General features: G+C 36.7%; 110 protein-coding genes and 4 tRNA genes (2 of these 114 cut by a window edge). 40 read left to right on the forward strand and 74 right to left on the reverse strand.

What is annotated here, in order from left to right:
* From RM573_RS02775 to RM573_RS02785, 3 genes are all read left to right on the forward strand, one after another.
* On the forward strand, positions 1-916 hold the 3' portion of the coding sequence (locus tag RM573_RS02775) for a glycoside hydrolase family 28 protein (protein WP_311576881.1). The gene continues 533 nt to the left of window position 1, outside the view; the window shows 916 of its 1449 coding nt (coding positions 534-1449); its start codon lies beyond the left edge, outside the window; it ends in the stop codon at positions 914-916.
* Positions 917-1060: 144 nt separating this feature from the next.
* Complete coding sequence (gene uxaC, locus RM573_RS02780) at positions 1061-2506, forward strand: glucuronate isomerase (protein ID WP_311576884.1); 1446 nt, start codon at positions 1061-1063, stop codon at positions 2504-2506.
* A 110-nt stretch (positions 2507-2616) separates the two neighbouring features.
* Positions 2617-5247, forward strand: coding sequence for a DUF4861 family protein (locus tag RM573_RS02785; protein WP_311576887.1), 2631 nt, complete (start codon positions 2617-2619; stop codon positions 5245-5247).
* A gap of 107 nt (positions 5248-5354) precedes the next feature.
* On the opposite strand, the gene RM573_RS02790 is transcribed toward RM573_RS02785, so the two are convergent.
* From RM573_RS02790 to kduD, 6 genes are all read right to left on the reverse strand, one after another.
* Entirely contained in the window at positions 5355-6392 is a 1038-nt protein-coding gene (locus tag RM573_RS02790; protein ID WP_311576890.1) for a LacI family DNA-binding transcriptional regulator, read from the reverse strand.
* A 118-nt stretch (positions 6393-6510) separates the two neighbouring features.
* Positions 6511-7812, reverse strand: coding sequence for a TRAP transporter large permease (locus RM573_RS02795; protein WP_311576892.1), 1302 nt, complete (start codon positions 7810-7812; stop codon positions 6511-6513).
* Positions 7812-8348, reverse strand: a complete 537-nt coding sequence (locus RM573_RS02800) for a TRAP transporter small permease (RefSeq protein WP_311576895.1) — start codon at positions 8346-8348, stop codon at positions 7812-7814. Before RM573_RS02800 ends, RM573_RS02795 begins: the two co-directional genes overlap by 1 nt.
* 12 nt (positions 8349-8360) lie before the next feature.
* Positions 8361-9320: a TRAP transporter substrate-binding protein gene (locus RM573_RS02805; RefSeq protein WP_311577434.1), complete on the reverse strand. Its 960-nt coding sequence runs from the start codon at positions 9318-9320 to the stop codon at positions 8361-8363.
* Between the two features lie 116 nt (positions 9321-9436).
* A complete protein-coding gene (gene kduI, locus RM573_RS02810) occupies positions 9437-10279 on the reverse strand; it encodes a 5-dehydro-4-deoxy-D-glucuronate isomerase (RefSeq protein WP_311576899.1) in 843 nt (280 codons plus the stop codon).
* Positions 10280-10344: 65 nt separating this feature from the next.
* A complete protein-coding gene (kduD, locus tag RM573_RS02815; protein WP_311576902.1) occupies positions 10345-11109 on the reverse strand; it encodes a 2-dehydro-3-deoxy-D-gluconate 5-dehydrogenase KduD in 765 nt (254 codons plus the stop codon).
* Positions 11110-11270: 161 nt separating this feature from the next.
* On the opposite strand from kduD, the gene RM573_RS02820 reads away from it, so the two are divergent.
* The 6 genes from RM573_RS02820 (at position 11271) to RM573_RS02845 (ending at position 18777) form a co-directional block, all read left to right on the forward strand.
* Positions 11271-12722 carry a tagaturonate reductase gene (locus RM573_RS02820; RefSeq protein ID WP_311576905.1) on the forward strand — a complete coding sequence of 484 codons (1452 nt, stop codon included), beginning with the start codon at positions 11271-11273 and terminating at the stop codon, positions 12720-12722.
* A gap of 9 nt (positions 12723-12731) precedes the next feature.
* Positions 12732-14219 (forward strand): UxaA family hydrolase, encoded by a 1488-nt coding sequence (locus RM573_RS02825; protein WP_311576908.1) that lies wholly within the window; start codon positions 12732-12734, stop codon positions 14217-14219.
* Positions 14219-15175: a sugar kinase gene (locus RM573_RS02830; RefSeq protein ID WP_311576911.1), complete on the forward strand. Its 957-nt coding sequence runs from the start codon at positions 14219-14221 to the stop codon at positions 15173-15175. Before RM573_RS02825 ends, RM573_RS02830 begins: the two co-directional genes overlap by 1 nt.
* Before the next feature lie 113 nt (positions 15176-15288).
* Positions 15289-16329 (forward strand): pectinesterase family protein, encoded by a 1041-nt coding sequence (locus RM573_RS02835; protein ID WP_311576914.1) that lies wholly within the window; start codon positions 15289-15291, stop codon positions 16327-16329.
* Positions 16330-16365: 36 nt separating this feature from the next.
* Positions 16366-17763: a pectate lyase family protein gene (locus tag RM573_RS02840; protein ID WP_311576917.1), complete on the forward strand. Its 1398-nt coding sequence runs from the start codon at positions 16366-16368 to the stop codon at positions 17761-17763.
* A gap of 132 nt (positions 17764-17895) precedes the next feature.
* Positions 17896-18777: a hypothetical protein gene (locus RM573_RS02845; protein WP_311576920.1), complete on the forward strand. Its 882-nt coding sequence runs from the start codon at positions 17896-17898 to the stop codon at positions 18775-18777.
* 189 nt (positions 18778-18966) lie between these two features.
* Here RM573_RS02845 and RM573_RS02850 read toward each other — a convergent pair whose 3' ends face one another.
* Both RM573_RS02850 and gtfA read right to left on the reverse strand, forming a co-directional pair.
* Positions 18967-19998, reverse strand: a complete 1032-nt coding sequence (locus RM573_RS02850; RefSeq protein WP_311576923.1) for a LacI family DNA-binding transcriptional regulator — start codon at positions 19996-19998, stop codon at positions 18967-18969.
* A gap of 75 nt (positions 19999-20073) precedes the next feature.
* Positions 20074-21543: a sucrose phosphorylase gene (gtfA, locus tag RM573_RS02855; protein WP_311576926.1), complete on the reverse strand. Its 1470-nt coding sequence runs from the start codon at positions 21541-21543 to the stop codon at positions 20074-20076.
* 266 nt (positions 21544-21809) lie between these two features.
* On the opposite strand from gtfA, the gene RM573_RS02860 reads away from it, so the two are divergent.
* On the forward strand, positions 21810-23183 hold the full coding sequence (locus RM573_RS02860; RefSeq protein ID WP_311576930.1) for an MFS transporter: 1374 nt from the start codon (positions 21810-21812) through the stop codon (positions 23181-23183).
* Positions 23184-23212: 29 nt separating this feature from the next.
* On the opposite strand, the gene RM573_RS02865 is transcribed toward RM573_RS02860, so the two are convergent.
* Positions 23213-23338: a hypothetical protein gene (locus RM573_RS02865; RefSeq protein ID WP_311576934.1), complete on the reverse strand. Its 126-nt coding sequence runs from the start codon at positions 23336-23338 to the stop codon at positions 23213-23215.
* A gap of 275 nt (positions 23339-23613) precedes the next feature.
* On the opposite strand from RM573_RS02865, the gene RM573_RS02870 reads away from it, so the two are divergent.
* Both RM573_RS02870 and RM573_RS02875 read left to right on the forward strand, forming a co-directional pair.
* Entirely contained in the window at positions 23614-26037 is a 2424-nt protein-coding gene (locus tag RM573_RS02870) for a TonB-dependent receptor domain-containing protein (protein ID WP_311576937.1), read from the forward strand.
* A gap of 83 nt (positions 26038-26120) precedes the next feature.
* The gene (locus tag RM573_RS02875) at positions 26121-27077 is read left to right on the forward strand and encodes a carbohydrate kinase family protein (protein WP_311576940.1); all 957 of its coding nucleotides are present in this window, start codon (positions 26121-26123) and stop codon (positions 27075-27077) included.
* 230 nt (positions 27078-27307) lie between these two features.
* Here RM573_RS02875 and RM573_RS02880 read toward each other — a convergent pair whose 3' ends face one another.
* Positions 27308-28207 (reverse strand): IS3 family transposase, encoded by a 900-nt coding sequence (locus RM573_RS02880; RefSeq protein ID WP_311577437.1) that lies wholly within the window; start codon positions 28205-28207, stop codon positions 27308-27310.
* Positions 28208-28282: 75 nt separating this feature from the next.
* Positions 28283-28456 (reverse strand): hypothetical protein, encoded by a 174-nt coding sequence (locus RM573_RS02885; protein ID WP_311576943.1) that lies wholly within the window; start codon positions 28454-28456, stop codon positions 28283-28285.
* 671 nt (positions 28457-29127) lie between these two features.
* On the opposite strand from RM573_RS02885, the gene RM573_RS02890 reads away from it, so the two are divergent.
* On the forward strand, positions 29128-29847 hold the full coding sequence (locus RM573_RS02890) for a DNA-methyltransferase (protein WP_432280197.1): 720 nt from the start codon (positions 29128-29130) through the stop codon (positions 29845-29847).
* Here the strand turns inward: RM573_RS02890 and RM573_RS02895 are convergent.
* The 3 genes from RM573_RS02895 to RM573_RS02905 all read right to left on the reverse strand — a co-directional run bounded on the left by RM573_RS02895 (position 29831) and on the right by RM573_RS02905 (position 31806).
* On the reverse strand, positions 29831-31093 hold the full coding sequence (locus RM573_RS02895) for a DUF6575 domain-containing protein (RefSeq protein WP_311576946.1): 1263 nt from the start codon (positions 31091-31093) through the stop codon (positions 29831-29833). The genes RM573_RS02890 and RM573_RS02895 overlap by 17 nt on opposite strands.
* Entirely contained in the window at positions 31090-31482 is a 393-nt protein-coding gene (locus RM573_RS02900; protein ID WP_311576949.1) for a hypothetical protein, read from the reverse strand. The genes RM573_RS02895 and RM573_RS02900 overlap by 4 nt, the downstream gene beginning before the upstream one ends.
* 177 nt (positions 31483-31659) lie before the next feature.
* Positions 31660-31806, reverse strand: coding sequence for an AlpA family phage regulatory protein (locus RM573_RS02905; RefSeq protein WP_311577445.1), 147 nt, complete (start codon positions 31804-31806; stop codon positions 31660-31662).
* 239 nt (positions 31807-32045) lie between these two features.
* Here RM573_RS02905 and radC point away from each other — a divergent pair, with 239 nt between their 5' ends.
* The 3 genes from radC (at position 32046) to RM573_RS02920 (ending at position 33487) form a co-directional block, all read left to right on the forward strand.
* Positions 32046-32522, forward strand: coding sequence for a RadC family protein (radC, locus tag RM573_RS02910; RefSeq protein ID WP_311576952.1), 477 nt, complete (start codon positions 32046-32048; stop codon positions 32520-32522).
* 105 nt (positions 32523-32627) lie between these two features.
* On the forward strand, positions 32628-33188 hold the full coding sequence (locus tag RM573_RS02915; RefSeq protein WP_311576954.1) for a tyrosine-type recombinase/integrase: 561 nt from the start codon (positions 32628-32630) through the stop codon (positions 33186-33188).
* A 59-nt stretch (positions 33189-33247) separates the two neighbouring features.
* Complete coding sequence (locus tag RM573_RS02920; RefSeq protein ID WP_311576957.1) at positions 33248-33487, forward strand: hypothetical protein; 240 nt, start codon at positions 33248-33250, stop codon at positions 33485-33487.
* A 39-nt stretch (positions 33488-33526) separates the two neighbouring features.
* On the opposite strand, the gene RM573_RS02925 is transcribed toward RM573_RS02920, so the two are convergent.
* The 25 genes from RM573_RS02925 to RM573_RS03045 form a co-directional block, all read right to left on the reverse strand.
* Complete coding sequence (locus RM573_RS02925) at positions 33527-34156, reverse strand: inovirus Gp2 family protein (RefSeq protein WP_311576960.1); 630 nt, start codon at positions 34154-34156, stop codon at positions 33527-33529.
* Positions 34157-34561: 405 nt separating this feature from the next.
* Positions 34562-35632 carry a DUF3987 domain-containing protein gene (locus RM573_RS02930; protein ID WP_311576963.1) on the reverse strand — a complete coding sequence of 357 codons (1071 nt, stop codon included), beginning with the start codon at positions 35630-35632 and terminating at the stop codon, positions 34562-34564.
* On the reverse strand, positions 35632-35949 hold the full coding sequence (locus RM573_RS02935; protein WP_311576966.1) for a DUF3987 domain-containing protein: 318 nt from the start codon (positions 35947-35949) through the stop codon (positions 35632-35634). The genes RM573_RS02930 and RM573_RS02935 overlap by 1 nt, the downstream gene beginning before the upstream one ends.
* Positions 35950-36035: 86 nt before the next feature.
* Positions 36036-36281 (reverse strand): helix-turn-helix transcriptional regulator, encoded by a 246-nt coding sequence (locus RM573_RS02940; protein WP_311576969.1) that lies wholly within the window; start codon positions 36279-36281, stop codon positions 36036-36038.
* A 94-nt stretch (positions 36282-36375) separates the two neighbouring features.
* Positions 36376-37584: a hypothetical protein gene (locus RM573_RS02945; RefSeq protein ID WP_311576972.1), complete on the reverse strand. Its 1209-nt coding sequence runs from the start codon at positions 37582-37584 to the stop codon at positions 36376-36378.
* 343 nt (positions 37585-37927) lie between these two features.
* A complete protein-coding gene (locus RM573_RS02950) occupies positions 37928-40600 on the reverse strand; it encodes a DEAD/DEAH box helicase (protein WP_311576975.1) in 2673 nt (890 codons plus the stop codon).
* Positions 40601-40602: 2 nt separating this feature from the next.
* The gene (locus RM573_RS02955; protein WP_311576977.1) at positions 40603-42231 is read right to left on the reverse strand and encodes a site-specific DNA-methyltransferase; all 1629 of its coding nucleotides are present in this window, start codon (positions 42229-42231) and stop codon (positions 40603-40605) included.
* A gap of 209 nt (positions 42232-42440) precedes the next feature.
* A complete protein-coding gene (locus RM573_RS02960) occupies positions 42441-43685 on the reverse strand; it encodes an integrase domain-containing protein (protein ID WP_311576979.1) in 1245 nt (414 codons plus the stop codon).
* A 210-nt stretch (positions 43686-43895) separates the two neighbouring features.
* Positions 43896-43983: transfer RNA gene (locus RM573_RS02965), tRNA-Ser, on the reverse strand.
* A gap of 164 nt (positions 43984-44147) precedes the next feature.
* A complete protein-coding gene (gene nadA, locus RM573_RS02970) occupies positions 44148-45188 on the reverse strand; it encodes a quinolinate synthase NadA (RefSeq protein WP_311576983.1) in 1041 nt (346 codons plus the stop codon).
* A gap of 129 nt (positions 45189-45317) precedes the next feature.
* Positions 45318-45393: transfer RNA gene (locus RM573_RS02975), tRNA-Lys, on the reverse strand.
* A gap of 86 nt (positions 45394-45479) precedes the next feature.
* A tRNA-Lys gene (locus tag RM573_RS02980) sits at positions 45480-45555 on the reverse strand.
* A gap of 60 nt (positions 45556-45615) precedes the next feature.
* Positions 45616-45691 (reverse strand) — tRNA-Lys (locus RM573_RS02985).
* A gap of 147 nt (positions 45692-45838) precedes the next feature.
* A complete protein-coding gene (gene ybgF / locus RM573_RS02990) occupies positions 45839-46618 on the reverse strand; it encodes a tol-pal system protein YbgF (RefSeq protein ID WP_311576985.1) in 780 nt (259 codons plus the stop codon).
* Positions 46619-46644: 26 nt separating this feature from the next.
* The gene (gene pal / locus RM573_RS02995) at positions 46645-47184 is read right to left on the reverse strand and encodes a peptidoglycan-associated lipoprotein Pal (RefSeq protein WP_311576988.1); all 540 of its coding nucleotides are present in this window, start codon (positions 47182-47184) and stop codon (positions 46645-46647) included.
* A 45-nt stretch (positions 47185-47229) separates the two neighbouring features.
* Entirely contained in the window at positions 47230-48576 is a 1347-nt protein-coding gene (gene tolB / locus RM573_RS03000) for a Tol-Pal system beta propeller repeat protein TolB (protein ID WP_432280198.1), read from the reverse strand.
* Positions 48577-48606: 30 nt separating this feature from the next.
* Entirely contained in the window at positions 48607-49506 is a 900-nt protein-coding gene (gene tolA / locus RM573_RS03005; RefSeq protein ID WP_311576991.1) for a cell envelope integrity protein TolA, read from the reverse strand.
* 4 nt (positions 49507-49510) lie between these two features.
* Positions 49511-49936, reverse strand: coding sequence for a protein TolR (tolR, locus tag RM573_RS03010; protein ID WP_311576994.1), 426 nt, complete (start codon positions 49934-49936; stop codon positions 49511-49513).
* Between the two features lie 18 nt (positions 49937-49954).
* Complete coding sequence (tolQ, locus tag RM573_RS03015) at positions 49955-50632, reverse strand: protein TolQ (RefSeq protein ID WP_311576996.1); 678 nt, start codon at positions 50630-50632, stop codon at positions 49955-49957.
* The gene (ybgC, locus tag RM573_RS03020; RefSeq protein ID WP_311576999.1) at positions 50622-51032 is read right to left on the reverse strand and encodes a tol-pal system-associated acyl-CoA thioesterase; all 411 of its coding nucleotides are present in this window, start codon (positions 51030-51032) and stop codon (positions 50622-50624) included. The genes tolQ and ybgC overlap by 11 nt, the downstream gene beginning before the upstream one ends.
* 504 nt (positions 51033-51536) lie before the next feature.
* A complete protein-coding gene (gene ruvB, locus RM573_RS03025; protein WP_311577002.1) occupies positions 51537-52541 on the reverse strand; it encodes a Holliday junction branch migration DNA helicase RuvB in 1005 nt (334 codons plus the stop codon).
* A gap of 43 nt (positions 52542-52584) precedes the next feature.
* Positions 52585-53202 (reverse strand): Holliday junction branch migration protein RuvA, encoded by a 618-nt coding sequence (gene ruvA / locus RM573_RS03030; protein WP_311577005.1) that lies wholly within the window; start codon positions 53200-53202, stop codon positions 52585-52587.
* 119 nt (positions 53203-53321) lie between these two features.
* Complete coding sequence (gene ruvC, locus RM573_RS03035) at positions 53322-53858, reverse strand: crossover junction endodeoxyribonuclease RuvC (RefSeq protein WP_311577009.1); 537 nt, start codon at positions 53856-53858, stop codon at positions 53322-53324.
* 145 nt (positions 53859-54003) lie between these two features.
* Positions 54004-55779 carry an aspartate--tRNA ligase gene (gene aspS / locus RM573_RS03040; RefSeq protein WP_311577013.1) on the reverse strand — a complete coding sequence of 592 codons (1776 nt, stop codon included), beginning with the start codon at positions 55777-55779 and terminating at the stop codon, positions 54004-54006.
* A gap of 166 nt (positions 55780-55945) precedes the next feature.
* On the reverse strand, positions 55946-58768 hold the full coding sequence (locus RM573_RS03045) for a transporter substrate-binding domain-containing protein (protein WP_311577028.1): 2823 nt from the start codon (positions 58766-58768) through the stop codon (positions 55946-55948).
* A gap of 139 nt (positions 58769-58907) precedes the next feature.
* On the opposite strand from RM573_RS03045, the gene cmoA reads away from it, so the two are divergent.
* Both cmoA and cmoB read left to right on the forward strand, forming a co-directional pair.
* On the forward strand, positions 58908-59642 hold the full coding sequence (cmoA, locus tag RM573_RS03050; protein WP_311577032.1) for a carboxy-S-adenosyl-L-methionine synthase CmoA: 735 nt from the start codon (positions 58908-58910) through the stop codon (positions 59640-59642).
* Positions 59643-59654: 12 nt separating this feature from the next.
* Complete coding sequence (cmoB, locus tag RM573_RS03055; RefSeq protein WP_311577034.1) at positions 59655-60617, forward strand: tRNA 5-methoxyuridine(34)/uridine 5-oxyacetic acid(34) synthase CmoB; 963 nt, start codon at positions 59655-59657, stop codon at positions 60615-60617.
* A gap of 4 nt (positions 60618-60621) precedes the next feature.
* Here the strand turns inward: cmoB and RM573_RS03060 are convergent, their stop codons facing one another.
* On the reverse strand, positions 60622-61416 hold the full coding sequence (locus tag RM573_RS03060; RefSeq protein ID WP_311577036.1) for a substrate-binding periplasmic protein: 795 nt from the start codon (positions 61414-61416) through the stop codon (positions 60622-60624).
* 148 nt (positions 61417-61564) lie between these two features.
* Here RM573_RS03060 and RM573_RS03065 point away from each other — a divergent pair, with 148 nt between their 5' ends.
* Together RM573_RS03065 and RM573_RS03070 are read left to right on the forward strand one after the other, a co-directional pair.
* Entirely contained in the window at positions 61565-62911 is a 1347-nt protein-coding gene (locus tag RM573_RS03065; RefSeq protein WP_311577039.1) for an anti-phage deoxyguanosine triphosphatase, read from the forward strand.
* Between the two features lie 74 nt (positions 62912-62985).
* The gene (locus tag RM573_RS03070; RefSeq protein ID WP_311577042.1) at positions 62986-64059 is read left to right on the forward strand and encodes a patatin-like phospholipase family protein; all 1074 of its coding nucleotides are present in this window, start codon (positions 62986-62988) and stop codon (positions 64057-64059) included.
* 78 nt (positions 64060-64137) lie between these two features.
* Here RM573_RS03070 and RM573_RS03075 read toward each other — a convergent pair whose 3' ends face one another.
* From RM573_RS03075 to RM573_RS03105, 7 genes are all read right to left on the reverse strand, one after another.
* Positions 64138-64512, reverse strand: a complete 375-nt coding sequence (locus RM573_RS03075) for a VOC family protein (protein ID WP_311577045.1) — start codon at positions 64510-64512, stop codon at positions 64138-64140.
* Between the two features lie 60 nt (positions 64513-64572).
* Entirely contained in the window at positions 64573-66429 is a 1857-nt protein-coding gene (locus RM573_RS03080; protein ID WP_311577048.1) for a protein kinase domain-containing protein, read from the reverse strand.
* 153 nt (positions 66430-66582) lie between these two features.
* A complete protein-coding gene (locus RM573_RS03085) occupies positions 66583-67965 on the reverse strand; it encodes an SLC13 family permease (RefSeq protein WP_311577050.1) in 1383 nt (460 codons plus the stop codon).
* Position 67966: 1 nt separating this feature from the next.
* The gene (gene nagZ, locus RM573_RS03090) at positions 67967-68992 is read right to left on the reverse strand and encodes a beta-N-acetylhexosaminidase (RefSeq protein ID WP_311577053.1); all 1026 of its coding nucleotides are present in this window, start codon (positions 68990-68992) and stop codon (positions 67967-67969) included.
* A gap of 129 nt (positions 68993-69121) precedes the next feature.
* Positions 69122-69745, reverse strand: coding sequence for a TetR family transcriptional repressor PsrA (gene psrA, locus RM573_RS03095; RefSeq protein WP_311577056.1), 624 nt, complete (start codon positions 69743-69745; stop codon positions 69122-69124).
* Between the two features lie 276 nt (positions 69746-70021).
* Positions 70022-70987, reverse strand: a complete 966-nt coding sequence (locus RM573_RS03100; RefSeq protein WP_311577059.1) for a GGDEF domain-containing protein — start codon at positions 70985-70987, stop codon at positions 70022-70024.
* A gap of 3 nt (positions 70988-70990) precedes the next feature.
* Positions 70991-72076, reverse strand: a complete 1086-nt coding sequence (locus RM573_RS03105; protein ID WP_311577061.1) for a response regulator — start codon at positions 72074-72076, stop codon at positions 70991-70993.
* A gap of 175 nt (positions 72077-72251) precedes the next feature.
* Here RM573_RS03105 and tpx point away from each other — a divergent pair, with 175 nt between their 5' ends.
* Together tpx and RM573_RS03115 are read left to right on the forward strand one after the other, a co-directional pair.
* Positions 72252-72875 (forward strand): thiol peroxidase, encoded by a 624-nt coding sequence (tpx, locus tag RM573_RS03110; protein WP_311577064.1) that lies wholly within the window; start codon positions 72252-72254, stop codon positions 72873-72875.
* A 356-nt stretch (positions 72876-73231) separates the two neighbouring features.
* Positions 73232-73687 (forward strand): Hsp20 family protein, encoded by a 456-nt coding sequence (locus tag RM573_RS03115; protein WP_311577067.1) that lies wholly within the window; start codon positions 73232-73234, stop codon positions 73685-73687.
* Positions 73688-73740: 53 nt separating this feature from the next.
* On the opposite strand, the gene RM573_RS03120 is transcribed toward RM573_RS03115, so the two are convergent.
* Together RM573_RS03120 and RM573_RS03125 are read right to left on the reverse strand one after the other, a co-directional pair.
* Positions 73741-74670, reverse strand: a complete 930-nt coding sequence (locus tag RM573_RS03120; protein WP_311577070.1) for a hypothetical protein — start codon at positions 74668-74670, stop codon at positions 73741-73743.
* A 48-nt stretch (positions 74671-74718) separates the two neighbouring features.
* Positions 74719-75516, reverse strand: coding sequence for an alpha/beta fold hydrolase (locus RM573_RS03125; protein ID WP_311577073.1), 798 nt, complete (start codon positions 75514-75516; stop codon positions 74719-74721).
* Positions 75517-75656: 140 nt separating this feature from the next.
* Between RM573_RS03125 and RM573_RS03130 the strand changes: the two genes are divergently transcribed.
* Positions 75657-76445, forward strand: a complete 789-nt coding sequence (locus RM573_RS03130; RefSeq protein ID WP_311577076.1) for an SDR family oxidoreductase — start codon at positions 75657-75659, stop codon at positions 76443-76445.
* Between the two features lie 28 nt (positions 76446-76473).
* Here the strand turns inward: RM573_RS03130 and RM573_RS03135 are convergent, their stop codons facing one another.
* The 3 genes from RM573_RS03135 to RM573_RS03145 all read right to left on the reverse strand — a co-directional run bounded on the left by RM573_RS03135 (position 76474) and on the right by RM573_RS03145 (position 78094).
* Positions 76474-76839, reverse strand: a complete 366-nt coding sequence (locus RM573_RS03135; RefSeq protein ID WP_311577079.1) for an MGMT family protein — start codon at positions 76837-76839, stop codon at positions 76474-76476.
* Positions 76839-77519: an SDR family oxidoreductase gene (locus RM573_RS03140; RefSeq protein WP_311577080.1), complete on the reverse strand. Its 681-nt coding sequence runs from the start codon at positions 77517-77519 to the stop codon at positions 76839-76841. Before RM573_RS03140 ends, RM573_RS03135 begins: the two co-directional genes overlap by 1 nt.
* Positions 77520-77677: 158 nt before the next feature.
* Positions 77678-78094, reverse strand: a complete 417-nt coding sequence (locus RM573_RS03145) for an HvfA family oxazolone/thioamide-modified RiPP metallophore (protein ID WP_311577082.1) — start codon at positions 78092-78094, stop codon at positions 77678-77680.
* 194 nt (positions 78095-78288) lie between these two features.
* Between RM573_RS03145 and RM573_RS03150 the strand changes: the two genes are divergently transcribed.
* Positions 78289-79236: a tRNA-dihydrouridine synthase gene (locus tag RM573_RS03150; protein WP_311577085.1), complete on the forward strand. Its 948-nt coding sequence runs from the start codon at positions 78289-78291 to the stop codon at positions 79234-79236.
* Between the two features lie 9 nt (positions 79237-79245).
* On the opposite strand, the gene RM573_RS03155 is transcribed toward RM573_RS03150, so the two are convergent.
* Entirely contained in the window at positions 79246-79488 is a 243-nt protein-coding gene (locus RM573_RS03155) for a hypothetical protein (RefSeq protein ID WP_311577088.1), read from the reverse strand.
* Positions 79489-79604: 116 nt separating this feature from the next.
* Positions 79605-80021: a hypothetical protein gene (locus RM573_RS03160; protein ID WP_311577091.1), complete on the reverse strand. Its 417-nt coding sequence runs from the start codon at positions 80019-80021 to the stop codon at positions 79605-79607.
* Positions 80022-80204: 183 nt separating this feature from the next.
* Between RM573_RS03160 and RM573_RS03165 the strand changes: the two genes are divergently transcribed.
* The 3 genes from RM573_RS03165 (at position 80205) to RM573_RS03175 (ending at position 81822) form a co-directional block, all read left to right on the forward strand.
* Entirely contained in the window at positions 80205-81179 is a 975-nt protein-coding gene (locus RM573_RS03165) for a methylenetetrahydrofolate reductase (protein ID WP_311577094.1), read from the forward strand.
* Between the two features lie 4 nt (positions 81180-81183).
* On the forward strand, positions 81184-81387 hold the full coding sequence (locus RM573_RS03170; protein WP_311577097.1) for a hypothetical protein: 204 nt from the start codon (positions 81184-81186) through the stop codon (positions 81385-81387).
* A 144-nt stretch (positions 81388-81531) separates the two neighbouring features.
* Positions 81532-81822, forward strand: coding sequence for a hypothetical protein (locus tag RM573_RS03175; RefSeq protein WP_311577100.1), 291 nt, complete (start codon positions 81532-81534; stop codon positions 81820-81822).
* Between the two features lie 165 nt (positions 81823-81987).
* Here RM573_RS03175 and RM573_RS03180 read toward each other — a convergent pair whose 3' ends face one another.
* The 8 genes from RM573_RS03180 to RM573_RS03215 all read right to left on the reverse strand — a co-directional run bounded on the left by RM573_RS03180 (position 81988) and on the right by RM573_RS03215 (position 87816).
* Positions 81988-82890 (reverse strand): hypothetical protein, encoded by a 903-nt coding sequence (locus tag RM573_RS03180; protein ID WP_311577103.1) that lies wholly within the window; start codon positions 82888-82890, stop codon positions 81988-81990.
* A complete protein-coding gene (locus RM573_RS03185; RefSeq protein WP_311577109.1) occupies positions 82890-83747 on the reverse strand; it encodes an ABC transporter ATP-binding protein in 858 nt (285 codons plus the stop codon). Before RM573_RS03185 ends, RM573_RS03180 begins: the two co-directional genes overlap by 1 nt.
* Positions 83747-84109 (reverse strand): GntR family transcriptional regulator, encoded by a 363-nt coding sequence (locus tag RM573_RS03190; protein ID WP_311577112.1) that lies wholly within the window; start codon positions 84107-84109, stop codon positions 83747-83749. The genes RM573_RS03185 and RM573_RS03190 overlap by 1 nt, the downstream gene beginning before the upstream one ends.
* 356 nt (positions 84110-84465) lie before the next feature.
* Entirely contained in the window at positions 84466-84876 is a 411-nt protein-coding gene (locus RM573_RS03195; RefSeq protein WP_311577115.1) for an acyl-CoA thioesterase, read from the reverse strand.
* An 84-nt stretch (positions 84877-84960) separates the two neighbouring features.
* Entirely contained in the window at positions 84961-85242 is a 282-nt protein-coding gene (locus RM573_RS03200) for a DUF3465 domain-containing protein (RefSeq protein WP_311577118.1), read from the reverse strand.
* A gap of 455 nt (positions 85243-85697) precedes the next feature.
* Complete coding sequence (locus tag RM573_RS03205) at positions 85698-86075, reverse strand: putative zinc-binding protein (RefSeq protein ID WP_311577121.1); 378 nt, start codon at positions 86073-86075, stop codon at positions 85698-85700.
* 95 nt (positions 86076-86170) lie between these two features.
* Positions 86171-87154, reverse strand: a complete 984-nt coding sequence (locus RM573_RS03210; RefSeq protein ID WP_311577123.1) for a 2-hydroxyacid dehydrogenase — start codon at positions 87152-87154, stop codon at positions 86171-86173.
* A complete protein-coding gene (locus tag RM573_RS03215) occupies positions 87151-87816 on the reverse strand; it encodes a YehS family protein (RefSeq protein WP_311577126.1) in 666 nt (221 codons plus the stop codon). The genes RM573_RS03210 and RM573_RS03215 overlap by 4 nt, the downstream gene beginning before the upstream one ends.
* Before the next feature lie 279 nt (positions 87817-88095).
* On the opposite strand from RM573_RS03215, the gene mfd reads away from it, so the two are divergent.
* From mfd to RM573_RS03230, 3 genes are all read left to right on the forward strand, one after another.
* Positions 88096-91671 (forward strand): transcription-repair coupling factor, encoded by a 3576-nt coding sequence (mfd, locus tag RM573_RS03220; protein ID WP_311577130.1) that lies wholly within the window; start codon positions 88096-88098, stop codon positions 91669-91671.
* 70 nt (positions 91672-91741) lie between these two features.
* Entirely contained in the window at positions 91742-93343 is a 1602-nt protein-coding gene (locus RM573_RS03225; RefSeq protein ID WP_311577133.1) for a CsiV family protein, read from the forward strand.
* A gap of 44 nt (positions 93344-93387) precedes the next feature.
* Positions 93388-93675, forward strand: a complete 288-nt coding sequence (locus RM573_RS03230) for a DUF1244 domain-containing protein (RefSeq protein ID WP_311577136.1) — start codon at positions 93388-93390, stop codon at positions 93673-93675.
* 19 nt (positions 93676-93694) lie between these two features.
* On the opposite strand, the gene RM573_RS03235 is transcribed toward RM573_RS03230, so the two are convergent.
* The gene (locus RM573_RS03235; RefSeq protein WP_311577139.1) at positions 93695-93991 is read right to left on the reverse strand and encodes a hypothetical protein; all 297 of its coding nucleotides are present in this window, start codon (positions 93989-93991) and stop codon (positions 93695-93697) included.
* Positions 93992-94145: 154 nt separating this feature from the next.
* The gene (locus RM573_RS03240) at positions 94146-94835 is read right to left on the reverse strand and encodes a pseudouridine synthase (protein ID WP_311577142.1); all 690 of its coding nucleotides are present in this window, start codon (positions 94833-94835) and stop codon (positions 94146-94148) included.
* Positions 94836-94971: 136 nt separating this feature from the next.
* Between RM573_RS03240 and RM573_RS03245 the strand changes: the two genes are divergently transcribed.
* From RM573_RS03245 to RM573_RS03265, 5 genes are all read left to right on the forward strand, one after another.
* Positions 94972-95604: a LysE family translocator gene (locus tag RM573_RS03245; protein WP_311577145.1), complete on the forward strand. Its 633-nt coding sequence runs from the start codon at positions 94972-94974 to the stop codon at positions 95602-95604.
* A gap of 105 nt (positions 95605-95709) precedes the next feature.
* Complete coding sequence (locus RM573_RS03250; RefSeq protein ID WP_311577148.1) at positions 95710-96015, forward strand: Mpo1-like protein; 306 nt, start codon at positions 95710-95712, stop codon at positions 96013-96015.
* A gap of 66 nt (positions 96016-96081) precedes the next feature.
* Positions 96082-96627, forward strand: a complete 546-nt coding sequence (locus RM573_RS03255) for a DUF1697 domain-containing protein (RefSeq protein ID WP_311577152.1) — start codon at positions 96082-96084, stop codon at positions 96625-96627.
* Positions 96628-96853: 226 nt separating this feature from the next.
* Positions 96854-97330, forward strand: a complete 477-nt coding sequence (locus RM573_RS03260; protein ID WP_311577155.1) for a hypothetical protein — start codon at positions 96854-96856, stop codon at positions 97328-97330.
* Position 97331: 1 nt separating this feature from the next.
* On the forward strand, positions 97332-97544 hold the full coding sequence (locus RM573_RS03265; protein WP_311577157.1) for a helix-turn-helix transcriptional regulator: 213 nt from the start codon (positions 97332-97334) through the stop codon (positions 97542-97544).
* 37 nt (positions 97545-97581) lie between these two features.
* On the opposite strand, the gene RM573_RS03270 is transcribed toward RM573_RS03265, so the two are convergent.
* From RM573_RS03270 to RM573_RS03280, 3 genes are all read right to left on the reverse strand, one after another.
* Positions 97582-100437, reverse strand: a complete 2856-nt coding sequence (locus RM573_RS03270; RefSeq protein WP_311577159.1) for a tetratricopeptide repeat protein — start codon at positions 100435-100437, stop codon at positions 97582-97584.
* A gap of 88 nt (positions 100438-100525) precedes the next feature.
* Positions 100526-101359: an ion transporter gene (locus RM573_RS03275; protein WP_432280204.1), complete on the reverse strand. Its 834-nt coding sequence runs from the start codon at positions 101357-101359 to the stop codon at positions 100526-100528.
* A 13-nt stretch (positions 101360-101372) separates the two neighbouring features.
* Positions 101373-102023 carry an MBL fold metallo-hydrolase gene (locus tag RM573_RS03280; protein WP_311577452.1) on the reverse strand — a complete coding sequence of 217 codons (651 nt, stop codon included), beginning with the start codon at positions 102021-102023 and terminating at the stop codon, positions 101373-101375.
* Between the two features lie 224 nt (positions 102024-102247).
* Here RM573_RS03280 and RM573_RS03285 point away from each other — a divergent pair, with 224 nt between their 5' ends.
* Entirely contained in the window at positions 102248-103585 is a 1338-nt protein-coding gene (locus RM573_RS03285) for a sodium-dependent transporter (RefSeq protein WP_311577163.1), read from the forward strand.
* Positions 103586-103755: 170 nt separating this feature from the next.
* On the opposite strand, the gene RM573_RS03290 is transcribed toward RM573_RS03285, so the two are convergent.
* From RM573_RS03290 to RM573_RS03305, 4 genes are all read right to left on the reverse strand, one after another.
* A complete protein-coding gene (locus tag RM573_RS03290) occupies positions 103756-104946 on the reverse strand; it encodes a GGDEF domain-containing protein (protein WP_311577165.1) in 1191 nt (396 codons plus the stop codon).
* Between the two features lie 196 nt (positions 104947-105142).
* Positions 105143-106549, reverse strand: a complete 1407-nt coding sequence (locus RM573_RS03295; RefSeq protein WP_311577167.1) for a DNA recombination protein RmuC — start codon at positions 106547-106549, stop codon at positions 105143-105145.
* A gap of 88 nt (positions 106550-106637) precedes the next feature.
* On the reverse strand, positions 106638-106862 hold the full coding sequence (locus RM573_RS03300) for a TIGR02922 family protein (protein WP_311577169.1): 225 nt from the start codon (positions 106860-106862) through the stop codon (positions 106638-106640).
* Positions 106863-107029: 167 nt separating this feature from the next.
* Positions 107030-108553, reverse strand: a complete 1524-nt coding sequence (locus RM573_RS03305) for a fumarate hydratase (RefSeq protein ID WP_311577171.1) — start codon at positions 108551-108553, stop codon at positions 107030-107032.
* Positions 108554-108720: 167 nt separating this feature from the next.
* On the opposite strand from RM573_RS03305, the gene pabB reads away from it, so the two are divergent.
* The 3 genes from pabB to RM573_RS03320 all read left to right on the forward strand — a co-directional run bounded on the left by pabB (position 108721) and on the right by RM573_RS03320 (position 112289).
* A complete protein-coding gene (pabB, locus tag RM573_RS03310; RefSeq protein WP_311577173.1) occupies positions 108721-110133 on the forward strand; it encodes an aminodeoxychorismate synthase component I in 1413 nt (470 codons plus the stop codon).
* A gap of 66 nt (positions 110134-110199) precedes the next feature.
* The gene (locus tag RM573_RS03315; RefSeq protein WP_311577175.1) at positions 110200-110790 is read left to right on the forward strand and encodes a CoA pyrophosphatase; all 591 of its coding nucleotides are present in this window, start codon (positions 110200-110202) and stop codon (positions 110788-110790) included.
* A 122-nt stretch (positions 110791-110912) separates the two neighbouring features.
* A complete protein-coding gene (locus RM573_RS03320; protein WP_311577177.1) occupies positions 110913-112289 on the forward strand; it encodes an L-serine ammonia-lyase in 1377 nt (458 codons plus the stop codon).
* A 91-nt stretch (positions 112290-112380) separates the two neighbouring features.
* Here RM573_RS03320 and cysB read toward each other — a convergent pair whose 3' ends face one another.
* Entirely contained in the window at positions 112381-113355 is a 975-nt protein-coding gene (cysB, locus tag RM573_RS03325; protein ID WP_311577179.1) for an HTH-type transcriptional regulator CysB, read from the reverse strand.
* Positions 113356-113654: 299 nt separating this feature from the next.
* Here cysB and RM573_RS03330 point away from each other — a divergent pair, with 299 nt between their 5' ends.
* The gene (locus RM573_RS03330; RefSeq protein ID WP_311577181.1) at positions 113655-114422 is read left to right on the forward strand and encodes a hypothetical protein; all 768 of its coding nucleotides are present in this window, start codon (positions 113655-113657) and stop codon (positions 114420-114422) included.
* Between the two features lie 84 nt (positions 114423-114506).
* Here the strand turns inward: RM573_RS03330 and RM573_RS03335 are convergent, their stop codons facing one another.
* Complete coding sequence (locus tag RM573_RS03335) at positions 114507-114836, reverse strand: YbaB/EbfC family nucleoid-associated protein (protein WP_311577455.1); 330 nt, start codon at positions 114834-114836, stop codon at positions 114507-114509.
* Between the two features lie 62 nt (positions 114837-114898).
* Positions 114899-115343 carry the 3' portion of a DNA polymerase III subunit gamma/tau gene (gene dnaX / locus RM573_RS03340; protein ID WP_311577184.1) on the reverse strand. 1727 nt of this gene lie beyond the right edge of the window, so 445 of the gene's 2172 nt are visible here — the last part of the coding sequence; its start codon lies off the right edge, out of view; its stop codon occupies positions 114899-114901.

Consider the following 115343-nt stretch of genomic DNA (forward strand, 5'->3'; position numbering starts at 1 on the left):
AACGTGGTGGCCTTGGAAAGGGCCGCATAAAGAGGCACATTGGCAAATGATTGCTGGAGAAGATCAAAAACCAGCGCGCATGAAACTGATGCAAGATGCTGAAGATCATGTACCAGTCCAAGACAGAAATTACAGTGAAGGTGCCTTTTTAAGACCTCCGTTTATACAACCTTATTTATGTGAAAATGTTTTGGTAGAAGGCGTCACCATTAAAAATTCGCCATTTTGGTTATTAAACCCGGTACTTTGTAAACACGTTAGAGTCACTGGTGTCACTTTTTTAAGTCATGGACCAAATTCAGATGGCTTTGATCCTGAAAGCTGTGATCACGTGTATATTGATGATTGTTTATTTGATACCGGTGATGATTGTATTGCGATTAAATCAGGGCGTAATGCAGATGGTCGACGCGTAGCAACCCCTTGTCAAAATATTGTGATTGAAAACTGTCATATGAAAGAAGGTCATGGCGGCGTTGTTATTGGCAGCGAGATATCTGGCGGTGTTAATAATGTCTTTGTGCAAAACTGTACTATGGATAGTCCTTATTTAGAAAGAGCTATACGTATTAAAACCAACTCTGTACGTGGCGGCCTTATCGAGCATATAAGGATAAGAAATATCAACGTTGGTACAGTAAAAAATGCCATTGTAGTGAACTTTTTCTACGAAGAAGGTGATGCTGGAAAATTTGATCCTACCGTGCGTGATATTAAAATTGAAAAACTGCAATGTAAAAATGTATTAGATAAAGCGCTATTTTTACGAGGGTTCGAACGTGCTCCTATGTACGATATCCATTTAATCGATTGCAAATTTGACACTGTGGCAAAACCTTCAATTGTCGAACATGTTAAAAACTTTACCCTCACAGACGTATTTATTAACGGTAAAGAAATATCGAACAACGCATAAAGCGCTAAATTAACACTAAGTTAACGCTCCGTTTATCAACATTTTCAAGCGTTAATTTTATTTTTAAATGCTACCGGTAGTAATAGTTTGAGTAGCATTTAGTTTAAACAAGTAATATATGAATAAAGGTTTAAGGAATTTTACATGTCTAACGATTCAACTCTATTAGCACTTCACCCTGATAGATTATTTTCAAGCGATGCAGCAGTGATCAAAATTGCACGTGAACTCTATGAATCAATTAAAGATTTACCCATTATTAGTCCACACGGCCATACCGACCCACGTTGGTTTAATGAAAATGAAAATTTTGGTAATGCCACTGAATTATTTCTAAAACCCGACCATTACGTATTTAGAATGCTATATAGCCAAGGGATTAAATTAACCGATTTAGGTATTCCTCAACATGGTGAACAAGGCGATTTAGCCTCGTCAAAAGCGGCAGACCCCACTAAAGCGTGGCAATTATTTGCTGATAATTATCATCTATTTGCAGGTACACCTTCTGGCTATTGGTTAGATTCGGTATTTTGTGATGTTTTTGGTTTCACTGAAAAGCTTTGTAGCGATAACGCTCAACAATATTATCAAGAAATTACCGCGCAACTTGCTACGCCAGAGTTTAAACCTCATGCACTGATGGATCGCTTTAATATTGAGTTTATTGCAACAACAGAAGGCGCATTAGATGATTTAAAGCATCATAGAGCAATAAAAGACACACCAATGGCAAAACGTGTCGTGACCAGTTTTCGCCCTGATGATGTGGTTGATGCTAGCCGTGAAGACTTTATCGACAATGTGAAAAAGCTAGGTGAAATCACGGGAAAAGACACAAAGACTTGGCAAGGTTACCTTGAGGCTATCAGAGTAAGACGCGCTTATTTTATTACCGAGGGACGTGCAACCGCTACAGATCATGGTCACCCTACGGCATTAACGGCAGATTTGTCATTAGCTGATTGTGAAAGCTTATTCGCCAAATGTTTATCAGGTCAATCAAACGAAGACGAACAAGAGCTATTTCGCGGCCAGTTACTGACAGAGCTAGCGGGTATGAGTATTGAAGATGGCTTAGTAATGCAAATTCACCCGGGTGCTCATCGAAATCATAATCAACCTATTTTTGATTTCTATGGTCGAGATAAAGGTTGTGATATTCCAAGTCAAACAGAATATGTAAACGCCTTAAAACCATTACTGAGTAAATATGGAAATCATCCTGACTTAAATATCATTTTATTTACACTAGATGAAACCACTTATAGCCGCGAGTTAGCACCATTAGCGGGTCATTACCCCAGTTTAAAACTAGGGCCTGCTTGGTGGTTTCATGACAGTCCTGCAGGAATGCTAAGGTTTAGACAACAAACCACTGAAACCGCTGGCTTTTATAATACCGTTGGTTTTAATGATGATACTCGCGCATTTTTATCCATTCCTGCGCGCCATGATGTTGCCCGTCGAGTTGATTGTCGATATTTAGCTGAGCTGGTTACTAATCATCAAATTGATATAAAAACAGCTCATGAATTAGCGTATCAATTAACTTATGGCTTAGTAAAAAAAGCCTATAAGTTAGCGTAATAAAATTCAAGCGCAAGAAGATTCAAGCGATAAACGTAGAACAAAGTAAAAATAAAAGTGTAATTATTAGCAAGCTTTGTACTACTTTAAAAGTCACTCTGGGGGAAATAATGTTTAGCAGTAATAAAGCTTTGACGAATAATAAACAGTTTGCAACTACTTTAACGCCTTGTTTAACAAAGGCCAGCTTAGCAATGGCAATTTGCTTCGCAATGTTCGGATGTTCAAAACCAATTAATAGCGAGCAAGCGTCTGATACGACACCGATTAAAGAGGTTACACAACCTTCACGCGTAAAAATAGCCGAAGTAGACGTTATCAACCCTTCAACTTTTGCTCGTAAAGACGAAGCGATTTACTTTAGTTATTATGACTTAGGGATTGAAAAACCGAAAAAAAATAGCAGCATCGAAGTGCTCCATCAAGAGAAACAGCTTTCTACACAACATATCGACAGTGATTATGATGGTGTAAATGACGGTATTTTATTCTTAATTGACCTGATTGATAACAAAGTGAATACCGTCACTATTAATACCGTAAAAATGAATACGATTAACGAAAAAACTGGCATCAATCAGCCTGTTTTTAAAAAACGAGTTCAAGCGGAAATATCTCATAAAGTTGACGGGAATTGGCTAGCACATACAAAACCGGCTAAGCATCTTATCGATAAAAACTTACAAGAATATCAGGGGGGTAAGTTCAAAAATGTCACTCAGTTAACACCGCCAGATTATTATTCAGATCATTCCAATTGGATCCGTTATGAAGGCCCAGGCATTGAATCAGACAAAGTAGGTTATAGAATCTACCTCGATTGGCGCAATGGCTTTGATATTTTCGGTAAATTAACGGAAGAGCCAATTCTTAGCAAGATAGGACAAGATGGCTATGAGTCTTATCATCATATGCAACCTTGGGGCATGGACATTCTAAAAGTGGGAGGTTCATTAGGTGCCGGTGGTTTTGGCTTAATGACCGACGATAAAAATTCAACCTTAGAACACATCAGTGAAGTAAAAACTCGACAAGCAATTATTGCGGAAAACGGAAATATCCAAAGCAGGGTTAATATTAATTATTTGGGCTGGAAAAATAGCCTGAATACACAAAACTTGACAGCTAATATCTCAATGATTGCTGGCTCAAGATTAGCAAAAGTACACTTAAACTTAGAAAAAGATCTACCTAATATCACTGCCGGTGTAGTTAAACATCAAGGCTCTAAACTTATTCAAGGTAATATTGATATTAGCGGTTATCAATATTCATACATCGCGAGCTGGGGTAAGCAAAGCTTAGATGACAGCATGCTGGGTATGGCGATTTTTTTCAAAAAAGGCCAATTAATTAAAACCCTTGAAGACGAAAAGAACTATTTAGTTCAACTAAAACCAAGAGGTAAAAGTGGTGAGACTGCTGTAGAATATTATTTTGCTTCGGTATGGCAACCAGAAAGTGGTATTGATAACGAAGCTGAATTTATTGCCTACTTAAAGCAAGAAGCTGACAAACTGACAAGAAAACCAAGAACTTATTTGTCTACTGCACTCACTGAACAAGCAACGTCAACGCCACTAAAAGCTGAAGGCGCACTCAACTGGGGTATAGCATTAGCCGACTCTGAGTTGAACCGAAAAGCCTTAGGATATTTTCATAATGGTTGGGATGTGAACCGAGCACGTAAACCAAAATTTGAATACGATATTATTGGTCTGCAACCATACACTTTTGACTTATTAGCCGATTTAACCGGTGACGAAAAATACCGTCAAGTTATCGAGCAGGTTACCGCGAGTTTTATTACTGATGATGGTAAAATACTTGCTTATAACAAGAAAAACTTCAATATAGACAATATTCCTCCCGGTAGAAACTTGCTGAGATTATACAAACGCACGCAGGACGAAAAATTCCGACTTGCTGCTACAGCATTAAGGCAACAGTTAACAGAGCATCCAAAAACCTCACAAGGCGCTTTTTGGCATAAAAATAAGTACACCAATCAATTATGGTTAGACGGTGTATATATGGGGATGCCATTTCTGGCGGAATACGCCATGATGTTCGAAGAAGGACATCAACAACAAGAAAGTCTTCATGAAGTCATCAATGAATTTAAATTAACGCGTAAATACTTAAGAGACGAAAAGTCTGGCTTGTACTATCACGGCTGGGATGAATCAAAAGAGCAAAGTTGGGCAAATAAATCTACCGGACAATCCCCTGAGTTTTGGGCACGTGGCGTCGGCTGGTTAGCCATGGCAATCGTCGATGTATTAGATTCGATTCCTGAAAAAAATATTGATGATAGAAAGTTTCTCATTGAAATGGTGAGTGAACTCGCTGACACACTTGCAAAAGTTCAAGATCAAACATCAGGTGCGTGGTGGCAGGTTTTAGATAAACCTAATGCGGTTGGTAACTACAAAGAGTCATCAGCAACGGCTATGTTTACCTATTTCTTCGCCAAAGCGATAAATAATGGCTATTTAACTGATGATTATAATAATATTGCTCAATCTGCTTTTAAAGCCTTAATTAACGAATTTACTGTAGTACATTTAGACGGCGCTACCAGTATGACCAACCAATGTTACGTCGCCGGTTTAAGTTTTGGTCGTGATGGTAGTTATGGTTATTACATGAATGAGCCTGTGAGCGTTAATGATCCTAAAGGCACCAGCCCCTATATTTTAGCCAGTATCGAAATGTATAAATTGTTGAATAAAAATTAATAATTAATACTCGCACAAATTTCAGAGTAGCTTAAAAAGTTTGTAATAAGAAAGCCCTGATAAGTTAACTTATCAGGGCTTTGCAATGTTAATTAATCAGCTCACGGTTATTTTTTATCGGTAGACTCTCGTTTAACTAAATGAGGTTTAATGAGCTCTTCTAAGGTAATTTTTTCACTTTCAGCTGATTGGCTTTTATTAATGAGTTTTTGTACAGCCAAACGAGCCATATTGCTTACTGGACGTTTTATGGTCGTTAACGAAGGAATAATTCTTGAAGCTAAAATATTGTCATCAAAACCTGCAACAGAGAGCTCTTCAGGTACTTTAATGGCTAAATCACTGGCTACACGAAGCACTCCTGCCGCCATTTCATCATTGTTTGCTACGATAGCCGTTGGCCTTTTTTTCATTGACGAATTGGCGGAATCAACTGAGCCAAGCAACTGATGAGCGCATTCTATACCGCTTTCATAACTGTTTTTACCTTCTATAATACGCTCTGGCGGTAAAGTCACTTTACATAATTCTAGTTCAGCTAAAAAACCTTCCATACGTTCCATTGATGAGCGATATCTTCGAGGACCAGAAATAAATCCAATATCGGTATGACCCAATTCAACAAGATGATCCGCCATCTCTTTCATGGCCTCACGCTCGTCTGACACTACAATATTATCATGATCATCTAAATCAACTGAGGCTAAGCGCACATAAGCACAATTCGCTGCTCTAATTGCCGCCGCGAGTGCTTTATTTTCAGAAACTGGTGGTAAAATAATAACGCCATCTAATTTTGAACGAGCAATAAAGGATAAACAATCATCAATAAAGTCAGGGCTTTTAGAATGGCAAGGATGTACAACCAGCTCATAACCTAATGCTGAACATACACTAAGCGCACCACGTTGTACTTCATCAATATATAAAGCATCAGGGTTATCGTAGATTAAACCCAATAAATATGATCGACTTGACGCGAGCCCTCTCGCTTGTTTGTCAGGCGAAAAATTAACTTCTGCAATGATTTTAAGTACTTTTTCTCTAGTAGCTTCACCTACAGCAGGCGAGCGATTAATGACACGAGAAACAGTCCGCTTAGAAACCCCTGAAAGCCTTGCTACATCATTTATGGTTACCGACATAAATATTCCTGCCTATATTGAGGCGGCAAGTTTATCACCAACCTCTGTTCCTTAAAAGATCTAACCTAGATCTATGTTTATTTTGATAAAAAGTACCTTACCCTATTAACTAAACTGATTAATTTATTAGCCCGAAAAATCGCGGCAACGTTTCACTAATTGCAGGTACGTAAGTGACTAACATTAAAACAGCAAACATCACTAAATAAAGGGGTATCATAGGCTTAATAATTTTATGTAGTGACGTTTTCGCGACCGCACAACTTACGAATAGCACACTACCCACTGGTGGTGATACAAGCCCTATCGATAAATTAAGTACGACCATAATACCAAATTGAATCGGTGACATGCCAAATTCCATCGCCACAGGTAAAAATATCGGTGTGAAAATCAATACTGCTGGTGTCATATCGATAAAAGCGCCCACTACGATTAAAATTAAGTTAATTAATAATAAAACGATTAAAGGATTTTCACTTAATGTTAAGAAAAATTCACTAATGGTTTGTGGAATATGTGTGTAAGACAACAACCAAGACATTGCTGACGATGCACCAATGATCAGCATAACAATCGCAGTAGTTTCACATGCTTTTAATAATAAAGCGGGTAATTCTTGGGTATTAATTTCTTTATAGACACCAACAGAAAGCACCAGTGCATAAAGTACCGCTATAGCGCCTGCTTCTGTGGCCGTGAAAATTCCACCGATAATACCGCCAATCACAATAAACACTAAAAATAAACTTGGTAAAGCAGCCACTATTTTTTCAAGAGCAACCTTTAAAGGTAAACGCGCTGTAACCGGATATTTGTGACGAATAGCGTATAAAGAACAAACCAACATTAATGCTAATCCAACTAAAATTCCAGGTAAATAACCTGCGACAAATAATGCCGCGATAGAAACGCCACCACTTGCAATAGCATAAATAATTAAAATATTACTCGGTGGTATCAACATTCCCGTAGTAGCTGCAGACGCGGTGACTGCCGCGCCAAACTCCGCACTATAACCATGCTTTTTCATTTCTGGGATCATAAAGCTACCTATAGCAGACGTTGCCGCAACAGCAGAGCCAGAAATAGCACCAAATAACATACAAGACATTACATTTACTAGTGCTAAACCGCCTGGTAAAGAACCAATTAGCGCCATAGCGCATTCAATTAATCGTTTAGCGATACCGCCCTGTCCCATAATTAAGCCAGATAATATAAAGAATGGTATTGCCAATAACGCAAAACTATCTATACCTCCTGCCATTTGCTGAGCAATAGTCATAACGGCTGGTGTAAAGTCGATATGCATAATTAATGAAATTAAGGTTGCCAAACCAATACAAATTGAAATAGGCACATTTAAAAACAATAAAATGAAAAAACTGACAAGTAAAACAATTGCGGTAATATCCATTAGCTCTCTCCTTTTACGATGTCTATTGTTTGTGATTTGGAAGCAATTGGTGTTGAAGAATTTGGCGTTGATTTAATAAGTTGAAAAATATTATCAAGACAAAACATCATGATTAACGTGCCAGAGATAGGGATAGCGGAATATATTAACCCCATATTGAGCCCTAAAGCCGCAGAAGTTTGCTTTAATTCTATATTCATTAAAACAAGCAACGCTCCGCCGTACATCATGACACCGCATGCAAATACTAAAACCAATAATTCAATTAATATACGTATCGGCTTTTGCTTTACCGGCGCAAGTTTATCTACAAAAAGGTCTAAACCTAAATGCGCTTTAGATTGATAGGCGTAAGCAGAGCCTAAAATACCAATCCAAATAAGTAAAAAACGTGCTAATTCTTCAGTAAATGAACTGGGTGATTGAATAATAAAACGAGAAAATACTTGCCAGGTTACGGTTACTACAATTGCCGCCATCGCTAACATCAATATTTTTTCGAGTAATTTATTTATAAATGACAAAAGCATTTGCATGATTTTAAGCCCTTACATTTTTTTAATTTGAATGATTTGCTCAGCGACAGGGCTCTCAGCAAAGGAAGCATGGAAGTCAACCATTTTGGCTTGAAATGCAGCTTTATCGGGATAAACTATCGTAGTGCCTGCCTTTTCTACCGCGAGCATTGCTTCATCAGAGGCCTTTTGCCATAACAGTTTTTGATGCTCAACGGCATCGCTCATTGCAGCAGTTAACCAACCTTGCTGTTCACTCGATAGGGCTTGCCATACAGGTAAACTTGCAAGAATTACGTCAGGAACAAAGGTATGCTCATCTAAGCTATAAAATTTAGCAATTTCGTAATGACGAGAGATAAAGTAACTCGGCGGGTTGTTTTCTGCGCCATCAACAACTCCTTGCTGTAATGCTGCATAAAGCTCCCCCCATGCAATTGGTGTAGCTGCGCCCCCTAAAGCCTTAACAGCAGCAACAGCTGTTGGGCTATTTAATACTCTGATCTTTTTACCAATTAAATCGTCAGGCGTATTAATTGGGCCTTCTGTGGTATAAAAGCTACGGCTACCCGCATCAAAGTAACCCATGCCTTTCAATCGTACCTTTTCAACTTTTTTAAGAAGATCTTGACCAATGTCACTGTTGAGAACTCGCCAAAAATGATTTCGATCACGCATCAAATATGGAATACCAAACACTTGCATTTCTGGCACAAATCCCTCTAATGGGCTCGCCGAAACCTTGGTCATAGATAAACTACCAATTTGTAGCAATTCGATCATTTCTCGTTCGGTACCAAGTTGTGCACCTGGATATATCACCATTTCCATTCTACCTTCCGAATAATGTTCAATTCGGTCAGCCATATATTCCATAGCAACATGAACAACGTGACGAGTATCATGAGTATGACCCAAGGTTAATGTCGTTTTTTCGTTTTTTATATTACAACTCAGCAAAGATAAACTAATTAAAAGAGTACCCACTTTCATAAAACTTAGTTTATTAAGCACATTCTTTTTCAGTCTATTGCTATTTAACACTTTGGTATTCAATGCATTAGTTTTCATTATTTTACTTCTCAACATTTGAATAAAGTAACTTACGACTATCGCAATTGGTTAGGTTGATATTTATCCATATCATCATAATCTAGGTTTTCACCTGCCATGCCCCAAATAAAACTATAGTTTTGTGTGCCTGAGCCCGAGTGAATTGACCAAGGTGGTGAGATAACCGCCTGCTCATTGTGTACCCATATATGGCGAGTTTCTTGAGGTTCGCCCATAAAATGGCAAACAGCCTGTTCTTCTTCTACCTCAAAATAAAAGTACACTTCATTTCGTCTGTCATGCTGATGTGCTGGCATCGTATTCCATACACTGCCAGGATTTAAACTGGTTAAGCCCATTTGTAGTTGGCAAGTTTCTACGACGGTATTGATCAACATTTGATTAATGTCTCGTTCGTTTGATGTTGCTAAACTCCCCAGATGAAGTACATTAGCGTCTGCGGTTGTCACTAATTTATTCGGATATTTATGATGCGCAGGCGCTGAATTTAAATAAAACTTAGCCGGCTTATTTGCGTCATCGCTGCTAAACACTACCTCTTGTGTATCTTTACCTAGATACAATGCATCTTTATAACCTAATTTATACACCTCACCATCAGCGGTAACTGAACCTGAAGCGCCAACGTTAATAATGCCTAACTCTCGACCATGTAGAAAAGTTTTTGCTTTTAACGCATCTAATGTTTCTAATTTCAGTGGCGATGATGTTGGTACAGCGCTACCGACCATAAAGCGCTCATAATGAGAATAAACCCAATAAACCGTGTCTTTTTGCATCAATTTTTCAACTAAAAATTCATTCCTTAGCTGCGTTGTATCAAACCCTTTAACTTCGTTTGGACCTAATGCATATCTAACTTCAATTTCTGTGGACATAATTTATCCTTTACCTATTTAATTAATTTTTTACTTATCAATTTATAATCTATTAACGATATAAACTATCGTGCTAACCAGCCACCATCAACGGCAAGTACATGGCCATTGACATAATCACTTGCTGATGAAGATAAAAATATTGCTGCGCCTGCTAAATCTTCTGGCTCACCCCAACGGCCAGCGGGGATACGCTTTTCTATCTCAGCATTTCTGTCAGGGTCGTCTTGAATAGCTTGCGTGTTATCGGTTTTAAAATAACCAGGCGCTATGGCATTAATTTGAATATTATGACATGCCCACTCATTAGCTAAGGCTTTCGTAACACCAGCAATTGCATGTTTACTTGCCGTGTATGCGGGTACTGTCATGCCACCACTGTATGACAGCATTGAAGCGATATTAATAATTTTTCCACGGCCTTTGGCGATCATCGCTGGCGCTAACGTTTGTGCTAAAACAAAACTCGCATCTAAATTTACCGTCATTACGCGCTGCCACTCTTGATATGAATATTCAATGGCGGGGCTTCTAAAAATAGTGCCCCCTACATTCACTAAAATATCGATAACGGTATGCTCGGTAAGTAATGCCTGCGCCATCTTTTTTACATTAGCTATATCACTTAAGTCCACAGTACTTTCTGAGGCAATTCCACCATTTGCATTGATCATACTAATTGTTTCAGCACAACCACTATCTTTACTGCTGCTACAAATAACTTCAGCCCCTGCGTTAGATAAACCAATAGCTATTTGTTGACCTAACCCTCTGCTTGCTCCGGTAACTAACGCTTTTTTACCCTTTAAATCGAAGAGCTGTATTGACATTTCTTTTCTCACTTAGATAATTTCTTTAGAATCGTAGATTGCCACGATCTTGTTAATGAAGTCTATTTTTCGCTACCGGTGGCAATTTGTCAAATACTATTTGCCACCGGTGGCAAATTTAAGTAGGATATACAAATCGCAAAGGCAATATAGGTTTAATCATGCAGACGCTAAATAGAAAAAATTTTAATAAAAACAGTTACCCAACCAAAATTATGCAATTTGGCGAAGGAAATTTTTTACGGGCTTTTGTTGATTGGCAAATAGACAAGTTAAATGAAACAAGTGACTTAAATGCAGGCATCGCAATTATCAGACCGATTGATTACGATGCTCTGCCTTTATTAAATGAACAAGATGGTTTATATACCACAGTTATACGCGGTATTAATGAATCCGGAGATGCTGTAGCAGAGCAACGTATTATTAGCTCGGTAAATAAAGAAATCCCGGTTTATAAAGAATTTGGTGAATTTTTAGCATTAGCCGAAAACCCAGACTTAAAAATTATTTTTTCTAATACCACTGAAGCGGGTATTGAATATATTGATACCGATAAATTAACAGATGCCCCTGCTCAATCATTTCCTGCAAAATTAACGCAATGGCTACATCATCGTTATAACACTTTTAAAGGTACAAGTGACGCTGGTGTGGTTATTATTCCGTGTGAATTAATTGACTATAATGGTGAAAAATTAAAGGAAATTGTTTTTCAATACTGTCACCTTTGGCAACTAGAAAGCGAATTTATCGAATGGTTAGAAAAAAGTAATCATTTTTGCTCAAGCTTAGTCGACAGAATTGTTACCGGCTTTCCACGCGATGAACATGCTCAGCTTCAAGAAGAGTTTGGTTACCTAGATAAATTTATGGTAACAGCTGAATATTTCCATTTATTTGTTATTCAAGGGCCCGATTTTTTAGCTGATTTATTGTGCTTAAAAAATTCAGATCTCAACATTAAAATAGTCGATGACATTTCGCCCTTTAAGCAACGCAAAGTCGCTATTCTAAATGGCGCCCATACAGCACTTGTACCACTTGCTTATATGGCAAATATTAATACTGTAGGCGATGCGTTAAATTCGCCGTTATTTGAACGTTATTTAAAAGCCCTTATTTTTAATGAAATTATTCCAACTTTAGATTTACCTAAAGATGAATTGGAGTCATTTGCCAGCGATGTACTAAATCGCTTTAGAAACCCTTATATCTGTCATTTATTAATGTCTATATCTTTAAACAGCATGACGAAGTTTAAAACACGTTTATTACCTCAATTATTAAAATTTGTTGAAATTAAACACGCTATTCCTACACAATTTACACTAGCCTTTGCTGGTCAAATTTTATTTTATCGTGGCAATCGAAATGGTGAATTTATTGACTTGTCTGACAGTCAACAATGGCTTGATATTTTTAACCAGCTTTGGAGTAAGTACGACACTGGTGCCATCAATTTACACACCTTAGTAAATGAAGTGTTATCTGCACAATGGCACTGGGGAACAGATCTTAACCAAATTAGCGGCTTCACGAAGGCTGTTTGTGATTATTTAACCGCCATGTTAGCCGATGGCGTTGAAAAAACTGTAGCAAGTACCCTGTAGGTTATGACAATGAAAGAACTTATTAAATTACATCATAGCGATACTGTTGCTATCGCATTACAAGATTTGACTAGCGGTCAAACTATTAAAGTAGATGAAATCAGCTTAACCCTAAAAGAAAATATAGCTAAGGGACATAAAGTTGCGCTTGTAGATTTAAATAAAGATGATCAAGTGATAAAATATGGCGCCCCCATTGGTTATGCTTTATCTGATGTTTCACATGGGGCATGGGTTCATACACAAAATATTAAAACCAATTTGCATGATGAATTAAGCTATCAATATAAGCCTGACTTTCTGCCACCCACTACCGCTGTTGATTCACCGCCGGTAAATATTTATCGCCGTGCTAATGGTGAAGTTGCAATACGAAATGAAATTTGGCTGATCCCTACTGTTGGTTGTGTTAATGGAATGATCAACCAAATGAAAAAAGAATTCTTGGCGCAGCATCCCAATTTAGAAATTGATGGTATCCATACTTTTCCTCATCAATTTGGTTGCTCACAACTAGGTGACGACTTAGAAACCACTCGTATCCTATTACAAAATATGGTGTTACACCCAAACGCTGGTGGTGCATTAGTTGTTGGCCTAGGCTGCGAAAATAATCAGCTTTCGGTTTTTAAAGAAAGTTTAGGCGATTTCGACGACAAACGGGTGAAGTTTTTAATAACACAGCAATCTGATGATGAAGTAGAAGACGGTGTTGCTCTTTTAGAAGAAATCTACCGCGAAGTTAAAAATGATAAACGAGAATCAGGAAGCTTATCAGAAGTTAAATTTGGCCTAGAATGTGGAGGAAGTGATGGGCTTTCAGGCATAACGGCTAATCCACTTTTAGGCTATTTTTCTGATTATTTAATTGCACAAGGTGGCACAACGGTACTCACTGAAGTACCAGAAATGTTTGGCGCAGAAACCATCCTGATGTCGCGATGTAAAGACAAAGCAACCTTTTATGACTTGGTTGATATGGTCAATAATTTTAAACGTTATTATACTGATCATAACCAACCTATTTATGAAAATCCGTCACCCGGTAACAAAGACGGTGGCATTACCACGTTAGAAGACAAATCACTCGGCTGTACTCAAAAAGCAGGCAGCAGCCAAGTACAAGCGGTTTTAAAATATGGTCAGCGACTTTCTATCCCAGGGCTCAACCTACTTGAAGCCCCTGGCAATGATCCTATTGCTACAAGCGCATTGGCATCAACGGGTTGTCATATTGTGTTATTTACGACCGGTCGTGGTACACCTTATGGCGGTTTTGTCCCGACGCTCAAGATAGCGACGAATAGTGAACTTGCTAATAAAAAGAAAAGATGGATAGATTTTAATGCTGGTGTACTGGCGGAAAATAAAACCATGGAAGAAGTACACGGAGATTTCATTAATTTACTTGTTGATGTTGTAAATGGAAAGCAGGCATGGAATGAAGTGAATGATATTCGTGAAGTGGCTATTTGGAAAAAGGGAGTGACGCTTTAATGGCTAAAAAGAAGTTAGCGATTATCGGCGAATGTATGATCGAATTATCGGGTCAGCCTTTTTCCCCTATGATGCAAAACTATGGCGGCGATACCATCAATACCGCCATATATACAAGCATGCTTTGTAATGACACGATTGATACGCATTATGTGACAAGTATGGGAACAGACCCACTCAGTGAAGCTATTATTAACAAATGGCAAGCACATGGCGTAAATACTGATTTTGTTTTAGCCAACGCTGATAAGCAAGCGGGTTTGTATATGATCCAAAATGACGCTAATGGTGAACGTACTTTTCAATATTGGCGTAATGACTCCGCCGCTAAGTATCTTATAAAACATGAAAAGTTTATTGGTGTACTCAAATCTCTCAATCAATTCGACGCGGTATATTTATCGGGTATTTCACTGGCTATTTTGTCTGAAGAAGATTGTAATTTATTGCTGAGTTATTTAGCAAAGTTAAAAGCTAATGGTGTTAAATTTATTTATGACAGTAATTATCGTCCGAGTTTATGGACAAGCAAAGTGCATTGCGAAACAGTTAACAATAAAGCTTATAACTTAGCAGATTTAGCCTTAGTCACTTTCGACGATGAAGCATTATTATGGCAAGACTCATCCATTGAAGAAAGCCGAGATAGGTTACATAAACTTGGCGTAACAACGTTAGTGATAAAAGATGGTGCAAATGGCTGTCAATATAGTGAGCTAAATCACAATAACGAGATAATTGTTTTTAAATATTCAACAGTGGCGGCAGATAAGGTAGTAGACACTACGGCGGCTGGAGATTCATTTAATGCTGGTTTTTTATCACAATGGTTACAAGGAAACTCCATCGAACAAAGTGCTCAGTGTGGCAATGCTCTTGCTAGACAGGTGATCCAGCAAAAAGGCGCTATTGTGCCAATTGATAAAGCTTTAATAGAGTCATCTATGAAAGGATGACGTTAGTTTAATTTTCTAACTTAATTTTTCATTTTGATTAAATTTATTTTAACTAAGCAGGTTTCACGCTCATGATTAACGTTAATAAAACATTTTTAAATCGCCTGATAATCATGAGCGTTTTTTTTATTCCTTTTTTTGCCTTAACAAGCACACTCGCCAGTACGTCGCCTAAAAGTCACGGACCAAGTAAATTATTGTATGTTGATAAAAACAATACCGAAGCGTTTCAAACCATACAGTCGGCTATTAATAAGAGCAATGAATATAAATCAGTAATCATACTTATCTCTCCAGGTCATTATAATGAAAAGCTATTTATCAGCAGGAATAACCTAAGTTTGATAGGCAGCTCGGCAAAAAACACTACCATAGCATTTGCCGAACTACGCAGTAACTGGCGAGAGAATCATCAGAATGATTGGGGAGCAGCAGTTATTAATATTGCAGGTAGTGATATTAATATTGCTAATTTAACGGTTATTAATGATTACGGCCGAAAAAATAATACCTCAGAGCACCAATTTGCTATCAGAGGTTTTGAAAATGCTTCGCGAATCACATTACATCGATGCCATATTATTGCTGATGGTGCAGATACCGTTAGCTTATGGAATAAAAAAACGGGCATGTACTATCATTCATATTGTACTTTTGAAGGTTATACTGACATGGTTTGTCCCCGCGGTAGCGCTTTAATTGAAAATTCTACTTTTATTAATCATAAGCAGTCGGCTACTCTATGGCATGATGGCGAGCTAGATCCGAATCAAAAGTTAGTAGTAAGAAATAGTCACTTCAAAGGAACGCAAGGTTATTTATTGGCAAGACATCATTATGATGCGCAGTTTTATCTCATTGATAATCACTTTTCTAATACAATGGCAGACACACCAATATTTAAAAAAACCTATCAAGACATTTCAAGAAATAGAGCAAATAAATTTGGCAATCGATACTTTTTTTATAATAACCAATCAGAAAACAACTACTCTTGGCTAAATAATAACTTTGTGCCAGATGAAAAATATTTAGCAAACAAGTCATTTGAGCAATGGGTATTTGATGATAAATGGTCACCGAAACAGGCTTTAGAAAATATAGAAAGAATCGTTGCTAAAACCACATTTACATTTGACCATTTTTCATATTGATATGATCAATATACTCTTCAACAAGGTGCTTTTCTTATGAAAAACCATACGGTGTTAATATCGATATTCTCCTTACTATACTTTTTAGTTTCTCCATTAGTTTGTGCTGAAAGTCCTATTAAAAAAAATTTAGCATTCCCTAGCGCTCAAGGCTTTGGTCAATATGCTCAGGGGGGGAAAGCTGGTAGTGTTTATATTGTAAATACCTTAGCCGATAATCCTGAAAATCCGATAAAAGGGAGTTTACGGCATGCCCTCAAAAGAAAATATGCAAGAACTATCGTATTTTCGGTATCTGGCGTTATCCACCTAAAAGCACCTATCATTATCAAAAGTGGTTATTTAACGATTGCTGGACAGAGCTCTCCGGGTGGAATCACAATTGCTGGCGCTCCCATTAAAGTATCAAATACTGAACATGTCATTATTCGTTATATGCGTTTTAGACTTGGAACTTTTAAGCTTGCTGAAGATTCTTTATCAATAAGAAACAGTTCAGATATTATCGTCGATCACTGCTCTTTTAGTTGGGCTGTAGATGAAGTAGCCAGTTTTTATAATAATACCCGCTTTACCCTACAACACTCCATTATTGCCTACAGTTTAAATGATTCTATTCACCCAAAAGGTAAACATGGCTACGGTGGTATTTGGGGGGGTAATCAAGCAAGCTTTATCTATAATGTTATCGCCAATCATAACAGCAGAACGCCTCGCATTAATGGACATCGATTAAAGCCCCCCTACCCTCAAGAATTTGAATTTGTTGAAATTGCCAATAACGTTATCTTTAATTGGGGTTCAAACAATATTTACGGTAGTGAAAATGGCCGCTTTAATTTAATTAATAATTACTATAAACCAGGTAAAAACAGTAAAGCAGAACAATTTATCGATATTTGGTTTTCTCCTAATTTAACTATCCAGCAAGCCTTTATCCACGGAAATTTTTATCAGGGAAATTCAGCATTCAGTGAGAAAAATCGATTGGGTGTAAAATACCGAACCGCGAAAAAATCTAATAAACAAAATATTCCAAAAGGTAGTCCCTTACTCAGTTCAAAAGCATTATTTCCAGCGGAAGAACCAAATTATATTCACCATTTTAGAAGTGCAAAACAAGCTTTTGAAACGTTAATAGTTAATCGTGATGTCGGCGCAAATAGAAACGCAAATGGCGAATTCATTGATAATGTCGATCAATTAATACTTCAGCAAATATCCGATGAGAAGCAGGTGAAGCAAGCAGAGCTTATTGATCATGAATTTGAAATGATTATAAGCTGGGATGATTATCAAAAACAGTTCACTCACTTTGCTGAAATTATTGATAAAAACCAAGATGGGATTAGCGATGTATGGGCAAATAATAACCCTAACATTAGAAGTAATATTAATAATTACCTTGCATCTCTTATCAAAATTAATCATTAGCTAAAGAAATTGGTTAAAGTTAAATTTTAATTCTATGATTTAAAAATACTATCTAAAATTAAAGTTGTTTGTATTATCTTGATAAGTTTGAAAATTAGATTTATTCTCTATTCAATAATTACTCTTGTATTAATGGCATTTTCTTTTAATGCTCGAGCTTGTAATTTAGTAGAAGCTGAAAATAAATACATTTTAATGTTTCCCCCAAAATTCGATTCGCTATCTCCCAAACATGATTATATTTTTCAGTTATTACAACTTATCTTAAAGAAGTCCAAACCAAAATACGGGCTCTGTGAAGTTCAACTTCTCGATCAAAGGCTACCGCTCAAAAGAATGGAGAAATACCTAAAGAACAAGCATTTAATTGATGTTGTAGCCCTTACAGTAAACAAGCAAAGAGACAAAAAATTTTTACCTATCACTATTCCTATTTCTAAAGGTTTAATGGGGTATCGTCTGTTTATGATAAGGAAAGGCGACACTGAAAAGTTTGCAAATATTAGTGATTTATCAGGTTTAAGTACGTTTCTTGCCGGGCAAGGAATTGGCTGGGCAGATGTTGAGATCTTAGAGCATAATAAATTACCTGTAGTAACGGGAGGAAGTGTAAAAACACTCATAGATATGCTGGCATACAATCGCTTTGACTATTTCCCTAGAGGTGCACTACAAATGATGGCGGAACTAAATAATTATAAAGATAAAGCTGTTCAACTAGAAACAACTTTAGCATTAGCATACCCTAGTATGACTGCATTATATGTTCATAAAAGCAATAAACACTTAGCAGAAAGGTTAGAGTTTGGTTTAAAAAAAGCAATTGAAGATGGAAGTTTCGACAAGTTTTTCTACTCTCATCCATCTTCTGTAAAAGCTCTCGAATTCATTAATTTTGAACAACGTCAAATAATTCAAATTTGTAATCCTATATTACCCACATGGGTGCCAATAGAAAAAAAACAGTATTGGCTTCATCCTTGGCCAGATAATATTCGAAAAAACAAGTGCTAACACTTATACATTAAATAGTCATATTCTAAATTTTCTCTGGCGGTATGAGCCTCATACCGCCAGAGAAAATATTTTTAAATTTATACTCTAGGGCGGTCCCTCCTCATGTGAGATAGAAGCAAAAAATCACTTAAGCAACAAAGTAGTTGTTGAATAATTCAACTTTGACTAAAAATAAACTGTATGAATTTAGCAGCTCCCACCATGCTCTATGTGGTAGGGTATCATTACTGAGTCTGTTGCTCTTTCAATGAAAAGCTCTGCCGCTTTCACCCCTTTCTTCACATTATTTTGATGCACCGTTGTTATAGAAGGAGTAGAACGCAAAGCCTCATCAATACCATCAAAACCAACCACTCTTATATCTTCTGGTATTTGAAGGCCCATTGCATTAATTTCTTTTATTGCAGCTAAAGCAATAAGATCGCTCATACAAAGTAAAACATTCGGTCGAGGAATAGAAGTTAGCGCTTCTCTCGCCGCTATTAATGCAAAGTGATGCTTGTTTTCTGGGATATTCCACACTCGATCTGCTCTTAAATTCACATTTAATTCTTTTATTGCTTTGTTATAACCATTTAAACGTTGGTGAGAGATTGAGGATTGAGAATCTGAATTTGGTAAATCGTATACGCGACAAGTTAAACTTGAATCAAGAAGCCTTAAACCAAGAATAGCGATGTCATCACCTTTCGAGTGTATCCCTAGTTTAGCTATTTCATATGCAGCTTTTTCATTTTCAATGCCAACAGAGGCTTTGCGATCAATATCAAAATCAGCGGTAACAACTTTTTTAGCTGTGGTGCGTAATTGCTCAATAAGTTCTGAATTTCGTGGGCTACCATAACAAATAAAGCCATCAACAAAATCAGCAACAGAATTAATATTATCCGATATACCCGAAAACAATAATAAACTCACTTTATTTTTTTCGAGAACGGAGGAAACCCCCTTAACAAAATCACTGGCTACGGGATCTGTTATCATATATTCAACGCTGTCTGGCAATACCAATGCAACAATATTAAACTTGCCACTTCTTAAAGATTGCGCTGCTTTATTAGGGCCGGAATAACCCAGTTTTTGACATGATGCTAGAATCTCTTCTCGACGCTTCTTTGATAGTTGATCAGGTCGGTTAAAAGCATTTGAAACCGTTGCATTAGATACACCAATCTCATTCGCAATACTTTTAAGCGTCCACACTTTCTTATTCTTCATTTTTACCTTATTTCTAAAGTTAAACTATAAACTGATATCAATTTAACACTACTTTACACTTTGAATAACAGAATATTAATTTAACAGTGTATTTAAGCAAACAATACGCATGTCATTACTTTCTGTGATTCGTATTTTCGCGCTTCTGTTAGCTAAATCGACTACTAACGTTGCACTGTGTTCATCTTTTTCCCATTTCATTTCCAGAGCTGAAAAATCACTGTTAACAGTAAATTCACCATTGAAAGCATCACAGTTATTACGTAATTGAATAAGGCTAACCATTGCTTTAGTAAACGGTTTATTTAGCGCTTTATCAATAATTGTACTATCTAGATATGGGCGATTAATGTCCCGCCCAACATTTGTTTTTAACAATAGCTCCATCGCATTTTTTTCAGCTAATAAGCCAGCATAATATACCTGAGGTGTGCCAGGAGAGAAAAACTGAATGGCTCGGGCAACTAAATAATCAAAGTCATTTTGCCCTAGTGCATCATAGTAAGTACAATTTACCTGATATAAATCGACATTACTTGCAGCTGCACCGGTTGCTTTTTTGCTTTCACCCGCGCTATTTAGATGGATTTTTTCAACAAGATTATCAATTTCACTATTATCTAGTAATCCAGGCTTACCATTCATTGGCCCTACATCAATAATGCCAATACCATCGTGTGTATCTAAAACGGTAATACAATTTTTTGGCGAAATTTTTAGCCACCTAGTTAGTGCGGTAAAATCTCTACTAAAAATACTATGCAATACTAAAGGCGGTAAAGCAAAGTCATAAACTCGATCAACGCGCTTAGCTATTTCTATTTGAGTTTGGAAATAAGAATGAATCTCTACAAGGGTTTCAATTCCTAGATCATTAGCGGCTTTGCTTAGCTCATCGATAAATTCAAAGGTTTCATCAAGCATGAAACAGCTTGTTCCCGCTTTTTTAAATGCATAACCTGCGGCATCTAAGCGGATCATCTTAATGTTATTTTCAGAAAATTTTTTTAAAATACGAGTTAAATACTCTTTACCCATCTCTGATGTTATGTCTATATCTATTTGATTATCGGTAAATGTTGTCCAAAAATCTTCACTTTCATTATTAGGTAATGCAAAATTAGTGAAACAGCTACCTGGTCTTGGGCGATAAATTTTCTTTCGTTGCTGTTCACTTAACCCATTAGGGAAAATTTTATCTTTAGTTAAAAATAAATCCCAGTAAGGTGAGTTGTTACCGTTAGCTAAGACATCTTTAAATTCTTTAGACTTAGCTGACATGTGGTTAACGATAAGATCCGCCATTAACTCGTGCTCTTGTCCTAGCGCTTTAATATCATTCCAATTTCCTAGTCGACTATCAACTTGAGTATGATCTATCGGATCGAAGCCTGCATCACTGCCATCAATGGGGTAATAAAATGGCAATAAATGAATACCTGAAAACAAATCTGTAAGTTGATCATTTAAAATATTATTTAACGTTTGAGTGTCTGATCCGGTTAACCTATCTATGTAGGTAATTAGTTGAACATTGTTTTTCATAAGTTTGCCATTAAATTTTATGTTGATACTTAATCGATTAAGATATATCTTTATACACAATGTAACTTTAATCAAGATTAATTTTTATTTTTTAAGTTGTTAAGACGTAAGAAGAGAATACGAATTAAATAAGGTATTAAAAAATCGGACCAAATAATTAAATAGTATTAAAAATAGTCGCTATAAATACGACAAATTCTGAATTGCTTTGTAACTACTTTTGGTTTCATATAGTTGTTAAGAATATAGTCAGAGGAATAAAATAAATGAGCACAGCATCTAATACAGCGCCATTATCTTTTAAAGAAAAGGTGGGTTATGGCATGGGAGATATGGCATCGAACTTTTATATGGGATTCTTTGCTCTGTTCCTTCTTTATTATTATACCGATGTATACGGTATTTCTGCTGCGGCAGCAGCAACGATGCTGTTAGTGACAAAGGTCATTGATGCCATTAGTGATCCAGCTATGGGCTTACTTGCTGACCGAACAACCACTAAGTGGGGTAAATATCGCCCTTATTTACTTTGGATGGCTATTCCCTACGCGCTGCTCGGTTATCTTTTATTCTTAGGTCCTGAATTTGGTGATACAGGTAAGTTGATTTTTGCGTACGTATCATATTCTTTGGTAATGCTAGCTTATACTGCGATTAATGTTCCTTATTCAGGTTTAATGGCGGTTATTCACCCTGAATCAGGTGAGCGAACTAAGACGGCTCAATTCAGGTTTATTTTTGCTTCAATCGGCTCGCTAGTTGTTGGAGCTTCAGCCAAACCTTTAGTTGATTTTTTAGGTGGTGGTGACGAACTACTTGGTTTTCGTCTAACTATTATTTTATTTGCTGTGCTTTCAGTGGCTGTTTTTTGGTATACCTTTGCCGTAACAAAAGAAAGAGTCATGCCTAAGAAGCATGAGGCTAGTATTAAAGAAGACATGTCTTGCTTGTTAGAGAATAAGTCTTGGTTGATACTGGTATGCACAGGTGTTTTTGTGGTTGTTGGCTTGGTTTCTCGTTTTGCCTCAATAGCTTATTACACCAAATACTATATGGGTGACGATGGTGCAAATATTCTTTTATGGATGGATCAGACAACACTTATAATATCATGTGGGTTGTTGGGACAGTTATTTGGTGCGCTTATTACGCCAATGTTGGTAGCGCGTTTTGAAAAACATAAGTTAATGTTTGCCACTAATTTATTACATGCATTATTATTATTTTTCGGATTTACTATATCTCCAGATAATCTTGCACTTACCACTATTGTTCACACGTTAGGAATCATGACATTTGGTATTGCTATTACCTTGTTGTTTACCATGTATACAGATTGTGTGGAGTACGGAGAGTGGAAAACAGGGAATAATAGCGCAGGTTTAACGGTATCAGCCTCTATGTTTTCATTGAAGTTTGGCTCTGCCGTCGGGGGCGCGTTACCTGGTTTTATTCTTGCTGCATTTGGTTTTATTGCCAATGAAAATCAAACACCTGAGTCAATTGAAGGTATTCGCTATATGTTTAACATATTGCCAGCCATGTTCTTTTTTATTGGTGCAGTATTAATACGCTTCTATAAAATAGATCGCGCACAATTAACGCAAATCGAAAATGATTTAGCACAACGCCGCATTTAATTGAAGTGGTAAAAAACCATACATCTTAATTAGCATACTGGCGTGACTTCATTGATAGTCATGCCGTCTAATTGTTCATTGATTTTATTCTTTATTACATCCTCAATATTTCCTGTTGATAAAAATTGATAGTGATTAATTACAGTCAATTTCATCCCATCACTTCTTGGATACAAAAAAATTATCGATTAAGTGCAAATCACATATAACAGCAACAAAATAAAACAAACAAATACAATAAAACATGTTATTAAACATGGCCTTAAAATAATAACAGAAACTTATTATAAAATAACTTGCATAACCACCAGAATTGGGTCTATCATAAACTTAATCGATTAAGTTCGTAGTTAAAAAGAAACTTATCGGCAATATAACTGAATAAATTTGAAGCATATCAAATATACTTTACAAAGAACGGGGTGAGAACATGAAAAAAGCTACATACAAAAAATTAATACTAAGTACGTTAGCTATGGCTATATGCTCTAGCTTGAACGCAGCAGAAAAAAATAACGCAGAAGAAGTTGTAACTAAAGGGATTGACTTTGAAACAATCGTTGTAACCGGTTCAGTTGGTAAAGGCAAAACGGTTATGGCTTCAAGTGTTTCTGTCAGTAGCATGTCTGAAGACCAAATTGAAATTGCGACTCCTCGAAGCAGTGCTGAAGCATTTAGAAATATTCCTGGTGTTCGTGCTGAAGCATCAGGCGGTGACGGTAACGCTAACCTTGCTGTACGTGGTCTTCCAGTAGCTGCTGGTGGTGCTAAATTCATGCAAATCCAAGAAGATGGGTTACCAATTTTACAATTTGGTGATATCGCTTTTGGTAACACTGATATTTTCTTACGTATAGATTCTACAATGGCTTCTATTGATGCTATTCGTGGTGGCTCTGCATCAACGCTTGCTACAAACGCTCCAGGCGGCATAATCAACATCGTTAGTAAAACAGGCGAAAGTGAATCTGGTAGCGTAGCTACTACAATTGGTTTAGATTACGATTCAACCCGTACAGATTTTGAATTTGGTGGCGAGCTTAACGATTCTACCTATTTCCATATTGGTGGTTTCTATCGACAAGGTGAAGGCGTTCGAGAAACTGGTTTTACAGGTAACAAAGGTGGTCAAATTAAAGCTAACATCACTAAAGAGTTTGATGATGGTTACGTTAGACTTTATTTAAAACATTTAGATGATACCACTACAGCATATTTACCTATGCCTATTCATGCTGATGGCTCTTCAGTTAAAGGGTTTGATGCTTCTGCTGGCACTCCTCATACTCCATACCACACATCAATGCTTACAACTGATGGTGCTGGTAATGGACGTCTTTCTGACATGCGTAATGGCATGAGTCCTAAAGTTGACGCGCTTGGTTTTGAAGCAGTATTTGATTTAGGCAATGACTGGTCTGTTGAAAACAGAATGAGAATTTCTCGCACAGAAGGCAGCTTCACAAGCCCATTCCCTGAGAGTATTCAAGGAAGTCAAACTTTAGCTGATAGTTTAGCTGGTGCAGGTGCAACATTAACTTACGCAAATGGCCCTCAAGCAGGTAATGCTTATACTGCGGATAACCTAATGCGCGTTCATTCGTTTGACGTTGAGATGACTGACTTAGACTTTATGGTTAACGATTTCAAACTAACGAAAACAATAAATGATACTAGCTTTATCTTTGGTTTATATAACTCACATCAAAACATCCAACAATCTTGGTTGTGGAACTCTTACTTATATGAAGTAAAAGGTAACGATGCAGCACTTGTTGATGTAACTGCCGCTGACGGTACTGCATTTAGTGACAATGGCGTTATCGCATATGGTGTTCCTGCATGGGGTAACTGTTGTACACGTAATTACGACTTAGCATACACAATTCAAGCCCCATACGCAGCGTTCAGTACAAGTTTTGATAACATAAATATCGACGGTAGTGTTCGTTATGACAGTGGAACTGCCACAGGTTCTTATGCAGGTGCAGCTCAATCTACAGTTGACATGAATGGTGACGGTGTAATTCATCAAATAGAACAAAGTGTTTCAAATGTAAACAACGCAGCTGCAAACAATGTTAATTACGATTGGGGCTACATATCATATTCTTTAGGCGCTAACCTTCAAATTAATGACGATTTGGCAACATTTGCTCGTTTAAGCCACGGTGCTACAGCTAATGCAGATCGCTTAGCATTTGGTAAAATTGATTCCGCAGGTGTTGCAAAAGATGAAGACATCTATGATGAAGTTGATCAGTTAGAGCTTGGTGTTAAATTCCGTCAAGATGAATTATCAATATTTGCTACTGCGTTCTTTGCAGAAACACAAGAGCAGAACTTTGAAGCAACGAGCCAGAAATTCTTTGACCGTGAATATGAGTCAAAAGGTATTGAAGTTGAATCTACATACTACATTGGTGACTTTGATGTACGTGCTAACTTAACGTGGACTGATTCTGAAATAGTTAAAGATGCCATTAACCCAACCGTTGTTGGTAATACGCCTAGACGACAAGCAGATCTTGTTTACTCTATCACTGGTCGTTATAACTTAGATGAAGGTTCAGTTGGAGCTAACATTATTGGAACAACTGATTCTTATGCTCAAGATGGCATCGACCAAAATGCTCCAGATGCACTTAAATTAGATGGTTATGTACAAGTTAATGCTTTTGCTCAATACCTTCTTTCAGAATCATTTAGTGTTTCTTTGAACATTAATAATTTATTTGACACTGTTGGTATTACAGAAGCTGAAGAAGCTTTCGCTACATCAGCTAAGTCTATTATACGAGGAAGATCAATCCAAGGTCGTTCAACTACTCTTTCGCTTAAATACGAATTTTAATTCGTTGAGTGTTTTGGTTTAAAAAATAATACTAAAAGTAACATCAAGCCCATATTTTATGGGCTTTTTTATAAGGTGAAATTATGCTTTCTCTACTCAGTTATGGCGAAGTATTGGTAGATTTTCTACCCTCTTCATTCGATAACCCATGTTACATGCCATTAGCTGGCGGCGCACCAGCAAATGTCGCTGTAGCCTTTGCAAAGCTTGGTGGTACAAGTTACTTTGCAGGCGGCATTAGCGAAGATAATTTTGGCAATATGCTAGTGCAACAACTAGAACATGAAGGTGTTAATACTGCTTTCGTAAAAAGAATACCAAATGCAAATACAGCATTAGTACTCGTCAGTTTAGACAATTCAGGTGAAAGAACCTTTAATTTCTATCGCCATAATACTGCTGACATGAAATATAAAAAAGCACACATTAATCATATAAAGTGGCAAAACTTAGGCATTTTTCACTATTGTTCAAACACATTAACTAACGAATCAATGTACAACAACACGCTTTACGCAATAGAACATGCGAAAGCCAACAATATAGTAATCAGTTTTGATGTTAACCTTCGCCAGCAACTTTGGCATGAATTAACGTTATTACCTGAACGAGTTGAAGCATGTATTAAGAAAAGCGACATCATAAAATTAAGTAGAGATGAAGCTGAATATCTAGCTAAAATTAGACAAGTAACTATCGAAAGTTATATAGGCTATTTATTGTCACTAAGCGCTCAACTAGTCGTTATTACTGATGGGGAAAATGCTGTACAAGTAACTTGCACTCATTTTTCGGTAACTATTGATGTGCCTAAAGTATCTCCGATAGATACCACTGGCGCAGGTGATAGCTTTATTTCAGGGTTTCTATTTTCACTCGCTCAATCAGTTAAAAGTAATGAAGACATAAAAACAGTACATGAAGCTATTGAGCAACTTGAGCATGTTACTGCCGCTGTGTTATTTGGCTCGAAATGTGGTGCATTTACCTGTCAGAAAAAAGGCGCCTTCACAGCATTACCACACCTAACTGATATCTAATACTCGATATAACTTACTCATATTTATATACCTAGGATCGACATGCAATCTAGAGAAAAGCTTAATAGCTGGCAGCAATTAACAAAACATGCACAACTAATGAAAAACCAACATATCAAGGACTTATTCGCTAAAGATAGCGAGCGATTTAGTAAATTTTCAATCAAACTGCCCTCTATACTCTTAGATTATTCTAAAAATGTAACGGTCAACTTATTTTAGAGACTTGTTTAGGCACTTTTTAGTATTTTCATTTCATATTCTGCTGGTGAAATACTTCCAAGCTTATAGTGTCGTCTTTTCTGATTATAAAACGGTTCAATGTAATCAATAATATCCGCCATTGCTTCTCGTCTTGTTTGATAACGACGATAATTTACTCGCTCTGATTTTAAGCTACGGAAAAATCGTTCAGTAACGGCATTATCTAAACAATTACCACGGCGACTCATACTAGAAATTAATCCATGTTCTTTAAGTGAACATTGAAATGCTTCACATGTATATTGAACACCTTGATCGCTATGGAAGATAACATCATTATTAGGCTGTCGTTTGTTTACTGCTAATCGCAACGCTCTCGTAGTAAGTTCGCTATTTGGTTTGTCAGAGAACGCCCAACTGATCACTTTGCGTGAGCATAAGTCCATGATGACTGCTAAATATAACCAACCTTGTTGTGTTAGAATGTAGGTTATATTACCTGACCATAAGGTATTTAATTGCTCCGGGTTAAATTGTCGATTTAAATAATTCGGCGCAATGACTGATGCTTTTCCACCTGATGGGTAACGATTTTGTTTCGGTCGTTTAGCCACAAGTTTTAAGCGTTTCATCGATGTTCTTACTTTATGAATACCTAAGTTGAACCCCATAGCTTGTAGCTCTGTTAGCATTCTACGTTTGCCATAGGTGGCATCCATATCAACGTGAACTTGCTTCATAGCCGCCTCAAGCTTTATTTTTTCAGCATTAATGACGCTAAGTTTAGTACGGTAGTAAAACGTACTAGGTCCGATGGATAAACATCGACAAATTTGTTGAACATTACTCCCAGCCTTTTTCAGTTTTACAGCTATTTGTTGCCGTTGCTCATTTCCATTGCGAAAAAGGCCGATGCTTTTTTTAATAGCTGATTGTCACTTTTTAACTGTTTCACTTGTTTTTCTAGTTCTTGAATACGTATTTGCTCTGGCGTTAAAGCACTAGGTTTGGGGGTAATACCACGTTGTTATTTTTCTGTACTGAGTTACCCAACGTTGAATTGATGATAATCCAACATCCATCGCAGCAGCTGCATCTTTATGCTTGTAACCGTGGACAATAACTAATTCTGCGCATTCATGTTTAAATTCGGTTGATAATATTTTCTTTGGCATTTTGACCTCGTTATTTAAAGTAATAATACCTCTAACGAAGTCTCTAGTTAAATTGTACCGTTACAATTTATTGGATTGCAAAGCAATTAGGACATACATCGATAAAAATGATCGAAAAGCACTATGGTAAGTGGATGAATATGGAACGTTCAGATATGGCTCAGCAAGTTTCAGAAAAATTAGGTTTCATTGAAAATGCTCCAATAACGATCCAAAAAAGAATAGAGTGACGATAAAACATTGAAAAATAAAGAAAAAGAATGGCGGTGACGGAGGAAGTCGAAAAAGAAAACTAAAGAATTGATATAAAAGCAAACATATAAACATCACCCCCCGAAGTAGTACCATCAATGGTACATTAATAAAAAATCAGATGGAGATATTCGAAAAAACAGTATAATAATCTGTTAAATAATAACTCATCAATTAACAAATAAAACTTGTAGTACTACTAAAAAAACATCTAAACCTATGTTACCTTTATGCCATTAACATGAACTAATAAGTGAGCTCAAAAGTAACGGCATTTGGTTACTTTCTCACTCATTGTTATTTAAGAATAACCCTAATTGTTACCTCAAAATAATACTACTTAAAATGAGTGAGATTTTAATAAACTCATGTCATAATCAACTGTATAAATATACACGCAACTTAATATTGAGAATATAATGGCATCCAAGGAAGTTAATACCGAGAAAATGGAGAAAAAGTCAAGCTTCAAGATTGGCAATGAAGATGCAATTCAATGGCTAAAAAAACAAAAAGATTCTTCTATTGACTTATTAATCACTGACCCTCCATATGAGTCCCTAGAGAAACATAGAAAAATCGGAACAACTACAAGACTCAAGAACAGCAAAGCATCCAGTAACCAATGGTTCGAGATATTTCCTAATTCAAGGTTTGAAGAGTTGTTCAAAGAGGTCTATAGAGTCCTAAGTAAAAATAGTCATTTCTATTTATTTTGTGACCAAGAGACTGCCTTTGTTGCAAAGCCGATTGGTGAGCAAGCTGGGTTTAAGTTTTGGAAGCCACTTATTTGGGATAAAATGGCTATCGGCATGGGATATCATTACCGAGCTAGATATGAATTTATATTGTTCTTTGAAAAGGGTAAGAGAAAGCTAAGTGACTTATCTATTCCGGACGTTCTAGCTGAAAAAAGAATATGGAGGGGCTACCCTACTGAGAAGCCTGTGAATTTAGCGAAAACATTAATAATCCAAAGTTCAAGTGAGGGAGATGTAATCGCAGACCCGTTTTGTGGTGCAGGTTTCGTGGGGTGCGCTTCTGCTCATTTAAACAGGAATTTTATTGGTAACGACCTGTGTTCAGAAGCGGTTGATATCACTAAAGATAGAATTCAAAAAATTATGAATGAAGCTTAAATTTCTTTACCCATGACTTCAACGTTTGAGCTCTTCGCCTACTAGTGTTGTCGCTCAGGCCGTTACAGTTTTCAATTAAAAATTCAGCTGCTGAGTTTTCATCAATTTTAATAATTGAATCAACTCCTTGGTTTATCATCCAGATATGACCACATTCAGTCTCCTCAAATTGTCGTTGAATTATTTTTACAAATTCAGCGTCAGTCTCAGAGGTTAATGCTGCAGTTCCTACAGGGGTTAATTTAGAGTAATTATGCGTTAAAGATAATGAGCGACAAGCATCCCTATAATAACTAACCTGTCTATCAACTACCTTTAAGGCTGTTGCAGTCACGTATCCATACTTTTCTATAAGCATAAGATATCTTCTTAAAGTATCTAAATTATCAGCCTGAGGAACCATCGAGCTATCCAAATAGGAACCCAGCCTTTCATCAACTTCCTTAATCAAATCTTCTACATACTCTGCACTGAGTTCAATTATTGTTTCTGTGGACTCTTCATCTATCAACTGAATTTTTAAATCATTTGATAGCAATAAATCAAACAATTTTCTCACAGTCCTTAAGTCAACTTCCCTCTCATCAAGAGCCGCCAAGAAGTCATCTTTTACAGATATTTTTGATAAAATTTCATAGCCTTCCAATTTCAGCTGTTTAGCGTTATCAGCTTTAACTCTATAGACGAATGAACCTGTAATAGCATCCTGAGGAAAAAACTTCGTAGATAAATCAAACTTTTTCAAATAACCTTGACAAAACTCACCAAAAGCCTCTGAAGCTTTATTTAATATCCCTGAAACTATCTGTGCATTATTATTCTTTGCAATTCTAATTCTGTGTGTATGCGCTCTCTTCCCATCATAATTTACATTTTCCCTGATGAACACCTTGTCAGTTGGTAAGCGATAAGGAAGCTTTTTAGCAGCCACATACTCTTCATCCTGCTTTCCAGATTCTAACGAAGTCTTAATAACAAGCACACTAGAATTCGCAGATTGTTTTATTGCAGATAGAATTGGCATGTCCTTCTGCTCTAATTTATTAGCATTTTGCTCAGATATAGGCACCACTATCCACCTATCATCTTTCTCATCACACCCCAGAGCATAACAAAAAAATAGCTGTCCAAACTCGTTCAAGGCATTAAAAATAAGTGGTTCATCATAAAAGCTATAAACATTATGGTAGTACAAAGGCCCAAAAACCTTACTCTTGATAAAAAGCAACTCTGATTTTTTACTCATACCAATACAAACTCTTTAGGATATTCATCAACACAAAACCAAACTGATACATGCTCTCCCCGACCAGAACTTGCAACTCCGTGCTTCTGCTCAACAGGACCAACAGCCACTTTTTTAGAATGAAATTTCTCTGGACTACCATCAATTAAATGCTGAGCAGGCTCACTTGTTTTGAAAAATGACGCCCCATAAAAGTGAGGATTATTTTTGAATTTTTCGAACCTAACTAGGTGCTTCTGCAAAGGGTCTTTATAACTAGCAAGGAAATCTGACATTTCAGGGACGTCATTCTCCACTAATCTATAGAGCTTTTCATTTATTTCTTTTGCGTTTTTAGGTGGAATTTCAATATGTACAGGATAATCCTCAGGCCACTTCTTATCCGTCATCCCTAAACCTCCATGTAATACAACTTAACTTTATTTTTATAATCACGCGCCAATCTTAGTTAAAAAGCACAAAAAAATCAACGCATTCTCGATGGAGCGAACATTTTCGCACACCTGAGAAACATAAAAAAAACATTGACCGCTGGCTCTAGTAACCAAAACCACACCTAATCAACCTCACAGCCACCACATCCGCCTTTCTTTATTTCGCCGCCCTATTACATTTTCGACCCATTGCGCAACCTCGCTTTCCACCCAAGCAACAGACCTACCACCAAGGGATACATTGTCAGAAAGTTTATTTTCAGATATGCACTGGCAGATTCAACTACGACTCAACCCTGTTATTCGCATCGCCTCATTCAACCTAATCAACCTTATCTTACATAACCTTCTCTTGTTTTAATTTTACCGGACTAATTCATAGATAAGGTCATAAAAACATCCACAGATGCCCTGTGGTGTATAGCGAAGGTGACGACTGCAACAAAACCATTCAAAAAAAATTTACGTATATATCACTGTACTGCATGAATAAATAAATCAATTCAAGGAGCCTTATTATGCAATGCCCTCAACCAATTAAATATGTCACTAACCAGCCCATGACGGCTGAACAAGTTTTAGATAAAGCAGCTGAAATACTTGCCTGTAAATATGTAAAGAAAGATAGCTATACCAGCAGCCAAGCTACCAAAGACTTTCTTAGCTTTAAACTTGGTAAATATGAGCGGGAAGTTTTTGCTGTTATGTTGCTTGATAGCCAGCACAAGCTTATCGATTATCAGGAGCTTTTCTTCGGCACCATAAATGCCGCCAGCGTATACCCTAGAGAAGTTGTAAAAACAGTAATTAAGGAGAATGCTGCTGCAGTTATATTTGCCCACAACCACCCTTCAGGCGAAATAGAACCATCACAAGCTGATATAGCTATCACCAATCGCTTAAAAGATGCTTTGGCTTTAATAGACGTTTCCGTCCTCGACCATATCGTAATTGGTGAACAGGCAACTTCATTTTCAGAACGAGGGCTTTTGTAGATTAAAACGGTAAAAAGTTACCCTTTTTTTAATTAACCATGAATATTTATCAAACATCAAAAACCTTTGGCTAATTAATAACACTAACTCAATTAGGAGGCCATCATGGCAGAAGTACAAGCAGTTAAAGAGCTGGACACCGTAAGACTTATTAGTCACTTACTGGAAAGGCGCTGCTCTAAGCAGATGTCTCACATATGGAATATTGGCATCAACCTAGCACTGAGGATTTCAGACTTACTATCGGTTAAATTCAGTGATATTAACAACGGACGACTGATACTCAAGGAAGGAAAGACAGGAAAGCGAGCTGAAATAAAACTTAATGCCAAGACTATGATTTTAATTAATGATATTCAACTAAGCCACCCTAATCACATATTCTTATTTCAATCATACAGAAACAACAAGTCGCTCTATGTACCACCAAAGCCATTAACTAGAAGGGCTGTATCACAAGCCTTCGAGTTAATTGGTGAAGAGCTAAATATTCGCTTGGGAACTCATTCGATGCGTAAGACTCGAGGCTACCACCTTTACAAGAAAACTAAAGATATAACCCGTGTAATGAAGATGCTTAGGCATTCTAGTGAAGGCGTAACCCTACGGTATATCGGTTTAACCCAAGACGTAATAGACCGTGACTTTGTAGAGCTTGAACTTTAACCACAACCACAACCACAACCACAACCACAACCACAACCACAACCACAAAAGGAAAAACCATGACAACAGAAAAAGCAATCACCTGCGGCCTAGCAGGAAATGAAATATCAAAAAGCATAACAGGCTCCTCGGATGTAACCGCAAGCAGAACAGTTGTAGCGGCTAGCTCAGGAGCTGTATTGGGTGCTTGCGCTTCAGGTGCTGCAACCGTAGCACTTGGGCTGGCCTCGACTCCAGTAACTATCCCTCTAGTTGTGGCGAGCGGTTTAGTGGCAGGAATAGCAAGTTTATTTGATTAGGTGGATAAGTAAGGTCAGTAGTAATACTGACCTTCTTTTTTACCTCTGGCTAGTGCCAAAAAAGCGCTTACCAAGCCCTTTTCCGTATGGTTTTGTGCTGGTTTTTGCTAGATAGCTCAGGCGATAAAGTACATCGTGTATATCTTCATGAATACTCACAGAGTTACAGTCCAACTTATAAATAGGATTATTAGGTATATGTACCAACCCTTTAGCATCGTCAGGACTCAACCCTAGAGCACTAGCCCAAGAAAGCAGCACTCTTTTATACATATTCATATTGCTACCATTAATCTGCCCAAAGCAGTTATAAACATCATAATTTAGAAACAATGCCACATGATAATGCCAGCCATGATTACCACCTTCCTCCTTGACCCATATGTAACCAATGTCGCTATCGATTACACGCCCTCGACTATCTGTTTTCATCATTAAGTCACTTTTTATTCTGTAACGAATGGAATCAAAGGCCTTAGATATAATATCCGTACTACCTGTGTAACCTGTTGGGAACTTAAGCTCAAAGCGCATAACAGCAACACGATTATGAATGTTAAGCATCCTAACTAAAACCTGTTCATTACCCATCAATATATTTTCAACTAATGGACCGTGCCTAGATAAAACAGAGTAACCATTAAAACTTGGTGAATTAATTAATTTCATTTCAAAATCACTTCTAACATATTTAAATTACAAATATTAAAAGCAGCATACCTATCGCCCCCATTCTTTGGTGGAATGTGAGCTAGTTAACTTTATCTTTAACTCTTATATATAACTATAACCGACAGTTTTATTTACTTAAAAGCCAACCACGCAAGGATGTTATTTAAAAATTCACTATCCACAGTGCGTATTGGTTGTAGGTTTTATTCTGGAGTTATTTTCAACCAATTCGCTCACTTAGTTGCCCATTTAATAAATAAGGGAAACAGCGAACCTATGCGTACCAAGGGGTTAGGTAATACCTACCCCTTTGCCTACACGAAATGGTGATATACGGAATAAAAGGAAGTTAAGGATAAGTTAAATGCAGTAGCTACTTTTGACTAATAACACTGTACTTATTTAAAAGACAAATTTAATTGTCAATTCCTGCCTAATTACAGCTTCATCAATCTGCTGCGTTGGCAGTAAGTCAATAACCATCGTCCTACCGAATAAGAACTCACCAATACGCCAGTTCGACTTTAAATAACCTAAAGCAGCATCAAGACTGGCCTTCTTCCTTGTTCCTGACGGCCCGAATTTAAGTATGTCATTCTTTTTTAAATATCTGCGCCCTGAGTTTACATACCCACCAAACCAGCCTTTTAAGTTTTCAGCATCAGTAACATATTTAGGTGGAGCACAAAAGACTTTCATGAACTGACCAGAGAAATAAGCAACTATATTAATTGCCTCCAGCAGTGTTTCTGAGGATATATCTTCATCCATTGAATACTCAAAGCAGTGTAGCAGAGCCGCAAGCCTTCCTATGATTTCTAATAATTTAGACGCGTGGTCTCTGGCGTATTGATACATCCCACCGCCCCCCATTTTATATTCAACATCATTGAACACTTCTATCCAAATAGCCTTTGCCTTGCTAGAGAGGCGAATTGTTTTTCGGTTCGTATAATCTTTGAGTTCAGAAGCCTCACTTAAGAGTTCGGCAACTTTTGTATTAAAGGCCTTTATATTATCACTTGTAGATTTAATTCCTTTTTCATAACGTCCACCGCAGGTTGAAATTGGGGCGCAAACCAAATACCGAGAAAGAAAACCATTACCACGAACATCAGTACTGGACTTTTTTAAGAATTTCTGTAGCGCTGTTGGTTGTACCATAATATTCATAGTCAACCTACCATCTACTATAGCCATTTCTCCATCGGTCTTCGTATTATGACTGACCCTATCACCACTCCAGAAAGAGTTATTCTGACCTGTCTTAGCTGATGCTTTAGTATTTAGAATATTTCCTCCTTCGCTCGATGATTGCATGGCATTAGGAACATTTTCACATAAACTCTGCATCACCCCCTCTGGTGTCCCATCTTCAAATTTTACAAAGCTGAGCTTAGGCCTTATTGGCTTATTATCTTCATGGGCAATTAACTCATCAATTACCTTGTTATTCCTCCTTTTGTTATTCATTATTTAATTAACCTTCTTTTAATTTTAGCCGCTTCGTTTTCGTGTAGCTCTAACTCCAATTCATACTTACGCAGCATTCTTTTATGCTCCTTGGTGCTCTCACTTATAAAAGACTCAATCCCCTTTGAAAATATATTATCGACAGTTGACTTTCGCTCGCCTGACTCTGCAATAGTCATCCCCCACATAGAAACGGGCCGAATTCCCCCTGAAGGTAGCTCTACATTCACTAACCCTTGTAAGGCGGCAGATACCGAACCAATAGCTGTTAGGTACACCATAGGTTTGGGGGCTTTGGTTATAGCCTCTGCTTCCATGCATGCCCTCAGAATTAAAGATGATTGAATTGGTATTGGGAAGTTTTCATCGGGTAAAGGGAATGTATATCTATAACGGGAAATCATTATTCTTCCCCTTTATTAGCTGATGACAGCTCTATCATTGAGCATAACCAAGCATCTAAGTCAGCTTGGAGAAACCCCACAGCTCTTGCTCCTAGTCTTATGCGCTTAGGGAACAGAGGGTCGAAACGTGGTGATTTTACGTCGCATTTTTCATATATTGTTGAACGTGAAAGTCCTGTGATTTGTTTAACTTCGCTTAAGCGAAGTATTTTTTTTAGTGAATCTAATTGTTCGTTTATTTTCATGGTATCTACCTTTTTAAGTTGCTTTAAAGGTTGTTATTAGACACTAAGGGATTGAGAATCGAAAAAAAGAAACACTAATTTTGCTAAGCAAAAACTAACTAAGACCCTTTATTTTATTGGCTTTCAAAGTTTTTTCGTTTTTTAATTTGTCAGGCCTGATTATTAGTTCTACGTAACAGGCATAACCTGAAGGTACACCATAAACACCCACAAGCTCATCAGTTACTTTTGAAGCTCGAGCTTTAATTACTTTAGCCAAAGATGCTTTATACTTATCAGATTTAACTTTTTTTGCTGTCTTAGAAAGCTTTGAATTTCCAGCGCTATCTTTATCCTTAAGGGTTTTATCTAAAGCCAAAACATCTTTGCTGTATTCTGTAATCCAATGTGTTTGAAAAAGCTCTTTTAGAGTCGCGAACGAAAACTTATTTTCAGTCCTGTTAAATGTATTGACGAGATATGCTCCACACTTGCCCCAGCTTAAAGAAAAGCCATGTACTTTACACAAATAATCACCATCAATACTTTTGGAGGTTCCTTTTACATTGAAATTAAAAGCTGCCTTTGACATTGCCAAAAAGGCTAAAGAAATATGGTACTCAGGCTCTAAATGGTAAATACTTTGCTTATATTCACTTTCATTAAATATAAGCTTGGGAATATTCTTTTCTTCTAAATAGCATTCTTTCGCAAAAGCAGGATGGTTAACTACGTCATTGAGCGGGAAGTTAAACTCATTTATTGCGGGTGTTTTCTTATCACACAAAACAAAAGTCAAATTTATACCTGTATACTCATTGATATCGAAAATTGTTTTTTTATATTTTTTTAGTGGATTAAAATTATAAGTTTTGACAGGAACAGATGATTGTAATGTTAGTTGATTTAATTCTTTATCAAATAAAAACACACCTTTAAATTCAGAAATACCAATAGATTCGGACGTCTTTAATTTTTCAATATCAACAGTCGGTAACTGTATATACTCCACATCAGCCACGGTAGTTGACGCATAAAGCGAGTTTGGTTTGGTTATAACTGGTTGAATAGAAGTAGAAGCATCATCTCCGTAAAAATACCTAGCCAACCTTCCCCTATCAGCAGGGTGTTTTTCACTCTGAATGATGTCATCGATTGTTAGCTTGTGTAATTGAACATCAATTGCCCAAACATTAAAACCATCAGGAACTTTGATTAAAACAGGTATATCTAAAGCAATACACCGCTGTAACTTAACAGATATAGGGAGTTTTTTATCAATATCACCTAGTTTATATACACATTTATTTGCTAATCGTGCCATACAACCTCTTCTTTATATTCAATAGAGCACCCATTACAAAGCCTAGCTACCCCTGCTACTAGTAGCAGAAATAGCAGCCTTTTACAGTAACTAAAAAACACCTTATTATATTACTGGTTCTGATGGAACCCCTATAAACAAAGGATCTGATCCGATCCTCCCTAGGTATTTGTTTGTATCTATCAATCGAAGTGGTTGGTAATGTGCGGTGCTTAGGTCGCGGACATAAAAAAGCGGCTGATTATTCATCTAGCCGCTTCGGTTAATATTGATTTTCTATGAACCCAACATAATCACACAAAGTAAAAAGAGGCTCTTGCATATCAAAGAAACATACTTGTTATTACGAAATGCAATTCAGTATTTGCTGCTGAACACCTAAACCATCTTTATCTTTCTCTACGGCAAATAAAAACAAACAATTACCACTACTTTTTGATGCCCAGAGATTACCCACTGCACTTTTTTCTGCTGAATCATCATTAGTCTTATATAGTTCCCCTTTATACTCTACAACTAATAATCTTCCGTCATTTAGTTCAACAACAAAATCAGGATAAAATTTCGCGTTCGCTAAAGGTAAAGAAAAGCTAGCGGCTTCACGCCTTACTAGATTTCTAACCCAATGCTTAACTTGGGGCATTAAATCAATTACGCGTGCGCATTCAAACTCCTCGCCTGTAGCTTTCATATCCTCAATTTGAGGGTAGTAGTGTTTTGAAAACTTATACGCACCTGCATAATAAGGTGGTCTTGCAGGATATTTATCAGCTTTAAAACTATAGCTATAATCATAAGTAGTGATTACATCGCTTTCATTTACAAATAACGTATCTTGATAACCCTCTTTGGCTGCTTGCTTTCTGTATTGAGCAATAAGGTCTTGTATCGCGCTTGCTAATGGGAACTTATTTCTAACTAAAGTTGTTAATGTTAATTCGGGCTTCTTCAATAACCCATTAATAATCTGTGAAATAAAACTGGTTAATATAGATTGAGTTATGTCATCTTGACGACACTCCTTATCTAACCAGTTAACTAACTCTTCTTGCGTAGTTTCAGTGTGAACGAGGTTTAAGTCTAAATTTTGGTCTTCATTAACAAAGCTATATCTGATTTTTTTACCTTCTAAATCCAATGAGAAGCTAGTTGTTTCTTCTGTCGGATTATAATTCAGTTCAGCCTTATAATTTAATAAATCCCAACCATGTATATCTAAGAATAATTCTTTTTCAGCAAGCTCTAACTCTCCTTGGTACATAACGGCTAGTCGAGGTAATTCAACAAATGAGACTCCGTTTTCTGACGGTGATTGTGCTGCTAAAATACTATTATTATGGATTTGAATGTTCCGCTTTATTTTCGTTTTATCTTCAGTTGAAACCTTGGCAACTGCTTTTATTATCTCAGCTGAAACTTGTCCAGTAATGGTAACTACTTTGCGCCCTTCAACTTCAGATACTTTTATTTTACTTTGGTCTTCTTCAGATAGTTGAGCTGTTTCAGGTACTTCATTAACTTCTAACCTAAAAGGTACTTCTGGTTTTTTCTCAACAACATTACCAGCATTGCCGTTACCAAATAATTCACCTTGATTAGCATCTTGCTGCCTTAAAAATGTAGCAACCTCTAATTCTTCAAAGCCCATTTCAATTAGTTGGTCTGAAAGCTGAGAAGCAGCTTGTGCCATACCCGTAGATGACAGATGCGCATAGGCTCTGTTGAGGTCCTCTATAACTCTACGCTTGGCGTATGGCATTCTTAGTACACGCCCCAGCAATTGTTCAGTTTGCTTACTTGAAGTTACATTTCTTACTGAACAAAAAACATAAGCCATTGAGCAATCCCAACCTTCGGCTAGTGCTTGTATAGTTATGACATAACAAATTTTATTATCTTGCTGAAAAAGGTTGATACCTTCTAAATCTTTTTGCGTCCCTGTTGCAATAGCAATTTGCTCTTCTTTAATATGGTTTTCTTCAATTAAGCACTTTTTAATATCTTCAACTGTTACTTTACCGTTCTTATTATCAGCCTGTAATAACACTATTGGACGTATATAATCTTTATCTTTTTGTGCCGATATATCTAATCGATTTCGAGTTAATACGGCGTCCCTCACAGCCTCTTCCCAGCCATTAATATGCTCAGTTAATATTATTGGTAATTTAATCATTTCTTCCGCTTTTAGCTGGGCGGCTGAAACATTAAAAAGAACATTACTACCATTAGTAGTGCTGGTATTAGGTGTTGCAGTAAGCTCGATTATTGCAGCAGGATAAACACGCTTTAAGATATCAAACGTTAAGCTAGTGCGGGCGTTATGGGCCTCATCAATAATAACGATAGGGTTTGATATCATTAACAAGTTAGCAAAAGAATATTTAATTTTACCGATATCCTTTGCCACCAAACCATTTTCAGATAAATCATCTTCAGTAACTCGCTCCAATTTTTCATAAGCAGGATGCTTTTTTGATAACTTAGCAAAATGCGGTTCAAAATCTTCATGGTACTTGTAAACTTTACGGTCCGTTGTTTTAGTTACTCGTAAGTTTTGTAGTGTAGAAACAACAATTATCGCTTTGTTACCTATATCTTGCGGCCTTATCTGATTGATATCTGCAATATCATAAACAGCAACGTTATGGTTAAAAGCATCGTTTAAATGCTCAGAATAAGCAGGATTAGACTTTAATGCACTGACCGTTTGTTCTTGGATTATGGTAGTTGGTACAAGCCACAAAGTTATAGGGAATTCCTCTAGCAATAATTCTTTAGCCACAACAGGAATAGAAAAAGTTCCAAGAATAGTCTTACCACCACCTGTAGGGATACGAATACAAACATAAGGGGTTTCATCAAATTTATATGAGCGATACGGCACATTAACAAAGTTATTTTCTTTCAATGAATCAGAAAATGCTGTCTCTACATCACCTGTCACCTTACAACCTTTTAAAAATCCGCCAAGGGTATCAAGTGCATCTTGTTGATATTTTTTTAACTGAAACATTCTTATCGTCCTTTGATATCGTAAGGTATTTGCTTAAATATTATATTTTCTTTTATCAAACGCTCACTACCCATGCGCGACGTTTCACCAAAAATCAGTTTTTTACCATTCAAGTTTTCTGGGTGCTCTGGCAAAACAGCTAAAACTTTAGAAGTCAAAACGTTACCTCCTTGCGGGCGTTTATCACCTAATATTCCATTATATAACAGATAAATAGCTATACCATTAAACACACCAATAAGTGGTGACTTTTCTATTGAGTCAAGGTTTTCACTAATTACTGTAGGCAATGATTTACGTGTAATACTAAACCAAATATGTGCAGCTAATGCCTGAAAAGAAATCCCTTCTTGCAACGCTCCGCTTTCATTAAAAACGACATCACCTAATTGATAATAATTAAAGCCACCACCAGTAGCAACTATCTCTGCTTTTTCATGCCCGTCAATTACATGCCTTAACCTTGGCTGTATTACAGTAGCAGCATTACTTTCTGACATTTCTATCAGTATGAATTTTCGACCTGTTTTTTCTTGGTGGTTTGCTGTTAAAAGTGCGTGACCTGTCGTTCCCGAACCAGCAAAAGAATCCAAAACAATATCACCCTCGCCAGTAAATGCATTTATTAGATACTTGACCAATTCAACTGGCTTAGGATATGAAAACGTCAAATTTAACTTACTTAACTGGATTCTCATTTGATTGGTGGTACCGAAGCCCCGTAGAACAGAAAGAAAGTGACCTTTATCTTTTTTTCTTTTCTTTACAGCCTCAATAGCACCTGATTTAGTCACTTCAAAACGAGTTTCTTGCCCTTTAGAATCAAGAACAAATTTAAAATCAGATTGTATAAATTCTTCTAATATTTTTTTTGATGACCAGCCCGTGCTAGCTATATTCTCATTTAACACTTTAAAGTCTTTTACAATTATATCTGATTCATATTTAGGCCAATTAACATTAGATGACTTGATTACTCCATCCTTAAAGTTAGCAGGAAATCCTGAAGGTATTACAACGGACTTAACTGGGTTTTTAGGGCCGTTTTTGACTATCGTATTTCTGATTTCGCCTTTATTTAACTTACTATCTTTGTTTATATTTGGGTCTATTACATTTATATTTTCAATTCGACCACTTTTTGAATACAAGTGAATATATTCATGATAATTAATTATTTTCGCTTGATTATCTGTATTCCCTTCGTAATGCCAAATCAAACTTGAAATAAAGTTCTTCCTTCCAAATATCTCATCACAAACAACCTTTAGGTAATGACCCTCATCATCATTTATACTCACCAATATAACGCCATCTTCAGCCAGTAACTCCCATAACAACTCTAACCTAGGGTACATCGTAGTTAACCACTTACTATGCTCCAAATTATCATCATACGTTTCAAATGCAGACTTTGTATTATAAGGGGGGTCAATATATATACACTTAACCTTTCCCGCGTGAGTTGGAAGTAGGCTTTTTAACGCCTCAAGATTGTCACCTTGAATTATCATGTTATCTGTATCTTGGTCACCGTAAGATAATTCAGGGATACGGTTTAATAAACGATAAGAACAATTCTTAGCTGTCGTTACAGCTTGCTCTTTATTAAGCCAGTTTAAAATCGGCATTCTCATTCCTTGGGATTAAAATAATATTTTATTTATGCTGAGTAATTTATCACAGCATTTTATATATAACACTTTCAAAGTAGATAAACAGAAACTATTAAAGAGTATTTAGCTGCTCAATACTGCTAGCTGTTGTTTCGATAATTACCGAACCTTTAACATGATTAGACCACCATTATAATAAGCAATATCGGCCACACACCTCTCATTTAACCAAACTTAGCATTTACAACACTAGCAGTAACGCTCAAACTACCTTTGGCGCACTCTTCTATGTGCTCAGACCACCATGTCATTAGCTCAGTACGATGTTTCAAATACTCAGCCCTGTTATATGCTTTCCTAACTGTATTTTTATCAACATGGGCAAGAGCCGCCTCTATTACATCAGGATTAAATTCTTGCTCATTTAAAGTTGTACTAGCCAAGGCTCTAAAACCATGTGCAACTAAACGATTATGATAACCGATACGCCTTAATACTTTATTTACTGTTTCAGTGTTTATATGTTTTTTAGGGTCACGATTCGAAGGGAACAAGTATGGGCAATACGGACGTTTAAAGCTTGAAAGTACCGAAAGTATAGAAATCATTTGCTTTGTTAACGGAATAACATGCTCTCGCTTCATTTTCATTCGCTCAGCGGGAATTATCCAAAGTTTCTTATCCAAATCGATTTCTGACCATTCAGCTTTGGCGGATTCATTTGAGCGTGTCATCGTGTGCAATTGCCACTCTATTAGAGCGCGAGTAACTATTTGTAAATTTGAAGCGTTAAGCGTTTGCATCAACTCTGGCAGCTCTTCAGGTTTTATAGTAGCCATGTGCTTAACCGCTGGCTTTTCAAATGCAGCTCTAATGCCGCTCAACGAATTTGCATGTATCAGCCCTGTATTGACAGCAAAAGTCATTACTTCATTTAATCTTTGTGCCAACCTTCTAACTGTTTCAAGATTCCCTTCTTTCGCTACCTTTTTCAAAACAGCAATAACTACAGGTGCGGTCAAACTAGCTACAGGGTATTTACCTAAAGATGGAAATATATGTAGCTCCATTGAACGCCAAATATCTTTAGCATAGTTTGGTGATATAGATGATTGCTTAATGCTGAACCAATTTTCTGCAACCACTTGTAATGTATTACTGTGAATTTCTTGCTGCTTTAACTGTTGCTCATCTTTATAAGTTTTAGGGTCAATATCTTGAGCAAGTAGCTCTCTAGCATTCTTTCTTTTTTCTCTAGCCTGTGCCAATGACACTTCAGGGTATACACCGAAACCGATATTAGAACGTTTCTTAGTGAAGGGCTTTGAATATTTAAATACCCATGTTTTAGAACCAGTGGTTTTGATTTTTAGTTGCAGTCCATCACCATCTGAAAGTATATATTCTTTATCCTGAGCCTTAGCCTGCTTAACTTGGGTATTAGTTAACGGGATTACTTTTTTAGCCATGATGTACCACCGAGAAATTACATTACGGCACAAACTAATGTACCACCGACAACCGAATGGTACATTAAACTAGGGTAATGGTACATTAAATAGCACTAAAACTTACGGATGGTACAAAACCTTATCGGACATTATCAGCCTACAAAAGGCTGTCACGCGACGTTTTTACTGGATTTATTGGGCTTTACTGGACTTAATAGGAAGAGAAGATGGCGGTGACGGAGAGATTCGAACTCTCGAAAGGTTGCCCTTTACACACTTTCCAGGCGTGCTCCTTCAGCCACTCGGACACGTCACCTATGCTTGAACTGTATTATGATGTTTTATGTAAGTGTCATCTTCACTTTTTTACATCACTTTTTAAAAGCTGCGCTATGTTAGGCAATACCACGAGATTAAGCAATAAAAACTAAAGCCAAGTGTTTTAGTTGTCTAAGATTTAAGCGTTTTCAGAAGATTATGTTATTTACGTAGGCTTGCTGAAAATTCTAACATTCGATTTGTCGATTTAAGTGCCCCCTCGCGTAATGACATATCAACAAAGACTTCTTTACCTTTAGCATCGATAAGTGCTTCTTCTATCGCTTTTAAACCGTTCATCGCCATCCAAGGGCAATGAGCACAACTTCTACATGTTGCGCCTTCACCAGCCGTAGGAGCTTCAAAAAACTCTTTATCTGGACACAACTGCTGCATTTTGTAAAAAATACCGCGATCGGTGGCCACTATAAACTTTTGATTCGGTAATTCTTGTGCCGCTTTAATTAATTGACTAGTTGAACCAACCGAATCAGCTAATTCAATTATTTCAGCGGGAGATTCAGGGTGTACTAAAATAGCGGCATCAGGATGCAGCGCTTTCATGTCTTCTAGCGCTTTCGTTTTAAACTCGTCATGTACTATACAAGCCCCTTGCCACATGATCATGTCGGCACCTGTTTGCTTTTGAATATAGTTACCTAAATGGCGATCAGGTCCCCAAAGAATCTTTTCGCCTTGTTCGTCAAGGTGTTCAACTATTTCAAGGGCACATGAAGACGTAACAATCCAATCAGCACGCGCTTTAACAGCCGTAGAAGTATTAGCATAAACCACAACTGTACGGTCGGGATGCTGATCACAGAATTCATTAAACTCTTTTATTGGGCAACCTAAATCTAACGAACAAGTCGCTTCTAAAGTCGGCATAACGACTGTTTTTTCTGGTGTTAATACTTTAGCAGTTTCGCCCATAAATTTAACACCAGCGATTATTAAGGTTTGTGCTTGGTGTTGATTACCAAAGCGGGCCATCTCAAGCGAGTCAGCGACACAGCCACCTGTTTCTTCTGCTAATGCTTGAATAATAGGATCAGTATAATAATGAGCAATCAAAGCAGCATTTTTTTCAACAAGTAATTGTTTGATGCGTGATTTGTATTGCGCTTGTTCATCTTCAGTAAGACGAGCAGGCTTTGCTGGAAAGGTGAAATCGAATTCTACCGCTAAATTACTTTGCGCCATTATTTACTCTATTAAACTCCAAGAAAAATCGCGGGAATTATACGTGAATAAAGGGCAAATGTGTACCTACAAATAGCAAGGTAAATTGAATTTTAATGATAAAACAGAAAAGCAAATAAAGCGTAAAAGTGGTCGGTCGTGAAGGATTTGAACCTTCGACAAATTGGTTAAAAGCCAACTGCTCTACCAACTGAGCTAACGACCGATTGTAGGTGGTGAATAAATTTAAATAAAGATCATATACTTTAGATAAGATCTTCACTTTTGCTATCCCGAACAGGGAAATAAAAGTGGTCGGTCGTGAAGGATTTGAACCTTCGACAAATTGGTTAAAAGCCAACTGCTCTACCAACTGAGCTAACGACCGATTAAATTTATTGTATAAATGGGCGAACCACACATTCTTTCATATCGAATAAAAAAGAAGTGGTCGGTCGTGAAGGATTTGAACCTTCGACAAATTGGTTAAAAGCCAACTGCTCTACCAACTGAGCTAACGACCGACATTTATGCGCGTTGAACGTCTCGTTCAACGCGCCGCATATGATACTGATAATTCTGTTGAGTGCAACAACAAAATTAAGTTTTTTTAGGATATCTTTGTAATTGTATAAAAAGCCAACATTGTGAACAAGTTATCAACAAAATTATTACAATAAACTAGATAGCCTAGGCTGGGCTAATTTTGCCGCACTAGAATTTGGGTATTCTTTAATCAGCTGTTGATACAAACTAACTGCTCTCGCTTTGTTATTTTGCTTTTGTTCAACCGTTGCTAATTTAAGTAAAGCATCACTTCGTTTAGTTGATTTTGGAAACTGCGAAACAACAATATCAAATTCTTGTTTTGCTTCTACCAATTCATTTTTATTAAACAATAATTGCCCTAACCAATAATGAGCATTCGCTGCATAGGTTGAATTAGGAAAATTTTGATTAAAAGCACGAAATTCTGGGATGGCTTTATCATATTGTTTTTCTTTTAACACCATATTTACCGCACGATCATACGCTTCATTTTCAGTTAAATTACTACTGTAATTTGTTTGAACCGAATTCGCAGGTGCTTCTATTGATGCTGGCACAGAATGAGTAGGTTTTAGCGCTTGTGAGACGCGACGATCCAATTCTTGATACAATTCACGTTGACGTTCAAGTACTTGGCTTAATTGATGTGTGTGTAGCTCAGTGACACCACGTAACTCATTCACTTCGTTTTGTAATTCATCAAGTTGACGTTGAACGTTTATTTGAGCACGATTTCTCGCGTCAAGCTTACGCTCTAATTGGTCAAGTCTTTCTTGAATTGACAATGATTTAAAAGAAGTATTACCGCGAGTAACATCTACTACAGGGGCTGGCTCTGCTGCCATTACAGTATGTGTAATAGCAGCGAAAGTTATGCCAAATAAAACTTTATTCAGTTTCATTTAATTACCTAACCTTTTTGTCTGAATTAGTATACTAAAACAGCACGACGGTTTTTAGCAAAAGCACTCTCAGAGCGATCTTTAACCATAGGTTTTTCTTCACCATAACTAACAACCGTTAATTGTGAAGAAGCGACACCCATGTTTTCTAAGTAAGTAACAACCGCTTTAGCACGACGTTCACCTAGAGCAATGTTATATTCAGGTGTACCGCGTTCATCAGCATGACCTTCAACTAAAACACTAACGTTTGAATTTTCATTTAAAAATTTAGCATGAGCATCTAAAATTGCTGAAAACTCACCGCTTACTGAAGATTTATCAAAATCAAAGTAAACGATATGTTCAGAACGTAAACGCTCAATTTCTTGACGTTTTTGCTCTTCAATTTCAGCAGCACGTTGTGCAGCAGTCACTTGAACATTATTTTGTTCAGTTGATGTTTGCGTTTGTGCATTGGTATCAACTTGGCTTTGTTCATCAGTTTCAGAATTTGAACTACATGCAGCTAATGCCATCATTGGTAATGCAATAGCAAGAGCTTTAACAGTTTTATTCAAGCGCATTTCGGTTTTCCTTATTGTTTCAACATTTTAAATTTTTCAATTTTATTATAAAAACGGTGACCAAGCAGGTGCTTTTACTTGCCCATTCAGTGCAGGTAAACGAGCCTTAAATCGACCATCAACAGAGACTAAACTTAATACTTGGCGATTATTATGCAAAGTACTGTAGATAATCATGCCACCATTTGGAGCAATACTGGGAGATTCATCTAAACGAGTTTTAGTTAATACCTGAAAAATACCAGAATCTAACTCTTGTTTCGCTAAATGATACTGACCACGTGTTCTATTTACCATAACGAGTTGACGACCATCAGGAGTTAATGAGCCACCAAGGTTCATTTCTCCATCAAAAGTTAGTCGCCTTACTTTACCGTCCACTAAATTTACGCGATATAGCTGAGCTTTTCCACCCCGTTCTGAACTAAATATCAATGAATTACCATCTGGAGACCAACTTGGCTCAGTATCGATTGCTCGATGACGGGTAATTCGGCGTAATTTTTTCGTGTTAACGTTCATCACATAGAGTTCTGGATTACCATCTTTCGATAACACCATCGCTAAACTCTTACCATCTGGAGACCAGCGTGGCGCACTATTTATGCCTGAAAATGAACTGATTAAATTTCGTTTGCCAGAATAGATATCAATGGTGAATATTTGCGCTTGATGATTTTCAAAGGTGACGTATGCAAGTTTATTTCCGGTTGGATCCCAAGATGGCGACATTAATGGCTCTTTTGAACTTAATAGCACATGCTCGTTGTAACCATCGTAATCAGCTATTACAAGCTGGTATGGGTAATTACCTTGGTCGCGCACAATCACATAAGCAATTTTCGTTAAAAATGCGCCGCGAGTACCGGTTAATTTAAGATATATTTCATCACTTATGCGATGACCATAGCGTCTAAATTGATCACTACTAATTTCCACAGAACTTTCTGCAAGAATATGATCAGAGGTTTTCACTAATTGGCCATTGCTGAGCATCTGTGTTTGACCACCCGTAATTTGACCACGAATAACATCTATTAACTGATAGCTTACTTTATAGCGACCAACGGCTGCTTGAGCAATTTGACCAATAACAATATTTTCAACACCAGCGGCCGCCCATGCCGCATAGTCAATTTCATTGGCATTTTGTGGATGTTGTGGAAAACGAACTTGATTGATCGGACTAAACTTACCACTACGTAGTAAATCTTCACTTATCACATTACTGATATTTTCAGGTAAAGTATTATTGCCTGCCCACTTAAATGGCAAAACGGCGATAGGTCTTGCACCATCAATACCTTCTGTGATCACAATTTCTAAGGTGGCGAATGCTTGGTGAGTGAATAAAGATAAACAAACAGCTAAAATTAATTTAATTTTCATCATAAGGATAAGGTTTATTACTACTTTTATTGATTAAAATTCAGGTACTACAGTTAAACTGATCGTACGCATTTTTTCAAATACTTCTGGATCTTTTGATACTGGAAGTTTTCCGGCTTTATAAACCGCTTTGCTTGCAGCATCACACACGATTCGATCGCCGTTACCCGATACTACATTAATAACGAAGCCAGATGGAGCCAATTTAATGGTTAATTTACACGATTTATTTTCCATTGTAGCTTTATCAGTAATTAAATTACTTTGAATCGCTCGTGTAATTAACGCGGTATAACGACCAACTTCGGTCATCATTTGTTGTTGTCTTGCTTTTTGACGTGCGGCCATTTCTTCCGCCATTTGATTTGCAAGCGCTTGTTCTTGAGCCGCCTTTTCTTTCGCTGCTAATTCTTTACGTTTTTTTTCTTCCGCTCGTTTTTTACGTAAACGCTCAGCTTCTTTTGCAGCTTTCTCTTCTTTTAAACGTTTTGCTTTGGCATCTGCAGCCGCTTTTTCCGCTTTCTTTTTCTCTAATTCTTTTTTCTTACGCAGTTTTTCAGCTGCATTAGCTTTTGCTCTAGCTTTTCTAGCTGCATCATCTGCGGCTTTTTTCTCGCGTTCTTTTTTCTGACGTTGTTTTTCTAGATTCTTAATACGAGTTTCTTCTTTCAAACGTTTACGTTTTGCCGCAACAGCCTGATCTTCAAGCTGCTTTATACGTTTGGCTTCATCAAGTTTTTTTTGCTTAAGCTTATTTACTTGCGCTTCTATCTTACTTCTATCCACGGCAACAGCTTGAATAGGTTGAACTTGAACGGCAGTTGGCGTTGGTTTAGGAGGATGCGCTGAAAAGTCACCAAGCACTAGCACTAACAATAACGAAATATGTAGTCCTAAACTTAAAGCAATCGCACTTAACAACTTATGATTCACGTATTTATTTCTCCAACGAATCAGTCATTAACCCAACAGAAGGCACACCGGCTTCCTGTTGAAGCAACACCATTAATTGAATAACGGCATCATACGAAACCGCACCATCTCCGTTAACGACCACAGGTGTATCTGGTTCAACTTTCAGATGCGCAGCAACTAAAGTAGCAACTTCTTCAGCCGACATAGGTTCATTTTTACTGGTACCTACGGCTAAATAATATTGGCCGTCTGCATCAACCGAAGCAACAAGAGGAGGTTTACTGTCTTTACTCAACGGCTCAGCATCAGCTTTAGGTAATTCAACTTTTACGCCTTGTGTAATAAGAGGAGCCGTTACCATAAAAATAATGAGTAAGACCAGCATCACATCAATGTAAGGCACTACATTTATTTCAGCAACTTTACGTCGCCTTACGCGATTATACATAATTAACCCTACCTAACGTTATGACTCACTCGTGGTTTGACGCTGTAAAATACTAGAAAACTCTTCCATAAAGTTACCGTAACTATTTTCTAGTTTTTCAACATGATGGGTAAATCGGTTATAAGCCATGACGGCTGGAATCGCGGCAAATAAGCCCATAGCGGTAGCAATTAACGCCTCTGCAATACCTGGTGCTACTTGCGCTAATGTTGCTTGCTCTTGAGCACCTAAGGCAATAAATGAATTCATGATGCCCCAAACAGTACCAAATAAACCAATATATGGACTGATTGAACCTACAGTCGCCATAAAGGGTAAGTGGGTTTCTAATTCGTCGACTTCGCGAGACAATGCAACACGCATGGCTCGATGTGTTCCATCAACAATAATTTGTGGCGTACTAATATGACTTTTTCGTAAACGAGCAAATTCTTTAAAACCTGCCACAAAGAGACTTTCAATACCATGTATATGCGATCTAGCTGACACTTCGTTGTATAATTTTGTTAAGTCTGCACCACTCCAAAACTTATCTTCAAAATTTTGTAATTGCTCTCGCGCGGCACGTAACGTTTTTCTTCGCTGAAAAATCATCGCCCAACAAGCAATTGAAAAACCTAATAAGGTTAACATCACCGCTTTTACTAATAAGCTAGCTTGTAAAAATAAATCTAAAAAAGAAAGTTCAGCTGACACCTTTTAACGCTCCTAATATCGTGTTTGGTATTGCACAAGGTTTACCACGTAATAAATTAACATAAGCTACAACAACTTCTACCTTACAAAGGCAAACTTGTTGTTCATTGGTGATTTGTTGAGTAAACCTAAGACTAGCGCGTTTAATTTCACTAATTGTTGAAGTTACTGTAAGTAAATCATCCAGTTTAGCCGAAGCTAAGTTATCCATTTCAACGTGTCTGACCACAAAACCACAGTTTTGTTCTAAAAAAAAGGATTGATTAATTTTAAGCGTTCTTAACCATTCAGTACGAGCACGCTCACAAAATTTTAAATAATTGGCGTAATAAACAATACCGCCTGCATCAGTATCTTCATAATAAACCCGGATCTGAAATGTATTACTAAGCGTTTGCATGAATTTATGTATGGCTTTTAATCTAAAACTTCAAGCCCATATAGTAATAGAAAAATAGCCATGCAAACAAGTGTTTAAAGCAGGAGATTGCAAGAAAATGAGAATATTAATTTTCGGTATTTTCAAACCTAAAAATCTTCTACGAAAGATAAAACACCAACCATTGATAATCCATTAGTTTTTCTAATGCGAATTATAAATTTTATTCGTTTGTTTTTCTTGGTTAGCATCCATATAATGGCTTTGTTTTCTGAGCTAGCCCATGAAAAACTCTCCCCCTAGGTTTTATCATGAACTAGATTTTGAATAGGTAACTTGTTATTTATTCTCTCTGACATGTTTTTTGAAACATTTTTTCCTTCTAGTAACTTAAGTCTTAAGTTGGCCCGCTTCAATTGAGCGGGCTTTTTTTTAACTAAATTTTAGTTCGTCATGCAATAAGAGGGAGTTATTTCTTCACTATCAATCAACAATCAATCATTGATAGGCTATGTATACATAGCGTCATTGAGGGTTAAGTAAGGAAAAGTGCTGATAAGCTTTATCTGTCACGATACGACCGCGTGGGGTACGTTGTAAATAGCCTTGTTGAATTAAAAAAGGCTCGAGCACATCTTCAATGGTTTCTCGTTCTTCACCTATCGCTGCTGCAACATTATCTAATCCGACAGGTCCACCTTGGAATTTTTCAATAATCGCTAGCAAAAGTTTTCTATCCATAATGTCAAAACCTTCGCTATCAACTTCGAGCATATTCAACGCTTTACTTGCTGTATTTTGATCCACTTCACCCGCTGTTTTCACATCGGCATAATCACGGACACGACGTAATAATCGATTAGCAATTCTAGGAGTACCTCGCGAACGTTTTGCCACTTCAAACGCTCCTTGTTCATCCATATTTAAATTTAGAAAATGTGCAGAACGTTTCACGATGTCTGTTAAATCTTTGGTGTTGTAAAACTCTAATCGTTGCACTATGCCAAAACGGTCACGTAATGGTGAAGTTAATGCACCTGCTCGGGTTGTAGCACCAATTAAAGTGAAAGCAGGTAAGTCGAGTTTGATAGATCGCGCAGCAGGCCCCTCACCGATCATGATATCTAATTGATAATCTTCCATCGCCGGGTACAGCACTTCTTCAACAACAGGACTTAATCGATGAATTTCATCAATAAAAAGTACGTCATTTTCTTCAAGGTTCGTTAATAGTGCCGCAAGATCACCCGCTTTTTCTAAAACCGGGCCTGAAGTTGTGCGAATATTTACTCCCATTTCATTGGCAACAATATTTGCTAACGTTGTTTTACCTAAGCCGGGCGGGCCAAATATCAGTAAATGATCAAGTGGCTCACCACGCTTTCTTGCCGCTTCAATGAAAATTTCCATTTGGGTTTTAACATGATCTTGACCAGTATAATCAGCTAATAATTTTGGACGAATAGCCCGATCGACTCCTTCATCTTCCAAGGTCGCAACAGGCTCAATTAATCGATCAGCTTCTATCATTTACTTTCTCTATTCTTTAATTTATCAAATACCGATAAGATATTTATAACATTGCCTTTAAAGCGTCTCTGATCAAATCTTCGCTACACTTGTCGGCACTAAATATTGATTTAATCGCTTTGTCCGCTTGTTGTTGACTATAACCAAGAGACACCAAGGCGTTAGTTGCATCACCTTTCGCATTATTAACATAACTATCTGTTTGCTGAACATTTAAAGCGAAACCTTCTGATGAGCTTGTATCACTACCAGCTTGCCAATCTTTGAGACGATCACGCATTTCAATTAATAAACGCTCTGCGGTTTTCTTACCAACGCCTGGAATTTTAACGATAGTCGTTAAATCATCGTGGCTTACACAACTGACAAACTGGTCCGCCGACATACTCGACAAAATAGCTAAACCTAATTTAGGACCAACGCCATTAACTTTTATCAACAAACGAAAAAGTTTACGTTCAACTTTATTCGCAAAACCATATAATAATTGTGCGTCTTCTCGAACAACAAAGTGCGTATAAATAATAGCTTCTTCATTTAACTCAGGTAAAGCATAAATACTGGTCATTGGCATCGTCACTTCATAACCAATACCGCCACATTCAATTAACACTTCTGGAGCGATTTTCTCCACCAAAATACCACGTAAACGACCTATCACAGCAATAAAACCTTGAATGAAATTATTTTAAGAAACCATAACACTATATATTTATACAGTAAAGTACCTGTTAGGCTGTTCGAGAAAATTATTATTAACAACGGCTATTTTGCCAGTAATTAACGCAATCGTCCTCTAACCATTTTGGTTGCTTGTCCTGCCATTTTATCTAAAGAATCATGACTATGGGCGTGGCACAATGCTACGGCTAAAGCATCGGCAGCATCGGCTTGCGGTGTACCTGGAAGCTTTAAAATAGATTTCACCATATGTTGAACTTGTGTTTTATCGGCTGCGCCTGTGCCAACAACTGACTGTTTGATTTGTCTTGCTGAATATTCTGCAACCGTTAAACCATTATTGGTTGCCGCAACAATCGCTGCTCCTCTAGCCTGACCAAGTTTTAACGCACCACCAGGATTAACCCCCATAAATACTTGCTCAATAGCAAATAGCTCAGGATTAAATTGAATAATTAGCTCAGATACACCAGCAAATATTGTTTGGAGTCTGTCACTGAAATTTTCATCTTCTTTATTAACAGAAAAGGCTTTAATGCATCCACTACCTAAATATGAAAGTTTACGGCCTTCTTGCCTAATAACGCCATATCCTGTAATTCGAGAGCCAGGATCAATTCCTAAAATAATAGACAAAGATACATTCCTATAGCGTTGCTAAAAGGTGAAAGATTTTCATTATTCAACCCTTTATATCAAGTTGAAAAATATTCTGCCATTAAAAAAGCAGTAAATATTTACATATTTACTGCTTTCAAAGTAAAGCTAACTAAGTTAACAACTATTCAGTTGCAGCAGCGTTTTCTTCGGTTTTAGCAATTCCTAACTCTTTCAGTTGTTCAGGGTTTGCTTGCCCGGGAGCATTGGTTAACGGACAAGCCGCAGTCGTCGTTTTAGGGAATGCCATTACATCACGAATTGAACTTGCACCTGTCATTAACATCACGAGTCTGTCTAAACCAAACGCTAAACCAGCATGTGGCGGCGCACCGTATTGTAATGCTTCAAGTAAGAAGCCAAATTTTTCTTGTGCTTCTTCATCACTGATCCCTAAAATTCTAAAGACAGCTGCTTGCATATCTTGATTATGAATACGGACAGAGCCTCCGCCTAATTCACAACCATTTAGTACCATATCATAGGCATCAGATAATGCGCCGACAGGATTCGCTTCAAGCTCTTCTGCGGTTAAGTTTGTCGGGGCAGTAAAGGGGTGATGAATAGCATGCATATGACCATCAACTTCTTCAAACATTGGGAAGTCAACTACCCACAATGGTTTCCATTCGCCTGTTAGTAATTCTAGATCTTCACCTAATTTAAGGCGCAGTGCACCGAGTGATTCACTCACTACATTGTATTGATCAGCACCAAAGAAAATAATATCACCTGATTTGGCGTTTGCACGTGCAAGCAAAGCTTTAGCAGCATCTTCTGTTAAAAATTTTAAAATTGGCGATTGTAAGCCATCCATGCCGGCATCAATGTCATTGACTTTTAACCAAGGCATGCCTTTCGCGCCATAAATACCAACATATTTAGTTAATTCATCAAGTCCTTTCCGTGAAAATTTCGCAGCGCCTTGCGGAACACAAATGATTGCAACACGACCTTTTTCATCGTTAGCTGGTCCTGAAAACACCTTAAATTCAACGTCTTTTAGAATGTCTGCAACATCCACTATCTCTAATGGATTACGTAAATCAGGCTTATCACTGCCAAAACGAGACATTGCCTCAGAATATGGCATGCGAGGAAATTCGCCCAAATCTACATTCAACATGGTTTGAAACAATTCACGGATCATTTTCTCTGTCACTTCCATCACTTGATCTGATGACATAAATGACGTTTCAATATCTATTTGAGTAAATTCTGGCTGTCTATCGGCTCGTAAATCTTCATCACGGAAACATTTAACGATTTGATAGTATCGTTCCATTCCCGACATCATCAACAACTGCTTAAATAACTGTGGTGATTGCGGTAATGCAAAAAACTGCCCTTTGTGGGTACGACTTGGTACTAAATAATCGCGTGCACCTTCAGGAGTTGCCGCGGTAAGAATTGGTGTTTCAATATCTAAGAAACCTTGTGATTCAAGTGAAGAACGAACCGCTGACGTTACTTTTGCACGAAAACGCATACGCTCTGTCATTTCAGCGCGACGCAAATCTAAATAACGATACTTTAAGCGTTGCTCTTCTGAGTTAGTTTGGTTTGAATCAAGGGGTAATGGCGCAGACTTATTTAAGATAGTTAGATCTAAACCTAATACTTCGATACCGCCGGTTTTCATGTCTTTGTTGATTTGTCCTTCTGGACGAGCACGAACTTTACCTTTAATTTGTACACAAAACTCATTGCGTAAAGTATTGGCTTTTTTGATCACCTCAGGTAAGTCAGGATCATAAACAACTTGCACTATGCCTTCACGGTCACGGATATCTAAGAAGATAACAGCGCCTAAATCACGACGTTTGTTAACCCAACCACATAATGTTATTTCTTGACCGATATGAGATTCATTGACCTCACCACAATAAAGCGTACGCATACTAATTTGCCTTGATTACTCGAGAATTTAGCGACTTGTTTTTCGCAGGTTTCTTTTAGGATAAAAATTTGCCGACATTATAAAGCAATCAAGATTAAAGTCACCAGTATTCAATGCGAGATGATAAAAAACCTATTTACAATGTGGGGTGCCACCAACAAACGACTTATGAACTAAATGCAAAATGATTTTTACCCGTGGCTTTTACTTCATACATTAATCTATCGGCTTCTTTTAGTAAGTCGGTTTCAGATTTAGCATCGCCAGGATACATTGCAATTCCAATACTACACCCGATTTTGGCTTGGGCGATAGATAATTGAAAGGGCTTTTGCATCAGTTGTAGTACTTTTTCTGCAATAAAAGCAGCTTCATCTTTGTTATGAAGTCCTGTGAGTAATAGCACAAACTCATCACCACCAAAGCGTACCGTGGTATCAGATTTACGAACACACTGAGATAATCGGTCAGCCACTTGTATCAGTAATTCATCGCCAACATCGTGCCCATAGGTATCATTAATACCTTTGAAGCCATCGAGATCAATAAACAATAATGCCATTTGTAATGACTGGCGTTGATGAAAGTTGATGGCGGTTTTAATTCTATCTTTTAATAAAACGCGATTTGCTAGCCCCGTCAATTCATCATGCGTTGCCATATGCTTCATTTTTTTCTCGAGGGATTTTCGTGTTTGAATTTCGACATAAAGACGTCTATTCCACACAACAATAACCACTATGATTGTAATAATAATAACCCCAATTTGCGCCGACAGTCTTAAAACCGTGTCTTTATCAAAGCCTGTTTCTAAATTAATGCCAAACCATTTTTCATAAATGACTAAACGCTCACTTTCAGAAATAGTTAATAAAGCTTTATTAATAATACGGGTTAATTCAGGCCAATCTTTACGAATCGCAAAACTATTCTTATCAATATTAAATTCATCAACCACCGACATATATAAAGTCATCAAACTTTCACGTCGAATAAGTTCAGAAGCTGAGGCTATGTTTTCGATTAACCCTTGAACCGCTCCTTGCTGAACTGCTTTTATACCCTCTTCGTGATCGTCTACTAATTTTAAAATAATGTTGGGGTGATCTTTTTGAATGACTTTCGCGACATGATAACCTTTAACGATTGCCAATTTCTTTCCGTAAAAGTCTTTTAATTTCAAACCACTTTTTTGTTGACGTTGATGAATAACAACCCAAGGCATATCCCAGTATGAGTCGGTAAATGAAAGTACTTTTTTACGCTCTTCTGATTCATTAGCACTACCAAGTAAATCTACTTCTTTATTGATAACGCCTTGTAACATTTCGCTCCAGCTGTCATAAAATTTAAAGGTGAAATTAATGCCAGTTTTCTGACTGATCAGTGCCAAAATATCAGCATTTATCCCTTCTGCTTTACCATTTTCATTAACAAACTCTACCGGTCGCCAACTTTTGTTAATCCCTACTTTTATGGTGTCTACTTCTGATAAAAAAGTTTTTTCATCTTTGGTTAATTCCACTTTTTTAGCGCTTTGCTTATAAAAACCTTCTTGTTTATTTGATAACCAATTTTCTTCCAGTTGAATTAATGCTGCTGTTGGTAGGAGTTCAAAACCTTCCTTTATAATTTCGACAAGACGCGTGTTTTTATGTTGCGTTAAAGCAAAAATATTAGTTTTAAAAGGGCTAATAGGTAGCTTATAAAAAGCGAGTTGTAAATTTGCTTGTGTAAGCTGTTCGTGTGTGGTTTCAACTGCGCCAACAAATGCATCTATATCATTTTTATCAATGGCTTTTAACACATCTTTATAGTTTTTAAGAAACACCAGTTTTATGTCGGGATGATATTTTGCAATCTGTGCTATGTAAGGTGCGGTCTTAAAGATACCTAATCGTTTGCCATTAAGTTGAGAAAGCTCAGTGATATTCGGTATATTATTTGAGATATAAACATTTGAAGGTACAGCATAAATTTGATGAGCGAGCGTTAAGTTATCACTAGAGAGTTTATTATTGGGATAAGCAACATGGGCATCAATCTCTCCTGCTTTGATCAATTCAACTGCATCCGTCATTTTTTCAGGAATAAACTCTACCGCTAACCCTGTTTGTTCTGACCATAAACGCCAAATATCAATAAATAAACCTTGTGCCTTGCCATTAATAGACTCTCCCATGTAAGGGAGTAAATTAGGCGTATACGCAAGTAATACTTTATCGGCGCTTTTATTAAACCCTAACCATTTTTTCTCTAATATCGTTTTATCTTCTGGTGTTATTTTTGCTAATCCGTCCTCAATAAACTGGGCTAACACAGTATTATCTTTTTTAACCGCCGAAACATATTCATCTTGATTTAATAAAATTCTACGATAGGTTGGAAATTGCGTTAATAGTTCTTTTCGTTTTTGATAATTTCGAAATACTCGATCTAAAATACTAAATGCGGCTATTTCACCGTTTAATGCGCCATCAAATAATGCAAACCTACTTTTATATTCCCGGATCATAAAATCAGGGTTTAATTTTTTCAGGATTTCTATATGACTTGACCCAGCAACAACGCCAATGGTGAGCGGTATTAATTGTTGAAGCGTTTCAATATGTTCGTAATTACGGTGTAAATATATGTGGCTTTTTTGTTTAAAAAAAGTGTCGGTAAAAGTAAACACTTTTGCTCTATTATCGGTTTTGGCCATGCCTGCATGAATATCGGCTTCACCTTCACTCACGGAAGCTAATGTTTCAAGCCAACTCATAGGAACAAACTCAACGACTACATTTTGTTTGTTCGCCCATAGTTTCCAATAATCCACCATAATGCCATCAGCCTCACCTTGCTGATTTTGAAAATGATATGGGAATGAAGTTTTATTGAACGCTATTTTAATAGGTTGTGGTATTTCTGCTTTAGTTTGAGCAAATACTTGGCAACAAAAGAATAAGGTATTAATAAATAAAAATTTAACTAACCAAAATTTCAAGCCTTTCTCCTGTTTATGGGATTTATTTAACTGTCTTTAGCACTATTAGTATAGGCAAATAATATTTATCCATTTTATTGATCATTGTTTTTCAGTTAAAATACCAGCAATTAGCATTCCTACACAATGACTTTACGCTATGACTCGCTCAGAAACCGATTTAATTTTTTCAAACAAACAAAGTAAAGTGAAAGATTTTACTTTTGACGCACAAGTTGTAGAAGTTTTTCCTGATATGATTTCACGTTCAGTACCAGGCTACAATACTATTATAGAAACGATTGCTCAATTAAGTCAGCAATATGTCAGTAATAATTCAAATATTTATGATTTAGGTTGTTCTTTAGGTGCTGCAACCTTAGCTATGCGAAAAGCAATTACTGCTCAAAATTGTCAAATAATAGGTGTCGATAACTCCACAGCCATGGTTGAACGTTGTAAAATGCATATTAATGCTTTTAAAGGAGAAACGCCTGCTGAAATTGTAGAAGGGAATATTGTCGATTACCCAATTCACAATGCTTCAATGGTTGTCTTGAATTTTACTTTACAATTTATTGAGCCTAACCTGCGCGAACAAGTCATCAATAATATTGCCAATGGCTTACTACCCGGTGGCGCATTGGTATTATCTGAAAAACTCTCTACTGACGATCAAACATGCCAAAATTTATTAACTGATTTACATCATAACTTTAAACGTGCCAACGGATACAGTGATTTAGAAATAGCTCAAAAGCGAACGGCTTTAGAAAAAGTTATGCTCACTGATACGGTTGATACTCAAATAACACGATTGAAAAATGCCGGCTTTACTCACGTAACGCCTTGGTTTCAATGTTTTAACTTTTACTCTTTAGTCGCCATCAAATAAGTAGTTGTCTCAATGAATTTTAATACTTTTTATCAAGAAATCGCTCAAAACCGCTTATCTCATTGGTTAAACACCCTACCTGCTCAACTTACCCACTGGCAAAAACAAGAACTGCATGGTGAGTTTTTACAATGGCAAAAAACACTCGATGCATTACCAGAAACAAAGCCATCAAGCATCAATTTACAAGATGGTGTAATTGTCGGTGAAAAAAGCGACATTAAAGAGGGTGAATATAAACGTTTAGAAAACTTATTAAAAAAATTCAAACCTTGGCGCAAAGGTCCTTACCATATTCATGGCTTACATATTGATACCGAATGGCGATCTGATTTTAAGTGGGATCGACTCCTTCCTCATATCAGTTCATTGAAAAATAAATATGTATTAGACATAGGTTGTGGCAGTGGTTATCACTTATGGCGAATGCGAGGTGAAGGTGCAGAATTTGTCGTGGGAATTGATCCAACTCAGCTATTTTTTACTCAATTTAACGCCATCCAGCATTTTGTCAATGATAAACAAGTTCACCTATTACCTTTAGGTGTCGAACAATTACCCGAATTACATGCCTTTGACAGTGTATTTGCTATGGGCGTTTTATATCATCGACGTTCACCGATTGATTTTTTATATCAATTAAAGTCACAACTCGTAAAAGGCGGTGAATTAGTACTAGAAACATTAGTGGTTGATGGGGATGAAAATACTGTATTAGTGCCTGGCGAACGTTATGCGAAAATGCGTAATGTCTGGTTTCTACCAAGTTGTGATGCAATGTGTGCGTGGTTAGCTCGTTGTGGCTTTAGCAATATTCGGGTGGTCAATACAGATGTTACAGCCCTTGGCGAACAACGCAAAACAGACTGGATAGACACTGAATCTTTAGAAGACTTCCTTGATCCAGACGATCAATCAAAAACAATAGAAGGTTACCCAGCGCCGAAAAGAGCCATTTTCATTGCTAATAAATAACTTTTTAATTCAGATAGTTATCTATTACCAACTGATAAGTACCGTTTTCTTTAATGGTTTCTATGCCTTTATCAAATGTTTCCTTTAACTCATTAGATTTAAAACCTACTGAATAAGGGCGTTCATTAAAAATATAATGCACGGTATATGGTTTATTAAAAAGCGGATTTTTTTGTGTTTTTACGAAATACTTAAATATATTAATATCAAGAATTATCACTTCCGTTCTACGTAAAAACAATAATTCAATTTGCTTCATTTGATCAGGCACTTCTCGGTAATCCATTGAGTAAGCGATGGTACCTTCATATTCGTCACCAAGAAATTTCTTAGCATTTTGAAATGCAATAATGCTTTTATCAGATAGTTCTGATATTTGCTCAATTTTAAAGTTATCTTCAGAAAGACTCACCGCGACATTTTGATAAATGATGTAAGGCTTTGAAATAAAAAGTGCAGGATGTTCATAGCTTGGCGGTAACGTTATGATGCCGTCGGCGTTCATGCGTCGAAAGCCAGTAAGATTTCGCCCCAGCGGCATTGCATTAAAGTTAACGTTATAGTTTTCGCTAGCAAAGGCTTCTCTGATCAAATCGAGTTGCAAACCATGTTGTTGATCTTCTAGGATAAAAGGAGGCTTTGCTAAACCAGTGACAAGCTCTAGGCTATGTTTATCTACTATCGAGTCTCGTGGAAAAATGTTTTTTTGTTCAACGGCTAGATCAGTATATTCTACTGCTTTAATTAACAATGGCGTAATAAAAACTAGACAACAAATTATTTTATAAAAAGACCCCATTTACACCCTTGCTTTTCTATAACTTTCAACAATATATCGTTTTTGACTAACAATAAACTAAGTAAAATGTTAACGTGAAAGTTAAGAAACTATCTGTTACAACAATACAGAAGTTTAGCATGTATTTTAATAATATATTAGGTCTGCTATGAATAATATCTGGTTAACGAGACAATTTACTAAAGTGGCAACACGTCGACAAGATCACCGTAGCCCTTTTCAACGAGACAGAGCAAGAATTCTTCACTCCGCCGCTTTTCGTCGACTGCAATCTAAAACACAAGTAATGGGCAGTGGTCAAAGTGACTTTTATCGAACTCGTCTGACACATTCATTAGAAGCAGCACAAATCGGATCAGGTATCAGTGCTCAACTAAGAGATAAATTTCCAGATCTCACAGCAACGTTATTTCCAGAAAATGACACCCTAATAGAAGCCATTTGTTTAGCTCATGACATAGGTCATCCGCCTTTTGGTCATGGTGGTGAAGTTGCCTTACATTATATGATGCGTGACTTTGGCGGCTTCGAAGGAAACGGACAAACTTTTCGGATAGTTTCCAAGTTAGAACCTTATAGTGAAAATTACGGGATGAATTTAGCCAGACGTACGTTATTAGGACTAATGAAATACCCTCAAACCATTGATTGTTTATCATCATCAGATCAAGTCAAAACCTTATCATCGCATCGTCAATTAAAAGCAGCAGATTGCCATCCACCCAAGGGATTATTTTTAGACGATGAAGAGACTTTAAATTGGGTGCTTGCTCCATTGAACTTAGAAGATAAATCATTATTTCAGCAAACCACTCAACATAAAAATAAGCACAATAAAACGTTATTTAAATCACTCGATTGCTCCATCATGGAGCTCGCAGATGATATTGCTTATGGCATTCACGATCTAGAAGATGCCATCGTTACCGGCGTTGTTAACCAAAACGATTTTGAAGAGCATGTTGTTAAGCAACTGAAAGTACTTGATGATGAATGGTTACAGGAAATTAGTGAGACTTTAACTCAGCAATTATTTAGTCAACAACATCACTTGCAAAAAGAAGCAATTGGCGGATTAGTCAATTATTTGATCACGGAAATTGTGTTAGTTGATTTGAATGAAGCTGATAATATCAACTTTTCGGAGCCGCTTTTAAGGTACAATGCTCAACATCCTGATATTGCTAAAAAAGCATTACAAATATTTAAAGACTTTGTCCTTCAATTTGTTATTAAACAAACGGCAATTCAACAAATTGAATATCGTGGCCAACAAGTTGTCATGGAACTTTTTGAAGCACTAGCGTCGGATCCTGAAAGGTTACTACCGATAAATGCGAAAGCACGTTATTTACGAGCAAAAGCTGATGGCACGAATTGTCATCGGATCATTGCAGATTATGTTGCGGGAATGACAGACGATTACGCCACAAATTTATATCAAACTTTATTTGTGCCAAGTAATCAAAGTCATTACTCTTGGTCGAATTTATAATGTGTACGATTTAACCGTCGCCCCAAAAGTAAAATAAATAAAAATCTTAAAAAAGTAGAGATATAACATTAGTCATGCTTGATATTTATGCCGGAACCCACGCGCTAAAAACCATTCAGCAACAAGGTTTTAAACAAGAATTATTCACTTCAATGCTCGGCGCCAGCGGTGGACCTAAATGGTTTACCTTGTTTGGGCTAGATAAGTATATATTTGGCGAGTTCTTTCAAGAACGAACAACTGAACTCAACTTAATAGGCTCATCGGCAGGTGCATTTCGTTTTGGTGCCCTAGCTCAAAAAGATCCGGTAGCTGCCATTACTCGCTTAGCTAAAATTTATAGTGAAACGGTTTATACTGAAAAAGCCGATGCGCTTGAAATTACCACCAAAGCTAAAACGTTATTAGACGCTGTTTATGGCAAGAATGGCATGGCAGAGATCATTAACAACCCTATTTTTAAGGCACATTTTATAGTTGCAAAATGCCAAGGATTAACAAGTTTTGACAGTAAGCCCTTACAGTTTTTAGGTTTATTGGGCAGCATTGTGTTAAATCGAATTGACCGAAATTTATTAAAACACCAATATCAACGTTATGTATATCATCATCCCAATAGTCGAGTAAGACTTACTGACCATTGTCAATTTGACACCTTTTATCAGCCTTTAACAGAACGGAACTTAAAAGCTGCTTTACTTGCATCGGGTTCAATTCCTATGGTAATGCAAGGGGTAAAAGATATTCCAAACTCACCAAAAGGAATGTACCGAGATGGCGGCATTATTGATTATCATTTTGATATTCAAATAGAAAATGCTGAGAATCAGAAGAGTGAGAATGAAGGTTTAATTTTATACCCCCACTTTAATGCGCAGCCAAAAGCTGGATGGTTTGATAAAAATTTAACTCGCAAAGTACAAGAAAATCACTATCAAAATGTTGTGATGATAGTGCCGTCTCAACAATTTATTGCGTCATTACCATTTGGCAAAATTCCGGATAGAAAAGACTTCACTGAAATGGATGCCACTACACGTATCAAATATTGGCGCACGGTTTTAACTGAAACAGAACGTTTAGCTGAGCGTTTTGATGCTTTTTGCCAACAACCAGACCTCAGCCAACTAAAGCCTTTTCAGGCTTAACTTAAAGCAAAAGAATTAGCATAACTTTCGATTAAAGGTAAACGGGAATTACTCGATACCGTTTACCTCATTTTATTGCTAGGCTTTTTGATAAATAGCACAAACCGCGCCTGCAGGATCTTTTATCACCGCATATTTATCATCGCCCATTGATTTAATTTCAGTAACCATTTCACCGCCATTTGCCAAAACTTGGGCGACAGATTCAGTGACATTCTCAACTAAAAAATACGGCAACCACGCAGGAGGTAAATCAGCATTACAACCTTGTGCATGACAAATTCCACCCACGGCCTCTCCTGAGCTTGGCGACATAACCGTATGGTCATTATAATCTCCCATAGACACAGCTTCACTTTGCCAACCAATAACCTGTTGATAAAAATCTTTTACTTGTTCAGCATTGTTAACTGAAAGATCTAACCAAGCCATTTCACCTATTTTGTCAGTCATATTTTTCTCCATGTGGTGATAATTGCATAAAAAGTTGCTGCTAATAATCAGTATAGTCGTTTATTTGCTTGTCTTGAGTTTAGGGTTTGCCGGATAAAACTTCTCAGGCAATTTATTTATATGTTCAAAAAAACGGGTATCTTTATAAGGTAATTTCATAAACCCCGAAATCCCTTGACCATTGATAGTCGGTAAAAGTTGCAATATTTCAGCTAAACACTGCCTAAACTCTTGCTCTTTATCATGGTTTAACAACATTAAGTAACTGTGAATTTTTAAATGGGTTGGTAACACTTCAAAAATAATACAGCCGGTATGATGAATTGAGTTTAACCGCGTTAACACCGTCATAATTTCATCCGGTAAATATAAATATTCATCAGGGTCTTTACCGTCTTCAAAATATGAGTGCAATTTGGTGATGTCGTCAACTTCTGGTACATCACTGATATCAAAGTGTATTTTTTGTCCCGGCGTAACTGAGAAAGGTGCGTTTTCATCTTCACGCTCAACATGTAACGTATTCCGAGCATTAAACAAACAACTTTTGAAAACACCAACGCGAAAAATACCTTGTGCGAGTCGGATCATATTATTTACAGCACTTTGAAAAGATGTTTTTAACGATTGATCAAACATGGTTAAATTCGAATCAATATAAACCCCTTCTTTTTCCCATCGAATCGCTAAGCCACCAACAACAGGGAAGTTACCTAAACGACTAACCGCAGCCACAAAAGCTTTTTCGGTATCTCCCATTCCCATTAAGTAGTTTTTGTAATATTTTTCTAACTGAGCATCATCAATATCAGATAACGAGTCGCTGTCGCTCTCTTCGCGTAAAAACGATTTTCGAGAGCCATAAACAACCGTATCTATTTCTTGTGTTGACGCTTTGATCCACACAGGTATTAAAGGTTTAATCTCAGGTGTCGTTGGTGTACTTGCTAACACTGTATTTTTTAGTAGCTTTAAATGATTAAAAAAATAATCGCCTGCTTGGTTTCTTTGTTGAGGATCATCACTGAGCATAGCTTCAATGATTTTAGCTAAAACTTTAGGTAACCCAAGGGAGCAAGGGGTTATTACATTGTGTCCGTAGCGGCATGATTGTCCTGAAGCCAAGGCGTATAAAGTGGCGGCTAATCCTTGCTCATCAAAACGAGGAGAGGATAAATTGCCATTGATTTGTTCCGGCCCGATAAAGTAAACATCGCCTAAGCGTGCATTAGAATTTTGTAAATCACTGCTCATCAAATCCATAACATTATTGGATGTGGTATTGCCGTGAATATCAAGTTGTGCGGTGACTGCAGAGCCCCAATCAACCAAGTAAACTTGCTGACTTTCCTCATGAAAAACCACATTCGACGGTTTTATATCACCGTGTACATAAGGCTTACCATTTTGATGCAAAGAAGTATCGCGTAAATACACTAAAATATCAGCCAATTGCAAGGCTATATGAACAATTAACTCAGGAGGCAATGGCCCGTGTAAATGAGAATATTGCTCGAGGTTAATACCTGGTGCTCGCTCCATATGCACGATGGATTGACGTTTAATTTTATAATATTCGATGATTTTTGGAATTTTAGGGTGGGCTAATTGAGCTTGAATTTCCGCTTCTTCCGCAAGCCTATCTTGAACATGCTGAGGTAAATTAATACGAGAAAATTTAAATACTTGTGCTAAGCCAGTGCTGTTTATCCCACCAAAAACAAAGCCAAAAGCTCCTTTACCGATAAGAGATATTTCTGAATAGCCTAATAGTTTCAACTGTTGCTGACATAAATCCACCCACTCTTTCAGTTTCGTGGCATCTTTATGGCTCAATAAATAAATTGATTGTTCTTCAGCAATGTAAAAATGTTGAAGTTTATGCTTGCCCACAACTAAACCTTTGCTTTTTTTCATCGCGAATATTTTGTCATAAAAAGGTCATATAGCTTAGCTATGATGAACATGCTTAATTTATACTCGTTGTAAATAATATCTCTCCCCAGAGATTTTTTAGATGTAGTTTATGCCTTAGCGTTAACTTGTTAACACTAAGGCATTTTTTTATCTTTAAGATAATAATAATAAATAACAGCTGCCCGCCACGATACAAGAAACAATAAAGCTTAAAATCGCGCCTTCTTTTACCATATCTTGAATAGTAATTTCACCTGTACCATACGCGATGGCATTCGGAGCCGTTGCCACAGGAAGCATGAAAGCACAACTTGCACACATAGCCGCAGGGATCATGAAAACACTAGGCTCGTAACCAGAAGCAACAGCTGCAACAGCTAAAATAGGCATCAATAACGTAGCGGTTGCGGTATTACTAGTAATTTCTGTTAAGTAAGTTACCACTAAACAGATAGTTAAAATCATTAAAATGGCTGGTAAGTTCGCTAAAGACGTTAACCAATCGCCTAAAATCGTACTAAGCCCAGACGCAACAAACCCTTTTGCAATTGCAATACCGCCAGCAAATAACAACAACATTCCCCATGGGATATCTTTCGCTGATTCCCAATCTAAGATCCTTGAACCTTTACCATTTGGGATCAAAAACATGATCACAACAGCCAAAAGAGCTACAGTACTATCGCCAGCTATCTCAACACCAAATAAACCACTCCAACCACCAAATGGTTCTCCACGGGTTACCCATGCTAAGGCCGTTAAACCAAACACCCAAAGCGTTCTACTTTCTTCTTTTCGCCAAGCGCCTAATTCAGGCAATTCAATTTTATGCTCTAAGGTAATATTGCGTGTTAGCCATAAAGCCATAATAGGTAAAACAATCAGCACTATAGGAATACCAATTTTCATCCAACTTAAAAAGCCAAACTCTTGACCTGTATGCTCTTCATAAATCCCCATAAAAATAACATTTGGTGGTGTACCAATAGGAGTGCCTATCCCACCAACACTTGCCGCATAAGCAATACCTAAAATTAAAGCAACTTTTAACTGAGGGTTATTTACGTGCGTTAAAATGGCAAGCGCAATGGGTAGCATAATAAGCGTTGTTGCGGTATTAGAAATCCACATACTTAAAATGCCCGTTGCTAACATAAACCCTAACACTAAACGTTTTGCACTACTGACTCCAACAAGCTTAACCATATAGACAGCAAGCCGATGATGCGTGCCACTTTTTTCAATTGCTTTGGAGAGCATAAAAGCTCCCATCAACAAAAGGATAACGTGGCTACCTAAAGAGGAAGCGACGGTTTTATGATCAACGATGCCAAATAAAGGTAATAATGCAAAAGGCACCAGTGACGTTGCTGGAATAGGAATAGCTTCTGTTACCCACCATATAACCGTTAATAATGTAATAGCAGCTGCAATAGCCGGTTTATCTGCAAGCCCAAGTTGCAATAAAATAAAATAACTACACACAGCAATGAGAGGTGCTGCAACAATCATTAATGATTTATTAATTTTCAACATACTATTTTTCTCGCATCAATAATTGCTGATTACGTTGAGATAACTCTTGCCACATAGGTTGCTGCTGCATTGCCTGCCATGAGAAATCAGAAGTTTTTAACATCTGAGCAATTCTTTTTTCACTTGCCACATTATGGATTAATCGAGCATTATCAATAACATTTATCAAGGCCTGACGATTATTACATAATAACAACATGTCGCAGCCTGCCTCTTGTGCCGCTTCAGACCGTTCAACATAGCCTCCGATTGAACCCGCTGCCTCCATTGACAAGTCATCACTAAATATCACGCCGTTGAACTTGAGTTGATTTCGTAGAATATCTTGTAACCATATACGCGAAAAACCGACTGATTTATTATCAACATCAGGGTAAATAACATGAGCTGGCATTAAAGCGTCAACATTGTTTGAGGCAATCAATTGTTGAAAAGGAATTAAGTCTTGGCAAGTGATCTCAGCTAAACTGCGATTATCTATCGGCAAATTTACATGCGAATCTGCTTGAACACTGCCATGACCAGGAAAATGTTTACCCGTAGCTTTCATGCCAACTGAATGCATTCCTTCAATGAACGATTGTGCTAATGGTGTGACTATTTCAGGTTGACGATGAAAACTGCGTTGTCCAATGACTTCACTAATACCATTGATGTCGAGCACTGGTGCAAAACTAATATCAATACCAACGGCTTGAACTTCTAACGCCATTAGCGCGCCACTTTGTTGCGCAAATTGCTGTGCTTTTTTGATGTCTTGATCGGCATATTCAATTAACTTACCCATAGCAGGAATAATAGAAAAGCCGTCACGAAATCGTTGTACTCTGCCCCCTTCGTGATCTACTGCAATTAATAAAGGCTTTTTGGCAGCCGCTCTAATATTTTTAACTAATTCAGTTAGTTGCTCAGGAGATTGGAAGTTACGTGTAAATAAAATTAAGCCACCGATAAGAGGGTGACTCAGCAGTTCTTTATCTTCTTCAGTTAGTGACGTGCCAAGCACGTCCATCATGATAGGACCCATAAAAACGATTCATATTTTTTTGTTATTTTATAGGAAGTAACTCTACCCAATTAAGCTTAAATAACATAGTGATGATTGAATAATTTATCGTTTTAACTTTTTAAAGCCAAAAATGAGTTATAGCATGTATTAGTCTAAAGGAGCGCCAACTCCAGAAGCGACAAACGGGATCACTTTACGAATTACATCAGCAATATCAACATCTTGTTCGAAATCATTCTTGGCAATATCCATTAACGCATCACTTGATGACATGGTAAAAATAACCGTTCCCATGGTGAAATGTAATCGCCAAAAAATATCTTCCGCAGAAAGTTCGGGATAAGCGCGTTGAACTGCCGTCACAAAGTTAGTAATGACTTCTGGGTATTGCGTGGTTAAAAACCAGCGTAAAAAACCTTGGCTATCAGTATATCCACGACCAAGTAATTGTAAAAAATTACTCGTACCATTTTCTCTAAACACATTTAAAGATAATAAAGGTTCAATAAACGCCGAAAACACTTCATGTAATGTAGGTTTAGTTTCTTGTTGGCAAATAACGAGTAAAGAGGCTTGTAAATTTGGAGATAGTTCGTTCATATAACGAGACATCACCGCTTTAATCAACTCTTTTTTAGAGCCAAAATGGTAATTAACGGCTGCTAAATTGACTTCCGCTAGACTGGTAATTTCACGTAATGATGTACCGTTAAAGCCTTTATCAGCGAACAAACTCTCAGCTGCATCCAGTATTTTATTTTTAGTGCTCATAGGTCATTACTGCCAGTTCATTTCTTGATTTATATTGACAGTTTAAACAAGCGTTTTAAATAACGCAACTAGGTTAAATCAACAATAAAAATTCAGGTAATACGAACCAAGGGTTTACAAGAAGAAGGTTTGAACGACACGAGCTGATAAAAAACAAATGGCGTTTTAACAGATAATAAAACGCCATCATTGATTCATTTAAGGTTTTTGAGTGCATGAAAAGTGAAAATCTACCAACGCTTAACTGATTTAAGTTGTTTTTTGCTGTTTGCTAATTCAGCCTTGTTTAGGGTGTAATGAAACTTTATTTCGTCCGTTTTCTTTTGAACGATATAAAGCCGCATCAGCGCATTCAATCCAAGCTTCGTAATTATTGATACTTTCATCGATTTCTGCAACACCTAGACTAATCGTATATTTCAGATCAATATCATTATACTTGACCACTGAATTTTCAATTTCCCTTCTCAGTCTTTCAGCAAATACTTGCGCATTTTCTAGGGTAGTATCGGCGAGTAACACCGCAAACTCCTCGCCACCATAACGCCCAGATATATCGGTTTCTCTAACATGATATCTAATTTTTTCAGAAATATGGCGAATGACTTCATCACCAAGCACATGACCGTATGTATCATTTACATTTTTAAACTTATCAATATCGATCATGACTAAACAGCTTGGATTCGCACTACGTTGCCAGCGTTTAAATTCGCTTTTTAAACAACTTTCCCAATGCATGCGATTAAACAGTTGCGTTAAACCATCCGTTTGACTTAATACCTCTAATTCACTATTTGCCTGCTCTAAATCTTTTTTATGTGTGGCGTTATCAGTTACATCATAAACAATTAAACATAAATGGGTAACTTCACCCGTAGATGACATTAAAGGAATAAATGTTGTGTTCTGGTACATATAGTCAGCGGTACCTGTGATAGGCCGATAATTCTGAAATTTAAAAAGATATGGCCGCTGTTCCCATATAGTAAACGCTTTATTTTTTAGCATGAAAACAGATTCAGATTTTCTCACAAACCATTCTTTGGGAATTTCAGGAAACAGCTCAAACAACGCCTTACCTTTCACTTCTCTTGGAAGCAAGCCGCTATGATTTTCCATAAAACCATTCCAAATTTGAATGTTATATTGCCGATCTAAAACAACTAACCCAACATCTATGGTGTGGAGCATTTCCATCAACCAATGCATTTCATTCATTTGTTCTGTTTCTAACGACATAAATTAATCCAGCAAATAAGCAATTTTATTATTTAACGTAATCATTGATGCTTCAGTAAACAGCAACAATAAATCACACTTTATTGGATAGTTTTCAATGTTATAACTGATCTCTATCGCTAAAGTTCTTTTCCATTTTGTCGAATTGGTCGCAATTAATTCAGAAATTTTCCGATGTTGGCCTAATACAACGGGGTGGCCTTGGCTAAACGTCATATCTAGCTGCTCTGATACCCCTTTCAAACATGCGCCAATCAGTAAGTTTGCCATATCCATTAACAATTCAAGTTCAGTACTTTCATCAACTTCATATTGATAATTCATTAAAGAAGCAACGTCTTTAAAACTAGAGTCGTTTAAAATTAACAAGGCTTCTCCTGAAATACCAGCACCGATAAAACCTTGGCATATTCCGGAAGTGCTTTCATGTTCTTCTACTGCGGACAATGCCATACTTAATTCACTGACTTCAATTAAGTTAACATTGGGAATAGGTAAAACAACAAAAACATCGAGCAACCTAGCGAGTAAATCCCCCGCTTGCCCCATAGCAACATTGGCAATTTCTTGATAACAATCTCTTAAGTCTGCATCAAGAACAACAAGCTCAGGCTCTGCTTCTCTTATGACTTCTGGCGCAACAACAGGCTCTGTCATTGGCGATAAGCTAACTTTTTCTTCTAAAACCGTATTTACCACAGGTTCAAAGGACATTTCTTCATCAGAAAAAATACCATAGGCTTTTAAAATATCCGTTAATTTATCCTTATTAACTGGCTTTTTGATAAAGTCTAAAGCCCCCATACTGGTGACTCGTTGATGAGCTTCAGGTTGAATATCACCCGAAATTACCACGACCATAGTAGGTAAATCTTCTTTAACAATCGCCTCTAATACTTGATAGCCATCCATTTCTGGCATATTTAAATCTAAAAGCAATACATCGCCTTTTCCTGCTTTAATCAACTCTATTGCTTCACGTCCATTTGTTGCAAAGCTAATATCAACATCCCATCCATCAGGTAGCGATCGAGCCACCTGTTTACGCGCCATATTCGAATCATCACAAATTAATAAAGGTGTTGACATAAACTCACTCTAATTTTCTCATTACAAACAACGATGTTTTAGTAAAAAACACACTCATAATAGTATGTTGTACTTTATAACCATAGATAATAATTAAAAAAAAAACTATTTTATGGCTATTTTTTTTTGCCAAGGTTAAGCTTTCATTAATTTTCATTATCAATTAGTTTTTCTTATGTTTTTAGCTCGATGTTTAACATTTACATTTTTTAATTTCTTACTTGCATTCACTGTATTAGCGAATGGTGTTTCGACGGCAAGTCTCACTGAAACAAATAACTTAGTTATGGCGGGTGAAAAATACATCACCCTTTTAGGCAATCAAGTAACGGTTGGCGAACCAGCGCCCCCTTTTAAAGTTGTGAACGAGTCTTTTGCTGCTGTCTCGCTTTCAGATTTCACAAATAAAACCCTATTAATTTCTGTGGTTCCCAGTTTAGATACGGGAGTTTGCTCACTGCAAACTAAGCGATTTAATGATGAAGTTTCTAATTTTTCAGATCAAGTTACTATGTTAACCATTAGTAATGATCTTCCCTTTGCACAAAAACGTTTTTGCAAAAACGAAAAAGTTGAAAATATTAAGGTATTGTCTGACGCGGTTTGGCGTGATTTTGGCAGTCAATATGGCTTATTGATTAAAGATATGGGGTTATTAACTCGTGCTATTTTTATTATTGATAACCAAGGTAAAGTCGCCTACAAAGAATTAGTTAAAAATATTTCAAATCACCCCAATTATGAGCTCGCCTTAACCGAATTGAACAAATTAACCTCAGTCAAAGAGTCACAAGATTAACTCATATCGTCGAATTATGGTAACTCAGTGAGGAAGTTCATGAAGAGTTTTCTCACAAAAACAATATTTCCCATTAAAAACATATAAAAATTACCTACTAATTTTCAACAACTTACCTTTAAACTTTAAATTAATTCAAAAATATTCGCTTTATTTTCTTGAAATTAATTTTCTCGTCCTTATCTATTTAACTGTAGACGCCGATAGGGTCTACTACTTTAACCGCCTGTTCTTGATGAAAGGCACATTGATTGTTTAATACACGCAAAATGTTTCGTCGCAGCAGATGCTGGACAATTAACATTGAGTTATTAAACAGATAAACAGCATATTGCTAACTAAATAGGATATGAATTATGCGTACAAATACAGATTTTAGCCCACTTTACCGTTCATTTATTGGTTTTGACCACTTAGCTGGTTTAATAGATAAAGCCTCTAGAGCCGATAAACAATCGTCTTATCCCCCATATAATATTGAATTACTAGCAGAAGACCAATACAGAATCACTATGGCTGTTGCTGGGTTTGCTGAAGATGAATTAGCCATTGAGTCTAAACAAAACAATTTAATTGTCACCGGTAATAAACCGGCCGATAAAGAGAAAACAGACAGAAAATTTTTGCATCAAGGCATTGCCGAAAGAAATTTCGAAAGAAAATTTCAGCTAGGTGATCATGTGAAAGTTATTGGTGCTTTTATGGAAAATGGTTTACTACATATTGATTTAGAAAGAGAAATACCGGAAGCGTTAAAACCTAGAAAAATAGCGATTAATGGTAAAAGTTTATTAACTGGTAAAACGAGTTAATAACTAAATCGACATGTTTTCCCTTATTTTGCCCGGTTTGTCACCGGGCTTTTTTAATTGTCATTAGACAACTGAGTATATAACTTGGCATATACTCCATCTAAATCGTCAAAATTCACTTTTTTTAACAGTACTTTAACGTTATTTCTATTATTTAAACGATGATAAATATCAGCCAAATTTAAATACGTTTTATCTACTAAGCTTTGATTACGTGCTTTTAATGACACAGTTAACGCCAAATTGAAATATTTGATAGCGACGTCAAAGCTATCAACAAAATAATGTGAACGTGCAACATTAAAATTTGCAATCGCTTGCATGTTGGTATTATCCGTTTTTTCTGCCCACTGCAGAGCTTTTAAACGGTATTCCTGATGTGCAGGATGATCTTGTAACCGTAAAGCAAAATGCCCTAAGTTAGTATATAAACGGTATTTAAAATTAGCATCGGTGAAATGGCTAAACTTTTCTTCTAATCCTAATAACATATCGTAGCCAATCTGGTACTGATTCATATAAAGCAGCATATTCGCAACTTTTATCAGCTCAAACGGTTTAGGCCACTCTTTATTTACCGCTAACAAGAGTTCCTTTGCTTCATTGAAGTAACGATTGGCTAGTTCTGTGTCACCTTTATATTGAATTAATTTTGCGTATAAAATATAGCTATAGATATGGAACTTCTCAGGTAAATCCTTTCTTGATACGACTGTCAGCAGCATTTTCTCTAGCTCTTCATCACGTTCTAACGCAAATAAAGCTTCTAATTGATATAATTTATAGGCGTACCATAAGCGACTATATTTTGGTGATTTGGCTAAATATGGCGGTAACAAAGATAAACAAAGATCATAAGAAGATTCACAAATATGATGAATATTTTGTTGCGCAGATTTTGATGCTTTACTATTCGCGTAAACTTCCTCATTAACCAAGATGAGAGAAGCAAAAAGTAAAGAATAAAATATGGAAAATTTCATGCCGTTACTTTACCACTCAATATTCATGAAAAGAAGTAATAAAAAAACTCACTTCACATGATAAATAAATGAAGAAATCAGTGGTTGTACAAGGTTTGGATGACTGATTGGCGCCATATGACCTGAGGAAATTTCTTTATATTCAACATGTTTTAACGACTGAGCAATAGCTTGACTCAAAACATGACTGACCGCTTTGCTGTATTTCCCTACCATAAGCAAACATGGACATTGAATCACTTGTAATGCCTCAAAAGAATAACGTTCTTGCAGTATCCCGATAAAGTCTAATTTCACTTTTGTAAACTGCTCAATCATTGTCGTTTGAATTTTGTGAGGTAACTTCGCAAAAAATCCTTCGCCATTCCAAAAATCAATGAAGGCTTCAGCCCCTTGTTGTTGGCTAACAGAAGCAAGTTTTTCAGCAAAATTTTCAACATCTCTTGCTAAAGCATTGTGATTTTCATTGTGTGAAAGTGCTAATAAATGAAATGCCACAGGCTCAAACAGCGACAAACTTAATAGTTTTTCTGGCTGTTCAACCGCAATTTTTAACGCGATTGCTCCGCCACACGAATGGCCAACTAAATGAAATTTTTCACTTGGTGCAACCTGACTTATGATCGTGTTTATCCGAGTGGTTTCAATGGTAAAATTATAGTTTTTTTCGCAAGCTGCACTCGCATTCCCATAACCTAATAAGTCGATATTGATACACGTGAAATGCTCACTTAATTGAGCAGCTAAATTCGCCCATTGTTTTGACGAGCTTAAAGAGCTGTGTAAAAACACAACGACTGGTCCTTGCCCTGAAACACTTACACCTTGTTCGATCATATTTGCCATGCTTAAAAACTTTTTGGTCAGCTTAATAAACGATCTGACAACTGTCAAAATAAATCATCAAAAAATAAAATATAATTGCTAAAACAAATCATAGCTTTCTATGGTTAAATACCATCATCTGTTAGCTATTTTGAAATATTATGAATATTAATTTAACGTCAAAAAACGCCTTAGTATGTGGAAGTAGTCAAGGAATAGGTAAAGCTTGTGCTATTGAATTAGCTGCACTAGGCGCAAATGTAACACTTTTTTCTCGTAATGAAGATGCATTAAAAACGGTGCTTGGTGAGTTAGATACAAAAAATGGACAGCAACATCAATTGCTAGTCGCTGACTTTAGTCAGCCGGATCAAGTAAATAGGGTCATTAATCAAGTTGTATCAGAAACAAAAGGTTTTGAAATACTTGTGAATAATACTGGGGGCCCGGCTCCTGGGCCAGCAAATTTAGCTGCGGCAAGTGAGTATATTGACGCCTTCAATTTACATTTAGTCTCTAACCATCACTTAGTTCAAGCGCTCATTCCTTACATGAAAAATAAGGCGTACGGTAGAATTATCAATGTCATCTCCACATCAGTAAAACAACCTTTACCTAACTTAGGCGTTTCTAATACTATTCGTGGTGCAGTAGCAAGCTGGGCTAAGACTCTTGCTTTCGAATTAGGAGAGTTTGGTATCACGGTAAATAATGTTTTGCCTGGTGCGACAGCAACGGCTCGCTTAGATGCCATTATTCAAGGAAAAGCGGCTAAACAGAATATTTCGTTTGAGCAAGCGACGCTCAATGAAAAAGCTCAAATTCCATTACGCCGCTTTGCTAAACCGGAAGAGTTTGCCGCAACTGTAGGCTTTTTAGCATCTCCTTCAGCAAGTTATATTACTGGCATTAACTTACCTGTTGATGGGGGAAGAACTTCAAGCTTGTAGAACTAATTAAGCTAAAATCAATTGAAAATTAGTAGGTTAATTTAAATAATAATTCGGTAAGATCAGGTTGCCATTGAAATTCAAACAACTTGATCTTCGCCCCTTGCACAATAATATTTTCTTCTTGTAACAAGCCTTTCTGTCTCAAAAAAGATTCACTGTCGATCGGGAAAGAGATTTTTCCTTGTGAATTAACCACTCTATACCAAGGTACAGCTTGATTCTTCCAACCTAAATCAGGCACCTTAGCTAATGCTTTTCCAACTAATCGTGCCCGGCCGGGTAAACCAGCCAGATCGGCTATTTGTCCGTAAGTGGCAACTGTGCCTGTAGGTATTAATTGCACGGTTTGCCAAATACGAATATAGCGAGAGTTTTCGGTTTTTTCAGGCATTACCAAGGAAGTAGTTGGCCATTAGAATGTTTAAAAACTCCAGATTCTTGCATCGTTAAATCTAGTATTAAATTGACTAACTTACCGGCTGATTCGTCGGCACTAATGTCTCCTCCATGATTCACCATATCGGTTTGCACGTAACCTGGATGATAAACGCCTACGGCAACATTTTTATCAGCTAAATCTTTAGATAGCGACATTGCTGCAGAATTAAGCGCAGCTTTTGACATTCGATATCCGTAACGACCACCAGAGCCATTATCGGCAATAGAGCCCATTCGTGAAGTTATCATGGCCACTTTACTGCCGGAAATAAATTGCTGACGTAATGAATCAACACAACGTAATGGTGCGATAGCATTAACTTCAAATTGCTCACGGATCGTTTCAATATTTAATGAACCTAACTGTTCTTCTCTTAAGATCCCAGCATTACAAACCAGGATATCAATAGTAATACCTTTGAGCGCTGAAACCATCCGTGCTAAACCTTCATCGATGGCAACATCTACGCCAGTGATAACTTGTAAGTTATTGGCTTGATTAGCAAGATTATCTAACTGTTCAGATGAATGACGACATAAGGCAAAAACAGTATTCCCTTGCTGTGAAAATTCTTTACTCATCGCAAAACCGATACCACGATTTGCACCTGTAATGACTATATTTTTAGACATGAAATAACTACTTTATGAATTGAAATTAAAAGATATATTAGATGATTTTTTGCAAATTAATAATAAAATTAAATGCTTTTTAAGTCGTTAAAAAACTAAGTAAACAAAAAAGCCACATAATTGTGGCTTTCAAGAGTATCAATCAAATGTTGGTAATCTTACTTACCTTCACCACATTTACTTGATTTATCTTTTTTCATTTTTTTACCTTCGCCACACTTGCCTTCGCCACATTTTCCTTTCTTGGCTTTTTTACCTTCACCGCACTTACCTTCGCCACATTTTCCTTTCTTGGCTTTTTTACCTTCACCGCACTTACCTTCGCCACATTTTCCTTTCATGGCTTTTTTACCTTCGCCACACTTGCCTTCACCGCATTTCCCTTTCTTGGCTTTTTTACCTTCGCCACACTTGCCTTCGCCACATTTATGATCTTTATCGTTATCTGCGACGATAGAAACGATACCTTTAGACTCAAATGGGTTTGATTCAGCTTTTGCTGAAACACTCACTAACGACGTTAAAGCAAATGCACTTAACATTAAAACAACAGCTGATTTTTTAATTATATTCATTTTGTTTTCCTTTAAATTGTAAACTTAGACACTATATCTAGTATTATGTATTGAACCACTTTCTACACAACAGTAATTAAGTACTACTAATTAACAAGACCTGACGTTTAAAAATAAATTTCATTCCTCGCTTATTTTTATAAAAGATTAAGTGAAGTTCACTAATAAGTCTATTAACAAAGCAGTTTAACGTAATGATTAATCAAATAAAAAAAGTCACGTTAGCCCCCATGGAAGGCGTGGCAGATGAGCTTATGCGTAATTTACTTTGCTCGATAAATTGTTACGATTTATGTATTACTGAGTTTGTTCGCGTTGTAGATAGGCGGGTTCCTACCCATATTTTTCATAAAATATCACCTGAGTTAAAGCGTGGTGGCTTTACGCATAACAACACCCCAACTCGAGTGCAACTACTGGGGCAAGAACCTCATTGGATGGCTGAAAATGCCATTAAAGCTATTGAATTGGGGTCTCATGGCGTAGATTTAAATTTTGGTTGTCCGGCAAAAACAGTCAATAAAAGTAAAGGTGGCGCAGTTTTATTAAAAACACCTGAAACTATTTATCAAATAGTAAATAGTGTTAAACAAGCGTTGCCGCAAGATCAAATATTATCCGCCAAAATTCGTTTAGGCTTTGATGATGCATCCCTTTTAGATGAAATAGTCAGCGCCATTACTAGTGCAAACGCCAATCAATTAACGATACACGCACGTACAAAACGTGATGGGTATAACCCTCCGGCATATTGGCATCACATTGGTAAAATCAGCGAAAAATATGCCATTGAGTTATTTGCTAATGGCGAAATTTGGTCGCTATCCGATGCAAAAAAATGCATAAAAGAAGCGAAAACAGCAAACATTATGTTAGGAAGAGGCGCATTAGCTATGCCTAATCTCGCGAATGTTGTTAAAGGAAAAGAAGATAAAATGCCTTGGTCATCCGTCAATAAATTATTTCAACACTACGCCTATTTAGAACTACAAGGTGATAAAAGTTTCTATTTTTCTAGTCGATTAAAACAGTGGCTCAGATATTTAAAATTACAATATCCGCAAGCTGAAACCTTATTTAATGCAATTAAGCTGTTGAAAAATAAAGATGACATATTAAAGCAACTCGAAAGAATAGAGTAAGCTAACGTTTTAGCCTGTTTTATTGTCCTTTTGTTCTTCTTGCTCATCAACCTTTCGTTTGGCAACGATAATAGTGTCAATTGTTTTTTCTACTTGTGGATCCGGTAATAACATTTGTGCCATGACCCCAAAAGCTACAGCAATTCCTTTTCTGCTTTTTGCTGCACTAATAAGCATTTTCGCTACTATGGCTAAAAAACCTAATATCAAACAAGGGGATAATACGATGAAAAATTCACGATAATATTCCATTTAAATTCCTAAATCGATCGCTCCATGTAAGCTATCAATAAGCTTGAACTATAGAGAAAATTTATACTGTTAACGCGGCTAAAAATGCAGCCGAAATGAATTAAACCAAGTAAAAATTAAATGCTATTGAAAGGAGTTTGATGTAAGCGATTTATTAAGACATGTAGAGAAAGAAAAGCAAATTCAATCTCTTTCATTATTTGAAATTGAAAAGTTAAATGGATTTCAGTCAATAAATTCAGCCGTTTTTGAGTAACAGATTGAGGAATGTCAGTTAAGTCATGGTAGGTGAAGTTACTGTTAACAATTGATCTTGGTTCAAAAATTAAATTTTTAAACGAGATGGCTAAGCGAGAGTTTTGCTTTGATAATTTGTTTAGTGACAGTTCAGTGAGCGTTGATTTACTCCTGTCAGTAAGTACTTCAAAACTCGAGCTTGATGGCGAAGAATCTATCAGAGGTACGGCAAGTAGCGCATTGGAAGATAAAAGACCAAAGGTTAAAAACAAGCATTTAAAAAACAGATGCCACACTTTTTAAACTCCCTGTTATTAACACTACAAGATAATGACATTTATCTTATTTAAATAAGGGTAAATGACAGTAAATCAAGCTATTTGTGATAATAAATCACTTTTTTGCATATCGTTAGGTAAGATTTTTAATTTGAGAAGGGTTATCATACTAGCAATTAAAATTGTTAAGAATGAAAAACAGTGAATAACGGATCAGAGCTAAAAGCAAGATATAACGATGTAACGCGTGGCGTATATTTTATAGGCACAACACCACCAAAAAGTGACACCCCTATTGAACAAGTAGAAAGCATTGCAAGCAAACTTCTTGAACGTGTGAGTGATATCGATTTCGATGGTTTAATTGTTTATGACATACAAGATGAAGACTCTCGCACCAATAAGCCTCGCCCTTTTCCGTTTAAAACCACGCATGATCCGAGACATTATTCCGCGCTATTAAATCAAAAATCAGCACGACCTGTGATCACTTATAAAAGTGTCGTGCAATCCAATGCTGAAGATTTTAACCAATGGGCAAACGAAGCGTGGCAAGAGTACGGTATTCGTGACATTGTTTTAGTCGGTAGTCCTTCGAAGAAAAACACTATTTCACTCTCTCTGGCTAATGCTTATAAAACCTTAGTGGATAATCAGAATGAGTTTTTTATTGGTGGGGTTACTATCGCAGAACGTCATGCGAAAAAAGGCAATGAACACGAAAGATTAATCGAGAAACATCAGCAAGGCTGTAACTTTTTTATCTCTCAAGCAATATATAACCCGCAAGCTACCATAGATATGCTGACGCGCTATGCTATTGAATGTAAAAAATTAAATATTAAACCACAACGCTTTATTTTAACTTTTTCGCCTTGTGGTAGTGAAAAAACCTTAGAGTTTATTGCGTGGTTAGGCGTTAGTGTGCCAGAAGCTACTTCTTTACGTATTTTAAATGCAGATAAACCACTTTATGAATCGATTCGCATTTGTGCAAATAGCTTACAACAAATTTTAGACGCCGTATTACCGTATAATTTACCACTTGGATTAAACATTGAAAGTTTAACTAATCGAAAAGAAGAAATAGACGGCTCTATTTTACTTTATAAATTATTGCGTTCGATGATGGACAGTTATCTAGCCAAACAAGAACTTGCTAACTTAATTAGGTAACCTCATGAAACTGATCATGAAAACAGAGTTTGATAACTTAAGGCTCAATCCTTTCCATGATTATGAAGCAGACAGTAACGGTGATAAACAGGTAGTTAAAATTTATTGTGACGGCCTGCTTATCGCTAAAAAAGTCAAACTTAAAAAGTCTATTCGATATTTTGCCGTAAAAAATTATCAAGATTTTATTACCGATGAAATTGAATAAAATCATCAAGCTAAAAGTGTGTTGTTCAGTAATATGAACACGTCAATTCATTTCAAAGCATGTCCAACCTGTAACATGTTTTACAACTCTTACCAGTTCAATATATAATCAATTTATTCAGTAACTGATATCTAGAGTCGTAAAATGAAAAATGTTGTAATAAGTAGTATTTTCATGATATTCGTTGCTTCATGTGCTTCAAACGGAAATGTTTCGCATTGGCAAGGTGAATCGCTTAGCTCGTTAATCGAACAATATGGCACGCCCGATAGTTTTTTAAAGCTTGAAGACGGTAATAGAATTATTGAGTATGATAAAAGCAACGCATTACATGTTGCCGGTCATTTCTGTTCATTAACTTTTATGGTTGATAGTAGCAATAGAATTTCAGGGGCTAAAGCGTTCGGCAATGGTAATAATTGTTCAAATCAATAAGGGTTATCACACCTTTAATGCCCTTTTCATCACAACTGTATAAGTACGCGGCGAACGAAACATTACTTCTCTTCGCTTAACTTCATACTTTTTTACGCTGTATTCTACAAAAAGCGACTCATTTTCATGAGCCGCTTTATCTATCTCATTGCTCGCTTATTTAAACTAGTGGTTTTTATTCACCCTCAACCAATATGCGCCATACATCAAACCAGCGCCAAATAATATGGCAACAATGCTAATTTTATCTTTCATGACATTAAATGGCATCACGGTAATACTCGTGTGTTGATTAGCATAAATTTCTAAAGCATTATGCGAAATTGTAAAATAATCCATCAAAGTTTGAGCAAAAAAGCGCGTATGAAGATCAAAATAGCTAACAAAAAAACTTTCCACCAATAAGACAATAATGATAGGTAACACGGCCCAGAGGAACGGAGCTTTTTTGGCAAAAGCAGATACAAACATTAACCAAGCATAAATTGGAAACATCCATAATGAGTAAGGCAATAAACTCCCCCATGAAGTAAATAGGTGCCAGATAACGTCACTATTTGCCCATAATTGCCATAACGAAATATCATAACCAAGTGAGAGAATAATACTCAAGATGACAATCATCATAAGAAAGACCAATACTACCCCCGTTGCCGCAATTAGGAATATTGCCGGTAGAATGAGTGCGCCGACTAAAAGCTTAACCCCGATAGTCATGGCATCAGATACAGGTAATGATCGCCAAAACATAATGGATAAATCACGACGTTCATCAAATAAACACGCGATAAAATAATAAAGCTGAATAATGCCGGATATAATGACAAAAGGTAAAAATAATACCGATATAAAACCAAAGGCTATTTGTGACAACTCTTCTGAATGAGTGAGTTCGGAAATACGTTCAAACCTAGTTAACCAATGACCGCTGGAAACATCATTTAATAATAAACTGATAAACGGAGCACAGATTAACAAAAGAGCTAATGTAACTGGGATCCATAAAAATATTTTTTTATATTCCCATAATTCTTTTTTCATTTGAGTAGTAAATTGCAAAGTATTCATTAGATTGCCTCCTTCGCCAGCACGCCAACAAAAATATCAGCCAAGCTTGGAACACTTACTTGACCTAAGGGCTGAAGATCATCGCCGCTTTGGTTATCAAACAACATCATGTTTATTCCCATCAAACTATTGGAGAACAGCGGTTTCAAAGCACTTGCTTGTGCTACGTTCTCATGAGTTACGGCAACTAACTGAAAGCGTTCTTTAATCTTGTCGGTACTTTCATTCAGTACGAGTTTACCTGCTTGAATAAATGCAACATGCGTTAAAATATGCTCTATTTCTTCGATTTGATGCGTAGTTACAATGATACATTTATCATCATTGTAAAAATCTTCAAGTAAGTGTGTGTAGAATTGACGGCGAGTTAAAATATCCAATCCTAATGTTGGCTCATCCAAAATCAACACTTTGGCATCTATTGCTAAAATTAACGCTAAATGTAACTGCGTTATCATGCCTTTTGATAAATGTTTTACCTTACTTTCAAGTTTGATATTAGTTTTCGCTAATAACTCTATTGCTTTATCACGATTAAAACGAGGATGAATACCAGCTAAGTATTCCAGTGACTGATGCACTTTCAACCACTTAGGTAACACGGCAACATCAGCAATATATGCAACTTGCTCCAACATTTTTTCACGTTGCTTTCTAGGGTTAAATCCTAAAATATCGATATCACCTTGATAGTCAACTAAACCTAGCATGGCTTGTAAACAAGTCGTTTTACCTGCGCCATTGGGGCCAACCAAGCCTAGTATTTGTCCAGGATGCACAGATAAATTAATATCTGAGATCACATTGCTAGCACCGTAGCTTTTATTTAGTTGAGAAATAGAAATTAATGGCGTCATTACTTCTCTCCTCTTTCATTGGATAATAGTTGCTCTACCGATAATTGTAATCGTGTGATCTGTTGTAATATTTGAGGCCATTGTTGTGTTAAAAAAGTTTCTTTTTCTCGCGCTAACATTCGGCTCTGTGCACCTTCTTTTACAAACAATCCTTTCCCTCGTTGTTTTTCTACTATCTGCTCGTCTTGTAACATTTGATAGGCCTTAGAAATAGTTATCGGGTTAATTTGATATTGAGAGGCGACTTTTCTCACCGAAGGCAACGCCTCACCCTCTTTGATATAACCGTCGAGTATTCGCGTTATTACTTGCTGATAAAGCTGTAAATAAATAGGTTTATCAGCATCCCATTGAGTTGTCATAGCAATTTCCTGTGATGAAAATACAAACAATTAATAGTGTTATACATCACCAACACACTATGAGCAAATAATTAACCTAGTCTAAATGTAAATATTTATGAATACTGTTAAGTTACTCTAAGAATTGTGAACAAGCAGGAAATAGTACCCTGAATATTATTATTTTATTTTTTATCTAAAATCAATAACTTATAATTAAGAGTAACTCAATCATAAATTTAATAACGAATGATTAATGTAAGGAGGGAATGAAATACGCTCATCGTTGAAGTATTACATAAGTTCTGTAATATAACGGCTCATTTCATCTCCCCCTCTTGTAAAAAGCTTAGTTTCAACAGGGGCACAAAACACTGTTAAAGGTTAAGTGTTTTCACTTCATCTATGGTTTGCTGTTTAAGCGCTTCAAGCGTTTTACCGTGGGGAACAGGTTGTCGAGTTTCAGGATCAACCTTAACAAAAACAATATCATCGGCTAAACAAATCGTTTTTTTAGTGACTTTATTGCGTACCAAGCAAGTGACGGTAATTGACGTATTGCCAACCTGTTTGGTTTCTAAACCAAATTCTACAATATCCCCTTGCATTGCTGGGGCTTCAAAGCTGATTTCACCAATATGTTTCGTCACTAAGCAATTAGTTTCAAGTTGACAAATAACATAAATTGCCGCTTCTTCGTCAATCCATTGCAATACGCGACCACCAAACAATGAATAACCATAATTTAAGTCACTTGGCATAACTAAACGTCGAGATAAAAATCGCATAAGCTACTCTTTTGAAAAATTTAATGAACCGTAGAAACACTTAAGGGTAGAAACATAATAACGTCACAGCAAGTAGAATTTTAATTACTGATATAATTTTTCATGATGTTTAATCCAACCTGATGGATGTTTACCGTGAGGATCATGGTGAGTCCAATGCACCATTCCGCCTAATTTATTCCATTGATACACGCCCATAAACTCAACTTTATCACCAACGTGTAAGTTAGCTATTCGTGGAGCTAAATCAATATTATGTATCACTAAAACTGTTTTATTGTTTTTTAATCGTAACGTAAAACGTTGATGCTTATTCCCATCTAAATCGTCCGCGAATATTTTTTGCACAATTCCTGTCGCTTTCATTTCAGTTATAGCATCCACACTTTGAGTGTAAAATAAAAAGAAACAACCATAAGTATTAAGAACATTAGACTATAAAGCCATAAAAACAGAAATGATAATTTTCGTTTGATGACACCAAACCATGTTAATTTTTTTGTTGAATGTAAAGCAGATGTTTGAGCAACTTGTGGATCAAGATAAAAACTATGACATAGGACAAATAAAATTAAACTCCACAAAAGTATCAATAAACTTGGAGTCAAATATGTTGCTTGAGCATATTGAGAAGAAAAAACGAATAAATACAAAATAACGATAAATGCTATTAAACTAATAACAGCAAGAAAATATCTGATCGGAAAAAACAGAGTTGCAATTAGATTAAAAAACCTCGTCATTTTAATGCCTTTTAAAATAACTGTATTATAACGAACCCTCGCCAAGCTACCAAAGATAAAATCTTATTAACGGGCAGATTAACGTTTAGTAAAGTTAATGCCATGTTTCGAAAGTTCACCATAAATATGTACCATAGCTTTGCTGTTTTCAGATAACGAGTCCTGCCATTTGTCACGTTTTACTATCCCTAAATCTGTGATCACAAAGTAATGTGACGTTGCAACTTCAGCATTATCTAAACAGTTTTTTGTACAAGCAAGATCACAACCGTCAATAGCAATAATCGACCTTCCAGACGTCGCGATTGCTTTAATAGGAGCAACATTAGCAATGACCCCTGATACGCATGACATTTCAGCAATCCCGTCTGAATCAAGGTTTAATGCGATATCATGTGCAATACGAGCAACATTAGAACAACCGGAGCATGAATAAACAATTGGTATATCAGTCATAAAAAGTATCAAGTTATTGAACCGTGCAGATATGCTAACAACTCGGTAAATTTTAGTGTTGATTTAAATCAACCTTTCTTTTTGTAAGGGTATTACTAATAGCCTTGGTGAAAATCAACAGAAGGTGGGATCTTGCCTGTTAAACAATACTCTAAGATATTGTGTTTCACTATTTCACAAGCGGATTCACGATTAGTCGGCGCAGAAATATGGGGTAAAACAGTAATATTTGGATGTTGCCATAATATATTATCTTGCGGTAACGGCTCTTGAGCAAAAACGTCTAACACAGCATGTGACAGTAAGTTTTCATCTAATGCAGTTATTAAATCATCATGATGAACTATCTTACCTCGAGCAAAGTTGATTAGCCCTGCTGTTGGTTTCATTTTGCTAAATAAACCTTGATTGATAAGACCCAACGTTTGCTGAGTGAGAGGTAATAACACCACCACAATATCACTTTCAGAACAAACTTGTTCCAAACCATCAGCGCCTGAGAAACAGGTTAAATTATCAATCGATTTTTTTGTACGACTCCAACCTAAGACATTAAAGCCATTTAACCTTAGTTTTGCTGCACTCGCCTGCCCTAGTTCCCCTAATCCTAATATCCCTATGGTTCTTTCACTCGTTAAAGCAACCGTATGTTGTTGCCATTGTTGACTACGTTGTTGACTCAAATACCGTGGCATATCCCGATGTAAATAGTAACTCCATGCCACTACAGCATCAGCCATGGTTTGCGCTAAACACGGATCAATTAAACGAACTATTTTAAAGGTAGGTGATGGTATTTCGGCAATTAAACGTTCGACCCCAGCCCATAAACTTTGCACCCAAACTAATTGAGGAAAATCAGCTAGAGTAGTAGGGTCAGGATTTGCGACTATCGCAATTTCACATCGCGACTTTTCAAGAGTAGACAAACTGTCGGCGAGCACCACATTAATCGAACTTTTATAGGAGTCATGTTGAGCGGCCATTGACTGTGATATCAAGGTATTTAAGCGCTCAAGCCATAGTAACTGTTCCGTTAAAGCAAGTTGACTAATAAACGGGATTAATTGTTGAGTCATTTACTGTTTTTATAAATATCTTCGGGTTTTAATTTTAAAACCGTACGCGTTGATTTTTTACTGGCTGTTTTAGTCGCATTAGGGTTCACATAAAGTTTACTGGCATTCGCTCGGGCAGATTTATACGAAGTATCGACTTGTTCATTTTCAATATCAGAAGCTACAGCGCCGGTGGGTTTATTTTTAGATTTTTTTGGCGTATAAGGTTTGCGGTGTTTATCTTGTAACGCTTGTAAAAAGTTACGTAAGAATTGCGATTTACAATGACGGTAATTTTTATGATCAGGTTTTCTAAAAAACGCCGTTAATTCTGATTTACCTAATGTAAAACCAGTACTAGCCAATAAATCAATAATATCGTCATTTTGTAACTGTAAGGCTATCTTCAATTTCATCAACATGATATTTTTTGTTAATGTTGTTTCTGGTTTAGGTTGCTCGCCTGCTTTTCGTCCTCGTTTTTCAATGATAAAACCATTTAAAAAACTCGCAAGTTCAACATCAGCAAGCTCAACCATAGTGGCATCATCATCCTTTTTTAACCAGTTTTGAACCTGTGTTTCACTCACTTTGCATTGTGCGTGAGCAAAAATTGCCACAACTTTTTCATCTCGTAAATTAAAGGTGTAGCGAATACGGCGTAAAACATCATTATTGGTCACTAAGGACTCCTAATTAAAGTGATTGTTCAAGTCTATTTTTCATTTCGTTAAGTATACTACCTTGACCAGTCGTTTTCCTATCATTCTTAGTAAAGTTTACGGTAAACCGGTTGAGTCACACTTACTATTTAGTGATTATTTATTTCAGTTGAAAATACCCAACTTTAAATTCTCACATGTTATCATATAGCTGAGTGATTTCAGCACGACCGATAATTACACGTAACATTGATATTAATAGCACTTACACGACAAAAAGTATAAAGAACGAACCTATTCATGAGTAAATTACATCATCTATATTCACCTGTTTTAACCTCACGCAGAGGGAAAGTGGCGAATAAAAAATCTTGGCATAACTTGCTGGGCTCTAGTAGTACAATCGCTATCTTTCAAGCGGCGAAACAATCTGAAAAACCGATACTATTAATTACTCATGACACCCCTTCTGCTCTTAGGTTAGAGCAAGAGTTGTATAGCATAAACCGAGATAATGAACTGCCCATTTGTTTATTTCCCGATTGGGAAACATTACCTTACGATACTTTTTCGCCTCATCAAGATATTATTTCTCAACGATTGGCAACGTTATATCAATTATCAAGAATGGAACGAGGTATAGTTATTGTTCCTGTTTCAACGTTAATTCAACGACTTGCACCAAAACAATATTTAGAAAAAAATAGTTTATTAATTAATAAAGGCGACAGAAAAGATCTTCATCAACTGAGACAAGAATTAGAAGCGAGTGGTTATCGCTATGTTGACCAAGTAATGGAACATGGTGAATTCTCTGCTCGAGGTGCTATTTTAGATCTTTATCCTATGGGCAGTAATACTCCCTTTAGGTTAGATTTTTTTGACGATGAAATAGAAGAAATCCGTTTATTTGATCCCGATAACCAACGTTCAAGTGATAAAATTTCAAGTATTGAATTATTGCCCGCTCATGAATTTCCAACGGATCAAGCAGGCATTCATTTATTTCGCCAGCAATACCGTGAATTATTTACGGGAGTGATCAATAAAGAATCAATTTATCATCAAGTTAGCGATGGTATTTTACCTGCTGGAATTGAATATTACTTGCCATTGTTTTTTGAACAAACTAATACCCTCTGTGATTATCTCTCTGAAAATGCCTTACTTATAGTCACCGGTGATATTGATAAAGCGATTGAGCAATATTGGCACGATGTAGAATATCGTTATGAAGATAGACGCTATGATCCTACTCGTCCTCTACTTGAACCGAGTAAACTGTTTTTAAATAAAGATGAACTATATATTGCATTAAAACCTTTTGATCGCATCTCTATACCTGACATGCCGAAAAATACGGCTAGCGACGATACGGCCTTGTTAGGGTTGACAGAAAACACTGTAGACACTGAAGAGCAACAGGAAAGTAAAGAAAGTAAAGGCGTTATTCATTACGATATTAATGAATTGCCCAACCTAACGGTAAATCATCAATTAAAACAACCATTCGATTTATTAAATGTATTTATCGCTGATAAAACCACACCACACAAAATATTATTTGTTGCGGAAAGCCAAGGTAGAAGAGAAAGTGTTTTAGAATTATTAAAACGCAATCAAATGGTACCTCAACAATTTGATGATATAGAAAGTTTTATAGATTCCAATGAACAAATTGGTATTACTGTTAACGCACTATCCGCTGGATTCATCTTTCAAAGCAAAGGTTCGTCGCTTAAAAATGCCATTGCCTTAATCACAGAATCTGAATTATTAGGCGATCGAGTACGCCAAGCACGGCGTAGAAAAAAACAACAAGATACTCAAGCTGATGCCATATTTAAAAACCTAGCTGAACTTTCAATTGGCCAGCCAGTTGTGCATATAGAACATGGTATTGGCCGTTATGTCGGTTTACAAACCATAGAAAATGGCGGTATTACCACAGAATTTTTAACGTTAAGTTATGCCGGTGAATCTAAATTATATGTACCAGTAGCGTCACTGCATTTAATCAGTCGTTATTCTGGAAGTGATGCAGAAAACGCTCCGTTGCATAAACTCGGCAATGACACTTGGACCAAAGCCAAACAAAAAGCTGCTGAAAAAGTTAAAGATGTCGCCGCAGAGTTACTGGATATTTACGCTAAACGCGCGAATAACAAAGGCTATCAATTTACTCGCAATAAAGACGATTATATTGCTTTTGCCAATAGTTTTGGTTTTGAAGAAACTCATGATCAAGAACAAGCGATAAATGCTGTCGTAAGCGATATGCTCTCAGATAAAACCATGGACAGACTAGTCTGTGGTGATGTGGGTTTTGGTAAAACAGAAGTAGCGATGCGCGCCGCCTTTATTGCCGTGAATGACGGTAAACAAGTAGCTATTTTAGTGCCAACGACTTTGCTCGCCCAGCAACATTATGAAAATTTTAAAGACAGATTTGCTAACTGGCCTGTATCCGTAGAAGTATTATCGCGATTTAAGACTACAAAACAGCAAAATGAAGTCATTGCTAAAGTAGAATCAGGCCATATTGATATTTTAATTGGTACCCATAAATTATTACAAAATAGCATTAAGTATCATGATCTTGGCCTTTTGATAATCGATGAAGAACACCGTTTTGGCGTGAAGCAAAAAGAAAAAATTAAGAAGTTAAGATCAAACGTTGATATCTTAACTTTAACGGCAACCCCAATCCCAAGAACCCTCAATATGGCCATGGGCGGGATGAGAGATTTATCGATTATTGCCACGCCGCCAGCCAAACGCTTAGCAGTAAAAACCTTTGTTCGTCAACGGGATGATGCTTTAATTCGAGAGTCGATCTTGCGTGAAATTTTGCGCGGTGGCCAAGTATACTTTTTACACAATAACGTTGATACGATTGAAAAAGTGGCCGCAGATATTCAAAACTTACTACCTGAAGCAAAAATAGTTACCGCACACGGCCAAATGCGAGAGCGTGATCTAGAGCGGATCATGAGTGACTTTTACCATCAACGGTTTAATGTTCTAGTGAGCACGACTATTATTGAAACGGGTATTGATGTCCCAAGTGCCAACACAATTATCATGGACAGAGCCGATCATTTAGGATTAGCACAACTTCATCAGTTACGTGGTCGTGTTGGTCGTTCGCATCACCAAGCATACGCTTATTTATTGACTCCCCACGAAAAAGTAATGACCAAAGATGCGAAAAAGCGTTTAGACGCCATTGCTTCTTTAGAGGACTTGGGGGCTGGCTTTACGCTTGCTACTCATGATCTTGAAATTCGTGGTGCAGGTGAATTACTCGGTGAAGATCAAAGCGGTTCAATGAGCCAAGTTGGCTTTAGTTTATATATGGAAATGTTAGATCAAGCTGTGGCTGCATTAAAAGAAGGTAAACAACTTTCATTAGATCAAATGACTGCTCAACAAACTGAAGTTGAACTAAGAGTTCCAGCATTAATCCCTGATGATTATATATTTGATGTTAGTTTACGACTAAGTTTATATAAACGTATTGCCAGCGCAAAAACCAAAGCCGAGCTGGACGAAATTCAAGTTGAGCTTATCGACCGGTTTGGCTTATTACCTCAAGCGACCAAAAATTTAGTCCATATCGCCAAATTGAAACTAAAAGCGCATAAAATTGGTATTGCTCGCATAGAAGCAGGGCCTGCAGGTGGCTCCATTGAATTTAGTGACAATACTAAAGTTGATCCTATGTTCATCATAGGTTTGATACAATCTCAGCCAAGTGTTTTTAAAATGGCTGGCGCGAATAAATTAAAGTTTGTCCGAGCAACAGAAGATGCAAAATCACGTTTTATGATGATCACCTCTATACTGAGTGACTTGAGTAAAAAACTTAATTAACAGCGAATAAAATACAAGGTATGATGAGCTTATAAAATACCTTAAGCTTATCATTTACTTTAGGAAATTGATGAATATTAAACAAAGTCTCGTTTTACTTTCCAGTTTATTTTTTTCTTTATCTGCTATGTCAGCAAGTAAATGGTTGGGCGATTGGTTTGAAATTGAAGTCATTCTGCTCAGTCAACTTGACGATAAGGCGAAACTCAAAGAAGCCTTTACTGAGCAAAATTTTTCGATAGATTATCGTCATTCACTCGATTTATTCACCCCGTTTTTAAACCCTGACATCGCAAGTTTAAAACAACACCTTCCGGTATGTAATCAACAAAATGATCTACGTACTTATGTTGAGCAATCAGCGATTTGGCCAAGATTTTATCAAAATAAAACCCTGTCTACCTTAATGGAAGAGCAGCTCGCTGAACAACAAACTACAGCGAACAATAACAATATTGAATTGACAGCAGTAAGTCCTCTGCAAACTGACGACAATGATAACAATCAACAACAAACCGACTTTCCTGTAACTAACAATAATATTTTAGAACGTGAGCAATTAAATACAAATAGCACTGTAACACCTGAACTTGATGAAGAAGTCGACGTTATAATCACCGAAGCACAACAAGCCCTTGTTTTAGAAGCCGAGCAAGTTTTTGCTGCTAAACAATTCCCAAACATTGATGTTTACCCTCATTATGCTAAAACAAGTCATCATCAAAACGATACCTCAGTGCTGTGTCAAATACCTGAAAGTGAATTTAACCAATTAAATGTCAATGAAGATCTATATTCTTATCATGGCTTTTTAGTAAATAAAGTACCGAATGTTCTTGATGCTGCCGCCAATATTTATAGCGAAGTGCCTTACCTGTTAAATGCCGACGCATTACAATTAAACGATATAGTGACCCAACTTCGCCGCAGCAGAGATTTTCGCCCGCTTTTACATTTTGCATGGCGACAACCAGTATTTGAAAAAAACACTTCTCAACCACTAAAAGTGTTTGCCGGTGATAATATTCAAGGCCAATATCTTAAAAACCTTGCAAGTTATCACCAAGAACAAAAAGCGAATATTTATGAGGAGCAAATGCTCAACAATATTTTTGCTTTATCTGAGGAACAATCATCGCTTGGTATGAATACACCTATTGCCGACGATACACGTTCTGCTCACACTATTTCGCAGCAATTAAAGGCTGAAAAAATAAACGAAATATTAGCGAATATAAACCAGATAGATACAGTGGAAGAGGTTGTCGCATCGCTAAGTAACCCTGCTAACGAAACACAAGATAGTTACTCAATTGATACAAAATTAATGCAGCCTAAACCATTACCTCCGGTACAACCTTGGTATTTACAAGGCTTAATTGACGTTTTTTTGATTGGTAACTTTTTACATGTTGCCACCGATTTTAGTATTTTAAACATGACACTTGCCGAGCAAGAAAGTCTGAAATTAAAATCTCAAATGCTAGGTGAGACAATAAACTCGGAACAAGTGATCCCGATCCGTATGACACAAAACCGTCGAATGATCAGCAGAGAAATACATTACTTTGATCATCCATATATGGGGATCATCATGCAAATCCGCCGTCACCAACGGCCAGAAATACCCGAAGACGATATTTCTGAAAATTTAGATGAAGTGTCTCAATAACGTATTTATTTACCAGCAATTTATAACCTTTAAAGAGAAGTCAGATGGATAAAGAAATTGAAATTCAAGCCGCCGTTTTTCGCCGTTTATTAAGACATTTAGATAATAGAAAAGATGTACAAAATATTGAATTGATGAACCTAGCGGGATTTTGCCGTAATTGCTTTTCAAAATGGACAGTGGCTGAGGCAGAGAAATTAGGGGTTAACATAGATATTGAAGATGCCCGCGAGCAAGTTTATGGTATGCCTTACGCCGACTGGAAAGAAAAATACCAATTACCTGCTACCGAAGAGCAACTAGCTAAATTTAATGAGCTCAATAAAAAATAACTACTATGCAGGGCTGAATTTAGACTTTAAGCACGATCGATTTGGCAATTTGTCGACGATCTTTTTCAGCCCTTGACTCTAGCCAACGACCTCGGCCTTCCATTTGTTCTCGACGATCTTTACCTGAACGACGCTCTACTTCATCCCAGTTAGACACTTTACGAACAGCAGTATTCTCATTTGCTGAATCCGTAACTTCCTGACGAAATTTTATCGTATTTTTATATTTGTTTTGCGCGTTTTGTTTACGATCTTTAGCCGTATTTTCGGTTTTAAAACTGTTTGATGGTTTTAATAATTCCGTAAAAAGATCCATAGCCTGTCTAACTTATTAACTCATGTGAATAATACATGATCAAAATATCGGCAGTTTTTTACAATTCTTTAATAATTTTTTGACAAGATAACGCTTATTTTCTGAGGACAATAAACTGAACGAAAAATCATAGCGCAACAATATTCAAAGACATTTAACAAAACTCACTTACTTCATCTTTTGTTAAATAACGCCATTCACCGATAGGTAACCCAGCTAATTTTATTTGGCCAATTTGCTCACGATGTAAACCAACAACTTTGTTACCAATTGCCGCAAACATACGTTTGACTTGATGGTATTTTCCTTCGGTGATGGTCAACAATACTTCTTTGTCGTGAACAATGATTAATTTAGCTGGCAAGGTTAATGAATTTTCACCTTGTAACTGCACACCCGCTTTAAACTTTTCTACGCTATCGGTTTTAACCTTATCTCTAAGCCATACTCGATATACTTTTTCACACTGTTTTTTAGGAGAGATAATATTATGCGACCAACGACCATCATCAGTAACTAAAACAAGACCTGTTGTATCGGCATCAAGACGACCAGCAACGTGCATATCAAACGCTTTATCAACGTCGATTAAATGAAATAACGATGGATAGCCTTCATCGACATTAGAACAAATGGTATCAAGTGGTTTGTGTAACATAATATAACGAGACTGACGGGCAACTAGGCTTTGTCCATCAAGGGAGATATCGTTGTTTTCATGCACTTGCATAGCCGCATTTTTACTTATTTCACCATTGACGGACACTTTACCACTTTTCAGTAACCGCTTTGCTTCTGTTCTCGTAAGCTCAGTACTTTTACAAATGAATTTATCTAAACGCATAGTCAGCCTTTGATCGTGTTGCGAGGCGCGATATTAGCCGACAATAGGCTAATGTAGCAAGCAAGAATTGAACATTTCTAACGTCAATGATAGCCTGTTGTAATTCGTTCATGAACAATAAACTAAGAGTAAAGTAATGGAGTTATTTTCTGGTTTACTGCTAATAACCTCTATTCATTTATTAGCCGCTGCCTCACCAGGACCGGATTTTATATTAGTGAGCCAGCAAACCATCACTCAAGGTAAAAAAGCAGGTTTATTGTCTAGCATAGGCATTTCGTTAGGCTTATCAATTCACATAATTTATTCCATTTTTGGTTTAGCGACTATCATTGCAAACTCTTCAATGGCCTTATGGTTGATCAAAATTCTCGGTGGTAGTTATTTACTGTACATAGGAATTGGCGGATTACGCGCAAAACCGCAAACGCAATTTATGCATACAAACGACCATATCCAACGAACTTCATCATTAAAAACCATCAGCAAAGGATTTTTATGTAACGCATTAAACCCAAAAGCCCCTGTTTATTTTGTCGCGCTATTTACGATTGTGATCTCACCTGAAGTACCAATGTTACACCTTATTATTTATGGATTGTGGATGATGCTAATTCAACTCACCTGGTTTTCAACCGTCGTCTTTATTTTATCAAGACCTCGTATCAACAAAAAATTTCATCAAATGGGTCATTGGTTAGATAGAATTATGGGAGGTGCTATGTGCCTCGTGGGATTGAAAGTGTTAACATCAAAATTAAACGAATAGCGTAAAAGATTCCTTTAGGTTATTTGTGTAATATACCCCCTAATAATTCCTGCTTTCTTAGTTAAAATTAGTGAGTTTCAGGTACGTTTATAAGGCCGATTATTGATGACAAAAAAATACCAATCGTTTAAACGTTTTTATCCTTTTTATTTAAGCCAACATAAAAACCGAGTTTGTCGCAGGTTGCATTTTATTGGTTCAGCACTAGTATTATGCACGCTAAGTTATGCTGTGGTTACACAACATCTCACGGTACTCTTGAGCCTTCCTATCATAGGTTATGGCTTTGCATGGTTAGGTCACTTGTTTTTCGAAAAAAATAAGCCCGCGACTTTTACTTATCCTTTATATAGCTTAATTGGTGACTGGGTTATGTTCAAAGATATGTTAACTGGTCGAATTAAATTTTAACAAACATTCAGTGAACAATTTTGCTGTTAAGCAATCATTATTCACACAAAACAAGGCTAATGACAGATGCAAAAATATATCGCTTTTCTACGTGGCATCAATGTCAGCGGTCAGAAAAAGATTAACATGGCTGATTTAGTAAAGCTTTGTCAACGCATTGGTTTTAACCATGTGTCCACTTACATCCAAAGTGGCAATATTTGCTTCTCCCATGCAAATAACGATAAACAATACCTGATAAATCATTTGCAAGTTGAAATAAAACAGCAATATGGTTTTGATGTACCGGTAATAATTCTAACTAAAGATGAACTGGATGAAGCTTATCGAAACCTTCCTTTCAAACAAATAGATATTGAAAACCAAGGGAATCAGGTGTTATTGAGCTTTTTAAATGAGCAACCGCAAAAGGATAAAATCGATCAGTTGCTAGCTTATGTCAACCCGCCTGAAAAGCTAACAATTGCTGATCAGATCATTTATTTACACTGCCCTAATGGTTACGGTAAAAGTAAATTATCAAATAATTTTATTGAAAATAAATTAAAACTGGTTGCAACGACACGCAACTTAAAAACCATTAATAAACTTATTTCAATACTCAGTCATTAATTTATAAACAAGTACCTTAAATCACAAGACCAATTAAATATCAATAACTTACACCAAGATTAAGTGTGTTTCCTTACAATTAAACACTGCTTCCCCCTACTTAACAAGACAATAATTAGCGACACAAAGTAAAAAATATTTGACATAAGATGATATCCTCTTTAACATCCACCATGTCAAATAACTTTAACACCGTGTATATAAAAACATACTTAAAGGAGTCATTATGTCTTATAAAGAAAGAAGTACTTGGATTTCGTTAGCCATACTTGTTTATATTTGGTTTGATTATTTCGTGCAATTATTTTCATTGCAAAGTACAGAGCAACTTAATGTTGAATCTGTGAATAGCTTATTATTAGCCGTTGTGTTGAAAACAATAGTCTTAGAAATAGTACTACAAATAGTGCTAGCAATTATTGATCATAAAGATGCAAATTACGCTGACGATGAAAGGGATAAACTAATAAGCTTTTATGGTAGCCGGAATGCTTACGGCATATTATCAGTTGGGATAATAATGACCGTTTTTCATACGGTATTCCCTACTTTATCCTCGTTTTCTATGATGCCAACACAAGCATTAACGACCATTTCATTACCTAATGAATATAAAATCATGCATATCGTGATCGTATTTGCTTTAGCTGCCGAATTAGCCAAGTTTTCAACCCAGTTATTCTTCTATCGTAGAGGTTTTTAACATGGCTAAAGTGATCACCAATAACATTCGTCGATTACGCTTTGATCAAGATGAAATGACACAAAAAGCCTTAGCTGATCTGGTGGGCGTGTCAAGACAAACCATCGTTGCTATTGAAAAAGGCAAATACTCTCCTTCATTAGAAGTCGCTTTTAAAATAGCGGAAGTATTTACCATGGCTCTTGATGACGTTTTTCAGTACAAAGAACAGTGATGGCTAAAGGGAAACAACAGAGACGTTTTTCAAATATTTACCATAATACCTGATCAATCTCATTTAACAGTATTTGAGATTGATCAGTAACCCTTTCATAGTCTTTATTTTTTAATGACGTTTCTAATGCTAACGCATATTGAGAAAGTGCAGAGAAGCCAAACATTTGAGCGGCACCTGCTATCCTATGCACCAGTTGAGACAATTGTTCATAATCATCATTTTTAATGTGTAAAATGATATCTTGTTGTTCTAATGCAAGGTTAGACTTAAACTGTTCGACCAAATCAGAAAAATCCACTTGATTTAAAGTTTCTGCTACTTTATCTGAACACACTTTGTGCTGATAATATTGACAAATGGTCTGAATAAATACCTTTCTCTCTATAGGTTTTTTAAGATGATCATCAAAGCCTTGTGCTAAATATTCTTCCACCTCATGAGCCATTGCGTTAGCGGTTAAGGCAATAATGGGTTGAGTTGCTCCTTTTTGCCTCATAATCGTATGTGCTTCGATTCCATCCATTTCAGGCATTTGTATATCTAACAAAATAACTTGTGGTTGATATTGAAGAAACTTTTGTACCGCTTCTTTACCATTTTTTGCGGTATAGACTTCTAAACCTAATGAACGTAATAAACGACTGATTAATTTACGATTATCTTGATGATCTTCTGCCAATAAAATACTACCAGAAATATTTTCAATATTTTCCTTAACCGTATCTTTTTCAATAGCCGGTTGAATAAGCTCAAGCTCTCTATTTTGGTAATTATCTAACTCAACACTAATGGGTAAGATAAAAGTAAACGTACTGCCTTGATTTAACACGCTTGAAATTTCAATATTTCCGCTCATTAGTTGTGCCAATTGTTGCGATAAACACAAACCAAGTCCTGTACCACCAAAACGACGACTGATACTACTGTCACCTTGAGTGAAACTCTCAAAAAGACTGTTGATTTGAGATGAACTCAATCCGATTCCAGTATCTTCGACAGAAAAAATTAATTGCTGTGATTCAATTGTAACAATGACTTTAACTTGACCTTGAGATGTAAACTTCACGGCATTTGAGCATAAGTTGATAAGAATTTGTTTGATTCGAATACCATCAATGGGCAGTACAAAAGGACGTGGCAGCGCATGATAAACCGAAAAAGTTAAACCTTTACTCTTTGCTTGCTCGGTAAACATATTTGAAACATCTTGTAATAGGCAATGTAAGTCTTGAGTTTGAATATCTAAATCAAGCTTATTCGCTTCTACCTTACTTAAATCTAAAATATTATTGATTAATTCTAATAAGTGTAAGCTATTGCTATGAATAATATTAATATCAGCATGCAAAGTTTTTTCATCGATATCATCGTAAATTAAAGCCTCTGCTTGGGCAATAATGGCGGTGAGTGGTGTTCTTATTTCATGGCTCATATTGGCTAAAAACAAACTTTTGACCTTATTCGCTGCTTGTAACTTATCAGCTAATAATTCAAGTTCTTTCGTCCGCTGCTTCACTTTAGTGATTAGCTCAAGTTTAGAGCGGCGTTCGGCATTCCTACGATAGATAAAAAACGCAGTTAACAGTAATAAGCCAAATGCAACAATAATAAACTTTCGTTTTTGTCCCGTTTTAGACAATTCTAATTGCTGTAATTGCTCATTTTGCTTTAATTGAAGCACCTGTTGTTTTAGTTGCTCTGACTCGTAGCTTGCCAACAATAAATTGAAATTATCATTTTCTCTTTTATTTCGCGCCAAAATATATAATTTATGATATTTCAATGCGTTAGCAGGTTGATTTAACGTCGCATAGACTAATGAGAATAACGAATAGTTATTTAAAAGCTGTTTCGCGTAATTGAGTTCTTCTGCTATTTTTTGAGATTGAAGTAAATAACTTAATGATTGCTCAGCATTTCCTAAATAATACAGTCCTTTTGCGTAGGTATGCAAAGCGCCAGACAAGGCCGTTTTGTATTCATTTTCTTGCGCAATAGCAATCGACTCTTCTGCAAAAGTTAAAACTCTATCATGTTGATTTAATTCAAAATAAACTTCAGCTATATTGTGATAAATAGAGGCTAAACTAAATAAGTCATTTTTTTCTAAATAATAGTTTAACGACTTTTGCATGAACTCTAAGGCAATTTCAGCTTTATTTGACTGCTTATATGCAATACCTAAATCACTATAAGCATCGGCTAAGCCAGATAAATCCTGAATTTTTTTTCGTCTTTCTATCACATCTAAATAGGCTTCAATTGCCGTATCATAACGTTCAAGTTTTAAATACAAACCAGCAATATTGAAACGAATATCAATTCTGTCTAACTCGCTGCCAAACTCTTGATAGATCTTTTCCGCCACTTGATAACTATTAATGGCTTGAATATTTTGGCCTAAAGCGGCTTGAGCAAGGCCAATATTATTATTCATATTTGCAATTAATATCGGTTGGTTGAGACGATTTATAATCTCTAAAGCGTCATGATAATGTTCAATAGCCTGTTGGTACTCACCTTTCAAATAATGATAAATACCCAACCTTTTATATGCTTGTGCTAAATCCAGCGAGTTATCACTTTGTTCAGTTAACAGAATAATGCGATTAACAGTTTCAATGGCATTAATAAAATCGCGAGTATTTTGATAGTTTTTTTCTATCGCTTTTAATACGTCTAACCTTTCGTTATTGGTTAAATTAAAAGCCGTTAACAATTCTTTCAATTCAAATAAGATAAGTGCTTGATCTGTTTTCGCTTCAATGGAGGAAATTTTTTGAGTGATGGATAGTTGGGACGATTGCTCTAGATACGGTTCAGTGTGAGCACTACAAACAATTATGAACAAGCCGAAAACTAGTAAAGTTTTTTGAAAATAACCTAACATAAAAGCGCGTAATCAACCTCAAATAGAAACGTTGATTTTTATAGTACGCGCTTATTGTGATTTATACAAAAATTCAATAAAGGTAAATCTATCCTTGCTTATTTTGAACGTTTGCCTGTTGAAGTAGCGTTTTTATTTCCATAAGTTCGCGCGCCAGACTGTCAATTTGTGCTCGACTTGCCGGTTCACCGCCTTCTTCCGTTTCACCATGTAATTCTGCGCGATAACTTTCATGCTCTTGACCCATCACTTCTAAAATGGTGCCGACCATCATATTTAAAAAGATAAAAGCCGTTAAAAAAATAAACGAAAGATAAAAAATCCAGCTCATCGGATGGACAGCCATGGTTTCATACATCACATCAGTCCAATCTTCAAATGTCGCCACGCGAAATAAGGTCAACATAGAAATAGAAACGTCTCCCCAAAGCACTTCATTAATATCTTCAAACAAAATACTGCCAATGGCAGCGTAAATATAAAAAATCACAAACATCAGTAAAGCAATATAGCCCATTCGAGGAATCGCTTTAATTAAGGCGTTTATCAATAAACGCAATTCAGGCACCATCGAAACTAATCGTAATACCCTGAAAACACGTAAAAGCCTAGCTAATAAAACACCTGAGCCACCTGCTGGAATTAAACTCCCGATGACAATAACGGTATCAAAAATATTCCAACCACTTTTGAAAAATTCTTTTTTCTTCCGAGTTGCCATAAAACGAATAATGATTTCAATTAAGAAAAATACCGTAATCGCAGAATCTAATATGGACAGTAAATGGACCGCAGGCTCTGGTAAATCATGTGTTTTGGCACCTATCAATAACGCCGAAATGATAATGACGGCAATTACAGCCCATTGAAAGACCGGACTTGAATCAACTTTTTTTAAACGACGTTGAAAGCGAAAAACCATTGAAGCCATTGTTTTATCCTATTTTAGTCACTGCATCACTGACAAAAGGGTTATGTTTACGTTCTACACCAAAGGTGCTCATTGGTCCATGACCGGGTATAAATTGCACGTCATCTCCTAAAGGAAATAATGTCTGCCTTATCGAATTTATTAAAGTTGCATGATTGCCACGCGGAAAATCGGTTCTACCAATTGACCCTTTAAATAAAACATCGCCCACTTGCGCTAATTTCGACTCAGGATGATAAAACACCACATGTCCAGGAGTGTGGCCGGGGCAAAAATATACCTGTAATTCAATTTTGCCAAAGCATACGGTATCCCCTTCATTTAACCAGCGATCAGGCGAAAAAGACGCTGCTTCTGAAAAACCAAATTGCTTTTTTTGTTCTGGGATCAAATCAATCCAAAATTGATCTTCTTTACTCGGCCCCTCGATTGCAATGTTAAAGCGGCTAGCAATTATTTGACTGGCACCGGCATGATCAATGTGTGCATGAGTGAGTAGCACTTTCGTTAACGTTAATCCATGCTGCTCTATCGCTTCAATAATCAGCTCAACATTTCCACCAGGGTCGACAACTGCCGCTTCCTTCGTAATATCACACCAAAAAAGTGTACAGTTTTGCTGAAATCGTGTTACAGGAATTATTTGATATTGCAGCATATTATGTCGGCTTTCATTATTACTTGAGCATCACTCGATATGTTTAAGTGATGTGGGTATTGATGCTCATAACTTCAAGAGAGAAATATACCTGTTGACTATTTTTTACAAAATTTCATCGATTATTTTCAAGAAAATACACCGAAAATATAAAATAACTTCACTAAAGAGATTGAACTCGGTAAGCTCGACAAAAATAAAAACTATAATGTAGTAAATTTATGACCAATGTTAGAGACTCATTTCATTCCCGTATCGGTTTTATTTTAGCCGCAGCCGGTTCGGCTATAGGTTTAGGTAATATTTGGGGCTTTCCAACTCAAGCAGCCAATAATGGTGGTGGTGCCTTTTTATTTGTTTATTTACTTGTCACGCTTTTACTTGCGTTACCGGCACTTTATGCTGAAATTTATATTGGTAACCAAGCACAAAAAAATCCGGTTTCAGCGCTTGGTGATGCCTGTAGTCATTTTTCCGAAGGAATAGGTAGAAAAGCAGGAATTATCGGCTTATGTGGCGCAATCATGATGCTAAGCTTTTATACGATAGTGGCTGGTTGGATGTTGGCCCACACCCTTTCTTCAATGGCTGAATTAGCTGGAATGACTCAAGCTTCAGCTTGGTTAGCAAATTCAAGCACCGAGCGTAACATACTTTTTACCCCGATATTTATTTTCCTAGGTGCGGCGATTATTCACCAAGGGGTTAATGCTGGAATTGAACGTTGGTCAGCACGTTTGATGCCGATTTTATTGGTTATGCTAATTGGCTTAATTATCTACATTTTACAACAACCAGGTGCTGATAAAGGGTTAGAAGTGTATCTCATTCCTGACTTTGCTCGTGTTACCGATCCTGAATTAATCATCTCAGCGATGGGCCAAGCTTTCTTTTCATTGTCAATTGGTGTTGGAGGTATGATGGTTTATGGCTCTTACATGCAAAAAGATAAAGATATGGGTAAATTAGTCTTATCTATCACTGCATTAGATACGGGAATTGCATTTTTAGCCGGCTTGTTAATTATTCCTGCGTTATTTGTCGCAGAACATGCAGGTTTGGACGTTTTTCAAGATAATCAGCTTATTGGTGAGGGACAGTTAATATTTCATATTCTTCCGGCCTTGTTTGATTCTATGGGCACTATAGGCTTAATTGTCTCTAGTGGTTTTTTCCTACTCCTCTCGATTGCAGCACTTACTTCAACCATTTCATCAACAGAAGTTCCTGTCGCTTATATGGTGGAAGATAAAGGCTTTAGTCGTAAAAAAGCGACGTGGTTAGTCTCTATTATTGTTTTATGTAGCAGTGGCTTACTCATTGCATTTTTTGATGCTTTATTTGGCGCAGTTATTCGAGTATTAACAACAATATTACAACCGCTAAGCTGCTTATTTTACTTTATTGTCGTTGGTTGGTTATGGAAAAGAGGCAATAAATTACGAGATGTATCATTACAGAAAGACCGAAAATGGTTAGCTTTATGGGGAAATTATTTACGTTATGTTTGCCCTGTGTTGTTAACTGTCGTTTTTGTCAATGTCGCCATTCTAAATTAACCTTCATTTTGCAAGACACCGATTGTTTAATCTCATTTAGCAGCTTTTTCCAAGAAGCTGCTAAATGATGATAATCACGTTAAATTCACGGTCAGTGTTAGTAACTCGAAACCAGTCTCTTAATCCTTAAGAAACGACAGCACGTGACGTGCCCCCAAAATAGAGAGCCATTATTGGCAAACTTGATTTCGCCCTTTCTTTTTCGCTTTATACAAGGCTTGATCCGCTTGTTTAATGGTTTGTTCAAAACTCTGTTTTGCTTGTCTAGTTGCTACCCCGATAGAAATTGTGACATTCACGGTTTTCAGTGACTCGGCCTGATTATTCTGTCGAGATTTTTTTGTTTTTCTTATGGGGTGACGAATTACAATATTATAATCAGCAACCGACTGTCGAAGCTTTTCTAATTCATCAAGGGCTTCTGCTGCAGTTTTACGCGGGAAGATTGCCGTAAACTCTTCACCACCATAGCGAAAAACTCTTCCTCCTGATTTCACTTCTGCAAGCTTCGCGGCAACTAATTTAAGGACTTGGTCACCTATATCATGACCATAGTTATCATTAAACTTTTTAAAATGGTCGATATCTAACATGGCAACACAATACTTGCGCCCTAAAGATAATGCATATTGATTCAGTGCTCTTCTTGAAGGTAAATGAGTTAACTCGTCTCGATAAGCTAAATAATACGAATCAATCACTACCACGATAATATAATGCAAAACAAGTAAGCTAAACATGATACTAAGGGGCAAAGATATTTGATCGTTAAAATAAAGATTGCCGACAATTAACGTTGTTAACAAAGAAGAAACGAATAAATTTGGCTGGCGTAAACTTTTAAATAACACCAAAATCGCCACAATAAATAACGGAAAATTAATAATAATTAATTCTATATTTAGATAAGGTAGACTGTTTCTAATGCTATAGCTTTGTAGCCAGCTCATGGCCATTAACCATAGTTTGGCTAACGCAATACAAAAACCAAGACCAATTAGTCGCGCTATACCGTGCATAGAAATTAATGCACGATCTTTAATTAAAGTTAGGTAAGCTAATATAAATATCGTTGAAAGATATAACCATTGGGGATTTTTATTAAGAAAATCTAGGCCAGTAAAGACATTTTTACTTAGTAGGTAATAACCAAAACAAAGTGCAATTAATAAAGTAAAACGGCTACGCGAAAATTGCGCTGAAAATAGAATACCAACAACAAATCCCCCCATTAAAACCTGTTCAATAAAGTTAACTTTTGTCATCCAATAATGCTGAGTAGCAAGTGTTGCCACGATAATTAAGCTAACTGCTAAACCACTCCATAAAGTGGTTTTTAAACCTTCTAACTTTTGAATCAAACTTTATCCTTTAATTAAAAATCAGGGACATTGATTTTTTACTAATAAACACGAAAAATGACTCCCCCGTTTTGACCTATGCGGTGATTAAAGTAATCAACTCGAGAAATCTAATCAACTAATTTTAAATTAAAGGTTGGTACTTCAACCAACTCTCTAATTAAATATCTTGAGTGATCACTCAAACAAAACAAAATTAACTATTTTTACTTTCGGCTAACTCTTTGTAATGCTTTTCATCATGACTAAGTTCAACATTTTCTATTTTTTCAAAACGCGTTGAAATTTTCTCTGCTGAAGTATGAATTTGTTTTACATCCGTCGCCGCTTGATCGATATGCTTAGCTAAATTAGCAAAACGCACCTTAAATCGTGAAAAATCTTGAGCTAAATACGTTAAATGATTTTGAATAACATGCACTTGTTTACGGGTAGCTTCATCTTTAAGCACTGAACGAGAAGTGGTTAATATAGCCATCAAAGTGGTCGGTGATGCCAACCAGACGCGTTTCGTGTTTGCATAATCGACCAAATCACTTTGATGAGCATGAATTTCAGCAAAAATGGCCTCTGCCGGAATAAACATAATCGCCCCTTCTGATGTTTCATTCGCAATCAAGTATTTATCACTAATATCATTAATATGTTTTTTAATATCTAGCTTAAATTGTCGCTCTGCCGCTTTTCTTTCATGTTCACCTAAAACGTCATCCATCATTTTTTTATAACTTTCTAACGGAAATTTTGCATCGATCACCACGTTTCCCGTTGGCTCAGGTAAAAATAAAATGCAATCAGCAATTTTTCCATTTGATAAGGTATGTTGTAATGAAAAGTGTTGCTCAGGTAAAACATTTCGGATCAAACTGTTTAATTGTACTTCGCCAAAGGCACCACGCGATCGTTTGTCGTTTAACACCTCTTGCAAACTAACAACATTCGTTGATAATTCAGTGATTTTTTTCTGTGCATCATCAATTAAAGCTAATCGTTGTAAGATGTCATTAAACGTTTTCGTTGTTTTTTCAAAACCTTCCGCAAGTCGTTTTTCAACCTGTCCGCTGATCTCTTTCAGACGAAGATCAGTAGAAGTCGTCAACTCATTGATTTTAATCGCCATAGCATCGCTTGATTGTTTTAAGGTTTTCGCTTGTTCATCACGCGCCGCTAATGCTGCTTTATTTAAATGTTCAACCAGTTGATCTACTGCTTGTCGTTGGTTTTGATTAAATAAATGTTGATGTTCGTGAAGGGTTGTTTGTAGTTTGCTATTAAACTCAGTTAACGCTGAGAACTGCTTGGCAGATTGTTCATTAAATTGATTAAGAAACTTTATTTTAAAATCAGCAAATTGTTGTTCTATATAATGTTTAAATTCAAATTGTTGCTTGATTATTTGTTGTTGCTGTTTTTCAGATAAATTTGACGTTAATTCAAAATGGTGAAGCAATTGTTTAATGTCTGATTGTTGATCATGAACCTGTTTTGAAAGTGATATTACTCTCGATAACATTAAAATCAAAAGTAAGAAAACAATTAACACACATGACACAATAAGTTCATTTTGAAATGAATCTACCATTAATAAAATTTTATCAACCACTACACACCAACTAACCACTGTATTTATTAACAGTCATTTAAACACAATTCAAGGTGAAGGTTAACTTTTTTCTTTACCCTTGAGTGCTTTAAGCTTCATCTTCAATATTGTTATTTTCAACTCTATCGCCAATTTTATTAAGAATGTTCACCTCCCCTTCACAAACGGCAATAATCGATTTTCCTTGTTTAAACTCTTTTGAAATAATTACTCGTCCGTTATCGTTTTGTGGAAAACAAACCGTTTCATGCATCAATTCAAGAGAGATATCACGGTAATAAATAATAGTGACTTTTCTGATTGTAGTTTCCACTTTCTATCCTTTTAATCTGTGGCAATTCATTCAATTTTGTTTCATTATTTTAATCTTAAGTGTAGTAAATAAATCTGACCTGTCTATCGATTGAACAGACTTTATAAACAAAAAAAGCGCTCAAATGAGCGCTTAAATGATTCAAAACAAGGTAAAGTTTAGATAAGTTATTTAGATAATTTATTATCTAAATCTTCAATCTTCGCTTGCCAAATTGCTGGTCCCGTAACATGAGCAGATTCACCACGACTATCAACCGCGACAGTTACTGGCATATCTTCGACTTCAAACTCATAAATTGCTTCCATCCCCATATCTTCAAAGGCAACAACTTTTGCTTTTTTGATTGCTTTTGACACTAAATAAGCCGCGCCACCAACAGCCATTAAATAAACTGATTGATGGTTTTTAATACTTTCTACCGTTTGAGGTCCACGCTCAGCCTTACCAATCGTACCAAGTAACCCCGTTTCAGCCAGCATCATTTCAGTGAATTTATCCATGCGAGTTGCTGTGGTAGGTCCTGCAGGTCCGACCGCTTCATCACCAATAGCATCCACTGGCCCTACGTAATAAATAAATTTATCCGTAAAGTCTACCGGCAGTGTTTCACCTTTGGCGAGCATTTCTTGAATACGCTTATGCGCAGCATCACGACCAGTTAAAATGGTACCGCTTAATAAAACAGTTTCACCTGTTTTCCAGTCACTGATATCGGCTTTTTTCAAGTCATCAACATTAACTCGACGGACATTTTCACCAACTTCCCAAGTTATTTCCGGCCAATCTTCAAGTTTTGGTGGTGACAAGTCAGCCGGCCCTGAACCGTCAAGGTGAAAATGCACGTGACGAGTTGCAGCACAATTTGGGATCATCACCACTGGCTTTGAAGCGGCATGGGTTGGTACTGAGTTAATTTTGATATCAACCACTGTGGTTAAGCCACCTAAACCTTGTGCGCCAATACCGAGTTTATTCACTCGTTCGTAGATTTCTAACCGTAATTTTTCTTCGGCTGTTTCAGCACCTTTATCAATAAGTTCTTGAATATTGACAGGATCCATTAAACTTTCTTTTGCTAATACGCCAGCTTTTTCAGCAGTACCGCCAATACCTATGCCTAACATGCCCGGTGGACACCAGCCTGCGCCCATAGTAGGTAACGTTTTAACGACCCAATCAGCAATGGAATCGCTGGGGTTTAACATCACCATTTTAGATTTATTTTCGCTACCACCACCTTTTGCCGCGATCATCACTTCAATTTGATCACCAGGAACCATATCAATATGAACAACAGAAGGGGTATTATCTTTAGTGTTGATGCGAGCTCCCGCAGGATCTTTAACGATAGATGCCCGTAGAGGGTTGTCTGGATTCAAATATGCACGTCGAGTCCCCTCATCAACCATTTGTTGAACGGTTAAGTCAGTTTTATCCCACTGTACCGCCATCCCCACTTTTACAAAACAGGTAACAATACCCGTATCCTGACAAATTGGACGTTTACCATGAGCAGACATACGAGAGTTAATTAATATCTGCGCGATAGCGTCCTTTGCCGCCTGACTTTCTTCTTTATGATAGGCTTTTTCTAAAGCTTGAATAAAATCAAGTGGATGGTAGTAAGATATATATTGCAATGCATCTGCAATACTCTCAATTAGATCTTCTTGTTTAATGGTAGCCATAACAATCTCTTTACACAGTTAGGTAATGTAAAATCAACATTTGCGAGCGAAAACGTTGAAAGTTAAAAATTTGCCGATATGATACCCTGCTTATAACGAGCTCGCCACCACAATGCGAGCTAACTTTTATCTAAAAGTTTAAGAATAATTAAAATTAGGGTTACATTTTGCTTCTCAATAATAACGCCGTTATCAAGGCAAAGCCTCTACACTTTAGTCATCAGCTTCAACCTGAAGCATTATTTGAGCATTTTGCACACCAGCCTTGGGCAATGTGGTTAGATTCATGTCAAAGCGAGCATGTCGATAGCCGCTATGACATCATCGTTTGGCAACCTGAAATAACCTTAACAACAACAGGTAAAAATACCTGTGTAGATTATCTCTCTGAGAAGCGCTCAGAAAATAGCCTCGACGACCCTTTAACTATCTTGCAACGTGTTCAACAAGCCTTCTACCAAAACATTGAAATTCAAGCCAGTGAATTACCTTTTATGACAGGCGCTGTGGGACATTTTTCTTATGATTTAAGTAGACGATTTGAACAAATTCCTAGCCAAGCTGACCAAGACATTCACCTTCCTGAAATGGCGGTTGGTATTTATTCACACGCAATTATTTATGATAATAAAAAACAGCAATATTGGTTAATTGCTGATGAGAATCAATTAGATGAAATAGAAAACCACTTAAATAAAATGATTCGTGAAGGTATCGCATTTCCTCTTGAACCTTTCAAATTATTACAGACATGGCAAGCCAATATGTCTGCGCAACAATACCAAGAAAAGTTTACAAAAATTCAGCAATATTTATTATCAGGTGATTGTTACCAAATTAATCTTACACAGCGTTTCAGTTCCCATTATCAGGGTGAAGAATTCCAAGCCTATAAAGAACTAAGGAACGCAAACCAAGCACCATTCTCCGCATTTATTTGTTTAGCTGATTACCGTATTTTAAGCATCTCACCAGAGCGATTTTTACAGGTAAATCACAATAAAGTACAAAGTAAACCTATAAAAGGCACAAAGCCAAGAAGCTTAGATAGCGCACAAGATAACGAGCTTGCCAAAGCTTTGCAGCATTCAGAAAAAGATAAAGCAGAAAACCTGATGATTGTTGATTTACTTAGAAATGATATCAGTAAAGTGTGTGTACCCGGCTCGGTAAAAGTACCGACACTATTTGCAGTAGAAAGTTTTCCTGCGGTTCATCATTTAGTCAGTACGGTAGTTGGGGAACTGGAAAATCAATTCGATGCTACCGACTTACTAAGAGGATCATTTCCAGGTGGTTCGATAACTGGCGCCCCTAAAATAAGCGCGATGGAAATAATAGATGAACTTGAACCACAACGCAGAAGTATCTATTGTGGTTCTATTGGTTATATCTCGGCTTGCGGTAATATGGATACCAGTATTACGATAAGAACCTTGATTTGTGATAAAACTCGCGAACAAAATACCATACATTGCTGGGCTGGCGGCGGGATCGTTGCTGACTCAAATGTCGACGCTGAATATCAAGAAACGTATGATAAAGTAAATAAAATTTTACCGGTTCTAGCAAAACTTTAAACACCGGCCACGATAATTTTGCTAAATTATAGTGGTTTTAAGTTACTAAGTTGAATGTGAATTAACATGACTAAAAATGAATTTTTACAACGTTTTAATTTGAGTCAATTAGCAAAATCAAATAATCAGGAATTTTTACTCACTCAGCCAAAAATATTCACACCATCAGCCGTACTTATTGCTTTATTCGAAAAAAATAATCAACTGCATGTGGTACTAACCAAAAGAGCTAAACATTTAAAACATCATCCTGGACAAATTAGTTTTCCGGGCGGAAAAGTAGAAGCGTTTGATAAAAATCATATTTGTACCGCGTTAAGAGAAGCACATGAAGAAGTCGGTATTGAAAAAGATGATTGCGAGATTCTTGGTCAATTACATCCATTTCAAACCATGAGCGGCTTTTCTATTACCCCTGTTGTGGCTATGTTAAAGCGCAGTCCTTTTTATACGATTGATGAAAATGAAGTCGCTGAAATATTTCATGTCCCCTTTCATCATTTTTTATCAACAACGCAACACTATATCATTGAAGTAATAAATAAAACGGGACAACACCCTGTGCACTTTATGCCCTATAAGTCATATAATATCTGGGGAGCCACAGCGGCTATTTTAAACGACCTTAGCCTGCATATAAGAAATAACCATACCTAAATATTAAGAACCGTCTATCATATGCTATAAAAGTGTTTATTTAGATGAATACTTTCAGTTATCATTACCGTATAAAATTTTAACTTACCGTATAATTACGGAAAATAATTCAGGTTTAACGCATGATTAGTGTATTTGATATGTTCTCAATAGGTATTGGGCCTTCTAGCTCGCATACAGTTGGTCCAATGAAAGCAGCCAAACTTTTTGTTGATCATTTAATTGAGCAACAATTAATTGATAAAGTTGATCGTGTTAAAGCAGAATTATTTGGCTCACTTGGTCAAACAGGTATTGGTCATGGCACGGGAAAAGCAATTATTCTTGGTTTATCTGGACAAGCACCTGAAACCATACCTGTTGAGTCAATCGATAAAATTCTCAATGAAGTCATCGCCAATGAAACGATAGCGATTTCACAAGATAAAACGGTTAGTTTTCCAAAGAATGAATCGATTATTTATCATCGACGCAAAACCTTGCCTGCTCATGCCAACGCCATGACATTATATGCGTACAATGACAATGAAGAAGTGCTTCAAGAAACATATTACTCTATCGGTGGCGGCTTTATCGTTCGTGATTGCGATTTCGAAAAAGAAAAAGATAAAGCGCTGTCTTTACACAGTAATATTGATCGCCCACATAAATTTTCAAGTGCGGATGAATTAATCTCTCTAGCGAGTGAAAAAGGCCTAAGTATCAGCACTATCATGATGGAAAATGAATTGTGTTTAAATGATAAAGCAACCATCACTCGTAATTTAATTAATATCTGGCAAGCGATGCGTGATAGCGTCGAACGAGGCATGGCAACAGAAGGTGTGCTGCCAGGCGGTTTAAAAGTCAATCGAAGAGCCCCAGCTTTGTATCGTTCACTTTCTGTTGAGAGCAATAATGATCCCCTTTCAGCAATGGATTGGGTCAACCTTTTCGCTTTAGCCGTTAATGAAGAAAATGCCGCCGGTAGCCGAGTGGTAACCGCCCCAACGAATGGCGCTGCGGGAATAATTCCTGCTGTTTTATGTTATTACGATAAGTTCATTAAACCGGTTAAAGATGAAGATTGTATTCGTTACCTTTTAACTGCTGCTGCAATTGGAATTTTATATAAAACGAATGCAACAATTTCGGGTGCTGAAGGTGGCTGTCAAGCAGAGGTAGGCGTTGCTTGCTCTATGGCTGCTGGTGCTCTCACAGAATTAATGGGAGGCTCGCCTAAACAAGTAGAAAATGCTGCTGAAATTGGGATGGAGCATAACCTAGGGTTAACATGCGATCCTGTTGGTGGTTTAGTGCAGGTGCCGTGTATCGAAAGAAATGCGATGGGATCGGTAAAAGCGATCAACGCATCTCGACTTGCTCTTCGTGGTACAGGTACTCAAAAGGTGTCATTAGATAAAGTGATCAAAACCATGTGGGAAACAGGCAATGACATGAAAACAAAATATAAAGAAACCTCTCGTGGCGGTTTAGCGGTTAATATTATTGAATGTTAAGGCACTTTAACACGCATTTTTCTATAAAAAAAACCTATGTTAATTTCAACATAGGTTTTTAAATTTAAATAAAAATTATCTCAATAAAACGTTATTTGACGGGTAACTCAATATTTGAAAATAATTCTTCAACTTCGGTATTATTTTTGAGTAAAACAGCTCTAGTCACTAGATCACGATTTAAATGCGGTGCAAAGCGCTCAATAAAATCAAACATATAGCCACGCAAGAAAGTACCACGTCTAAAACCTATTTTAGTCGTACTTGCATTAAATAAATGGCTAGCATCAATGGTAACTAAATCACTATCAAGTTTTGGATCCATCGCCATCGTCGCGATAACACCTATACCCACGCCCATTCGAACATAAGTTTTAATAACATCGGCATCGGTTGCGGTGAAGGCTATTTTAGGTTCAACCCCAGCTTTATTAAAAGCGGTGTCTAATTCTGAACGACCAGTAAAACCAAAAACATAAGTGACTAATGAGTATTTTGCAATATCTTCAATGGTAATATTAGTTTTCTTAGCTAATGGGTGATCTGGTCGAACGATAATACTGCGATTCCAGTGATAACAAGGCAGCATGATCAAGTCGTTATATAAATGAAATGATTCAGTGGCTATCGCAAAGTCAGCATCACCTTTCGTGGCAGCATCACTAATCTGTGCCGGTGTCCCTTGATACATATGCAAAGAAACTTTGCTATATTTTTTCATGAAACCTTGAATAACATCAGGCAATGCATATCGTGCTTGAGTATGCGTAGTAGCAATTCGAAGCTTACCTTCGTCTGGTTGGGTGTGTTCTCGAGCAACCGCTTTAATTGCTTCAACTTTTGATAAGATCTCAGTGGCAATATTGATCACTTCTTTACCTGCCGAAGTAACATGGGTAAGGTGTTTACCACTTCGCCCAAAAATTTGAATGCCTAACTCATCTTCAAGCATTCGCACTTGCTTACTAATACCCGGTTGAGAGGTAAATAAACTTTCTGCTGTTGCAGAAACATTCAAATTATTATTTTGTACTTCGACGATATAACGTAATTGTTGCAGCTTCATAATGTATGTTCAGTGTGGCTTATGCAAAAAATATATACTTAAATAACAATTTATTCCATAGAAACTTAACGAATTTGTAAAAAAATTTCAGTAAAGATCAGAAAAAACCATTTATTGTTGTAATATTACAACACAAGATAGAGTAAAAGGCTAATAAAGCATCAATGAAACGTTAATTCTAATAAAGTTTCATCAAAACGAACTTTCATAGGAAAAGCTCAACTTAGCGCTATGCTAAACAGTTCATTTTTTGTAGACTGAGGAGTATAAGTCATATTTTCATAAAATGAGTATTATCTATGGGTATAATAATAGGTTTAGTGATTGCATTAGTTATCGTTGTGGTAATAGTAAATGCAATTCAACAACACAAAGAAAAACAAGAACAAGAAAAACGTGCGAAAGCCGCTAAACAAAAAGCAATAATAGATGAGACTGAAGAATTACTATTAAACTTAGCGCACTTACCCCCTAATCCTAAAGTGGTAGAAATCCTTAATCAAAGAAGTTTAAATGCTGTAAAAAACATGGCAAAAATAATGCCTGAAATGAAAGGCATTAAAAATAGAATTAGTGAAATGGAGGCACGCTTGAACGCTTCTGTTGATCTCGCTTCATCGAATGCAGGCCAAGAGCAAAGTTTTATTTTACCAGACAATGATCAACAGCTTGTTGTTATTCTGCAAACCATTAAAAAATTACGAGCAATGTTGAAATCTGAACAATCAAAAGGTGCTTTAGATGCTCAAGCCTTTATGATGGAAGATTTAAAACTTGATGCTATGCAATTAAAGATTAATGTTGAAAGTTTGCACAAACGAGGCATGCAAGCACACCAAAAAGAAATGCTCGGCTCGGCTAGACAATACTATGAAAAAGCAATACAAACCATCACAGATCACCCTAAACAAACCGAGTATACCGCTGCGAAGAAAACAGAGTTAGAAGATCAACTTGAAGAAATTACCGCCGCGTTAAAAAATACTAATGCTGCCGATGCCGCTAAAAAAGCAAAAGCAGAAGAAGATGATTTAGATATGTTATTCCAACCAAAGAAAAAGTGGTAATAAATATCGACATACCTTTTCTAACCAACAAAAAAGCTCAAGTGTTAACTTGAGCTTTTTTTATAACGAAAATAACCTTCCGATTTAAAACGGCATTTTCATCCCAGGGGGTAATTGCATCCCACCTGTTAAAGCACCCATTTTCTCTTTATTTTGTTCTTCAACGCGTCTTACCGCGTCATTAAATGCGGCAGCAACTAAATCTTCAACCATTTCTTTGTCGTCTTCCATTAAACTGTCATCAATTTCTACACGACGAACACTGTGGCTACCAGTCATAGTCACTTTCACCATACCTGCTCCAGACTCACCAGTTACTTCCATATTAGCTAATTCTTCTTGAGCTTTAGCCATTTTCGCTTGCATTTGTTGGGCTTGTTTCATCAAGTTACCCATGCCACCTTTCATCATAATTTCTCCTTCAAAATTAAATTGCCGCCACGATAGTAGTTAATGAATTAAAATTCAAGTTTACTTTATCGGGCTATAATACTTTCTTCATCGATTTCAGCTTGAAACTGCTCAGTGAAAGATTGAACTATCTCATCTTTCAATAGTAATTCTTTGGCATAATCATAACGTTTATCGTTGATTTTTCCTTGAATCTGAAAAGGGTCATCAATGGTTTCTTCAACGACGGTTATTTCAACTTTCATTGGTTTGTCGAAATAATCCGAAACAAACTGTTCTAATTGTTCCAATGCCACTGGTGATTTTAAATGTTTAGTCGACGTATTTAACTCTAATATAAAGACTTCATCATCCGATGCCTCAGAGATAGTCGCATTAAGGGCTAGCTGTCTTAAACGACCATTAAGCGCCATTGAATCGATAATATTAGCCCAGCGATCTACCTGATTCGCTTTTTTAACCACACTAGGGTCAATTTCTTCAGGAGTAAATGGTTGCTCCGAAATGGTC

Source organism: Thalassotalea castellviae (assembly GCF_031846185.1).
In the GTDB taxonomy this organism is placed as follows: domain Bacteria; phylum Pseudomonadota; class Gammaproteobacteria; order Enterobacterales; family Alteromonadaceae; genus Thalassotalea_H; species Thalassotalea_H castellviae.

Coding starts and splice junctions, on each gene's coding strand:
- RM573_RS03205 (WP_311577121.1), bottom strand. CDS start 86,075: ATGACTGATATACCAATTGTTTATTCATGCTCCGGTTGTTCTAATGTT.
- RM573_RS03210 (WP_311577123.1), bottom strand. CDS start 87,154: ATGACTCAACAATTAATCCCGTTTATTAGTCAACTTGCTTTAACGGAA.
- RM573_RS03320 (WP_311577177.1), top strand. CDS start 110,913: ATGATTAGTGTATTTGATATGTTCTCAATAGGTATTGGGCCTTCTAGC.
- RM573_RS03255 (WP_311577152.1), top strand. CDS start 96,082: ATGCAAAAATATATCGCTTTTCTACGTGGCATCAATGTCAGCGGTCAG.
- RM573_RS03330 (WP_311577181.1), top strand. CDS start 113,655: ATGGGTATAATAATAGGTTTAGTGATTGCATTAGTTATCGTTGTGGTA.
- cmoA (WP_311577032.1), top strand. CDS start 58,908: ATGACTCGCTCAGAAACCGATTTAATTTTTTCAAACAAACAAAGTAAA.
- RM573_RS03230 (WP_311577136.1), top strand. CDS start 93,388: ATGGATAAAGAAATTGAAATTCAAGCCGCCGTTTTTCGCCGTTTATTA.
- RM573_RS02925 (WP_311576960.1), bottom strand. CDS start 34,156: ATGAAATTAATTAATTCACCAAGTTTTAATGGTTACTCTGTTTTATCT.
- RM573_RS02830 (WP_311576911.1), top strand. CDS start 14,219: ATGGCTAAAAAGAAGTTAGCGATTATCGGCGAATGTATGATCGAATTA.
- mfd (WP_311577130.1), top strand. CDS start 88,096: ATGAGTAAATTACATCATCTATATTCACCTGTTTTAACCTCACGCAGA.
- RM573_RS03225 (WP_311577133.1), top strand. CDS start 91,742: ATGAATATTAAACAAAGTCTCGTTTTACTTTCCAGTTTATTTTTTTCT.
- RM573_RS03275 (WP_432280204.1), bottom strand. CDS start 101,359: ATGGTTTTTCGCTTTCAACGTCGTTTAAAAAAAGTTGATTCAAGTCCG.
- RM573_RS03120 (WP_311577070.1), bottom strand. CDS start 74,670: ATGAAATTTTCCATATTTTATTCTTTACTTTTTGCTTCTCTCATCTTG.
- RM573_RS03170 (WP_311577097.1), top strand. CDS start 81,184: ATGAAACTGATCATGAAAACAGAGTTTGATAACTTAAGGCTCAATCCT.
- tpx (WP_311577064.1), top strand. CDS start 72,252: ATGTTTTTAGCTCGATGTTTAACATTTACATTTTTTAATTTCTTACTT.
- RM573_RS02870 (WP_311576937.1), top strand. CDS start 23,614: ATGAAAAAAGCTACATACAAAAAATTAATACTAAGTACGTTAGCTATG.
- RM573_RS03265 (WP_311577157.1), top strand. CDS start 97,332: ATGGCTAAAGTGATCACCAATAACATTCGTCGATTACGCTTTGATCAA.
- tolB (WP_432280198.1), bottom strand. CDS start 48,576: ATGATGAAAATTAAATTAATTTTAGCTGTTTGTTTATCTTTATTCACT.
- nagZ (WP_311577053.1), bottom strand. CDS start 68,992: ATGGGTCCTATCATGATGGACGTGCTTGGCACGTCACTAACTGAAGAA.
- pal (WP_311576988.1), bottom strand. CDS start 47,184: ATGCGCTTGAATAAAACTGTTAAAGCTCTTGCTATTGCATTACCAATG.
- RM573_RS03270 (WP_311577159.1), bottom strand. CDS start 100,437: ATGTTAGGTTATTTTCAAAAAACTTTACTAGTTTTCGGCTTGTTCATA.
- RM573_RS03240 (WP_311577142.1), bottom strand. CDS start 94,835: ATGCGTTTAGATAAATTCATTTGTAAAAGTACTGAGCTTACGAGAACA.
- kduI (WP_311576899.1), bottom strand. CDS start 10,279: ATGTCCACAGAAATTGAAGTTAGATATGCATTAGGTCCAAACGAAGTT.
- RM573_RS03060 (WP_311577036.1), bottom strand. CDS start 61,416: ATGGGGTCTTTTTATAAAATAATTTGTTGTCTAGTTTTTATTACGCCA.
- gtfA (WP_311576926.1), bottom strand. CDS start 21,543: ATGAAAAACAATGTTCAACTAATTACCTACATAGATAGGTTAACCGGA.
- RM573_RS03285 (WP_311577163.1), top strand. CDS start 102,248: ATGACCAATGTTAGAGACTCATTTCATTCCCGTATCGGTTTTATTTTA.
- RM573_RS03185 (WP_311577109.1), bottom strand. CDS start 83,747: ATGACGCCATTAATTTCTATTTCTCAACTAAATAAAAGCTACGGTGCT.
- RM573_RS03195 (WP_311577115.1), bottom strand. CDS start 84,876: ATGCGATTTTTATCTCGACGTTTAGTTATGCCAAGTGACTTAAATTAT.
- RM573_RS03305 (WP_311577171.1), bottom strand. CDS start 108,553: ATGGCTACCATTAAACAAGAAGATCTAATTGAGAGTATTGCAGATGCA.
- RM573_RS03315 (WP_311577175.1), top strand. CDS start 110,200: ATGACTAAAAATGAATTTTTACAACGTTTTAATTTGAGTCAATTAGCA.
- RM573_RS02865 (WP_311576934.1), bottom strand. CDS start 23,338: ATGAAATTGACTGTAATTAATCACTATCAATTTTTATCAACAGGAAAT.
- nadA (WP_311576983.1), bottom strand. CDS start 45,188: ATGGCGCAAAGTAATTTAGCGGTAGAATTCGATTTCACCTTTCCAGCA.
- RM573_RS02930 (WP_311576963.1), bottom strand. CDS start 35,632: ATGAATAACAAAAGGAGGAATAACAAGGTAATTGATGAGTTAATTGCC.
- RM573_RS03260 (WP_311577155.1), top strand. CDS start 96,854: ATGTCTTATAAAGAAAGAAGTACTTGGATTTCGTTAGCCATACTTGTT.
- RM573_RS02875 (WP_311576940.1), top strand. CDS start 26,121: ATGCTTTCTCTACTCAGTTATGGCGAAGTATTGGTAGATTTTCTACCC.
- RM573_RS02800 (WP_311576895.1), bottom strand. CDS start 8,348: ATGCAAATGCTTTTGTCATTTATAAATAAATTACTCGAAAAAATATTG.
- RM573_RS02900 (WP_311576949.1), bottom strand. CDS start 31,482: ATGACGGATAAGAAGTGGCCTGAGGATTATCCTGTACATATTGAAATT.
- RM573_RS03180 (WP_311577103.1), bottom strand. CDS start 82,890: ATGAATACTTTGCAATTTACTACTCAAATGAAAAAAGAATTATGGGAA.
- RM573_RS03080 (WP_311577048.1), bottom strand. CDS start 66,429: ATGAAAAAAAGCAAAGGTTTAGTTGTGGGCAAGCATAAACTTCAACAT.
- RM573_RS02920 (WP_311576957.1), top strand. CDS start 33,248: ATGACAACAGAAAAAGCAATCACCTGCGGCCTAGCAGGAAATGAAATA.
- RM573_RS02795 (WP_311576892.1), bottom strand. CDS start 7,812: ATGGATATTACCGCAATTGTTTTACTTGTCAGTTTTTTCATTTTATTG.
- cysB (WP_311577179.1), bottom strand. CDS start 113,355: ATGAAGCTGCAACAATTACGTTATATCGTCGAAGTACAAAATAATAAT.
- RM573_RS02820 (WP_311576905.1), top strand. CDS start 11,271: ATGCAGACGCTAAATAGAAAAAATTTTAATAAAAACAGTTACCCAACC.
- RM573_RS03105 (WP_311577061.1), bottom strand. CDS start 72,076: ATGTCAACACCTTTATTAATTTGTGATGATTCGAATATGGCGCGTAAA.
- RM573_RS02945 (WP_311576972.1), bottom strand. CDS start 37,584: ATGGCACGATTAGCAAATAAATGTGTATATAAACTAGGTGATATTGAT.
- RM573_RS02890 (WP_432280197.1), top strand. CDS start 29,128: ATGGCATCCAAGGAAGTTAATACCGAGAAAATGGAGAAAAAGTCAAGC.
- aspS (WP_311577013.1), bottom strand. CDS start 55,779: ATGCGTACGCTTTATTGTGGTGAGGTCAATGAATCTCATATCGGTCAA.
- RM573_RS03250 (WP_311577148.1), top strand. CDS start 95,710: ATGACAAAAAAATACCAATCGTTTAAACGTTTTTATCCTTTTTATTTA.
- uxaC (WP_311576884.1), top strand. CDS start 1,061: ATGTCTAACGATTCAACTCTATTAGCACTTCACCCTGATAGATTATTT.
- RM573_RS02860 (WP_311576930.1), top strand. CDS start 21,810: ATGAGCACAGCATCTAATACAGCGCCATTATCTTTTAAAGAAAAGGTG.
- RM573_RS03245 (WP_311577145.1), top strand. CDS start 94,972: ATGGAGTTATTTTCTGGTTTACTGCTAATAACCTCTATTCATTTATTA.
- RM573_RS03100 (WP_311577059.1), bottom strand. CDS start 70,987: ATGTCGTTAGAAACAGAACAAATGAATGAAATGCATTGGTTGATGGAA.
- RM573_RS02960 (WP_311576979.1), bottom strand. CDS start 43,685: ATGGCTAAAAAAGTAATCCCGTTAACTAATACCCAAGTTAAGCAGGCT.
- RM573_RS02785 (WP_311576887.1), top strand. CDS start 2,617: ATGTTTAGCAGTAATAAAGCTTTGACGAATAATAAACAGTTTGCAACT.
- RM573_RS03200 (WP_311577118.1), bottom strand. CDS start 85,242: ATGAAAGCGACAGGAATTGTGCAAAAAATATTCGCGGACGATTTAGAT.
- RM573_RS02840 (WP_311576917.1), top strand. CDS start 16,366: ATGAAAAACCATACGGTGTTAATATCGATATTCTCCTTACTATACTTT.
- RM573_RS03085 (WP_311577050.1), bottom strand. CDS start 67,965: ATGTTGAAAATTAATAAATCATTAATGATTGTTGCAGCACCTCTCATT.
- RM573_RS03130 (WP_311577076.1), top strand. CDS start 75,657: ATGAATATTAATTTAACGTCAAAAAACGCCTTAGTATGTGGAAGTAGT.
- RM573_RS02805 (WP_311577434.1), bottom strand. CDS start 9,320: ATGAAAGTGGGTACTCTTTTAATTAGTTTATCTTTGCTGAGTTGTAAT.
- RM573_RS03150 (WP_311577085.1), top strand. CDS start 78,289: ATGATTAATCAAATAAAAAAAGTCACGTTAGCCCCCATGGAAGGCGTG.
- RM573_RS02915 (WP_311576954.1), top strand. CDS start 32,628: ATGGCAGAAGTACAAGCAGTTAAAGAGCTGGACACCGTAAGACTTATT.
- radC (WP_311576952.1), top strand. CDS start 32,046: ATGCAATGCCCTCAACCAATTAAATATGTCACTAACCAGCCCATGACG.
- RM573_RS02935 (WP_311576966.1), bottom strand. CDS start 35,949: ATGGAAGCAGAGGCTATAACCAAAGCCCCCAAACCTATGGTGTACCTA.
- ruvB (WP_311577002.1), bottom strand. CDS start 52,541: ATGATAGAAGCTGATCGATTAATTGAGCCTGTTGCGACCTTGGAAGAT.
- kduD (WP_311576902.1), bottom strand. CDS start 11,109: ATGTCAATACAGCTCTTCGATTTAAAGGGTAAAAAAGCGTTAGTTACC.
- RM573_RS02835 (WP_311576914.1), top strand. CDS start 15,289: ATGAGCGTTTTTTTTATTCCTTTTTTTGCCTTAACAAGCACACTCGCC.
- RM573_RS02955 (WP_311576977.1), bottom strand. CDS start 42,231: ATGCCGATTTTAAACTGGCTTAATAAAGAGCAAGCTGTAACGACAGCT.
- RM573_RS02895 (WP_311576946.1), bottom strand. CDS start 31,093: ATGAGTAAAAAATCAGAGTTGCTTTTTATCAAGAGTAAGGTTTTTGGG.
- RM573_RS03145 (WP_311577082.1), bottom strand. CDS start 78,094: ATGAATATAATTAAAAAATCAGCTGTTGTTTTAATGTTAAGTGCATTT.
- RM573_RS03115 (WP_311577067.1), top strand. CDS start 73,232: ATGCGTACAAATACAGATTTTAGCCCACTTTACCGTTCATTTATTGGT.
- RM573_RS03135 (WP_311577079.1), bottom strand. CDS start 76,839: ATGCCTGAAAAAACCGAAAACTCTCGCTATATTCGTATTTGGCAAACC.
- RM573_RS02950 (WP_311576975.1), bottom strand. CDS start 40,600: ATGTTTCAGTTAAAAAAATATCAACAAGATGCACTTGATACCCTTGGC.
- psrA (WP_311577056.1), bottom strand. CDS start 69,745: ATGAGCACTAAAAATAAAATACTGGATGCAGCTGAGAGTTTGTTCGCT.
- RM573_RS03125 (WP_311577073.1), bottom strand. CDS start 75,516: ATGGCAAATATGATCGAACAAGGTGTAAGTGTTTCAGGGCAAGGACCA.
- RM573_RS02940 (WP_311576969.1), bottom strand. CDS start 36,281: ATGAAAATAAACGAACAATTAGATTCACTAAAAAAAATACTTCGCTTA.
- cmoB (WP_311577034.1), top strand. CDS start 59,655: ATGAATTTTAATACTTTTTATCAAGAAATCGCTCAAAACCGCTTATCT.
- ybgF (WP_311576985.1), bottom strand. CDS start 46,618: ATGAAACTGAATAAAGTTTTATTTGGCATAACTTTCGCTGCTATTACA.
- RM573_RS03235 (WP_311577139.1), bottom strand. CDS start 93,991: ATGGATCTTTTTACGGAATTATTAAAACCATCAAACAGTTTTAAAACC.
- RM573_RS03190 (WP_311577112.1), bottom strand. CDS start 84,109: ATGACAACTCAATGGGATGCTGATAAACCTATTTATTTACAGCTTTAT.
- RM573_RS03175 (WP_311577100.1), top strand. CDS start 81,532: ATGAAAAATGTTGTAATAAGTAGTATTTTCATGATATTCGTTGCTTCA.
- RM573_RS02790 (WP_311576890.1), bottom strand. CDS start 6,392: ATGTCGGTAACCATAAATGATGTAGCAAGGCTTTCAGGGGTTTCTAAG.
- RM573_RS02885 (WP_311576943.1), bottom strand. CDS start 28,456: ATGCCAAAGAAAATATTATCAACCGAATTTAAACATGAATGCGCAGAA.
- ybgC (WP_311576999.1), bottom strand. CDS start 51,032: ATGCAAACGCTTAGTAATACATTTCAGATCCGGGTTTATTATGAAGAT.
- RM573_RS03070 (WP_311577042.1), top strand. CDS start 62,986: ATGCTTGATATTTATGCCGGAACCCACGCGCTAAAAACCATTCAGCAA.
- RM573_RS03140 (WP_311577080.1), bottom strand. CDS start 77,519: ATGTCTAAAAATATAGTCATTACAGGTGCAAATCGTGGTATCGGTTTT.
- tolR (WP_311576994.1), bottom strand. CDS start 49,936: ATGTATAATCGCGTAAGGCGACGTAAAGTTGCTGAAATAAATGTAGTG.
- RM573_RS02825 (WP_311576908.1), top strand. CDS start 12,732: ATGAAAGAACTTATTAAATTACATCATAGCGATACTGTTGCTATCGCA.
- RM573_RS03065 (WP_311577039.1), top strand. CDS start 61,565: ATGAATAATATCTGGTTAACGAGACAATTTACTAAAGTGGCAACACGT.
- RM573_RS03075 (WP_311577045.1), bottom strand. CDS start 64,512: ATGACTGACAAAATAGGTGAAATGGCTTGGTTAGATCTTTCAGTTAAC.
- RM573_RS02850 (WP_311576923.1), bottom strand. CDS start 19,998: ATGAAGAATAAGAAAGTGTGGACGCTTAAAAGTATTGCGAATGAGATT.
- RM573_RS03155 (WP_311577088.1), bottom strand. CDS start 79,488: ATGGAATATTATCGTGAATTTTTCATCGTATTATCCCCTTGTTTGATA.
- RM573_RS02845 (WP_311576920.1), top strand. CDS start 17,896: ATGGCATTTTCTTTTAATGCTCGAGCTTGTAATTTAGTAGAAGCTGAA.